The organism is Cellulomonas sp. KH9 (assembly GCF_900114185.1).
GTDB lineage: Bacteria > Actinomycetota > Actinomycetes > Actinomycetales > Cellulomonadaceae > Cellulomonas.
Map to the genome: position 1 here is coordinate 265,519 of NZ_FOSE01000004.1, position 115,343 is coordinate 380,861.

96 protein-coding genes, 3 tRNA genes and 1 pseudogene (1 of these 100 running past the window's edge) are annotated in these 115,343 nt (G+C 74.8%); 43 read left to right on the forward strand and 57 right to left on the reverse strand.

Annotated features, from left to right (window positions below; genetic code table 11):
* Nucleotides 1-143 precede the first annotated feature (143 nt).
* Genes orn through BMZ16_RS14210 form a run of 3 tightly spaced genes read right to left on the reverse strand, consistent with a single transcriptional unit; the run spans nt 144 to nt 1,437 of the window.
* A complete protein-coding gene (gene orn, locus BMZ16_RS14200) occupies nt 144-833 on the reverse strand; it encodes an oligoribonuclease (RefSeq protein WP_089801600.1) in 690 nt (229 codons plus the stop codon).
* A 25-nt stretch (nt 834-858) separates the two neighbouring features.
* On the reverse strand, nt 859-1,173 hold the full coding sequence (locus tag BMZ16_RS14205) for a hypothetical protein (protein ID WP_089801603.1): 315 nt from the start codon (nt 1,171-1,173) through the stop codon (nt 859-861).
* A gap of 54 nt (nt 1,174-1,227) precedes the next feature.
* Nucleotides 1,228-1,437: a hypothetical protein gene (locus BMZ16_RS14210; protein WP_089801605.1), complete on the reverse strand. Its 210-nt coding sequence runs from the start codon at nt 1,435-1,437 to the stop codon at nt 1,228-1,230.
* Nucleotides 1,438-1,618: 181 nt separating this feature from the next.
* Here BMZ16_RS14210 and BMZ16_RS14215 point away from each other — a divergent pair, with 181 nt between their 5' ends.
* Complete coding sequence (locus BMZ16_RS14215) at nt 1,619-3,142, forward strand: DUF2079 domain-containing protein (RefSeq protein ID WP_177199721.1); 1,524 nt, start codon at nt 1,619-1,621, stop codon at nt 3,140-3,142.
* A gap of 9 nt (nt 3,143-3,151) precedes the next feature.
* On the opposite strand, the gene BMZ16_RS14220 is transcribed toward BMZ16_RS14215, so the two are convergent.
* Nucleotides 3,152-3,224: transfer RNA gene (locus tag BMZ16_RS14220), tRNA-Arg, on the reverse strand.
* A gap of 219 nt (nt 3,225-3,443) precedes the next feature.
* On the opposite strand from BMZ16_RS14220, the gene BMZ16_RS14225 reads away from it, so the two are divergent.
* From BMZ16_RS14225 to BMZ16_RS14255, 7 genes are all read left to right on the forward strand, one after another.
* Complete coding sequence (locus BMZ16_RS14225) at nt 3,444-5,060, forward strand: dynamin family protein (protein WP_255366677.1); 1,617 nt, start codon at nt 3,444-3,446, stop codon at nt 5,058-5,060.
* The gene (locus BMZ16_RS14230) at nt 5,057-6,619 is read left to right on the forward strand and encodes a GTPase (protein WP_089801610.1); all 1,563 of its coding nucleotides are present in this window, start codon (nt 5,057-5,059) and stop codon (nt 6,617-6,619) included. Before BMZ16_RS14225 ends, BMZ16_RS14230 begins: the two co-directional genes overlap by 4 nt.
* Nucleotides 6,620-6,783: 164 nt before the next feature.
* Nucleotides 6,784-7,407, forward strand: a complete 624-nt coding sequence (locus BMZ16_RS14235; protein ID WP_089801612.1) for a single-stranded DNA-binding protein — start codon at nt 6,784-6,786, stop codon at nt 7,405-7,407.
* Nucleotides 7,408-7,549: 142 nt separating this feature from the next.
* A complete protein-coding gene (ettA, locus tag BMZ16_RS14240; RefSeq protein ID WP_089801614.1) occupies nt 7,550-9,232 on the forward strand; it encodes an energy-dependent translational throttle protein EttA in 1,683 nt (560 codons plus the stop codon).
* Nucleotides 9,233-9,360: 128 nt separating this feature from the next.
* Nucleotides 9,361-11,331, forward strand: a complete 1,971-nt coding sequence (locus tag BMZ16_RS14245) for a dynamin family protein (RefSeq protein ID WP_089801616.1) — start codon at nt 9,361-9,363, stop codon at nt 11,329-11,331.
* Nucleotides 11,328-12,926 carry a dynamin family protein gene (locus BMZ16_RS14250; protein ID WP_089801618.1) on the forward strand — a complete coding sequence of 533 codons (1,599 nt, stop codon included), beginning with the start codon at nt 11,328-11,330 and terminating at the stop codon, nt 12,924-12,926. Before BMZ16_RS14245 ends, BMZ16_RS14250 begins: the two co-directional genes overlap by 4 nt.
* Nucleotides 12,927-13,091: 165 nt before the next feature.
* On the forward strand, nt 13,092-13,586 hold the full coding sequence (locus BMZ16_RS14255; RefSeq protein WP_089801620.1) for an acyl-CoA thioesterase: 495 nt from the start codon (nt 13,092-13,094) through the stop codon (nt 13,584-13,586).
* Here the strand turns inward: BMZ16_RS14255 and BMZ16_RS14260 are convergent.
* From BMZ16_RS14260 to ptsP, 5 genes are all read right to left on the reverse strand, one after another.
* On the reverse strand, nt 13,567-15,357 hold the full coding sequence (locus BMZ16_RS14260; protein ID WP_255366679.1) for an SDR family oxidoreductase: 1,791 nt from the start codon (nt 15,355-15,357) through the stop codon (nt 13,567-13,569). The genes BMZ16_RS14255 and BMZ16_RS14260 overlap by 20 nt on opposite strands.
* Nucleotides 15,358-15,402: 45 nt before the next feature.
* Nucleotides 15,403-16,395, reverse strand: coding sequence for a DNA topoisomerase IB (locus BMZ16_RS14265; protein WP_089801622.1), 993 nt, complete (start codon nt 16,393-16,395; stop codon nt 15,403-15,405).
* A gap of 57 nt (nt 16,396-16,452) precedes the next feature.
* Nucleotides 16,453-17,331, reverse strand: coding sequence for an acyl-CoA thioesterase (locus tag BMZ16_RS14270; RefSeq protein WP_089801624.1), 879 nt, complete (start codon nt 17,329-17,331; stop codon nt 16,453-16,455).
* 2 nt (nt 17,332-17,333) lie between these two features.
* Nucleotides 17,334-17,717: a globin gene (locus BMZ16_RS14275; RefSeq protein ID WP_089802120.1), complete on the reverse strand. Its 384-nt coding sequence runs from the start codon at nt 17,715-17,717 to the stop codon at nt 17,334-17,336.
* Nucleotides 17,718-17,790: 73 nt separating this feature from the next.
* Nucleotides 17,791-19,476 (reverse strand): phosphoenolpyruvate--protein phosphotransferase, encoded by a 1,686-nt coding sequence (gene ptsP, locus BMZ16_RS14280; protein WP_089801626.1) that lies wholly within the window; start codon nt 19,474-19,476, stop codon nt 17,791-17,793.
* On the opposite strand from ptsP, the gene BMZ16_RS19830 reads away from it, so the two are divergent.
* A complete protein-coding gene (locus BMZ16_RS19830; RefSeq protein WP_255366681.1) occupies nt 19,448-19,981 on the forward strand; it encodes a PTS sugar transporter subunit IIB in 534 nt (177 codons plus the stop codon). The genes ptsP and BMZ16_RS19830 overlap by 29 nt on opposite strands.
* A gap of 13 nt (nt 19,982-19,994) precedes the next feature.
* Entirely contained in the window at nt 19,995-20,462 is a 468-nt protein-coding gene (locus tag BMZ16_RS14290; protein ID WP_089801630.1) for a PTS sugar transporter subunit IIA, read from the forward strand.
* A gap of 3 nt (nt 20,463-20,465) precedes the next feature.
* Here BMZ16_RS14290 and BMZ16_RS14295 read toward each other — a convergent pair whose 3' ends face one another.
* A complete protein-coding gene (locus BMZ16_RS14295) occupies nt 20,466-21,713 on the reverse strand; it encodes a mechanosensitive ion channel family protein (RefSeq protein ID WP_255366682.1) in 1,248 nt (415 codons plus the stop codon).
* Complete coding sequence (locus BMZ16_RS14300; RefSeq protein ID WP_255366684.1) at nt 21,710-23,911, reverse strand: prolyl oligopeptidase family serine peptidase; 2,202 nt, start codon at nt 23,909-23,911, stop codon at nt 21,710-21,712. The genes BMZ16_RS14295 and BMZ16_RS14300 overlap by 4 nt, the downstream gene beginning before the upstream one ends.
* A 105-nt stretch (nt 23,912-24,016) precedes the next feature.
* Between BMZ16_RS14300 and malQ the strand changes: the two genes are divergently transcribed.
* Together malQ and BMZ16_RS14310 are read left to right on the forward strand one after the other, a co-directional pair.
* On the forward strand, nt 24,017-26,143 hold the full coding sequence (gene malQ, locus BMZ16_RS14305; protein ID WP_089801632.1) for a 4-alpha-glucanotransferase: 2,127 nt from the start codon (nt 24,017-24,019) through the stop codon (nt 26,141-26,143).
* The gene (locus tag BMZ16_RS14310; RefSeq protein WP_218143368.1) at nt 26,140-26,682 is read left to right on the forward strand and encodes a P-loop NTPase family protein; all 543 of its coding nucleotides are present in this window, start codon (nt 26,140-26,142) and stop codon (nt 26,680-26,682) included. The genes malQ and BMZ16_RS14310 overlap by 4 nt, the downstream gene beginning before the upstream one ends.
* Before the next feature lie 90 nt (nt 26,683-26,772).
* On the opposite strand, the gene pepN is transcribed toward BMZ16_RS14310, so the two are convergent.
* Nucleotides 26,773-29,379, reverse strand: a complete 2,607-nt coding sequence (gene pepN / locus BMZ16_RS14315; RefSeq protein ID WP_089801634.1) for an aminopeptidase N — start codon at nt 29,377-29,379, stop codon at nt 26,773-26,775.
* 227 nt (nt 29,380-29,606) lie between these two features.
* On the opposite strand from pepN, the gene BMZ16_RS14320 reads away from it, so the two are divergent.
* Both BMZ16_RS14320 and BMZ16_RS14325 read left to right on the forward strand, forming a co-directional pair.
* Nucleotides 29,607-30,227 carry a mycothiol-dependent nitroreductase Rv2466c family protein gene (locus BMZ16_RS14320; RefSeq protein WP_255366685.1) on the forward strand — a complete coding sequence of 207 codons (621 nt, stop codon included), beginning with the start codon at nt 29,607-29,609 and terminating at the stop codon, nt 30,225-30,227.
* Complete coding sequence (locus tag BMZ16_RS14325; RefSeq protein ID WP_255366690.1) at nt 30,224-30,763, forward strand: hypothetical protein; 540 nt, start codon at nt 30,224-30,226, stop codon at nt 30,761-30,763. Before BMZ16_RS14320 ends, BMZ16_RS14325 begins: the two co-directional genes overlap by 4 nt.
* Nucleotides 30,764-30,846: 83 nt before the next feature.
* Here the strand turns inward: BMZ16_RS14325 and BMZ16_RS14330 are convergent, their stop codons facing one another.
* On the reverse strand, nt 30,847-32,835 hold the full coding sequence (locus BMZ16_RS14330; RefSeq protein WP_089801636.1) for a M13 family metallopeptidase: 1,989 nt from the start codon (nt 32,833-32,835) through the stop codon (nt 30,847-30,849).
* Between the two features lie 62 nt (nt 32,836-32,897).
* Between BMZ16_RS14330 and BMZ16_RS14335 the strand changes: the two genes are divergently transcribed.
* On the forward strand, nt 32,898-33,350 hold the full coding sequence (locus tag BMZ16_RS14335) for a ribose-5-phosphate isomerase (protein ID WP_089801638.1): 453 nt from the start codon (nt 32,898-32,900) through the stop codon (nt 33,348-33,350).
* A 76-nt stretch (nt 33,351-33,426) separates the two neighbouring features.
* On the opposite strand, the gene BMZ16_RS14340 is transcribed toward BMZ16_RS14335, so the two are convergent.
* From BMZ16_RS14340 to BMZ16_RS14365, 6 genes are all read right to left on the reverse strand, one after another.
* Entirely contained in the window at nt 33,427-34,395 is a 969-nt protein-coding gene (locus tag BMZ16_RS14340; RefSeq protein WP_089802132.1) for an oligopeptide/dipeptide ABC transporter ATP-binding protein, read from the reverse strand.
* Entirely contained in the window at nt 34,395-35,345 is a 951-nt protein-coding gene (locus tag BMZ16_RS14345) for an ABC transporter ATP-binding protein (protein ID WP_089801640.1), read from the reverse strand. Before BMZ16_RS14345 ends, BMZ16_RS14340 begins: the two co-directional genes overlap by 1 nt.
* A 1-nt stretch (nt 35,346) precedes the next feature.
* Nucleotides 35,347-36,294 (reverse strand): ABC transporter permease, encoded by a 948-nt coding sequence (locus tag BMZ16_RS14350; protein ID WP_089801642.1) that lies wholly within the window; start codon nt 36,292-36,294, stop codon nt 35,347-35,349.
* A complete protein-coding gene (locus tag BMZ16_RS14355; RefSeq protein ID WP_089801644.1) occupies nt 36,291-37,286 on the reverse strand; it encodes an ABC transporter permease in 996 nt (331 codons plus the stop codon). The genes BMZ16_RS14350 and BMZ16_RS14355 overlap by 4 nt, the downstream gene beginning before the upstream one ends.
* A gap of 86 nt (nt 37,287-37,372) precedes the next feature.
* Complete coding sequence (locus BMZ16_RS14360; protein WP_089801646.1) at nt 37,373-39,124, reverse strand: ABC transporter substrate-binding protein; 1,752 nt, start codon at nt 39,122-39,124, stop codon at nt 37,373-37,375.
* A gap of 162 nt (nt 39,125-39,286) precedes the next feature.
* Nucleotides 39,287-40,537 (reverse strand): GNAT family N-acetyltransferase, encoded by a 1,251-nt coding sequence (locus BMZ16_RS14365; protein ID WP_089802134.1) that lies wholly within the window; start codon nt 40,535-40,537, stop codon nt 39,287-39,289.
* A 110-nt stretch (nt 40,538-40,647) separates the two neighbouring features.
* On the opposite strand from BMZ16_RS14365, the gene BMZ16_RS14370 reads away from it, so the two are divergent.
* Both BMZ16_RS14370 and BMZ16_RS14375 read left to right on the forward strand, forming a co-directional pair.
* Nucleotides 40,648-41,715, forward strand: coding sequence for a PP2C family protein-serine/threonine phosphatase (locus tag BMZ16_RS14370; protein WP_089801648.1), 1,068 nt, complete (start codon nt 40,648-40,650; stop codon nt 41,713-41,715).
* Between the two features lies 1 nt (nt 41,716).
* Entirely contained in the window at nt 41,717-42,043 is a 327-nt protein-coding gene (locus BMZ16_RS14375; protein WP_089801650.1) for an MGMT family protein, read from the forward strand.
* A gap of 61 nt (nt 42,044-42,104) precedes the next feature.
* Here BMZ16_RS14375 and BMZ16_RS14380 read toward each other — a convergent pair.
* From BMZ16_RS14380 to BMZ16_RS14445, 14 genes and pseudogenes are all read right to left on the reverse strand, one after another.
* Nucleotides 42,105-43,156, reverse strand: a pseudogene (locus BMZ16_RS14380) (IS110 family transposase).
* 253 nt (nt 43,157-43,409) lie between these two features.
* Nucleotides 43,410-43,895, reverse strand: coding sequence for a CoA-binding protein (locus BMZ16_RS14385; RefSeq protein WP_089801652.1), 486 nt, complete (start codon nt 43,893-43,895; stop codon nt 43,410-43,412).
* The gene (locus BMZ16_RS14390; protein ID WP_177199723.1) at nt 43,892-45,214 is read right to left on the reverse strand and encodes an O-acetylhomoserine aminocarboxypropyltransferase/cysteine synthase family protein; all 1,323 of its coding nucleotides are present in this window, start codon (nt 45,212-45,214) and stop codon (nt 43,892-43,894) included. The genes BMZ16_RS14385 and BMZ16_RS14390 overlap by 4 nt, the downstream gene beginning before the upstream one ends.
* Before the next feature lie 43 nt (nt 45,215-45,257).
* Nucleotides 45,258-47,291 carry an acetate--CoA ligase gene (gene acs, locus BMZ16_RS14395; RefSeq protein WP_089801656.1) on the reverse strand — a complete coding sequence of 678 codons (2,034 nt, stop codon included), beginning with the start codon at nt 47,289-47,291 and terminating at the stop codon, nt 45,258-45,260.
* The gene (locus tag BMZ16_RS14400; protein WP_255366739.1) at nt 47,288-48,052 is read right to left on the reverse strand and encodes an ABC transporter permease; all 765 of its coding nucleotides are present in this window, start codon (nt 48,050-48,052) and stop codon (nt 47,288-47,290) included. Before BMZ16_RS14400 ends, acs begins: the two co-directional genes overlap by 4 nt.
* A 350-nt stretch (nt 48,053-48,402) precedes the next feature.
* Nucleotides 48,403-49,449, reverse strand: a complete 1,047-nt coding sequence (locus BMZ16_RS14405; protein ID WP_089801658.1) for an aliphatic sulfonate ABC transporter substrate-binding protein — start codon at nt 49,447-49,449, stop codon at nt 48,403-48,405.
* Between the two features lie 69 nt (nt 49,450-49,518).
* Nucleotides 49,519-50,352 carry an ABC transporter ATP-binding protein gene (locus tag BMZ16_RS14410; RefSeq protein WP_089801660.1) on the reverse strand — a complete coding sequence of 278 codons (834 nt, stop codon included), beginning with the start codon at nt 50,350-50,352 and terminating at the stop codon, nt 49,519-49,521.
* Between the two features lie 347 nt (nt 50,353-50,699).
* The gene (locus BMZ16_RS14415; RefSeq protein WP_089801662.1) at nt 50,700-52,589 is read right to left on the reverse strand and encodes an acyltransferase family protein; all 1,890 of its coding nucleotides are present in this window, start codon (nt 52,587-52,589) and stop codon (nt 50,700-50,702) included.
* 68 nt (nt 52,590-52,657) lie between these two features.
* Nucleotides 52,658-53,743: an LLM class F420-dependent oxidoreductase gene (locus tag BMZ16_RS14420; protein WP_089801664.1), complete on the reverse strand. Its 1,086-nt coding sequence runs from the start codon at nt 53,741-53,743 to the stop codon at nt 52,658-52,660.
* Nucleotides 53,744-53,797: 54 nt separating this feature from the next.
* The gene (locus BMZ16_RS14425; RefSeq protein WP_089801665.1) at nt 53,798-54,793 is read right to left on the reverse strand and encodes an SdpI family protein; all 996 of its coding nucleotides are present in this window, start codon (nt 54,791-54,793) and stop codon (nt 53,798-53,800) included.
* On the reverse strand, nt 54,790-55,143 hold the full coding sequence (locus BMZ16_RS14430) for a GntR family transcriptional regulator (RefSeq protein WP_089801667.1): 354 nt from the start codon (nt 55,141-55,143) through the stop codon (nt 54,790-54,792). The genes BMZ16_RS14425 and BMZ16_RS14430 overlap by 4 nt, the downstream gene beginning before the upstream one ends.
* 90 nt (nt 55,144-55,233) lie before the next feature.
* On the reverse strand, nt 55,234-55,818 hold the full coding sequence (gene epsC, locus BMZ16_RS14435) for a serine O-acetyltransferase EpsC (RefSeq protein ID WP_089801669.1): 585 nt from the start codon (nt 55,816-55,818) through the stop codon (nt 55,234-55,236).
* Between the two features lie 92 nt (nt 55,819-55,910).
* The gene (gene cysK, locus BMZ16_RS14440; RefSeq protein ID WP_089801671.1) at nt 55,911-56,846 is read right to left on the reverse strand and encodes a cysteine synthase A; all 936 of its coding nucleotides are present in this window, start codon (nt 56,844-56,846) and stop codon (nt 55,911-55,913) included.
* Between the two features lie 413 nt (nt 56,847-57,259).
* Complete coding sequence (locus BMZ16_RS14445; protein ID WP_089801672.1) at nt 57,260-57,910, reverse strand: SGNH/GDSL hydrolase family protein; 651 nt, start codon at nt 57,908-57,910, stop codon at nt 57,260-57,262.
* 144 nt (nt 57,911-58,054) lie between these two features.
* Between BMZ16_RS14445 and BMZ16_RS14450 the strand changes: the two genes are divergently transcribed.
* Nucleotides 58,055-58,129 (forward strand) — tRNA-Pro (locus BMZ16_RS14450).
* Nucleotides 58,130-58,150: 21 nt separating this feature from the next.
* Here BMZ16_RS14450 and BMZ16_RS14455 read toward each other — a convergent pair.
* The 3 genes from BMZ16_RS14455 to BMZ16_RS14465 all read right to left on the reverse strand — a co-directional run bounded on the left by BMZ16_RS14455 (nt 58,151) and on the right by BMZ16_RS14465 (nt 63,402).
* Nucleotides 58,151-60,502, reverse strand: coding sequence for a RyR domain-containing protein (locus BMZ16_RS14455; RefSeq protein WP_143082851.1), 2,352 nt, complete (start codon nt 60,500-60,502; stop codon nt 58,151-58,153).
* Nucleotides 60,499-63,015 (reverse strand): DUF4062 domain-containing protein, encoded by a 2,517-nt coding sequence (locus tag BMZ16_RS14460; RefSeq protein ID WP_177199724.1) that lies wholly within the window; start codon nt 63,013-63,015, stop codon nt 60,499-60,501. Before BMZ16_RS14460 ends, BMZ16_RS14455 begins: the two co-directional genes overlap by 4 nt.
* 316 nt (nt 63,016-63,331) lie before the next feature.
* Nucleotides 63,332-63,402: transfer RNA gene (locus BMZ16_RS14465), tRNA-Gly, on the reverse strand.
* A 349-nt stretch (nt 63,403-63,751) separates the two neighbouring features.
* On the opposite strand from BMZ16_RS14465, the gene tig reads away from it, so the two are divergent.
* The 6 genes from tig to BMZ16_RS14495 all read left to right on the forward strand — a co-directional run bounded on the left by tig (nt 63,752) and on the right by BMZ16_RS14495 (nt 69,963).
* Complete coding sequence (gene tig / locus BMZ16_RS14470; protein ID WP_089801677.1) at nt 63,752-65,158, forward strand: trigger factor; 1,407 nt, start codon at nt 63,752-63,754, stop codon at nt 65,156-65,158.
* Between the two features lie 248 nt (nt 65,159-65,406).
* On the forward strand, nt 65,407-66,039 hold the full coding sequence (locus tag BMZ16_RS14475) for an ATP-dependent Clp protease proteolytic subunit (RefSeq protein WP_089801679.1): 633 nt from the start codon (nt 65,407-65,409) through the stop codon (nt 66,037-66,039).
* Between the two features lie 40 nt (nt 66,040-66,079).
* The gene (locus BMZ16_RS14480; RefSeq protein ID WP_089801681.1) at nt 66,080-66,775 is read left to right on the forward strand and encodes an ATP-dependent Clp protease proteolytic subunit; all 696 of its coding nucleotides are present in this window, start codon (nt 66,080-66,082) and stop codon (nt 66,773-66,775) included.
* A gap of 251 nt (nt 66,776-67,026) precedes the next feature.
* Nucleotides 67,027-68,304 carry an ATP-dependent Clp protease ATP-binding subunit ClpX gene (clpX, locus tag BMZ16_RS14485; protein ID WP_089801683.1) on the forward strand — a complete coding sequence of 426 codons (1,278 nt, stop codon included), beginning with the start codon at nt 67,027-67,029 and terminating at the stop codon, nt 68,302-68,304.
* The gene (locus tag BMZ16_RS14490) at nt 68,301-68,618 is read left to right on the forward strand and encodes a chorismate mutase (RefSeq protein WP_089801686.1); all 318 of its coding nucleotides are present in this window, start codon (nt 68,301-68,303) and stop codon (nt 68,616-68,618) included. The genes clpX and BMZ16_RS14490 overlap by 4 nt, the downstream gene beginning before the upstream one ends.
* Nucleotides 68,619-68,766: 148 nt before the next feature.
* On the forward strand, nt 68,767-69,963 hold the full coding sequence (locus BMZ16_RS14495; RefSeq protein WP_089801688.1) for a baeRF2 domain-containing protein: 1,197 nt from the start codon (nt 68,767-68,769) through the stop codon (nt 69,961-69,963).
* Between the two features lie 13 nt (nt 69,964-69,976).
* Here the strand turns inward: BMZ16_RS14495 and BMZ16_RS14500 are convergent, their stop codons facing one another.
* From BMZ16_RS14500 to BMZ16_RS14530, 7 genes are all read right to left on the reverse strand, one after another.
* Nucleotides 69,977-71,791 carry an AMP-dependent synthetase/ligase gene (locus BMZ16_RS14500; RefSeq protein WP_089801690.1) on the reverse strand — a complete coding sequence of 605 codons (1,815 nt, stop codon included), beginning with the start codon at nt 71,789-71,791 and terminating at the stop codon, nt 69,977-69,979.
* A 56-nt stretch (nt 71,792-71,847) separates the two neighbouring features.
* A complete protein-coding gene (locus tag BMZ16_RS14505) occupies nt 71,848-72,624 on the reverse strand; it encodes an amino acid ABC transporter ATP-binding protein (protein WP_089801692.1) in 777 nt (258 codons plus the stop codon).
* A complete protein-coding gene (locus tag BMZ16_RS14510; protein ID WP_255366695.1) occupies nt 72,621-73,460 on the reverse strand; it encodes an amino acid ABC transporter permease in 840 nt (279 codons plus the stop codon). The genes BMZ16_RS14505 and BMZ16_RS14510 overlap by 4 nt, the downstream gene beginning before the upstream one ends.
* Before the next feature lie 62 nt (nt 73,461-73,522).
* Nucleotides 73,523-74,308 (reverse strand): ABC transporter substrate-binding protein, encoded by a 786-nt coding sequence (locus BMZ16_RS14515; protein ID WP_089801694.1) that lies wholly within the window; start codon nt 74,306-74,308, stop codon nt 73,523-73,525.
* Between the two features lie 160 nt (nt 74,309-74,468).
* Complete coding sequence (valS, locus tag BMZ16_RS14520; RefSeq protein ID WP_089801696.1) at nt 74,469-77,129, reverse strand: valine--tRNA ligase; 2,661 nt, start codon at nt 77,127-77,129, stop codon at nt 74,469-74,471.
* A gap of 78 nt (nt 77,130-77,207) precedes the next feature.
* Nucleotides 77,208-77,927 carry a DUF305 domain-containing protein gene (locus BMZ16_RS14525; protein ID WP_089801698.1) on the reverse strand — a complete coding sequence of 240 codons (720 nt, stop codon included), beginning with the start codon at nt 77,925-77,927 and terminating at the stop codon, nt 77,208-77,210.
* Nucleotides 77,924-78,562, reverse strand: a complete 639-nt coding sequence (locus BMZ16_RS14530) for a DUF3105 domain-containing protein (RefSeq protein ID WP_089801700.1) — start codon at nt 78,560-78,562, stop codon at nt 77,924-77,926. The genes BMZ16_RS14525 and BMZ16_RS14530 overlap by 4 nt, the downstream gene beginning before the upstream one ends.
* 329 nt (nt 78,563-78,891) lie before the next feature.
* On the opposite strand from BMZ16_RS14530, the gene BMZ16_RS14535 reads away from it, so the two are divergent.
* Nucleotides 78,892-79,830, forward strand: coding sequence for an EamA family transporter (locus BMZ16_RS14535; protein WP_255366696.1), 939 nt, complete (start codon nt 78,892-78,894; stop codon nt 79,828-79,830).
* Nucleotides 79,831-79,857: 27 nt separating this feature from the next.
* Here BMZ16_RS14535 and BMZ16_RS14540 read toward each other — a convergent pair whose 3' ends face one another.
* A complete protein-coding gene (locus BMZ16_RS14540) occupies nt 79,858-81,528 on the reverse strand; it encodes a PQQ-dependent sugar dehydrogenase (RefSeq protein ID WP_089801704.1) in 1,671 nt (556 codons plus the stop codon).
* 87 nt (nt 81,529-81,615) lie between these two features.
* On the opposite strand from BMZ16_RS14540, the gene BMZ16_RS14545 reads away from it, so the two are divergent.
* The 5 genes from BMZ16_RS14545 to BMZ16_RS14565 all read left to right on the forward strand — a co-directional run bounded on the left by BMZ16_RS14545 (nt 81,616) and on the right by BMZ16_RS14565 (nt 86,008).
* The gene (locus BMZ16_RS14545) at nt 81,616-82,245 is read left to right on the forward strand and encodes a nucleoside/nucleotide kinase family protein (RefSeq protein WP_255366697.1); all 630 of its coding nucleotides are present in this window, start codon (nt 81,616-81,618) and stop codon (nt 82,243-82,245) included.
* Between the two features lie 130 nt (nt 82,246-82,375).
* Nucleotides 82,376-83,347 carry a TIGR03557 family F420-dependent LLM class oxidoreductase gene (locus BMZ16_RS14550; RefSeq protein WP_089802142.1) on the forward strand — a complete coding sequence of 324 codons (972 nt, stop codon included), beginning with the start codon at nt 82,376-82,378 and terminating at the stop codon, nt 83,345-83,347.
* The gene (locus BMZ16_RS14555) at nt 83,344-84,138 is read left to right on the forward strand and encodes a coenzyme F420-0:L-glutamate ligase (protein WP_089801706.1); all 795 of its coding nucleotides are present in this window, start codon (nt 83,344-83,346) and stop codon (nt 84,136-84,138) included. Before BMZ16_RS14550 ends, BMZ16_RS14555 begins: the two co-directional genes overlap by 4 nt.
* Nucleotides 84,135-85,562 (forward strand): MFS transporter, encoded by a 1,428-nt coding sequence (locus BMZ16_RS14560; protein WP_255366698.1) that lies wholly within the window; start codon nt 84,135-84,137, stop codon nt 85,560-85,562. Before BMZ16_RS14555 ends, BMZ16_RS14560 begins: the two co-directional genes overlap by 4 nt.
* Nucleotides 85,559-86,008: a hypothetical protein gene (locus BMZ16_RS14565; RefSeq protein WP_255366699.1), complete on the forward strand. Its 450-nt coding sequence runs from the start codon at nt 85,559-85,561 to the stop codon at nt 86,006-86,008. Before BMZ16_RS14560 ends, BMZ16_RS14565 begins: the two co-directional genes overlap by 4 nt.
* A 43-nt stretch (nt 86,009-86,051) precedes the next feature.
* On the opposite strand, the gene BMZ16_RS14570 is transcribed toward BMZ16_RS14565, so the two are convergent.
* From BMZ16_RS14570 to BMZ16_RS14605, 8 genes are all read right to left on the reverse strand, one after another.
* Nucleotides 86,052-87,353: a DUF418 domain-containing protein gene (locus BMZ16_RS14570; RefSeq protein WP_089801708.1), complete on the reverse strand. Its 1,302-nt coding sequence runs from the start codon at nt 87,351-87,353 to the stop codon at nt 86,052-86,054.
* Nucleotides 87,354-87,461: 108 nt separating this feature from the next.
* Nucleotides 87,462-88,034 carry an HhH-GPD-type base excision DNA repair protein gene (locus BMZ16_RS14575; protein WP_089802146.1) on the reverse strand — a complete coding sequence of 191 codons (573 nt, stop codon included), beginning with the start codon at nt 88,032-88,034 and terminating at the stop codon, nt 87,462-87,464.
* Nucleotides 88,035-88,045: 11 nt separating this feature from the next.
* Nucleotides 88,046-88,603: a class I SAM-dependent methyltransferase gene (locus BMZ16_RS14580; RefSeq protein WP_143082852.1), complete on the reverse strand. Its 558-nt coding sequence runs from the start codon at nt 88,601-88,603 to the stop codon at nt 88,046-88,048.
* A 241-nt stretch (nt 88,604-88,844) separates the two neighbouring features.
* Nucleotides 88,845-89,642: a putative F420-0 ABC transporter ATP-binding protein gene (locus BMZ16_RS14585; protein WP_089801713.1), complete on the reverse strand. Its 798-nt coding sequence runs from the start codon at nt 89,640-89,642 to the stop codon at nt 88,845-88,847.
* On the reverse strand, nt 89,633-90,724 hold the full coding sequence (locus BMZ16_RS14590) for a putative F420-0 ABC transporter permease subunit (protein WP_089801715.1): 1,092 nt from the start codon (nt 90,722-90,724) through the stop codon (nt 89,633-89,635). The genes BMZ16_RS14585 and BMZ16_RS14590 overlap by 10 nt, the downstream gene beginning before the upstream one ends.
* 9 nt (nt 90,725-90,733) lie before the next feature.
* On the reverse strand, nt 90,734-91,834 hold the full coding sequence (locus BMZ16_RS14595) for a putative F420-0 ABC transporter substrate-binding protein (protein ID WP_089801717.1): 1,101 nt from the start codon (nt 91,832-91,834) through the stop codon (nt 90,734-90,736).
* 251 nt (nt 91,835-92,085) lie between these two features.
* Nucleotides 92,086-93,486 carry a cellulose binding domain-containing protein gene (locus BMZ16_RS19380; RefSeq protein WP_177199725.1) on the reverse strand — a complete coding sequence of 467 codons (1,401 nt, stop codon included), beginning with the start codon at nt 93,484-93,486 and terminating at the stop codon, nt 92,086-92,088.
* Nucleotides 93,487-93,594: 108 nt separating this feature from the next.
* Nucleotides 93,595-94,935, reverse strand: coding sequence for an aminotransferase class I/II-fold pyridoxal phosphate-dependent enzyme (locus BMZ16_RS14605; RefSeq protein ID WP_089801719.1), 1,341 nt, complete (start codon nt 94,933-94,935; stop codon nt 93,595-93,597).
* Between the two features lie 134 nt (nt 94,936-95,069).
* Between BMZ16_RS14605 and BMZ16_RS14610 the strand changes: the two genes are divergently transcribed.
* The 3 genes from BMZ16_RS14610 to BMZ16_RS14620 are packed head-to-tail and all read left to right on the forward strand — an operon-like array spanning nt 95,070 to nt 99,533.
* Nucleotides 95,070-95,834, forward strand: a complete 765-nt coding sequence (locus BMZ16_RS14610) for an SDR family oxidoreductase (RefSeq protein WP_089801721.1) — start codon at nt 95,070-95,072, stop codon at nt 95,832-95,834.
* Nucleotides 95,835-95,880: 46 nt separating this feature from the next.
* Nucleotides 95,881-97,725, forward strand: coding sequence for an ABC transporter ATP-binding protein (locus BMZ16_RS14615; RefSeq protein WP_255366701.1), 1,845 nt, complete (start codon nt 95,881-95,883; stop codon nt 97,723-97,725).
* Nucleotides 97,722-99,533 (forward strand): ABC transporter ATP-binding protein, encoded by a 1,812-nt coding sequence (locus BMZ16_RS14620; protein ID WP_089801723.1) that lies wholly within the window; start codon nt 97,722-97,724, stop codon nt 99,531-99,533. Before BMZ16_RS14615 ends, BMZ16_RS14620 begins: the two co-directional genes overlap by 4 nt.
* A 22-nt stretch (nt 99,534-99,555) precedes the next feature.
* Here BMZ16_RS14620 and BMZ16_RS14625 read toward each other — a convergent pair whose 3' ends face one another.
* The 3 genes from BMZ16_RS14625 to BMZ16_RS14635 form a co-directional block, all read right to left on the reverse strand.
* A complete protein-coding gene (locus tag BMZ16_RS14625; protein ID WP_089801725.1) occupies nt 99,556-99,687 on the reverse strand; it encodes a helix-turn-helix domain-containing protein in 132 nt (43 codons plus the stop codon).
* Between the two features lie 47 nt (nt 99,688-99,734).
* Nucleotides 99,735-100,493 (reverse strand): MerR family transcriptional regulator, encoded by a 759-nt coding sequence (locus BMZ16_RS14630; RefSeq protein WP_089801727.1) that lies wholly within the window; start codon nt 100,491-100,493, stop codon nt 99,735-99,737.
* 89 nt (nt 100,494-100,582) lie between these two features.
* Nucleotides 100,583-101,443, reverse strand: coding sequence for a formate/nitrite transporter family protein (locus BMZ16_RS14635; protein ID WP_089801729.1), 861 nt, complete (start codon nt 101,441-101,443; stop codon nt 100,583-100,585).
* An 89-nt stretch (nt 101,444-101,532) separates the two neighbouring features.
* On the opposite strand from BMZ16_RS14635, the gene BMZ16_RS14640 reads away from it, so the two are divergent.
* Nucleotides 101,533-102,045, forward strand: a complete 513-nt coding sequence (locus tag BMZ16_RS14640) for a phosphoribosyltransferase (protein WP_089801731.1) — start codon at nt 101,533-101,535, stop codon at nt 102,043-102,045.
* Here the strand turns inward: BMZ16_RS14640 and BMZ16_RS14645 are convergent.
* Together BMZ16_RS14645 and BMZ16_RS14650 are read right to left on the reverse strand one after the other, a co-directional pair.
* On the reverse strand, nt 101,999-102,715 hold the full coding sequence (locus tag BMZ16_RS14645) for an HAD hydrolase-like protein (protein ID WP_089801732.1): 717 nt from the start codon (nt 102,713-102,715) through the stop codon (nt 101,999-102,001). The two genes, BMZ16_RS14640 and BMZ16_RS14645, sit on opposite strands and share 47 nt — an antisense overlap.
* Nucleotides 102,716-102,741: 26 nt before the next feature.
* Nucleotides 102,742-103,416 (reverse strand): HAD hydrolase-like protein, encoded by a 675-nt coding sequence (locus BMZ16_RS14650; protein WP_089801734.1) that lies wholly within the window; start codon nt 103,414-103,416, stop codon nt 102,742-102,744.
* 87 nt (nt 103,417-103,503) lie between these two features.
* Between BMZ16_RS14650 and BMZ16_RS14655 the strand changes: the two genes are divergently transcribed.
* The 9 genes from BMZ16_RS14655 to smc all read left to right on the forward strand — a co-directional run.
* Nucleotides 103,504-104,022: a DUF2975 domain-containing protein gene (locus BMZ16_RS14655; protein WP_143082854.1), complete on the forward strand. Its 519-nt coding sequence runs from the start codon at nt 103,504-103,506 to the stop codon at nt 104,020-104,022.
* Between the two features lie 242 nt (nt 104,023-104,264).
* The gene (gene ileS / locus BMZ16_RS14660) at nt 104,265-107,609 is read left to right on the forward strand and encodes an isoleucine--tRNA ligase (protein ID WP_089801738.1); all 3,345 of its coding nucleotides are present in this window, start codon (nt 104,265-104,267) and stop codon (nt 107,607-107,609) included.
* Nucleotides 107,606-108,991, forward strand: coding sequence for a bifunctional folylpolyglutamate synthase/dihydrofolate synthase (locus BMZ16_RS14665; protein WP_089801740.1), 1,386 nt, complete (start codon nt 107,606-107,608; stop codon nt 108,989-108,991). Before ileS ends, BMZ16_RS14665 begins: the two co-directional genes overlap by 4 nt.
* A 136-nt stretch (nt 108,992-109,127) precedes the next feature.
* Nucleotides 109,128-110,123 (forward strand): dihydroxyacetone kinase subunit DhaK, encoded by a 996-nt coding sequence (dhaK, locus tag BMZ16_RS14670; RefSeq protein WP_089802149.1) that lies wholly within the window; start codon nt 109,128-109,130, stop codon nt 110,121-110,123.
* A 34-nt stretch (nt 110,124-110,157) separates the two neighbouring features.
* The gene (dhaL, locus tag BMZ16_RS14675; protein ID WP_089801743.1) at nt 110,158-110,799 is read left to right on the forward strand and encodes a dihydroxyacetone kinase subunit DhaL; all 642 of its coding nucleotides are present in this window, start codon (nt 110,158-110,160) and stop codon (nt 110,797-110,799) included.
* A 76-nt stretch (nt 110,800-110,875) separates the two neighbouring features.
* A complete protein-coding gene (gene dhaM / locus BMZ16_RS14680; RefSeq protein WP_089801745.1) occupies nt 110,876-111,616 on the forward strand; it encodes a dihydroxyacetone kinase phosphoryl donor subunit DhaM in 741 nt (246 codons plus the stop codon).
* A 31-nt stretch (nt 111,617-111,647) separates the two neighbouring features.
* The gene (locus tag BMZ16_RS14685) at nt 111,648-112,034 is read left to right on the forward strand and encodes a DUF4233 domain-containing protein (RefSeq protein WP_089801747.1); all 387 of its coding nucleotides are present in this window, start codon (nt 111,648-111,650) and stop codon (nt 112,032-112,034) included.
* 80 nt (nt 112,035-112,114) lie between these two features.
* Complete coding sequence (gene ndk, locus BMZ16_RS14690; RefSeq protein ID WP_089801748.1) at nt 112,115-112,549, forward strand: nucleoside-diphosphate kinase; 435 nt, start codon at nt 112,115-112,117, stop codon at nt 112,547-112,549.
* Between the two features lie 90 nt (nt 112,550-112,639).
* On the forward strand, nt 112,640-115,343 hold the 5' portion of the coding sequence (smc, locus tag BMZ16_RS14695; protein ID WP_177199726.1) for a chromosome segregation protein SMC. 857 nt of this gene lie beyond the right edge of the window; the window shows 2,704 of its 3,561 coding nt (coding positions 1-2,704); the start codon lies at nt 112,640-112,642; the stop codon falls past the right edge of the window.

Sequence of the window (115,343 nt, forward strand, 5' to 3'; positions counted from 1 at the left end):
GGGACCAGAAAGTGCCTCTGACCAGGTATCTACGCTGGTAGCGTGTGTCCTGTATCCACAGCGGGTCTCTCTTTCAAGTCCCGTTAGCCACCCCACGTGCGCAGGGCGCCGACTCCGGTCGGCGCCCTGCGGCGTTCCCGGGGTCACGCGTCGGGCAGCACCCCGCGCTTGACGCTCGTGGCGACGACCTCCGCGGCGATGCGGCGGGCCTGGGCCGAGTCCGGGCCCGGTGCGGCGGGCAGCAGCGCGGCCCGGTAGTAGCGCAGCTCGTCGATGCTCTCGAGGATGTCGGCCAGCGCCCGGTGCCCGCCCTTCTTCTCCGGTGCGGCGAAGTAGACGCGGGGGTACCAGCGACGCGCCAGCTCCTTGATCGAGGACACGTCGATGATCCGGTAGTGCAGGTGCGCGACCAGCTCGGGCATGTCGCGGTCGAGGAACGCCTTGTCCGTGCCCACCGAGTTGCCGGCGAGCGGCGCCCTGCCCGGCTCGGGCACCCACGTGCGCACGTACTCGAGCACCTGCGCCTGGGCGTCCGCCAGGGTCGTGCCGTGCTCCAGCTCGGGGAGCAGCCCGGACGTGGTGTGCATCGTCCGGACGAAGTCGCCCATCTGCGCCAGGGCGTCCGGCGGCGGCGCGACGACGACGTCGACGCCCTCCCCCAGGACGTTGAGCTCGGAGTCCGTGACCACCGCGGCGATCTCGACGAGGGCGTCGCGGCCCAGGTCGAGCCCCGTCATCTCGCAGTCCACCCACACGATGCGGTCGGCACTGGTGTGGGCGCCCGTCGCGGGGGCGGTGGTCGTGGTCGGTGCGTCGTCGGCGGTGCTGGTCACGTCGACAGACTAGGACGCCCGTGCCTCACGGGCCGCCGCGCGTCGCGTCACGAGGGGGCGACGGGTCGCCCGGCCGGGTGGGTGACGGCGGTGCCGCAGGGACCACGGGGCCCGGCAGGGTCGCTGCCGCGGCGGCCGCCGCCACGACGAGGACGCCGGCGGCGGCGCCCAGCAGCTGCGCCGACTGCCAGGACGTGCCCGCCCACAGCGTCGCCCCGAGCACGACCCCGCCGGCCAGGGCGCCGAGGGCGAGCCGGCCGAGCCACCGCAGGGCGATCAGCCCCGCACGGCGGTACCAGGGCGTGGGGGGTGCCGACCGGCGGCCGTCGTGCCGCCCCATCACGCGCGACGCCCGCCGGCGGCGGGGTGGCTGCGGGCGGGCGTGAGCACGGGGTCATGGTGCCACGTGCGAGGTGCGCGAGGTGGACCGCCGAGCAGGCGCCGGACGGCGGGTCGCGGCGGGGGAGCGGGCCGGGTCCGGTGGGCGACCGCGGGCGTCCGCCCGGGTGGACAGCGCCTCGTCGTTCGCGCGTGCCAGCGCCCGGCGGCGCAGGCGCTCGAGGTGCTCCTGGCGGTGGACGTCGTAGGTGGTGAAGGGATGCATGACGGCTCCTGAGGGCGTGCGGTGGCGCACCCCGGCGGGGTGTGCCTCGTGGTGGACGGGATGCTCCACTGGACCAGAGCGCGCTCGTCGGCGTCACGACATTTCCGGCGCCGGGTGGCCCGTGGGAGGATCTGCGAGGTCCACCGGCGGGTCGGCGCCGGTGCGGGGAGCGGGAGGTGTCGTGTCGTCCCGACACCCTGCCGCCGCGACCGGCCGCGCCGTCGGGCCGTCGACCGGGCCGGACGGCCCCGCGCCCGTGGACGAGCGCCGGCACGACCCGGCACCCGCACCGGCCACCGACGCCGCTGAGGCTCCGGCCACCGGCACCGCCCGCGCGCGAGCCTCGGCGACCGCCCGCGGCTGGGTGCTGCCCGCCGGCGCGGGGCTCGCCGTCGCGCTGGTGTTCACGGCGTACTCCGTCGCGCAGTGGCAGGCGTTCGTCGTGCGCTCGTGGGACCTGGGGATCTTCACGCAGCTGGCGGCGCGGTACGCGGCCCTCGACGCGCCGGTCGTCCACATCAAGGGGCCGGAGTACAACCTGCTGGGCGACCACTTCCACCCGCTGCTGGTGCTGCTGGGGCCGGTGTACGCCGCGTTCCCGCACGCGTTCACGCTGCTCGTGGTGCAGAACGTGCTCTTCGGTGTGACCGCCGCCGTGATCGCGTGGGCGGCCGTGCCGATCCTGGGCCGTGTCACCGGCAGCCTCGTCGGCGTGGCCGCGGGCCTGAGCTGGGGTCTGCAGAGCGCGGTGGAGGCGCAGTTCCACGAGATCGCGTTCGCCGTCCCGCTGCTCGCGGTGTCGCTGGCCGCGGCGCTGCGCGAGCGGTGGCGCACCGCGGCCGTCGCCGGGGCGCTGCTCGTGCTCGTCAAGGAGGACCTCGGTCTGACGACCGCCGTCCTGGGGGTCGTGCTGGCGTGGCGCGCACGACGTCCCGCGCTGCTGCTGCTCACCGCGTGGGGCGTCGGCGGCTTCCTGCTGGCCACGCGTGTGGTGCTGCCGCTGCTGAACCCCGACGGGGAGTGGGCCTACGGGTCGCGCCTCGACCTGGCCGCCGCGCTCGCGGATCCCCTCGCCCTCTACGACCCCGCCAAGGGCCACACGCTGTGGCTGCTGGTGGTCGTCACGGGCGGCATCGCGCTGCGCTCGCCGTTCGTGCTCGTCGCCGGTCCCACGCTGGCGTGGCGGTTCCTGTCGCCGGAGCCGGGGTACTGGGGCCCCACGTGGCACTACAGCGCCGTGCTCATGCCGATCGCCTTCATGGCGATGCTGGACGGCGTCGACCGTGCCCGGCGCGGCCGCGTGCGGTGGCTGCGGCACTACAGCCGGTACGCGCCGGTCGTGGGACTGACGGCGTGCCTCATGCTGCTGCCCCAGCTGCCCCTGTGGCAGCTGACGAACCCCGGCCTGCACTTCGGTGCGCCCCGCGCCCAGGCTGCGCGGGACACGCTGGCCACGATCCCGGACGGCGCGGTCGTCGAGACGGACGTCGGCCTCATGTCGTACCTCGTCGACCGCACCGACGTGTACTACCTCGGCAACCGCAACCCCGTGCCGGAGTACCTGCTGGTCGACCGGCAGTCGGGCGGCGTCCCGCAGGAGTGGGGGGACGTCCTGCAGGTGGCCGAGCTGCTGCACCCGGGCGTCCCGTTCGAGGTCGTGCACGTGCAGGACGGGTACGAGGTGGCGCGCGCCGTCGTGGGCTGAGTCGCCCGGCGCCCCCGGCAGGACTCGAACCTGCAACCGACGGATTAGAAGGCCGTTGCTCTATCCATTGAGCTACGGGGGCCAGTGCGGACCAGCGTAGTGGCGTGCGCGCGACGGCCCCGCGTGGACGTGCGACGTGACGCCGACGCGCAGACCTGTGACCTGTCACCCGCGCGCCGCGTTTGGCCTGGTCAGGTGTGGCACCGACAATGGTCCCGTGAGCGCGCAGCCCGGAACCGTGCCTGCGCAGCCGTCCACGTCTGCGCCGGGTCGCTCGGTGGTGCCCACGGATACCGCGGAGATGCTGGCCAGGCCGCTGGCCCAGACGTCCCTGCTGGACGCGGTACGGGACCTGCGACGTGACGTGGGGGCCACCAGCTTCCCGCTGGAGATCCCCGGCGTCGCGACCGCGCGGGCGTCCCGGGCGCGCCTGGTGGACCAGCTCGACGAGCACCTGGTGCCGCGTCTGACCGAGCTGTCGGCGCCGGCGGTCGTGGTCGTGGCCGGCTCGACGGGCGCGGGCAAGTCCACCCTCGTCAACTCGCTCGTGGGGCGGGAGGTCACCGCCGCCGGCGTGCTGCGCCCGACCACGCGCGAGCCCGTGCTGGTGCACCACCCGCTCGACACCGACCTGCTGTCGCACCACCCGGTGCTCGACGAGGTGCGGGCCGTGGCGGCGGACACGGTGCCCCGCGGCATCGCGATCCTCGACGCCCCCGACCTCGACTCGGTCCTCGACTCCAACCGTGACACCGCGCACCGGCTCCTCGAGGCGGCGGACCTGTGGCTCTTCGTCACCACCGCGGCCCGTTACGGCGACGCGCTGCCGTGGCGGGTGCTGGAGGCGGCCGTCGAGCGCAGCACGTCGGTGGCGATGGTCCTCAACCGGGTGCCGGCGGCGTCGCTCCCGACGGTCCGGGGTGACCTGCTCGACCGGCTGCGCACCCACGGGCTGGCCGGCTCCCCGCTGTTCGTCATCCCCGACGTCGGGCCCCACTCCGGTCCGCTGTCGGGCGCCGTGGTGGCACCCGTCCTGCGGTGGCTGACGATGCTCGCGGGACCCGACCGGGCGCGCACCGTGGTCGCACGCACGCTGCGGGGTGCGCTCGGCGCGCTGCGGCCCTGGGTCGACGAGCTGGCCGAGGCCGTGCAGGACCAGGCCGATGCCGCGCAGCACGTGGCGCAGGTGCTCGACGAGGCCACGGCGGCGCCCCGCGACGCGGCGGTGGAGACGATCCGTGCCGGGGCCGTCGCGGACGGCGCGGTGCGGGCCCGCTGGGCCGAGCTCGCCGCGCAGCGCGCGCCGTTCGCCCGGCTCGTCGGCCGGTCCGGCCGCGTGCGCGGCACCGCCCGCACCGGCCGCGGCCGGGCGGCGGCCGTCGCGCCGCTGCTCACCGACCTGACGACGTCCACGACCGCGGTCCTCACGGCGGTCGGTCAGCGTGGCGACGCGGCGCTGCGGGCCGCGCTCACGGGGCCGGGTGCGCCCGCCGGCGCGACGTCGGTCCTCGAGCGCTGGCCGGACGGTGAGGCCTCCCGCGTGTCCGCCGCCGAGCGTGCCGCGCGGGCCTGGGTCGGTGAGGGCTCGCGTGCCGCGCGCGCGACCCTGGCGGGCAGCGGCGCGGACGCCCGGCGTCGCGCGCAGGTCGCCAAGGCCGTCGGGGAGGACGCGCTGGCCGCCCTCGCGCTGGCTGCCGCGAGCGGTGTGGACGAGGCCGCCGAGGCGACCCGCACGCTGCTCGGGCCCGCAGGCGACGACCTCGTCGCGACGCTGCGCGACGACCTGGAGCGGCGGGCCCGTGCGCAGGTCGACCTCGAGCGCACCATCGCCGGCCGCGCGCTCGACGACCCCGACCTCGCGGCCGACGCGTCGTCGCGGCTGCGGCTCCGCCTCGCCGTCCTGAAGGGCCTGACGTGAGCGACGACCCCACCAGCACGTCGACGGTGCCTCTCGTCCCGGACGGTGACGCACACCGGATCGTGGTGCCGACGCCGCCCGGCGGGGCCGTCCGCGGGGCGACGACCGCCGCGCTGGAGGATCGCGTCGACGCTCTCGACGGCGCGCTGGCCGTCGGTGGCACCCGCTTCGACCCCGAGGTCGTGGCGAAGGTCGGCGACACCATCGACCGGGTGAGCGAGCGGCTGGCGCTCGGGGTCGACCACACGGTCGTCGCCCTGGCGGGTGGCACCGGGTCCGGCAAGTCCAGCCTGTTCAACGCCGTCAGCGGCCTGCAGTTCGCGGACGTCGGGGTGCGGCGGCCCACGACCTCACGCGTCACGGCGTGCGTCTGGGGCGGCGACGGCGACCCGCTGCTCGACTGGATCGGCGTGGAGCCCGAGCACCGCATCGAGCGCGAGAGCCTGCTGGACGGGGACCGGGAGGCGTCGCTGCGCGGGCTGGTGCTGCTCGACCTGCCCGACCACGACTCCGTCGCGCCGGAGCACCGCGACGTCGTCGACCGCGTGCTGCCCCAGGTCGACCTGCTCGTGTGGGTGGTCGACCCGCAGAAGTACGCCGACGACGCGTTGCACTCCGGCTACCTGCGGCGCATGACGGGCCGCGACGCCTCGATGCTCCTGGTGCTGAACCAGGTGGACACCGTGCCGGCCGACGTGCGTGCCGACCTCGCGGCGGACGTGCGGAGGCTGCTCGTCGAGGACGGCCTGCCCGACGTCGCCGTGCACGCCGTGTCGGCCGTCACCGGTGACGGGGTCCGCGAGCTGCGCGACGTGCTCGCCGCGGCGGTGGCACGCCGGTCCGTGGCGGCCGCGCACGCCGACGCCGAGCTCGCCGACGCCGCGCGCGCGGTGCTGACGCAGGTCGCGCCGCGCGAGCCCGCGCCGAACGCGCTGGCGCTCGGGGTCGTCGTCGACCGGCTGGCCGCGGCCGCCGGGCTGACGGCCGTCGGCGCGGCCGTCGCGGCGGCCGTGCGCGGCGGGTCGGGCCGTGCGCCCCGCCTGGGCGACGTGCACGCCGACGGCGTGGGGCTGGCCCGTGCGTCCTGGCTCTCCGGCGCGACGCAGGGGCTGCCGCAGCGCTGGGCGGCGGACCTGCGCGACCGGGTCGCCACCACCGTCGAGCTGCGGCTGGCCGTGACGGACGCGCTCGCGCACGTGCCGGTGGCGGCGCGCCGGTCCCGCGGCGCCGCCGTGCTGCTCGTGCTGGCCGCGCTGGCGGGGCTGGCCGGCCTCGTCGGGGCCGGGCTGCTCGTCGCCGACGCGCAGGGCGCGGCGCTGCCCTGGGCGCCGCCGGGTGCGGTGGTGGCCGGCGTGCTCGCGCTGGCGCTCGTGCTCCTGGTGGCGTCGCTGCTCGTGCGGGGGCGTGCCGCCCGCACGCGGGGTGAACGTGTCGTCGCGGACGGTCGTGCCGCGATCGAGGCGGCCGCCCGGGGGCGGCTGCTGACCCCCACGCAGGACGTGCTCGCAGAGCACCGGCACGCGCGGGAGCTGGCCACGCGGGCCCTCGCGACGGACTGACGCCCTGTTCGACGGGCCCCGGCCGGCCCGAGCCGTCCACAGCCCCGTCCGCGTCGTGACGGTCCACCGGTGGCGGAGGCCCGGTGCCGCGCCGTTCGCGCGCGCCGCACGATGGCTGCTCGACGCCCCGCGCTCCGCGGGGCCACGGCAGACAGGGGACCGCGATGGGAACGCACACGCAGGACGTGACGGTCGTCGGCTGGGTCGGATCCGACCTGCGCAGCTACCACCTCGACGGGGTCGGTGGCGTCCCGTACGCGCAGTTCCGGCTGGCCTCGACCCGGCGGGTGCTCGATCGGGAGACCGGCGCCTTCCGTGACGGCCCGACGCTGTGGTTCACGGTGAAGGCCTGGCGCACCGTCGCCGTCAACCTCGCGGCGTCGCTGCGCAAGAGCGACCCGGTCCTGGTGGTGGGGCGGCTCGGGCAGTCGGAGTGGGTCGCGCAGGACGGCGCGGGGCGCACGGAGCTGGTGCTGGAGGCGCTGGCGGTCGGCCACGACCTGGCGTACGGCACGGCGCAGTTCCGCCGCACCATGGCGGGCGGGCGCCGCGGCCGGGACGACCTGCCGGGTGACGGCACCGAGCCGGACCCGACCGGTCTGCCCGAGGTCACGGGGTCGGAGGGTGTGTTCCCGGACGACCCGTGGGCGTCCGCCGCGGACGGGACGCAGCCGGCGGACGCGCCCGACGGGGACGAGTCCGGACCGGGCGAGCACGACGGGTCCGGCGCGGGCGGCGGGAGCGCCCGGGCCGGGGTGGACGCTCCGGCGCTCGCCGCACGCGGGTGATCGCCTAGGCTGGTGGATCGGCATCCGGCGCCGGCGGCCGGGCGGTGACAGCGCGACCCCTTGTCCGCACCTCGGTGCGGCAGGGGAGCGCGCGCCCCGGCCCGCGGCACCACCAGACCTACGAGGAGCGGACGAGCACTCAGTGGCTGAGTTCATCTACACCATGTACAAGGCGCGCAAGGCGCACGGCGACAAGGTCATCCTCGACGACGTCTCCCTCAACTTCCTGCCCGGCGCGAAGATCGGCGTCGTCGGACCCAACGGGGCGGGTAAGTCGACGATCCTCAAGATCATGGCGGGCCTCGACCAGCCGTCGAACGGTGAGGCGCGGCTCTCCCCGGGCTACACGGTCGGCATCCTGCAGCAGGAGCCCCCGCTGAACGAGGAGAAGACGGTCCTCGGCAACGTCGAGGAGGGCGTCGCCGAGATCAAGGGCAAGCTCGACCGCTACAACGAGATCTCGGCCCTCATGGCGGACCCTGACGCGGACTTCGACGCGCTTCTGGCGGAGATGGGTCAGCTGCAGGAGGCCATCGACGCGGCCGACGCCTGGGACCTGGACGCCCAGCTCGAGCAGGCGATGGACGCGCTGCGCTGCCCGCCGCCGGACGCCGACGTGTCGGTGCTGTCCGGTGGTGAGCGTCGTCGGGTGGCGCTGTGCAAGCTGCTCCTGGAGAAGCCCGACCTGCTGCTGCTCGACGAGCCCACCAACCACCTGGACGCCGAGTCCGTGCTGTGGCTCGAGCAGCACCTGCAGCAGTACCCCGGCGCGATCCTGGCCGTCACCCACGACCGGTACTTCCTCGACCACGTCGCGGAGTGGATCTGCGAGGTCGACCGCGGTCGGCTGTACCCCTACGAGGGCAACTACTCCACGTACCTGGAGAAGAAGCAGGAGCGCCTGCAGGTCCAGGGCAAGAAGGACGCGAAGCTCGCCAAGCGTCTGAAGGACGAGCTGGAGTGGGTCCGGTCCAACGCGAAGGGCCGGCAGACCAAGTCGAAGTCCCGCCTCGCGCGGTACGAGGAGATGGCCGCGGAGGCGGACCGCACGCGCAAGCTCGACTTCGAGGAGATCCAGATCCCGCCGGGCCCGCGCCTGGGCTCGGTCGTGCTCGAGGCCACGAACCTGGAGAAGGGCTTCGACGGCCGCAAGCTCATCGACGGGCTGAGCTTCACGCTGCCGCGCAACGGCATCGTCGGCGTGATCGGTCCCAACGGTGTCGGCAAGACGACGCTGTTCAAGACCATCGTCGGGCTCGAGCCCCTGGACGGGGGCGACCTCAAGGTCGGTGAGACCGTCTCGATCTCCTACGTCGACCAGTCGCGCGGCGGCATCGACCCGAAGAAGACGCTCTGGGAGGTCGTGTCCGACGGACTCGACTACCTCAAGGTCGGCAACGTCGAGATGCCGTCGCGGGCGTACGTCGCCGCGTTCGGCTTCAAGGGCCCGGACCAGCAGAAGCCGGCGGGCGTGCTGTCGGGTGGTGAGCGCAACCGCCTCAACCTCGCGCTCACGCTCAAGCAGGGCGGCAACCTGCTGCTGCTCGACGAGCCGACCAACGACCTCGACGTCGAGACGCTCGGCTCGCTCGAGAACGCCCTGCTCGAGTTCCCCGGCTGCGCCGTCGTGGTCTCCCACGACCGGTGGTTCCTCGACCGCGTGGCGACGCACATCCTCGCGTATGAGGGCACCGAGGAGAACCCCGCGAACTGGTACTGGTTCGAGGGGAACTTCGCCTCGTACGAGGAGAACAAGGTCCAGCGCCTCGGCGCCGACGCTGCCCGCCCGCACCGCGTCACGTACCGCAAGCTGCGTCGCGACTGACGCAGCCCGCACCCCCGACGGCCCGGGCGAGCACCGCTCGTCCGGGCCGTCGCGCGTCCGGCGGGTCACCCGTCGGCGGGTCACCCGTCGGCGGGCTGCCGCGGGGGTGGTCGGGCAGACTGTGCGGCATGACGGAGCCCGAGGTCAGCGACGCGCACGCGGCCCCGGTCGGCGCGGGAGGCGGGCTCCTCGGCACGCTCGAACGGCTCCGGGCGCGCCTGGGTGCGCTCACCCTGCCGCTCGAGGGCCCCGGGGTCGACGGGGCGCGCGCCGACCGGGCCGCCGCGGCCGCCCAGCTCGACGACTACCTGCTGCCGCGGCTGCGGGCACGGTCCGCCCCGCTCCTGGTCGTCGTCGGGGGATCGACCGGCGCGGGCAAGTCCACCCTCGTCAACTCCCTGCTGGGTTCGGAGGTGACGGCGCCGGGCGTGCTGCGCCCCACCACGCGGGCGCCGGTCCTCGTGCACCACCCGCTCGACGAGCGCTGGTACTCCACCGAGCGCGTGCTGCCCGGCCTCGCCCGGCTCACCGGCCACCCCGGCGCGGGCGCCCGGGGGGACGACGCGTCGATCGACGCGGCGCGCGCGCTGCGCCTCGTCGCCTCCGACGCGCTGCCGCGCGGCCTCGCGCTGCTCGACGCACCCGACGTGGACTCCGTGGACGTCGGCAACCGGCGCCTGGCCGCCCAGCTCCTGGACGCCGCCGACCTGTGGCTGTTCGTCACCACGGCGGCCCGCTACGCCGACGCCGTCCCGTGGGACGTGCTGCACCGGGCCGCCGCACGGCACGCGCAGGTCGCGCTCGTCGTCGACCGGGTCGACCCCGGCACGGAGGAGGTCGTGCAGGACCTGCGCCGCATGATGGACGAGAACGGCCTGCCCGACGCCCCGCTGTTCCTGGTACCCGAGGCGCCGCTCACGGACGGGCTGCTGCCGGAGCAGGCGGTCGCTGACGTGGCCACGTGGCTGACCGCGCTGGGCGCCGACGCGCCCGCCCGCGAGGCCGTGGCGACGGCGACACGCGACGGCGTGGTCGACGACCTGGTGCGGCGGACCCGCGTGCTCGCGGACGCCGCCGACGTCCAGGTCGCGACCGACTCACGACTGCGCCGGACCGTGGCAGCCGCCTACGACGACGCCGCCGCGCACGTGCGCGCCGCGACCTCCGACGGGGCGATGCTGCGCGGCGAGGTCCTGGCCCGCTGGCAGGAGCTCGTCGGCACGGGTGACCTGCTGCGGTCGGTCGAGCAGGGCGTCGGGCGGGTGCGCGACGCCCTCACCGGGTTCTTCCGCGGCACGCCCGCGCCGGCGCCGCGCGTCGAGCAGGCCATCGCGCACGGGCTCGCGGCGGTCGTCCTCGACGCCGCGGACGAGGCCGCGGAGCGCACCCACGCCGCGTGGCGTGGCGACCCCGCAGGGGCCGCGCTGCTCCAGGGCCTCGACCTGGCCCGTGCGTCCACCACGCTGCGGGCCGAGGTGGACGCGCAGGTCCGCGGCTGGCAGTCCGACGTGCTCGCGCTCGTGCGGGAGCAGGGGCAGTCCCGCCGCGGCACCGCCCGCTACCTCTCGTTCGGCGTCAACGTCGCCGGCGTCAGCCTGATGGTCCTCGCGTTCGCGTCCACCGGCGGGCTGACCGGCATCGAGGTCGGGATCGCCGGCGGCACGGCCGTCGTCGCCCAGAAGCTCCTCGAGGCGGTCTTCGGTGACGACGCCGTGCGGCGCCTCACCGTCGAGGCCCGCGAGCGGCTCGACGCGCGTGTGACGGACCTGCTCGCCCGCGAGGCCGAGCGGTACACGGCCCAGCTCGACGCGCTGGGCGCCGCCCAGGCGGACGGTGCAGAGCTGCGGGCCGTGGCCGAGGACGTCGAGCGGGCCGCGCGCGCCGACCGTGCCGCACGCCCGGCCGCGGCGTCGAGCGGCCCGTCGCCCGCCGTCGGCCCCGCCCTGCGTGGCGCCGGTGCGACGCGTCGCGGCGGGACCCCCGGCGGCACCGTGAGCGGCACCGCGTCCGGGGAGCAGACGCCCCCGGCGGACGGGGCGACCGCGCGCCGGGGCTGGTGGCGGCGGCTGCTCGGCGGCCACCGGCGGGACGGCGCATGAGCCCGACCCTGGACGAGCGTCTCGACGCGCTGTCCGCGGCCCTGGACGCGGGCGGTGAGCGGCTGCCCGCGCCGCTGGTCGCACGGACCCGGGACCTGCTGGAACGGGTGCGGGAGCGTGCGGGCCTGTCCGCCGAGCACACCGTCGTCGCGCTCGCGGGTGCCACCGGGTCGGGCAAGTCCTCGCTGTTCAACGCGCTCGTGGGGGACGAGCTCGCGGCCACGGGAGTGCAGCGACCCACGACGTCGCACCCGCTGGCGGTCGTCGTCGGCGAGGACCCGGACGGCAGCGGCCCGGGACAGCTGCTGGACTGGCTCGAGGTGCGTCGACGGCACGCCGTGCCGCCGGCGGTGGCAGCAGGGCTCACCGGCGGGCTCGTGCTGCTGGACCTGCCGGACCACGACTCCGTGGTGGTGGAGCACCGGCTGCGCGCCGAGCGGCTGGTCGCCCGCGCTGATCTGCTCGTGTGGGTCGTCGACCCGCAGAAGTACGCCGACGGGGCCCTGCACGAGCGGTACCTGCGACCGCTGGCAGGCCGCGACGACGTCGTGGTGCTCGTGCTGAACCAGGCGGACCGCCTCCCGGCCGCGGACGTGGCCGCCGTCGTGGCGGACCTGCGCCGGCTGGCCGCGGACGACGGGCTCCCGCGCGCCCGCGTCGTGGCGGCCTCGGCCCGCAGCGGTGACGGTGTGGCGGACCTGCGCGCGCTCGTCACGCGGGCGGTCGAGCGTCGTGAGGCCGGCAACCGGCGGTGGGTGGCGGACGTGCGCGCGGCGGCGCTCGAGGTGGCCGACGCGTGCCGCGACGTGCCGGGGGAGCGGCGGCGGTCCGCGGCGACGGACGACCTCGTCGCAGCGCTGGAGGACGCCGCAGGCGTGCCGACCGTCGTCGCCGCCGTGCGTCGCTCCGCGGTGCGCCGCGCCGCGGCGCACACCGGCTGGCCGCCCGTGCGGTGGCTCGCCCGGCTGCGTCCGGACCCGTTGCGCCGGCTGCACCTGGCGCCGCGCGCAGCGGGTGCGGACGTGTCGCCCACGTCGCTGCCGCCCGCCGGCGCGGCGCAGCGGGCGCGTGCCGCGACGGCGGTGCGGGACCACGCCGACGCGGTCCTCGCGGGTGCACCGGACGCGTGGGTCCTGGCCGCGCGGGCGCGCGTCACGGCGGCGGACCTGCCCGAGGCCCTGGACCTGGCGGTCGCCCGCACCCGCCTGCTCCCGGAGCGCCCCGTCTGGTGGTGGCGCGCCGCCGGTGCCGTGCAGTGGCTGCTGCTCGCGGCCGCCGTCGCGGGGGCCCTCTGGCTGGCCGGCCTGGCGGTTCTGGCGTACCTGCAGCTGCCCGACCCGGTCACACCGGTCTGGGGGCCGGCCCCCGCCCCCACCGTGCTGCTGGTGGGCGGCGTGCTCGCCGGGCTGCTGGTGGCGCTGCTCGGTGCGGTGGCGGCCCGGCTCGGCGCGCGGGCACGCGCCCGCTCCGCCCGGCGACGGCTGCGTGCCGCCGTCCAGGACGTGGCGCGCCGGCTCGTGGTGGACCCGGTCGCCCAGGAGGTCGCCTCGCTGCGCAGCTGCCGGGACCTGGCCACCCGCGCCGCGGCCCGCTGATCCCGGCGGACCGCGTGCCCGTGCGGGACGTGGGCGCTGCGCGTCCCGATCCGCCCGTGCGGCAGGATCGACGTCGGCCGTCGCACCCGCCGCCGCTCCGGGCGGCGCGGTGCGGCGCCACCCGAGGCCCGGCGGACCGTCGCGGCCGGCACAGGAGGGAAGTCGATGGCGAGGATCGAGGTCCCGGTCCAGCTGCGCTGGTCCGACATGGACGCGTACGCCCACGTGAACAACGTCGAGATGCTCCGCCTCCTGGAGGAGGCGCGCATCGAGGTGTTCTGGCGTCACCCCGAGGGACCGGACGGCGTCGTCCCCGACGGGGCACGGCCGACGGCGGTGCTCGACGCCGGGCCGGGGGCGCTGACCTCGACGCTGGTCGCGCGGCAGGAGATCCAGTACGTCCGGCCGCTGCCGTACCGGCGCGCACCGGTCGTCATCGAGCTGTGGATCGGGCACCTGGGCGGCGCGAGCCTCGACGTCTGCTACGAGGTCCGGGACGCGCCGACCGCGGTCGCGGGCTCGGAGGTCTACGCCCGGGCGACGACGACGATCGTGCTGGTCGACTCCGCGACGGGTGCACCGCGCCGCCTGACGGCGCAGGAGCGCGCGGTCTGGGAGCCGTACGTCGAGGACCCGGTGGTCATCCGCCGCCGGGCGTGACCGGGGCCACGTCCCGGTCGGCGGTCGTCCCGCTCGCCGTCGGGCCGCCGCCGTCCGACGCACCCCGGTCGCGTCGGGCCCGCTCGGCCGACCGGGCCGCGCGGGCGACGTTGCGCTGCATGCCACCGAACACCACGCCGTGGAAGGGGTAGACCGCCCACCAGTACAGCTGCCCGGCCAGGCCGTGCGGGTGGAACAGGGCGCGCTGCGCGAACACCACGGGCGGGCGACGCCACTCGGCCGGCTCCCACGGGGTGTCGTCGGGCACGGCGGGCGTCGCGTCGTCGTCCAGGGAGGTGTCGGCGGGCTCCACGCGTAGCTCGAGCCACGCCAGCCCGGGCAGCCGCATCTCGGCCCGCAGCCGCAGCAGCCGGCCGGGGACGATCTGCTCCACGCGCCAGAAGTCGACGGCGTCGTCGAGCAGCAGCCGTGCCGGGTCGCGGCGACCGCGGCGCAGCCCCGGACCGCCCACGACCCGGTCGAGCAGCCCGCGCACCCGCCAGGCGAGCGCCCACGAGTACCAGCCGCGGTCGCCGCCCACCGCCTCCACCACGCGCCACAGCGCGGCGGGGGAGGCGTCGACGCGCACCCGGCGCTCGTCGACGTACAGGGTCCCGCCCGCCCAGTCGGGGTCGGAGGGCAGCGGGTCGCTGGGCGCCCCGGGCGGCGTCGCGGACGACCACCGCGTGGTGACGCCGGCGCCCTGGACCCGGGCCAGGGCGAGGCGCACGGCTCGGTCGAAGCCGATGAGCCCGCCCGGGGGGTCGGGCACGTACCGCGCGACGTCGTGCTCGTCGCACACCACCTCGTGCACCAGGGACTCCACCAGCGGGCGTGCCAGCCCGCCGGGCACGGGCGTGACCAGCGAGACCCACAGGCTCGACAGCCGCGGGCTCAGCACGGGGACCGCGACGATGGCGCGCCGCGGCAGGCCCGCGATCCGTGCGTACCGCTGCATCATGTCGCGGTAGGTCAGGACGTCGGGCCCGCCGATGTCGAACGCCCGCGACACGTCCGGCGGCATCGCGGCCGACCCGACGAGGTACCGCAGCACGTCGCGGATCGCGATGGGCTGGATCCGGTTCTGCACCCAGCGCGGCACGGTCATCGCCGGCAGCCGCTCCGTGAGGTACCGCATCATCTCGAACGACGCCGAGCCGGAGCCGAGGATCACCGCGGCCCGGAGCACCGTGGTCGGCACGCCGGACGCCAGCAGGATCTCCCCGACCTCCGTGCGGGAGGCCAGGTGGGGCGAGAGCTCCTCGCCCTCGGGGTACAGGCCGCCCAGGTAGACGATCCGGCCCACGCCCGCCTCGCGTGCCGCCTGCGCGAAGACCAGCGCGGTGTGGCGGTCGCGCTGCTCGAACGTGCGGCCCGTGCCCAGCGAGTGGATCAGGTAGTACGCGACGTCGGCACCCTCCAGGCCCGCACGGATCTGGTCGGGCTCGGCCGCGTCGGCCGCCACGACCTCCACGTCGTCGTACCACGGGCGTCCGCGCAGGCGCTCGGGGTGCCGCGCCAGCGCCCGCACCCGGTAGCCGGCGGCGAGCAGCTCGGGCACGAGCCGGCCGCCGACGTACCCCGTCACCCCGGTGACCGCCACGAGCGGGGCGTCGGGGCGGGGCCGACCGTCCGGTCCGGTGCCCGGGACGAGTCCGTCCAGCGTGCGCACGACCGGCTCGGGGGCGAGGTCGGCCCGGAGGCCGGCCCCGTGCTCGGGGTCGTCGCCGTGCCCGGGGGCCGGCGGGACGTCGGTGCGCGCGTCGCTCATCCGGGCAGTGTGCGGCCGGGGGCGCGGGGCCGCACCCGGGGGCGTTCAGTCCGTCAGCAGGGCGAGGGTGCGTCGCTCCGCCACCTGCTGCGACCGTGTCGGCGCGATGGTCTCGCCGCGTTCCCACAGCTCGATCACCCGCGGGTCGACGTACGACGAGCGGGCGACGGTCGGGGTGTTGCCGAGCTCCTCGGCGACGTCCTTGACCACCGACGCGACGACGCGGCGCCGCCCGCGGTCGCTGTGCGGCGCCGGACCGGCCTCCGCCAGCCCGCGGGCCGCCAGCACGGTGGCGTGCCAGGTGCGGAAGTCCTTGGGCGTCGCCTCGCCCAGCCGGTCGCGCACGTACGCCCCGACGTCGCTGCTCGTCACGTCGTGCCAGCCCGCGTCGTCGCGCCACGCCAGCAGCTCCGGGCTGTCGTCGCGGCGCCGCAGCAGCGTGCGGACCAGCGCGGCGACCGTCTCGTCGTCGACGACCGTGTCGCGGATCTGACCCGACTTGGCGGGGAACCGCAGGTGCACGGCGCCGGGGCGGCCGTCCTCGTCAGGCAGGACGTGCACGTGCTCCCGACGCAGCGTCGCGAGCCCGAAGGACCCGTGCCGACGGGTGTACCCCTCGGTGCCGACCCGCAGGTAGGCGCGGTCCAGCAGGCGGAACGCGAGGGCCAGCGCCTTGTCCCGCGGCATGCCCTCGAGCGCCAGGTCGGCGCGCACCCGCCGGCGCGCGGCCGGCAGCCGACGGGCCACCTGCAGCACGTGCTCGTGCTTGAGCCGTGCCCGCCGGGCCTGCCACTGCAGGTGGTACAGGTACTGGCGGCGCCGCGCCTCGTCCAGCCCCGCGGCCTGGATGTGGCCGTTGTGCCAGGGGCTGACCCAGACCTCGCGCCAGGCCGGCGGGATCGCGAGCGTCGTGAGGCGCTCGAGGTGCTCCGGGTCCTCGATGCGGCGCCGCTCGTGGTCGAGGTACACGAAGCCGCGCCCGGCCCGGCGGCGCGTCCAACCGGGCTGGTCGAGACGCACACGTCGGAGCCGGACCATGCCGCAGAGTCTCGCCCGCCGGCGCGCGTCACGCTCGTCGAGCGCGAGTCGCCGGGGTCAGTCCGGGACCCGGACCATGCCCTCCTGCGCGATGGAGGCGACGAGCGTGCCCTCCCGGTCGAACACCCGCGCCGCGCCCAGGCCACGCCCGCCCTGGGCGCTCGGGGACGTCTGGACGAACAGCAGCCAGTCGTCGACCCGGACGTCGCGGTGCCACCACATGGCGTGGTCGAGGCTCGCCATCGACAGCCCCGGCGTCGCCCACGGCCGACCGGCGCGGCGCAGCACCGGCTCGAGCATGATCTGGTCGCAGCCGTAGGCGAGCAGCGCACGGTGCAGCAGCTGGTCGTCGGGGACGGGCCCGCGGGCCCGCGCCCAGACGCACTGGTCGCCCTGGCTGCCCTGCGCGCCGGCGCGCAGGTAGATCGACCCGTCGACGTGGCGCAGGTCGAACGCGGACTCCTGCGCCCAGAACCGGGCCATCGGGTGGTCGACGTCACCGAGCGCGTCGAGGGCCGAGCCGACCTCCTCCGGGTCCGGGACGTCGGGGGGCGTCTGCGCGTACTCGATGCCGGGCTGCCGCTCCTGGAAGGAGGAGATCATCGACAGGATCGGCGCGCCGCCCTGCAGCGCGTGCGTGCGCCGGGCGGAGAACGAGCGGCCGTCGCGCAGCCGCTCCACCGCGAAGCCGATGGGTGCGGAGTCGTCCCCGGGCCGCAGGAAGTAGCCGTGCAGCGAGTGCGGCAGTCGGCCGTCCGGGACGGTGCGGCCTGCCGCGAGCAGCGCCTGCGCCAGGACCTGCCCGCCGAACACGCGGCCCTGCGGCTGCGGGAGGCTGAGCCCCTCGAAGGTGTCCGGCTCGCTCGGGTCGGCCGTCAGGTCCAGGGCACGCAGCACCGCCCCGACGGGGTCGTGGCTCGCATCGGGCAGGGTCATGGTCAGTCCTCGAAGGTGTTGAGCATGGAGTGGGCCGCGCGCTCCAGGTAGTCCCACAGCTGCCCGCGGTGCAGGGGTGCGAGGTCGAGCGAGTCGACGGCGGTCCGCATGTGCCGCAGCCAGCGGTCGCGGGCGTCGGGGTTGACCTTGTACGGCGCGTGCCGCATCCGCAGCCGGGGGTGGCCGCGCTGCTCGGAGTAGGTCGTCGGTCCGCCCCAGTACTGCTCGAGGAAGAGGGTGAGGCGCTCGGCCGCGGGCCCGAGGTCCTCCTCGGGGTACATCGGCTGCAGCACCGGGTCCGCCGCGACGCCGCGGTAGAACTCGTCGACGAGCCGGACGAACGTCTCGTGCCCGCCGACGGCCGCGTAGAACGAGTCGTCTCTCACGCCGCCCATCCTCACACGCGGCCCCACCTGGACGGACGTGCCCGGGGTGTGCGTCGCGCCACCCCGGTGACGGTCACAGCCCCAGCTCGTCCAGCACGGGCAGGCCCGCGCGCACCGCGGCCCGGGCGTCGGCGGCGCTCGCCGCGTCGGCGGCACGGCGCGCCAGCACCCGGCACGTCGCGAGGTCGGTGGCGGCCAGCACGGCCGCGACGTCGGGCAGCGCCCGGGGCGTCATCGACAGCGACGTGACGCCGAGCCCGACCAGCACCACCGCCAGCGCCGGGTCCGCAGCGGCCTCGCCGCAGACGCCGACGGGCCGCGCCTGGGCGGCGCCTCCCAGCGCGGTGGCCTCCACGAGCCGCAGCACGGCCGGCTGCCAGGCGTCGGACAGGCCCGCGACCGCGCCGAGCAGCCGGTCCGCGGCCATCGTGTACTGCGTGAGGTCGTTGGTGCCGACGCTCGCGAAGTGCGCGTGGGCGAGCAGGGGGCCGGCCAGCAGCGCCGCGCTCGGGATCTCGACCATGATCCCGGCGGTGCGCAGACCGTGCCGGGCGCACGCGGCGACGAACGACTCGGTCTCGTCGACCGTGGCCACCATCGGCGCCATGACCCAGGTCGTGGTGCCCGGGTGCTCGGCGGCCGCACGCGCGATCGCCGTGAGCTGGTCCTCGAGGACGTCGGGGCGTTCCTGGGCCACGCGCAGGCCGCGCACCCCCAGCGCGGGGTTCGCCTCGGGCGCCGCGTGCAGGAAGGGCAGGGGCTTGTCCGCCCCCGCGTCGAGGGTCCGCACGACGACCTTGCGGCCCGTGAACGCGGCCAGCACGCGGCCGTACGCCGCGGTCTGCTCGTCGACGTCCGGCGCCTGCGTGCGGTCGAGGAACGCGAACTCCGTGCGGAACAGCCCGACACCCTGGGCGCCCGCGGCGGCGGCCGCCTGCGCGTCGGCGGGGTCGCCCACGTTGGCGAGCAGCTCGACCCGGTGGCCGTCCGCGGTGCGTCCGTCGCCGTCGAACGTGCGCACCGCCGCACCCCGGGCACGGACGCGCTGCACGGCGTCGTCCGTCGGGTCCGCGACCACGGTGCCGGCGGCGCCGTCCACGAGCAGCTGCGTGTGCTCGGCGAGGTCCAGCACCTCGGTCGCGGCGACGACCGCCGGGATGCCCCGCGACCGCGCCAGGATCGCGGTGTGCGACGTCGGCCCGCCGGCGGCCGTGACCACCGCGAGCACGCGCTGCGGGTCGAGCGTCGCGGCGAGCACCGGTGCGAGGTCCTGCGCGACCAGCACGTACGGGTACGGGCGCACGGGTACGCCGGGGGCCTGCAGACCCGTCAGGTGGGCGACCAGCCGGTCCCGCACGTCGACCACGTCGCGCACGCGCTCGGCCATGTACCCGCCCAGCAGCTCGAGCTCGGCGGCGACCGCGTCCGCGGCCTCCCACACCGCCCGCTCCGGCACCAGGTGCTCGTCGCGCACCCGCTGCTGGGCGTCGGCGACCAGGGAGGGGTCGGCCGCCATCGCGGCCGTCGCGTGCAGCAGCGCGGCGCTGTCGCCCTCGGCGGCCTGCGCCGCGGCGTCGAGCTCGTCGCGCACGGCCGCCGCGGACGCGGCGACCCGCTCGGCTGCCGCGTCGGTGTCGGAGCCCGGCGGCAGGCGCCGGCCGGCGGGGGGCTCGGCGACGGCGTCGGGCAGGCGCACCGCAGGCCCCACCACGCGTCCCGGGCTCACGCCGATGCCCCTGACGACGTACGTGCTGCCCACCCCGGACCTCCTCGGTACCGCCGGGACGAGGGGACGGTCGTGCGGCCGCCGTCGTCGCCGTGCCCCCGCAGTCTGGCCCGGGCCCACCCGAAGGTCCAACGCGGTCGCGCGCCCGGCACACCCCGCCCCGCACGCCGCGGGCGGCGGCAGGGGCGCCGCGCGGTGGCGCGGCGGTAGCCTGGGGTCCGACCGTGCACGCCCGGTCGATGCCGTCGGCGGGGTACCCCGCCGACGCCGCACCCGGGCGCCGGCGACGACGAACCAGGGAGACCCATTGAGCAAGGCAGAGCAGATCCTGGCCGCACTGGGCGGCGAGGCCAACGTCGTGGACCTCGAGCCCTGCATCACGCGGCTGCGGGTCGAGGTCGGTGACGCGCAGCTGGTGGACGAGGCCGCGCTCAAGGCGAGCGGTGCGTTCGGCGTCGTGCGCTCGGGCCGCATCGTGCAGGTGATCGTGGGACCCGAGGCGGACAACCTCGCCGCCGAGCTCGACACGCTGCGCTGAGACCGGCCGCCGCGTGGCGCAGCTGCGGCTGACCAGCCCCGTACCGGGCGTGGTGCGGGCGTTGACGGCCGTCCCCGACCCGGTGTTCGCGGAGCAGATGGTGGGGCCCGGGCTCGCGGTCGAGCCCGACCGCACGGGCCGGCAGGACGTGCTCGCGCCGTGCGACGGCGTCGTCGGCGCGCTGCACCCGCACGCCTTCGCGCTGGAGATCGAGGACGGTCGGGCGGTGCTGGTCCACGTCGGCATCGACACCGTCACCCTGGCGGGGCAGGGGTTCGAGCTGCACGTCGAGCGCGGCCGTCACGTGCGGGCGGGCGAGCGCGTGCTCACCTGGTCGCCCGTGGACGTGGCCGCGGCGGGCCTGTCGACGATGTGCCCCGTCGTGGCCCTGCAGGCGGACGCCGCCGACGTCACGCTCCTCGTCGCCGAGGGTGAGCGGGTCGAGGCCGGCCGCCCGGTGCTGGGGTGGACGGCCGGCTGACCGTCAGCCCGCCGGCGCCGGCGGGGGATCGCGGCGCTCGACCGCGTCGTGCACCGGGGTGTCGTGCGGATCCCGCGGCGGGGCGTCGGCCTGCTGTGCGTCGCCCTGCGGTGCGTCGCCCTGCGGCGTGCCGTCGGCCCGGTCCGCTGCCGGCCCCGGACCGTCGCTGCCGGCGGCCCCGCCGTCCGCGGTGTCGGCGCTGCTCGCCGCGCCGTCCTCCGCCGCCGCCGGGACCAGCCCGAGGCGCTCCTGGTGCGCCACCAGGGCGTCCCGCTGCCCGGCCAGCGGCATGCCCGCCGCCTCGAGCGCCTGCCGCACCGCGACGCGCAGGTGCCGGGCCACCTCCCACTGCATGGCCGGGGCGGTCCGGACGGACAGGCGCAGCCCGACGGCGTCGGCCGCGAGCTTCTCGGCGCCCGTGACCGTCGGCTCACCCTGGAGGTAGGCGCCGACCACGGGGTCCGCGGCGACGGTGCGCGCCGCCTGCGTGAGCAGCTGACGGGCCTCGTCGAGGTCGACGAAGTAGTCGACGTCGACCTCGACGACGGCCGTGCTGTAGCCCTGCGTCTTGTTGCCGACGCGCACCATCGAGCCGTTCGGGACGTACCAGAGCGTGCCGTCGTCGTCGCGGACCTTCGTGACCCGCAGCCCGACGGCCTCGACCGTGCCCGTCGCGGGGCCGACGTCCACGACGTCACCCACGCCGTACTGGTCCTCCAGCAGCATGAACAGGCCGGAGAAGAAGTCCTTGACCAGGCTCTGCGCACCGAAGCCGACCGCGACGCCCACGATCCCGGCCGACGCGATGAACGGGGCGAGGTTGACGCCGAGGTTGTCGAGCACGAGGAACACGGCGATCGACCACACGACGATCGACGCGGTCGAGCGCAGCACCGAGCCGACGGTCTGCGCGCGCTGGGCGCGCCGCGCGGTCGCCAGCGGGTTCGCCTTGAGCAGCACGGACCCGACCTCGGACCGGCCGAGCGGCCGCAGGACGCCGCGCTCGATGGCCGGCTCGCCCTCGGCCACGTGCCGCGCGATGCGGGAGATCCCGTGGCGCAGCACGAGCAGGACGATCGAGCTGATGACGACGATGAGCACGATGCGCAGCGGGACACCGATGAACCACTCGCCCCACTCCTTGGCCCAGGCGTCCCAGTCGATGCCGTCCGGCTTCAGGACGGGCGGGGGTGTCACGTCGTCGGTCGCGGCCGGTGGCGCGGTCAGCCGCGCGATCGTCAGCGCGCTCACCGAGCGGCCCCCAGCAGACCGGTGCGGTCGGCGACGAACTGCAGCTGCTCGGCCGACAGGCCGATGGTCCGGGACAGCGCGCGGGCGCCGTGGCCCACGCCGATCTCGCGGCGCACCAGGACGGGCCGGTCCGTCGGGTCGGACGTGGTGGCCGCCTGCAGCGCGGCGGCGAGCTTGCGGGCGTGCAGCGGGTCGACCCGGGAGTCGCCCTCGAAGACGGTGAACAGCACCGCGGGGTACGCGGTCCCGGCGACCACGCGGTGGTAGGGCGAGTACCCGAGCAGCCAGTCCAGCTCCTCGGGGACGTCGGCGTCGCCGTACTCCTCGGTCCAGGTCACGCCCAGGCCGAACCGCTGGTAGCGGACCATGTCGAGCAGGGGTGCCGAGCAGACGGCCGCCGCCCACAGGTCGGGGCGCTGCGTCACGGCCGCACCGACGAGCAGGCCGCCGTTCGAGCCGCCCCAGCAGGCCAGCGTTCCCGTGGTCGTCCACCCCTCGGCCACCAGGTGCTCGGCCACCGCGTGGAAGTCGTCGAAGACGTTCTGCTTGTTCCCGCGCATGCCCGCGCGGTGCCACTCCTCGCCCTCCTCGCCGCCGCCGCGCAGGTTCGCCACGACGTACACGCCGCCGGCCTCGACCCACGCGAGGGTCGTCGCGGAGTACGCCGGGTCCAGGCTGATCTGGAAGCCGCCGTACCCGTACAGGACGGTGGGCGCCGGGGCGAGCGGGCGCCCGTCGGCGTCCACGCGGTCCGCGCGCGCCAGCACGAACGCGCGCACGACGGTGCCGTCCGCCCGCGCGACCTCGATCTGCCGGCTGTGGACCGCCGGCACGTCGGGCAGGGCGCCCGGCGGGGCCGCCCACACGGCGACGTCACCGGTGCGCGCGTCGTACCGGTGCACGTGGGGCACGGTCACGTGGTCCGTGTACGCGAACCAGACCTCGGGACCCCCCTCGGGGCGGGTCACCAGGCCCGAGACCGAGCCGAGCCCGGGCAGCGGCACGTGCCCCGTGCGCCTACCCGTGCGGGGGTCGTGCCGCGTCACCTCGCTGACGGCGTGGCGCCGCCACGACGCGAGCAGGGCCGTCGGCTGCGCCGGGTCGCCGTCGTCGACGAACGCGACGTCCTCCAGGACCGCTACGTCGTCCTGCGGCAGGAGCGTCGTCCAGTGCTCCACCCCCGGGGTCGTCGGGTCCGTGACCGCGAGCCGGCCGCGCGGCGCGTCGAGGTCGGTGTGGACGTACAGCCGGCCGTCCCGGCCCACCCACGCGCCGACCTCGGCGTCGAGCCCGACAGCGACCTCGACGAAGATCGGGGCCTCGTGCGCGCCGGGCGCCGTGAGGTCCGCGATCCACACGTCCGTCCGCGGTGCCGTGCCCGCGGACGCCGACACGATCAGCCAGCGGCCGTCGCGGCTGACCTGCACGCCGTAGTAGCTGGTCAGGTCCAGGCCCGCACCGAAGACCTCGACGTCGAGGTCGGGGGAGGTCCCGACGCGGTGCAGCCAGACCCGGCGGTGGTACTGCTGCTCGTCGGCCGGGACCAGGTCCGGGGCGAGACGGCGCACGTAGTAGAACGCCTCGCCGCCGGGCAGCCAGGCGACGGGGGAGTAGCGGGCGCGCTCGATCGGACCGTCGACCGGCGCACCGGTCGCCACGTCGAGGACGTGCAGCACGCTCTCCTCGGTCCCGCCGTGGGAGACCTGGTACGCGAGCAGGTCGCCCTCCTTCGACGGCTGCCACGCGTCCAGGGTGGTGGTCCCGGCGGCGTCGAGCGCGAGCGGGTCGACGAGCACCCGCTCGGTCGGGGTGCCGTCGGCGCCCGGCTCGGCGACGACCACGACCGCGTGCTCCTGGTCGCCGGCGCGGCGCGTGGAGAACCGGCGCGCACCGCGCCACGCGGGCGCACCGACGGACCCCGCACCCAGCAGGGCGGCCAGCCGGTCGCGCAGCGTGGCGTCGGCGAACGGGGTGCCGGTCGCGGCGGCGGACACGCGCGTGCGGTACGCGGCGTACAGGTCGTCCTGCGCACGCGACCAGCGCGCGGTGCGCTCGTCGTCCGGGTCCTCCAGGACGCGGTACGGGTCGGCGACGCGGCGCCCGTGCAGGTCCTCGACGAGGTCCGTGCGCGGGGCGTCGGGGTAGGGGGCTGCGGGCGGGACGGGGCGCGCGGTGGCGCGCAGCGGCTCGGTCGTCACGGTGCCCCAGGCTACGTCGCGCCCGGCGGTCCTGCGGTGGGTCACTCGTCCGGCCGCGCGGCCCCCCGGGGCGCTGCACCGGGCGTGCTCTGGCAGGATCGAGGGGTGCCACACACCACCTTGCACGAGGACCTGTGGCGGCTCGCCGCCGCCTACGACGTCGTGCCGGCCTACCGCGGCCACGACGGGCACGACCACGAGGCGAGCGACGAGACCGTGATCCGCGTGCTCGCCGCCCTCGGGGTCGACGCGTCGACGCCCGAGCGGGTCGCGCTGGCGCTGGACCACGTCGAGAACATGCCGTGGCGGCGGGTGCTGCCGCCCGTGGTCGTGCTGCGGCAGGGCAGCTCCGTGAACGTCCCGGTGCACGTCACGCACGGCGACCCCGTCGAGGTGTGGCTGGAGCTCGACCCGGAGGTCGGCGGCGGCCGGCGCGAGGTCGTCCAGGTCGACGTGGTCGTCGAGCCGCGGCAGGTCGACGGGCGGCTCGTGGGCCGCGCGACGTTCGCCCTGCCCGACGACCTGCCGCTGGGCTGGCACGAGATCCGCGCGGAGGGCCCGTCCGCGCACGCGCACAGCCCCGTCGTCGTCACCCCGGAGCGCCTCGAGCTGCCCGAGCGGCTGCAGGACCGTGCCGTGTGGGGCGTCATGGCCCAGCTGTACTCGGTGCGCTCCCGGACGTCGTGGGGCGTGGGCGACCTCGCCGACCTCGCCGAGCTCGGCTGGCTGGCCGCGCACCGCTGGCACGCCGACTTCCTTCTGGTCAACCCGCTGCACGCCGCGGAGCCGGTCGAGCCGCTGACGCCCAGCCCGTACCTGCCGACGACCCGCCGGTTCGTCAACCCGCTGTACATCCGCGTGGAGGACGTCCGGGAGACGGCCTACCTGTCCGCGGCGGACCGCGCGCTCGTCGAGTGGGCCGCCGAGCCCGTGCTCGCGCTCGACGCCGACCCCGGCCCGATCGACCGTGACGCGGCCTGGGCGGCCAAGCGGGCCGCGCTCGAGGTCGTGTTCGCCCACCCGCGCTCGGCCGCCCGCCAGGCCGAGTTCGACGCGTTCGTCGAGGAGGAGGGCGAGGGGCTGCGCGAGTTCGCGCTGTGGTGCGCGCTCGTGGAGCGGTACGGCCCCGTGGCCGGCTGGTCGGACGACCTGCGCGACCCGCTGTCCGACGCCGTCGCGGCTGCCGCCGTCGAGCTGGCCGACCGTGTCGTGTTCTGGTCCTGGCTGCAGTGGGTGGCCGACGAGCAGCTCCAGCGGGCGCAGCGCGTCGTGCGCGAGGGCGGCATGGCGCTGGGGATCATGCACGACCTGGCCGTCGGGGTGCACCCCGAGGGCGCCGACGCGTGGGCGCTGCGCGACGTCCTGGCGACCGGGGCCTCGGTGGGCGCACCGCCGGACATGTACAACCAGCAGGGCCAGGACTGGTCGCAGCCGCCGTGGCACCCCGACGCCCTGGCCCGCGCCGCCTACCGGCCGTACCGGGACATGCTGCGCACGGTGCTGCGGCACGCCGGTGCCATCCGCATCGACCACGTGCTCGGGCTGTTCCGCCTGTGGTGGGTGCCCGTCGGCAACTCGCCGCGCGACGGTGCCTACGTGCGGTACGACCACGACGCGCTGGTCGGCATCCTGGCGCTCGAGGCGCACCGCGCCGGGGCCGTGGTGATCGGTGAGGACCTGGGCACCGTCGAGCCGTGGGTGAGCGACTACCTCTCGGAGCGCGGGATCCTCGGGACCTCGGTGCTGTGGTTCGAGCAGCAGCACGACGGCCGCCCGCGGCCGCCGGAGTCGTACCGCCGGCTCGCGCTGGCGACGGTCACGACGCACGACCTGCCGCCGACCGCCGGGTACCTCGCGGAGGAGCACGTGACCCTGCGCGACCGGCTGGGGCTGCTGTCGACCCCGGTCGAGCAGGTGCGGGCCGAGGCGGCTGCGGAGCGCGAGCGCATGATGAGCGCCTTGCGGGAGCGCGGGCTGCTGGGGCACGACCCGAGCGAGCGCGAGATCGTCGAGGCGCTGCACCGCTGGGTCGCCGCGACGCCCGCGGTGCTGCTGGGGGTGTCCCTGGCCGACGCGGTGGGCGAGCGGCGGGCGCAGAACCAGCCCGGCACGGACCGTGAGTACCCGAACTGGAAGGTGCCGCTGGCCGACGGGACGGGGCAGCTGGTGATGCTCGAGGACCTGTTCACCAACGCCCGCGCCCAGTCGCTGGCCGACGCGATGGGCGAGTGACGACGGACCTGCGCCGCGTGCGGGTGGTGGGGACCTCCGGGTCGGGCAAGACCACGTTCGCGCGGCGCCTCGCCCGGGCGCTCGGGGCACCGCACGTCGAGCTGGACGAGGTCTTCTGGGGGCCGGGCTGGGTCAAGCGTGACGTCGCGGAGGCGGTCGCGGACCTGCGCTCACGGACGGCGGGCCACGCCTGGGTGGTCGACGGCAACTGGGAGTCGCGGCTCGGTGACCTGCTCGACGGCGTGGACGCCGTGGTGTGGCTCGACCACCCGCGCCGCATCGTGATGTCGCGGGTGGTGCGGCGCACGCTGTGGCGGGGGCTCACCCGCCAGGAGCTGTGGCACGGCAACCGCGAGAGCCTGGCGAGCCTGCGGCACCGCGACCCGGACCAGAACATCGTGCTGTGGTCCTGGACGTCGTACCGGCGCGTCGCCGCGCGCTACGCCGCGCGCGCGGGGGACCCGCGGATGGTGCGCCTGCGAGGCCCGCGGCAGGCCGAGGCGTGGCTCCGGGCCGTGGAGCGCGGCGCAGGCCGCTGACCCGTCGGGTCCGCCCACCTCGCGTCCCGCCCCCCGCCCCCCGGACACGCCGACGGCCGGGCACCTGCGTGCCCGGCCGTCGGCGTCACGTCAGTCGCGTGCGCGGTCCGCCTGCTGCGCGGCGAGCGCACGACGCACGCCGTCGCGGGACTCGACCACGAGCCGCCGCAGCGCGGCGGGGGCGTCCGGGTGCCCGGCGAGCCACGCGTCGGTGGCGCCCAGCACGTCGACCCGCGGGTCGTCGGCGAGCGTCGTCGGGTACAGGCCGACGACGACGTTCTGGGCCATCTCGTTGGTCTTGTCCGCCCAGACCCGCTCGAGCTCGGCGAAGTACGGCTCGACCCACGGGACGAGCAGCGCCGTGTCGTGCACGCGCCCGAACCCGCTGATCGTCGCGGCCTGGAGGGCGTTCGGCAGGTCGTCGCCCGTCACGACCGCGGCCCACGCGTGCTCCTTGGCCTCGGCGGTCGGGACGGCGGCCCGTGCGGCCGCGGCGGCACGCTGCCCGGTGGCCGTGGCGTCGGCGGCCTGCTGCGCCGCGATGTCGGCGTCGCCCGCGCGGCCGCCGGCGACCAGGGCGGTGAGGAGCTCCCACCGCAGGTCGGTGTCGACCGACAGGCCGTCGAGCGTGCGCCGGCCGTCGAGCACCTCGGTGACGACGTCGAGCTGGGCGTCGGTGCGCGCCCGGGCGGCGAACGCCTTGAGGAGCTGCAGCTGCTGGTCCGAGCCGGCGGGTGCCGCCTCGGCGAGCGCGAGGAGCCGGTCGGCCGCCGCCGTGGCGGTGGCCTCGCGGTGCTCGGGCGCCACGTACAGGTCGAGCGCGGTCGTCAGCTGGCGCAGCAGCACGAGGATGACGGACGAGTCGGTCTCGTGCGCGATGTTGCCGAGGACGAGCTCGACGAAGTCGCGCGCCGAGGTCTCGCCGTCCCGGGTCGCGTCCCACGCCGCGCCCCACACCAGGGTCCGGGGCAGCGAGTCGGTGAACTTGTCCAGGTGCGCGACCGACGTCGCGAGCGACTGCGGGTCGAGGCGGACCTTGGCGTACGCGAGGTCGTCGTCGTTGACCAGCAGCAGCGCGGGCCGCCGGACCCCGACGAGCGCGGGCACCTCGGTGCGCGGTCCGTCGATGTCGAGCTCGACGTGCACGGTGCGCACCAGGCGCGCGTCGTCACCCTCGCCCTGCAGGTCGTACCCGCCGACCGCGAGGCGGTGCGGCCGCTGCACCGGGTGCTCCGCAGGGACCTCCTGCAGCACGGCGAACGACGTGATGACGCCGTCGGCGTCGACCTCGATCTCGGGGCGCAGCAGCGTGACGCCGGCCTGCTCCAGCCACAGCGCGGACCACGCCGACAGGTCGCGCCCGCTGGTGGCCTCGAGCTCGGTCAGCAGGTCACGCAGCTGGGTGTTGCCCCACGCGTGCTTGGCGAAGTAGGAGCGCACCCCCGCGAGGAACTCGTCCTGGCCGACCCACGCGACGAGCTGCTTGAGGACCGAGGCGCCCTTGGCGTACGTGATGCCGTCGAAGTTGACCTCGACGTCCTCCAGGTCGCGCATGTCCGCGACGATCGGGTGCGTCGAGGGCAGCTGGTCCTGCCGGTAGGCCCAGGACTTCTCGAGCGAGGAGAACGTCGTCCAGGCGCTCGTCCAGCGCGTCGCCTCCGCGGTCGCGAGCGTCGACGCGTACTCCGCGAACGACTCGTTCAGCCACAGGTCGTCCCACCAGCGCATGGTCACCAGGTCGCCGAACCACATGTGCGCGAGCTCGTGCAGGATCGTCACGGCGCGGCGCTCGACGGTCGCGTCGGGCACCTTCGACCGGAACACGTACGACTCGAGGAACGTGACGGCGCCCGCGTTCTCCATCGCCCCGGCGTTGAACTCGGGGACGAACAGCTGGTCGTACTTCGCGAACGGGTACGGGTGGCCGAACCGCTCCTCGTAGAACGCGAACCCGGCGCGCGTGATGTCGAGGATGTTGTCGGTGTCGAGGTGCTCGGCCAGCGAGGACCGGCAGTACACACCCAGCGGGATCGTGCGGCCGTCGCTGCTCGTCAGCTCGCCGTGCTCGCCGTGGTACGGGCCGGCGACGACCGCCGTGATGTACGACGAGATGGGCGGGGTCGTGTCGAACCGCCACGTGGCCGTGCCCTGGTCGCGCCCGCCGTTGAGGTTGCGGCCCCCCTCGACGCGCTGCGGCTCGCCCAGCTGCGGGTAGTTCGACACCACGGTCCAGTGCGCGGGCGCGGTCACGGTGAACGTGAACGTCGCCTTGAGGTCGGGCTGCTCGAAGACCGCGAACACGCGGCGCGAGTCGGCCACCTCGAACTGGCTGTACAGGTAGACCTCGTCGTCCACCGGGTCGACGAAGCGGTGCAGGCCCTCGCCGGTGTTCATGTACGCGCAGTCGGCGACGACGGTGAGCTCGTTCTCCTCCGCGAGGTCGTCGAGCGCGATCCGGGAGTCGGCCACGACGGCCGCGGGGTCCAGGCGGCGCCCGTTGAGCACGACCTCGTGCACCGTCGGCGCGATGAGGTCGATGAACGTGCTCGCTCCCGGCGTGGCGGAGAACCGGACCGTCGACCGTGACGCGAACGTCGTGGGGCTCGTCGTCAGGTCGAGCTCGACGTCGTACGCGTGGGTGCGGACGAGCGCGGCGCGCTCGGCCGCCTCGGCACGGGTGAGGTTCTCTCCGGGCACGGGTTCTCCGATCGTCCAGCGGCGGTGGCCACGGTGGGTGAGCGGCGGCCTTGCCGGTCGGCGGCGACGAGGTCGTGGTCGGCCGGGGCGCAGGCCCGCCGGTGTCGCACGTGCGCGACCCGACGATCATGCCACGCTGGCCAGGGGCGACGGTGGAGCCCCGGGATGTGCGTCGGCACCCCGGAACGTGCACACTCGGGCACGACCGTCAGCGAGAGGAGCTCGGTGTGCCCGTCGTGGACTTCTGGTTCGACCCCGCCTGCCCGTGGGCGTGGATGACCTCACGCTGGATGGACGAGGCCGCGCGCGTGCGCGACGTGGACGTGCGGTGGCACGTGATGAGCCTGTCGGTGCTCAACGAGGGCCGTGACCTGCCCGAGCGCTACCTCGAGCTCATGGCGGACTCGTGGGGGCCCGTGCGGGTGCTCGTCGCCGCGGCGCGGGACCACGGCGACGAGGTCCTCAAGCCGCTGTACGACGCCATGGGCAGCCGCCGCCACCCGGGCGGGCGCACGGACACCGCAGCGATCGTCGCGGAGTCGCTCGCCGAGGTCGGCCTGCCGGCGGCGCTGGCGGACGTGGCCGCCACCGACGAGGTCGACGACCTGCTGCGGGCGTCCCACCAGCGCGCCATGGACCTGGTCGGCGACGAGGTCGGCACCCCGGTCGTCGCCATCGACGGGGTCGGCTTCTTCGGTCCCGTCATCACCCCTGCGCCCCGGGGCGAGGCCGCGGGGCGGCTGCTCGACGGTCTCGCGCTCATGACCTCGGTGCCGGGCTTCTACGAGCTCAAGCGCACGCGCACCCAGGGCCCGGTCTTCGACGACCCGGCGCCCGCGCAGGCGTGAGCGGCGCCGGGCCGCTGCGGGGCCTGAGCCGCGGCGTGCAGGTGTTCCTGCTGGTCGACGTCCTGCTGGTGGTCCTGCTCGTGGTGCTCCTGGTCGCGCTGCCCCGGGGTGGCGCGGCGCGGCAGCCCGCGGCCGCGACGCCGACCCCCACCGCGACGGCGGACGCCGGGGACGACGACGGGGTGGGGTCCGCCGAGTCGGTCACCTTCGACCTGCCCAGCGGCAACATCGCCTGCGAGATGAGCCCCGAGGGCGTCGTGTGCACGATCGGCAGCTTCACGTACGCCGCGCCGCGGGTCACGGGGTGCGACGCGCCGACCGGTCACGTCGTGCGCCTCGACGCCGAGGGCTTCCGGTTCGTGTGCGAGGACGACGGCGTGCCGGAGCTGCCGCGGGACCGTGCGGAGCTCGCGTACGGCGCGCAGCAGACCCAGGGCGGGTACACGTGCGCCTCGGGTACGGACGGGGTGACCTGCACCGACGCGGCGGGCATCGGGTTCCGGCTGGCACGGGCGCAGTGGACCGCGCTGCCCTGAGCCGCCCCTGAGACACCCGCGGGGGCGGCGGTGCGGTGCCGGGGCACGTGCGGCCCGGGTCGACCGGGCCGCACGTCCCTGCGTCACCAGATCCGGACGCGGTCCGCGGGGTCCAGCCACAGCGCGTCGGACGGCTGCACGTCGAACGCCGTGTAGAACTCGTCGATGTTGCGGACGACGCCGTTGCAGCGGAACTCGTCCGGTGCGTGCGGGTCCACCGCGAGCCGGCGGATGACCTCCTCGTCGCGGCCCTTGGTCCGCCACGAGTGGGCCCACCCGATGAACAGGCGCTGCAGGCCCGTGAACCCGTCGATCACGGGTGCCTCCGACACCGGCCGGCCGAGCGCGATGCCGTAGGCGCGGACCGCGATCGCCAGGCCCCCGAGGTCGCCGATGTTCTCGCCGATCGTCAGCTCGCCGTTGACGTGGTGGCTGCCGTGGAGCTGGCGCGGGGAGTACTGCGCGTACTGGTCGACCAGGGACTTGGTGCGGCGCTCGAACTCCGCGCGGTCGTCGGCGGTCCACCAGTCCAGCAACCGCCCGTCGCCGTCGTACTTCGAGCCCTGGTCGTCGAACCCGTGACCGATCTCGTGGCCGATGATCGCGCCGATGCCGCCGTAGTTGACGGCGTCGTCCGCGTCGGCGTCGAAGAACGGGGGCTGCAGGATCGCCGCCGGGAAGACGATCTCGTTCATGCCCGGGTTGTAGTACGCGTTCACCGTCTGCGGCGTCATGAACCACTCGTCGCGGTCGATGGGCCGGCCGATCTTGTGCAGCTCGCGGTCCAGCTCGAACGCGTGCGAGCGGCGCACGTTGCCCACCAGGTCGTCCGCGCGCACGACGAGCGCCGAGTAGTCCCGCCACCGTGCGGGGTAGCCGATCTTCGGCGTGAACCGGTCGAGCTTGTCGAGGGCCCGCTGCCGGGTCTCCTCACCCATCCACTCCAGCGACGTGATCGACTCGCGGTACGCCTCGACCAGGTGGGCGACCAGCGTGTCCATGCGGTCCTTGTGCGACGGCGGGAAGTGCCGCTCGACGTACACCTTGCCGACCGCCTCGCCCAGCGCGCCCTGCACCAGGGAGACGCCGCGCTTCCAGCGCTCGCGCACCTCCGGCGCACCCGAGAGCGTGCGGCCGTAGAAGTCGAAGTTCGCCTCGACGGCCTCCTCGGTGAGGTAGGGCGCACGGGACGAGACGACGTGGTACGTCGCCCACGCCTGCCAGTCCGCGAGGGGGACCTCGGCCCACAGCGCGGCCAGGCCCTCGGCGAACGACGGCTCGCGGACGACGAGCCGGTCCAGCGCGCCGGCGGGCGCGCCCAGCGCCTCGGCCCACGCGCGCCAGTCGAAGCCGGGTGCACGCTGCGCCAGCTCCTCCAGCGTCAGGGCGTTGTAGGTGAGCTCGGCGTCACGGTCCTGCACCACGTCCCAGTGGTGCGCCGCGATCCGGGTCTCGAGGGCCACGACGCGTGCCGCCAGGTCGTCCGGGTCGCCCGCGGCGACCACGGCGGAGACGGGTGCCGCCAGCCGCAGCATGCGCGCGACGTGCGGCAGGTACTTCTCGCGCACGGCCGCGTGCTGCTCCTCGCGGTAGTACGCCTCGTCGGGGAGCCCCAGGCCGCCCTGCACCAGGTGCACGACGTACGTGTCGGGGTCCTTCGCGTCGTTGTCGACGTACAGGTCGACCAGCGAGGCGCCGCCGGTGCGCTGCAGCGTGCCCAGCGCGACGGTGAGCTCGGCGGTCCCGGTCGCACCGTCGACGAGGGCGAGGTCCTCCCGCAGCGGCTCGACGCCCGCGGCCTCCACGGCGTCCGCGTCCATGAAGCTCGAGTACAGGGCGCCGATCTTCGCCTCGACGCCGCCCGTGTCGCCCGCACCGTCCGCCGCGTCGGTGATGATGTCGAGCACCTGCCGCTCGGCCTCGTCGTACAGGGCCCGGAAGGGGCCGTCCATCGCGCGGTCGGGCGGGATCACGTGGGCCGCGGCCCACCGGCCGTTCACGTACTCGTCGAGGTCGTCCTGGGGTCGGACGGCCGGGTCGAGGTCGTCCAGGGGGAGTCCGCTGCGCGTCATGCGGGACAGCCTACGAACTCCCGGTGACGTCAGCGGGTGCCACGCTGCGGCAGGATGAGCACATGCGCATCCACGTCGCCGCCGACCATGCCGGGTACGAGCTGAAGGTCGCGCTCGTCGAGCACCTGCGGGCCGCCGACCACGAGGTCGTCGACCACGGGGCCTTCGAGTACGACGCCCTGGACGACTACCCGTCGTTCTGCTTCGCCGCGGGGGAGGCCGTCGTGGCCGACCCGGGCTCCCTGGGCGTCGTCATCGGGGGCTCGGGCAACGGCGAGCAGATCGCCGCCAACAAGGTGACCGGTGTGCGGGCCGCGCTCGCGTGGAACGCGGACACCGCGCGCCTGGGCCGCCAGCACAACGACGCCAACGTCGTGGCGATCGGCGCCCGGCAGCACTCCGTCGACGAGGCGATCGAGCTCGTCGACCTGTTCGTCGCCGAGCCGTTCAGCGGCGACCCGCGTCACCAGCGCCGGATCGACCAGCTCGCGGCCTACGAGGCGTCGCGCGCCTGACCCCGCGCGGTACCGCGCACGTCCCGGAGCCCCGGGCCGGCGGCGGGGCAGGACGTGACGTCCTGCCCCGCCCCGCTCACCCGGCGACCGGTGCCCGGACGCCCGGGCAGGCGTCGTCGGCGCCGTCGCGGAAGCACCCGACGAGGTGGCCCGGTGCCACCTCGACGAGCCCGAGGTCGTGGGCGTCGGCACCGTCGACCCGTGCGTGGTACAGGCACTCGTCGCCGAGCGCGGCGGACCGCCTCTCCTCCTCGGCTTCGACGTCCTCCCAGCGGCGGTCGAGCTGCGGCACCGACGCGAGCAGCGTGCGCGTGTACGGGTGCCGGGGGTCCGCGAACACGGCCGCCGTCGGGCCCCGCTCGACGACCCGGCCCTGGTGCAGGATCACCACCTTGTCGCTCACGTAGTTGCCGAGCGAGAGGTCGTGCGTGACGAACAGGATGCCCAGGCCGCGGGCCTTGAGGTCCCCGAGCAGGTTGAGCACGTCGATGCGGGTCGACGCGTCGAGCATCGAGATGATCTCGTCGGCGACCAGCAGCCGCAGGTCGAGCAGCAGCGCGCGGGCCACCAGCAGGCGCTGGAGCTGGCCGCCCGAGAGCTGGTGCGGGAACTTGCCCAGCACCTCGCCCGGCACCAGGCCCACGGAGTGCACCGCATCGGCCACGCGCTCGTCCCACGCCGCCCCGGTGTCCTGGGGGAAGTACGAGCGGCGGAGCGTCTCGAACGTGCGGTCGACCTTGAAGATCGGGTTGTACGACGAGAACGGGTCCTGGAAGACGCCCTGCGCGTGGCGGTAGTAGTCCCGCAGACCCCGGTGGCGCAGCGACACGACGTCCGTGCCGTCGAACCTGATGGATCCCGACGTGGCGTTCGCCAGCCGCAGCACCATCCGGCCGATCGTGGACTTGCCGGACCCGGACTCGCCGATGAGGGAGACGACCTCGCCCGGCTGGACGTCGAACGAGACGCCGCGCACGGCGTGCACCGTGCCGGTGCCGAACGTGCCGACCCGGTAGACCTTGTGGACGTCGACGAGCTCGAGCATCACGCCACCGCCCAGCACGCGACCTGGTGACCGGGCGCCACCTCGAGGAACGGGGGCTGCTCCTCGCACCTCGGCATCGCCAGCGGGCAGCGGTCACGGAACCGGCAGCCGCCCGGCGGGTCCAGCAGCGAGGGTGGGCGCCCGACGATCCCGGTCAGGCGCCGGTCGTCGTACCGTTCGCCGACCTTCGGCAGCGCCCCGACCAGCATCTTCGTGTACGGGTGCAGGGGCTGGTCGATCACGGTGGTCGCCGACGCCTTCTCCGCCAGGCGGCCCGCGTACATCACGAGGATGGTGTCGGCCATCTGGTAGAGCACCGAGATGTCGTGCGTCACCACGACGACCGACCGCACGAACTCCCGGTCCCGGAACTCCACGAGCGCGCGGGCCACCGCCTTCTGGCTGGTCACGTCAAGCGCGGAGGTGACCTCGTCGCCGATGAGCAGCGACGGGTCGAGCAGCGTCGCCAGCACCAGCACGACCCGCTGCTTCATGCCGCCGGACAGCTCGATGGGGTACCGGCCGAGGACCTCCTCGTCCAGCCCGACGAGCCGCAGGCGACGCTCCAGCTCGGGCCGCACGTCCTCGTACGCCACCCCCTTGGCGGTGACGAGCTCGCGGATCATCCGCCCGATCTTGCGCGTCGGGTTCATCGCCGACATCGCGTACTGGGGGATCAGCGAGATCCTCCGGTACCGGTAGGGGTCCATCGCGCGGTCGTCGGCGATCGGCAGCTTCTCGCCGTCGAGCGTCACCGTGCCACGCACGTGCTTCATCCGGTTCTCGAGCCGGATCAGCGCCTTGCCGAGCGTCGTCTTGCCGCAGCCCGACTCGCCGGCCACGCCCATGATCTCGCCGTCGGCGATCTCGAACGTCACGCCGTCGAGGGCCTGCACGTCGCCGCGCGTCGTGCGGTAGTGCACCGCCAGGTCGTCCACCCGCAGGCTCATGTCACATCTCCCTCAGCTTGGGGTTGAACACCTCGTCGAGCCCGACGTTCATCACGTACAGCGCGCCGACCAGCAGGGTGATCCCCAGGCCGGGCGGGACGAACCACCACCACATGCCCAGGTGCAGGGCGCTCCACTGGACGGCCTGGTTCATCATCAGACCCAGCGACACGGCGTTCGTGGGGCCCAGGCCGATGAAGTCCAGGGACGCGGCGGTGAGGATGGCGCCGCCGAAGAGCAGCACGAACGTCATGAAGAGGTAGGAGTACATGTTGGGCGCGACCTCGCGGACGATGATCGTGCGCGTGGGGACGCCGGACAGCCGCGCGAGGTCGACGAACTCCCGGGCCCGCAGCGAGAACGTCTGCGCGCGCACGGCGCGGGCCACCCACGGCCAGCTGAACAGGCCGATGTAGAGGGCCTGCATGGGCACGCTGCGCACCCCGAGGTACGTGTTGATGACGATGAGGACGACGAACCCGGGGATGACGAGCACGACGTTCGTCAGCATGGTGAGCAGCTCGTCGACCCAGCCGCCGCGGAAGCCCGCGACGAACCCGATCGTCATGCCGATGACCCCGGCCACCACGCTGCCGAGGACCCCGACGAGGAACGTGCTGCGCAGCCCGGCGACGAACTGCACCCACACGTCCTGGCCGAACATCGTGGTGCCGAACCAGAACTCCCCGGAGGGCGGCTGCATGGTCGGGCCGGCGTAGTCGTTGGGCCCGTGGTCGGCGAACAGCGGTCCCACGAGGCCGAGCAGGGCCAGGCCGAGGATCACCACGGCGGCCCCGACGACCTTGGGGTTCCGCAGCGCGAAGTACAGGGCCTCGTGCCGGCGTCCGGGCAGCCGGCCCGGGCGGGCGTCGGGCACGTCGAGGGCGGCGCCCGCGTCGGGTGCGTCGTCCGCCACGGTGGTGGCGGGTCCGGGGCTGGGCACGGTCATGCGTTGGCTCCCTGCAGTCCGGTCCGCGTGCGCGGGTCGACGACGACGTACACGAGGTCGATGACGAAGTTGGCCACGAGCACGCCGACGACCACGAACAGCAGGGCGCCCTGCAGCAGGAAGTAGTCGGCGTTCTGGACGGCCTGCAGGATGAGGTACCCCAGGCCCGGGTAGGCGAAGACGACCTCGGTGACCAGCGCCCCGCCGATGACGGTGCCGAGCTGCAGGGCGAGGCCGGTGATCTGCGGCAGGAGCCCGTTGCGGAAGGCGTACCGCCGGATCAGGCGCTGCGGCGCGCCGAGCGCCGCGAGGTAGTTCGCGTAGTCCGACTCCAGCTCGTAGATGATGAGGTTGCGCATGCCGATGGCCCACCCGCCCAGCGAGACGAGGAACAGGGACAGGAACGGCAGGAACCAGTGGTGCAGGACGTCGAGCACGAACGCCACCGACATCGTCGGGCGTCTGCCGAAGTCGTAGCCGCCCGCGACGGGGAACCACCCGGCGACGACGCCGAGGCCCCACACGAGGAGGATCGCGAGCCACATGTACGGCGTCGCGGTCAGCAGGTAGGACGCGGGCAGCACGGTGTTGTCGAGCGCCTTGCGGCGGGCGGCGGCCGCGCCCATCCAGTTGCCGACGACCCAGCTGAGCAGGATCGCGGGGAGCATGAGCCCGAGCGTGTAGGGCACCGCCCGGAGGATGACGTCCTCGACGGGGGACGGGAAGAGCCAGATGCTCACGCCCAGGTCGCCCCGCAGCAGCGAGCCCCAGTAGTTGAGGTACTGCTGCCACACCGGCAGGTCGAGGCCGAACAGCTGCTCGTAGTACTCGACCATCGGGCCGATCGACTCGGGGTGCTGCACGCCCGCGCGGGAGATCATGCGCTGCACCGGGTCGCCGGGCATGAGGCGCGGGATCAGCCAGTTGAGCGTGACCGCGACGAGGAACGTCAGGACGTAGAGGGTGGCCTTGCGGGCGAGGTAGGTGCGCACGGCGGTCCAGGGTGCTCGGAGCGGGCGGGGACGGCGGCCCTGCCCCCGGGCGCGACGACGCGCGCCCGGGGGCAGGGCCGTGCGTGTCAGCCGGCCGGCTGCAGCGCCGCCAGGGTGCGCAGGCCACCCATCTGCCAGAAGCCGCCCCACGTGCTGGGGTAGGCGGTGGAGTCGCCGCCGTCGGTGGGCCAGTTCTCCCACGTCGACGTGTTGTACTGCGCCCACAGGCCGTTGTACCAGAGCGGGATCATCGGCATCTGCGTGAGCGAGATCTCCTGCAGCTCACCCATGATCTGCGCGTACTCCGGGCTGTCGCTCGCGGTGCGCGAGAGCTGCTCGACGAGCGCCCACGCGCCCGCGTCGGGCGCGCGGCCGAAGTTGCCGACCAGCTGCAGGTCACGCACGGGCTGGTGGAACAGGTAGTTGTAGTACGTCCACGGCGTGTTGCTCAGGCCGGCCCAGTTGTTGATGAGCAGGTCGAAGTCGCCGCTGGAGCGCGCGTCGTCCACGGCGCCGGAGTCGGGGAAGTCGGCCGTGACGTCGATGCCGGCGGCCTGCAGGTCCTCGGCGATGACGCGCGCCGACTCCATCCAGTCCGTCCAGCCGGCGGGGACGATGAGGTCGAGCTCGATCTTCTCGCCCGCGGGCGTCTCGACGAACCCGTCGCCGTCCGTGTCCTCGTACCCGGCGGCGGCGAGGATCGAGGCGGCCTCGTCCGTGTCGTACTCGAAGCCGTGCTCGTCGACGACGTCCTCGTCGTACAGCGAGGAGTACGCGGGCAGCAGGCCCGTGGGGTGGGCCTTCTGGACGATGCCGCCGTAGGCGTTGGCGACGATCTTGTCGACGTCGATCGCGAACGCCATGGCGCGCCGGAACTCGGCGTCGTCCATGGGTGCGCGCGTGGCGTTGGGCACGAGCACGGCCGTGTTGGCCGAGAGCATGTACGGCGCCTCGTCGAAGTACGTGCCGAGCTTGTCGCTGTCCGCGAGCGTCTGCACACCGGGCAGGAAGTTGTTGCTGAGGTCCAGCCCGCCCTGCAGGAGCAGTCCGAGGGCCACCTCGTTGGACGGGTTGACGATGTCCACGACGTACTTCATCGGGAACTCCAGGCCGAGCGCCTCGGTGCCCCACCAGTCGTCGTTGCGCTCCCACACCATGCGGTCCTGGCCGTGGGTCGAGTACCGGAACGCCCCCGAGCCGATCGGGTCCTCGTTGGCGTTGGAGTTGTAGTCGGTCTCGGCCCACGTCGACACGATGTGCTGGGGCAGCACCGAGCTCGTGTACAGGAAGTTGTCCCACTCCTGGTAGCGCGGGTCGGAGAACTCGAAGGTCACCGTCGTGGCGTCGGTCGCCGTGGCGCTCGACAACCACGTCCACAGGTTGCTCCAGCGCACGTCCGGGACCTTGCCGAGCTCGACCGTGAACACGACGTCCTCGGCGTCGAGCACCTCGCCGTCCTGCCACGTCAGGCCGTCGCGCAGCGTGAGGACGTACGTGTCGGCGTCGGTCCACTCGCCGCCCTCGGCGAGCCAGGGCTCGAGCTCGAGGGTCGCGGGGTCGAACGAGAACAGCGGCTCGTAGAGCAGGCCGCGCACGCCCGTGGCCTCGCCCGACTGGGGGATGGGGTTCCAGCTCGACGGCGGCCCCCACTGTGCACCGCTGGTGAAGACGGTCTCCTCGCGCGGGTACTCCGACACCAGGGACCGGGCCTCGGCGAGGCCCTCGACGTCGGGGGACTCCTCGGGGGCGTCGATCGGGTCGCCCGAGCACGCGGCGAGGGTCAGGGCGGCGGCGGCGGTGGCCGCGACCAGCGGCCACCGCCTGCGGGGAAGGTTCATCGTCGATCCCTTCGTGGTGTGTGGACGTCGTCGTGCACACGGCGACCACCTCCGCGGAGGGATGCAGGCCGACCAGCCGTAACTTTAGTTGGTGAACTAAGTACGACAAGGGCCCGATGTCGGTTGTGACCGATCCGTGACCGGCTGCCCGTCCCGCCCGGGTCAGAAGATCCAGGGGCACACCGGCGCGCGGGAGGAGGCGAAGGCCGCGGTCACCCGGTCCAGGGCGGGCACCTCGCCGGCGAGGAGCCCGGCGGACGCCAGCGCCGTGGCCGACCGTCCCCCGAGGTACAGGGCGCCGAGCTCCCGGACGTCGAGCCGCACGTCGGCCTCGGCCGTGGTGCGCGCGACGTCCGCGGCGCCCGTCCCGTCCACGGCGACGCGCCAGCGCCCGGCGTTCTGCGGGAGCAGCTCGTCCGTCACGTCCAGCACGACGTCCAGCGGTGCCGCGTACCGCCGGGCGGTCAGGGCCGCCGGCAGGTCCAGCAGCCGCACCCACAGGTTGTCGGACGTGCGCCGCTGCACCGGGCGCGGGTTCACGAGGAGGTGGAGCAGCGGGTCGTCGACCGGGAGCATCGGCGTCTCGACCCGGGTGGTCAGGTCGAGGTCGAGCAGGAACGTCCACAGGCGGTGGGTCGCTGCGGCGTCGAGCGCGGCGGCCAGCCGGACCCTCACGGTGTAGTCCGGCCCGGCCTCGCCCCAGGCCTCCTTGCGGGCGAGGAGCGCCAGGCCGCGCACCTCCTGGCCCTCACGGACCGTCGCGAGCAGCAGGGGCTCGAAGCCCTGGCGCCAGGCCGACGGGTCGGCCACGGCTCGCACGCGCAACGGCGCCGCACCGCGCGGCATCCAGCCGGGCCGCCCGGCGCCGGCCCGCCGTCCCAGGTCCTCCACGAGGTCCGCGTGGCGGTCCGGGTCGACGCGCTCCAGGTGGACGGTCAGCGCGTCGCTGCCGGGTACCGGACGCAGGGCGGCCCCGCGGGGCAGCGTCAGCCGGACGTCGTCGGCGGCGCTGCCGTAGCCGAACCGGCCGTAGATGGCGGCCTCCGCCGCGAAGAGCGCCGACACGGGCTCCCCGCGCTCCAGCGACCGCTCGAGGTGCGTCGCGATCATCGCGCGCAGCAGCCCGCGACGACGCTGGTCGGGCCGCACCGCGACCCACGTCAGGCCGGCACAGGGCACGGTGCCGCCCCCGGGCACGGGCATCGCGAACTCGTAGGACCCGTGCACCGCGGCGAACGTGCCGTCCGGCGCCTCGACCGCCATCGTCCGGTCCGGCGGGATCGGGAACGGCAGCGACTCCTCGACCTCCGGGTCGGGGACCACGGCGAACGCGAGCTGGTCGGTGGTGCGGAACTCGGCGAGCCGGTCGGCCGGCACGGCCACGGTGCGGTATCCGGGGGGCAGGGCGCTCATGCGGGTCATCCTGGGCGGTCGGCACGTGCGGGTGCACCTGTTTTCGCCTCCGGTGCGACGCACGGTCGCACGTGCTCGGTGCCGCCCGGGCGCCCGCCTAGGCTCGTCCCGTGACCCCGCCGCGCCCAGCCCCGACCGGCTGGCTGTGGCGTGTGCTGGCCGGGTGGGCCCGGGGCCCGCAGACGGTCGTCGGCGCGGTCCTCTGCCTCGCCGCGGTGCTGTACACCGCGGCCGTCCTGTGGCGGCCGGCGTGGTTCGCCCCCTCGGGGCTGCTCCTGCTGCTGCTCGTCGGCGCGTACGTGCTGCGGTGGCGCGCGCTGCTCGTCCTGGTCGCCTCCGTGGTCCTGCTCACCGCGGGCCTGACCGCGGCGGACGCGGTCGACCTGGGGCAGGTCGTGGTGGTGGTGCTCGGGTGCGGTGCGGTCGTGACCTTCGGGGTCGAACGCGAGCGGCTCGGTCTGCAGGGTGCCCCCGGTGCGCTCATGCTCGTCGACCTGCGCGACCGGCTGAGCGCCGGCGGACGGCTGCCGGCACTGCCCGGACGCTGGCAGGCGGACGCCGAGGTGCGCTCCGCCCACGGCGCCGCGTTCTCCGGGGACTTCGTCGTCGGGCACCGCAGCGGCGGCTCCTTCGAGGTGGTGCTCGTCGACGTCTCGGGCAAGGGCCAGGCCGCGGGTGTCCGCGCGCTGCAGCTGCAGGGTGCGCTGGGCGGGCTGCTCGGTGCGCTGCCGGCCGACGAGTTCCTGCCGGCGGCGAACCGGTACCTGCTCGAGCAGGGCTGGGACGAGGGGTTCGCCACGGCCGTCCACCTGGCGATCGACCTGGGCACGGGCCGGTACCGCGTCGCGAGCGCGGGCCACCCCCCGCCCGCGGTGCTGCACGCGGGCTCCGGTCGCATCGACGTGCTCGACACCGCGGGCGGTGTCGCGCTCGGCATCCTGGAGGACATGCGACCGGGGACGGTGACGGGCTCGCTCGCGCACGGTGACGTCGTCGTGCTCTACACCGACGGGCTCGTCGAGGCACCGGGGCGCGACGTCGACCAGGGGATCGACCGGCTGCTCGGCGTGGTCGAGGCGGTCGTCGCGGCCAGGCCGGGCAGCGCGCACGAGGTCCTGGCGGGCGTGCGCGCCGCCGAGGACGACGACCGCGCGGTCGTGGTCGTGCGGCGGAGCTGACGTGGCGGACGACTACGTCGAGGAGGTCCACGCGCTGGTCGCGGTGATCCCCCCGGGGCGGGTCATGACGTACGGGCTGGTCGCCGAGGTCCTCGCGGACCGCGGGACGGCGGTGGGACGGCCGCCGCGCGGCGGACCGCGGCAGGTCGGGCGCGCGATGGCGACGGGTGGCGACGTCCCGTGGTGGCGCGTCGTGACGGCGGCCGGCGACCCGCCCGCGCACCACCGCGACCGTGCGCTGAAGCACCTGCGCGCCGAGGGCACGCCGCTGACGGCCGACGGACGCCGCGTGCGCGTCCGTCAGGCCGTGTGGTTCCCCGACGACTGACGCCGACCGCCGACCCGCACGGCTGCGGGTGCGGGTGCGGGCGCGACGCTCCTATGGTTCGTCAAGCCGGGGTTGTGCCCTGTTCGAGCTGGCGGAACAGGTCGCGGGCGATGTAGCGCTTGAGGCAGCGGCGGATCTCGCGGTCGGTCTTGCCCTGGGCGCGGCGGCGGTCGATGTAGTCGCGGGTGCGCTGGTCGTAGCGGGTGCGCGAGAGCGCGATGACGTGCAGCGCTCGGTTGAGCTGGCGGTCCCCGGACCGGTTCAGCCGGTGCCGGGTGGTCATCCCCGAGGACGCCGGATCGGTGCGGTCCCGGCGAGCATCGCGAACGCCGCCTCAGAGCGGATCCGTCCGGGGTGGGACCAGGCGATCAACACCTGCGCGGCGACGATCACGCCGATGCCGGGCTGGGTCAGCAGGTCGGGCCGCCAGGCCCGCACGATCTCGCTGATCGCGGTCTCGTGGTCGCGGGCCTCGCCCTGCAGTGCCAGGACCCGGCGCGCCAGGGTCCGCAGGACGGTCGCGGTGGTCACCGTCTGACGGGTCCACGACGATCGGGTCCGCAACCGTGCCGCGGTCTGGACCATCACGGCCGTCGTGGCTCCCCGCACCGGGGCGCGCAGCTCCTCGGGAGCGGTGATGACCAGGGCGTGCAGCTGCCGCTGAGCCATGGTCGCGGCCTCGACCGCCGAGCGGCGGGCGGTCATCAACGCGGCCAGCTCGGCGCGGGGCCCGTCGCCCTTGATGCCGGCGAGGTGCTCGCGGCCCAGCGCCTCGCGCGCGGCGCGGACTGCGTCCAGGGAGTCGGACTTCGCGCCATGACGGCGCGCGGCCCGCTTCGGACGGTCCAGCTCGACGACCTGCTCGTGGGCGGCGCTCAAGAGCCGGGCCAGGCCGGCGCCGTAACCCCCGCCGCCTTCCAGCGCCCAGGTCCGCCGACCGCTGCCCGTGGCATCGGCCCAGGCCACGAGCTCGGCGTAGCCGCCCGGATCGGTGGGCACCGTCAGCTCGGCGAGCTTGCCACCGGTGGTTGCGTCCACGATCGCCGCGGTGTGGGTGTGCTTGTGGGTATCGACCCCGATGACGAGATCGACCTGCTGCGCCAGACTGGTCACTGCGTACTCCTTTGCCGGGGGAACGTGAGGTTCCGGTCCGGCTGGAGCCCGGCAGGACTGTGACGGGACACGCCCCGGCGGCAACCGCGGCGGTCAAGCTCCTGATCAGGCCAGCAACTCTGGTCGGGCCGGGGCCGGCAGGCACGCGCGGACAAGTCGCCGCCAAGGCACGAGACCAGTCAGACCACGAGTCACGCGCGCGCCCACCGACCACAGCCCACCGCTCAGCGAGCCGCGGGCACAACCCTCACAGTCAGCCCAGCGCGCGCCGTGAGGAGATCACGCCCGTGTCGAACCCGGCCAGGTGCAGGCCGCCGTGGAACCGCGCGTGCTCGATCTTCACGCAGCGGTCCATGACGACGTCGAGCCCGGCCTCCTCGCCGCGGCGCGCGACGTCCTCGTGCCACGACCCCAGCTGCAGCCACAGCGTCCTCGCGCCCACCGCGAGGGTCTCGTCGAGGACCGTCGGCAGGTCGTCGTGGCGGCGGAACACGTCGACCAGGTCGGGCACGACCGGCAGGGCCTCGAGCGACGGGTAGACGGGCCGGCCGAGGATCTCGTCGGCGCGCGGGTTGACGAAGTACACGTCGTACGGCGAGCTGGACAGCAGGTACGTCGCGACGAAGTACGACGCGCGCGCGGGGTTGCTCGACGCGCCGACGATCGCGATCGAGCGGGTGGCCCGCAGGATCGACAGCCGCTCGGGGGCGCTGGGCCCCTGCCAGGTGCGCGCGCTCATCGGGCGTCCTCCCGTGTCGTGCCGGTGGCGGCGGTCAGGGCCTGGTCGAGGTCCCACAGGATGTCCTCGGCGTCCTCGATGCCGACGCTGATGCGCACGAGGTCCTCGGGCACACCGGCGGCCTCGAGCTGCTCGGCGGACAGCTGCTGGTGCGTCGTCGATCCGGGGTGGATCACCAGGGTGCGGGCGTCGCCCACGTTCGCCAGGTGGCTGGCGAGCTGCAGCGACTCGATGAACCGGCGCCCCACCTCGCGGCCCGTGACGTCGCCCGCGGGGGCGAGGCGGAACGCGAAGACCGAGCCGGGGCCCAGCGGCAGGTACCGCTGCGCCCGCTCGTGGTGCGGGTGCGACTCCAGCCCCGCCCACAGCACCGAGGCGATGCGCGGGTCGGACTCGAGCCACGTCGCGACCTCGCGGGCGTTGGCCAGGTGCGCGTCGATGCGCTGCGGCAGCGTCTCGACGCCCTGCAGCAGGTTGAACGCCGACTGCGGCGACAGGGCCGGGCCGATGTCCCGCAGCTGCTCGGAGCGCAGCTTGGTGAGGAACCCGTACTCGCCGAAGTTCTCCCACCACCGCACGCCGCCGTAGGACGCGACGGGCTCGGTCATCGTGGGGAACCGGCCGTTGCCCCAGTCGAAGCGCCCGGACTCCACGATCACGCCGCCGAGGGTCGTGCCGTGCCCGCCGAGGAACTTGGTGGCCGAGTGGATGACGATGTCCGCACCGTGCTCGAGGGGGCGCACGAGGTACGGCGTCGACAGCGTGGAGTCCACCACGAGCGGCACGCCCGCGGCGTGCGCGACCTCGGCCAGGCCTGCCAGGTCCGCGATCTCGCCCGACGGGTTCGCGATGACCTCCGTGTAGACGGCCTTCGTCTCCGGGCGGATCGCCGCGGCGTAGTCGGCCGGGTCCGTGCCGGGCACGAACGTCGTCTCGACGCCGAAGCGCCGCAGCGTCACGTCGAGCTGCGTCACCGTGCCGCCGTAGAGCTGGGCCGAGGCGACGATGTGGTCACCGGCTCCGGCCAGGGCGGCGAAGACGAGGAACTCCGCGGCCATGCCGGACGCCGTGGCGACCGCCCCGATACCGCCCTCGAGCGAGGCGATGCGCTCCTCGAACGCGGCGACCGTGGGGTTGCCGATGCGGGAGTAGATGTTCCCGTACTTCTGCAGCGCGAAGAGGTTCGCGGCGTCCGTGGTGTCGTCGAAGACGAACGACGTCGTCTGGTAGATCGGCACCGCGCGCGCGCCGGTGGTGGCGTCGGGGATGCCGCCGGCGTGCAGGGCGCGGGTGCGGAAGCCGAAGCGGTGCTCGCTCACGGTGCTCCTGTTCTGGGGGTGGGTCATCAGGTCGGCCGGTCGGTCAGCGGGGCAGGCCGGCGGTGACGAGCGTGCCGACCTGGTCGACCGCCCACGGGTTCTGCAGGGACGTCGTGTCGCCGAGGGCGGTCCCCTCGACGAGCTGGGTGAGCAGCCTGCGCATGATCTTGCCCGAGCGGGTCTTCGGGACCTCGGGGACGACCAGCACGTGGCGCGGCTTGGCCACCGGGCCGATCTCACGGGCGACGTGCGCGCGCAGCTCCTCGCGCAGCGCGGCGGTCGCGGCGAGCCACGCAGCGACGTCCTCGACGGGGCCCGGGGGTGTGCTCGGGACGACGAACGCGGCGATGGCCTGGCCCGTCACCGGGTCGGCGACCCCGGCGACCCCGGCCTCGCCCACCGCCGGGTGCGCGACCAGCGCGGACTCGACCTCGATCGTCGACAGCCGGTGCCCGGAGACGTTGATGACGTCGTCGATCCGCCCGAGCAGCCACACGAACCGGTCCTCGTCGTACGACGCGCCGTCCCCGGCGAGGAAGTACCCGCCGTGCGGCCCGTGCCCCGCGAACCGCCGCCAGTACGCCTCGAGGTACCGCTGCGGGTCGCGCCACACCGTGCGCGCCATCCCGGGCCACGGCCGCTCCACGACGAGGAAGCCGCCCTGCCCCGGCTGCACCTCGACCCCGTCCTCGCCGACGACCTTCGCGGCGATCCCCGGCAGCGGCCGCGTGGCGGAGCCGGGCTTGAGCGTCGTGACGCCGGGGACGGGCGCGATCATCGCGGCGCCCGTCTCGGACTGCCACCACGTGTCGACGACCGGCGCCTCGTCGCGGCCGAACGTGCGGCGGAACCACACCCACGCCTCGGGGTTGATCGCCTCGCCGACCGTGCCGAGCAGCCGGATGCTCGACAGGTCGTGCCCGCCGGGCAGCTCGTCGCCGAACCACGTCATGAACGTGCGGATGAGCGTCGGGGCGGTGTAGTAGGTCGTCACGCCGTACCGCTCGATGACCTCGAGGTGGCGCTCGCGGTGCGGGGCGTCCGGGGTGCCCTCGTAGATCACCTGCGTGAGCCCGTTCGCCAGCGGCCCGTAGATCTCGTACGTGTGCGCGGTGACCCACGCGAGGTCGGCGGTGCACCAGTGCACGTCGTCGTCCTGGGCGTCGAACACCGCCCAGTGCGACCACGCGGCGTGCGTGAGGTACCCGCCGGAGGTGTGCACCAGGCCCTTGGGCTTGCCGGTGGTGCCCGAGGTGTAGATGACGAACAGCGGGTGCTCGGCGTCGAACGCCTGCGGCTCGTGGACGTCGGGCTGGCGGTCGACGACGTCGTGCCACCAGACGTCGCGCCCCTCGGTCCACGCCACGTCCTGACCCGTGCGGCGCACGACGAGCACGTGCTCGACGTGGTCGAGCCCGGCGACGGCCTCGTCGGCCGCGGACTTCACCTCGACGGCGGACCCGCGGCGGAACTGCCCGTCGCTGGTGACCAGCACCTTCGCCTCGGTGTCCTGCACGCGGAACCGCACGGCCTCGGCGGAGAACCCGCCGAACACGAGGGAGTGCACCGCGCCGATGCGCGCGATCGCGAGCGTCACCACGACCGTCTCGGCGATCACGGGCAGGTAGACCACGACACGGTCGCCGGGGCCGACACCCAGCTCCGTGAGCGCGTGGGCGGCCTGGGCGACCTCGCGCTGCAGCTGTGCGTAGGTGATCGACCGGCGGTCGCCGCGCTCGCCCTCGACGTGCAGCGCGACCCTGTCGCCGCGGCCGGCCGCGACGTGCCGGTCGACGCAGTTGACCGCGACGTTGAGGCGGCCGCCGACGAACCACTGCGCCTGCGGCACCGTGAGCTCGTCGGGCCCGCCGCCGGGCACCGGGACCGGCGGCGACCACGTGTGCGCGGTGTGCCACGGCGTGTCCCACTCGAGGCGGCGCGCGGCCTCCTCCCAGAACGCGACCGGGTCGGCCTCGGCGCGTGCCCAGTCCTCGGGGCGGACGTTCGACGTCGCAGCGAGGTGCGCGGGCGCGGGGTACGTGCGCGTCTCGGTCTGCAGCGCGGTCAGGGCGGTCATGCGAACCTCCGCAGCAGCTGCTTCTCGGCCAGGGCGACGATCGAGTCGGTCAGCTTCCCCATGAGCGCCAGCAGGACGATCGCGAGCAGGATCCGGTCGACCCGCCCGTTGTTCTGCGAGTCCGTGAGCAGGAAGCCCAGGCCCATCGACGACGCGATGAGCTCGGCGGCGACGAGGAACAGCCACGCCTGGGCCAGGGCCAGGCGCAGCCCGGACATGACCGAGGGCAGGACCGCCGGCAGCTGGACCGAGCGGAAGAGGGTCGCGCCGCGCAGCCCGAACGCGCGCCCGGCCTCGACCAGCTGCGGGTCGACGTGCCGCAGGGCGGCGGCCACGGTCGTGTAGACGGGGAAGAAGGCACCGATCGCGATGAGCGTGACCTTGGAGTCCTCGCCGATCTTCATCCACAGGATGAGCAGCGGGACCCACGCCAGCGAGGGGACCGCGCGGATCGCCGCGAGCGTCGGGGCGAGCAGCACGTCGCCCACCCGGGACAGGCCGACGACGGCGGCCACGACGAGTGCGACGCCCCCGCCGAGCGCGAAGCCGAGCAGCACGCGCTGCACGGAGATGGCGACGTGCGTCGCCAGGTCGCCGCGCCCCGCGAGGTCCACGGCGGCACCCCACACGGACGCGGGGCTGGGCAGCTGGTACGGGGCGACGAGCCCTGCCGTCGTGACGTACTGCCACGCGGCGAGCAGGAGCAGCGGCAGGACGGCACCGCCGACGACCCGCGTCGCGCGACGTGACCAGAACGGCACGGGCGCGCGGCGGGCGGGAGGGCCGGGGACGGCGGTCCCGCGCTCGGCGTCGTCGGGCCCGGGGTCGGCGTGCGTGCCGACGGGGTCCCGGGGCCCCGCGTCCACCGGTGCGACGAGCACGGGGACGTCGGTGGGCGGCTCGTCCGCGGGGCGAGCGTGGGGGTCGCGTGCCGGGTCGCTGCCGTCGTCGAACGGGTTGAGCGCACGGTGCGGCCGGCCCTCGCGGTCGGTCACGGGGCCCGTGCCGGCGCCGCCGATCCATCCGTCGGTCATGAGGTGGCTCCTGGGGGAGGAGGGGTGGTGCGGGGGTGCGGCGCCCGCCCGGGGGGCCGGGCGGGCGCCGCGTGCGGTCAGCCTGCGACGTTGGCGGCGTCGGCCTTCTCGGCGAACGTCGGCTCGAACAGCTCCTCCAGCGCGGTGTCGATCGTGGCCTGGTCGGCCACGTCACCGGACTCGACGAAGATCGGTCCGACGACCTCGAGGACCTCGCGCTGCGCGTCGCCCGGCACCGGGTCGACGCCGAGGTTGGTGCGCTCGACGATGACCTTCTCCGCGACCGCCGGGTCGATGCCCGCGACCTCGGCGAGGATCGCCACGACCTCGTCGGGGTTCTCCTGCGCCCAGGCCCGCGCCTTCTCGTACGCGTCGACGACGACCTGCGCGAGGTCGGGGCTGGCGTCGAGGAAGTCCTGCGTGGCGTTGAGGAACCCGTAGGTGTTGAAGTCGATGTTGCGGTAGATCAGCGTCGTGCCGGACTCCGCCTCGCTCGCGGCCATGATCGGGTCGAGCCCGGACCACGCGGCCACGGAGCCCTGCTCGAGGGCCGTGCGCCCGTCGGCGTGCTGGAGGTTCTGCACCTCGACCTCGTCGAGGGGCACGCCCGCCTCCTCCAGCGACTGCAGCAGGAAGAAGTACGGGTCGGTGCCCTTCGTCGCGGCCACGGACTTCCCGGCGAGGTCGGCCACGGACGTGACGTCCGAGCCCTCGGGCACGACGATCGCGGCCCACTCGGGCTGGGAGTAGATGCCGATCGTGCGGATCGGCGAGCCGTTGGAGCGCGCCAGCAGGGCGGCGGACCCGGCGGTGGAGCCCACGTCGACGGCACCGGCGCGCAGCGCCTCGTTGGCCTTGTTCGACCCGGCCGACTGGACCCAGTTCACGGTGACGTCGTCACCGAGGGTCTCCTCGAGCCAGCCCTGGTCCTTGATGACCAGGCTCAGCGGGTTGTACGTGGCGAAGTCGATGTCGAGGGTGTCGGCGCTCCAGGCGGCCTCGTCGCCGGCGGCGGACGGGGCGGCGGCCTCGGGCTCGGCGTCCTCACCGGCGGCGCAGCCGGTCATCGCCAGGGCGGTCACGAGGGCCAGCGCGGTGGCGGAGACGGCGGTGCGGATGCTCATCGTCGGTTCTCTCATCTCGGTGGGTGGGCCGTGGCCCGGGGGCCGGCGCCGGTCGGCGCCGGGGGACGGTCAGATCGAGTGGTGCAGGTCCGGGTCGGGCGGCGGGGCGTGGTGGGTCGCGACCCCCAGCCCTTCGAGGAGCTCGGCCCGCAGCTCGGCGAGCTGGTGGTCGGCGCGGTCGCGCGGTCGCCGCCCGGGGACGTCGATCACCCGGGCCACCGACGCGGTGCCCTCCGGGCAGCGGGCGAGGTTGCGCATCAGCAGGACGCGGTCGGCGAGGTACAGCGCCTCCTCGACGTCGTGCGTGACGAGCAGCACGGTCGTCGGCTCGGCGGCGTGCACGTCGAGCAGCAGGTCCTGCATGCGCAGCCGGGTGAGGGCGTCGAGCGCGCCGAACGGCTCGTCGAGCAGCAGGACGCCGGGGTTGCGGGCCAGCGCCCGCGCCAGCGACGTGCGCTGCGCCATGCCGCCCGAGACCTGCCGGGGCCGCAGGTCGGCGGACTCCTCGAGCCCGACCAGGCGCAGCAGCTCCGCCACGCGCTCGCGGCCGGCGGCCTTCGGCGTGCCGCGGGGCAGGCCGAGCGCCACGTTGGCGGTCAGGCTGCGCCACGGCAGCAGGCGCGGCTCCTGGAAGGCGACGGCCGTGCGGCGGTCGACGCCGCTGACGGGTGTGCCGTCCAGCAGGAGGCGCCCCGAGTCGGGCGTGTCGAGGCCGCTGACCTGGCGCAGCAGGGTCGACTTGCCGCAGCCGGACGGGCCGACCAGGGCGACGATCTCACCGGCGCGCAGCTCGAGGTCGACCGCGTGCAGCACGGTGCGGGTGCCGGTGGGCGTCGCGAAGGTGCGGCGCACGGCGTCGAGCGTGACCGTGTGGGCACGGCGCTCGGTGGTGGTCTGGCTCATGGGGGACGTCCGTGAGGTCGGGCGTGGGCGTCCGGCGGGGGCCGGCGGCCACGAGGGGGCGGGCACCGGCGGGTGACCCGGAGGCGGGTCGGTGTGCTGGGGTCAGCGGGGGCCGGTGCAGGGCTGCATGAGGCAGCACGAGCAACAGCGGCAGCACACGGCGAGGAGGGGGCGGGCGATGGTCATCGCGTCCTCCTGCGCTGTCGGGTGGTCGGGACGATCTCCGGCGATCTCATTATCCGAGACCGGGTGACCACGTTTCGAGCAGACTGTAACCGCACCGCGGCCGTGCGGGCAACGACCGACCACGGCACGGGCGGTCGTGCGGGGTGCCGGACGGCGTCACGTCACGGACGCGGCTGGATCTCCCGGACCACCCAGTCCGCGTACCCGGTGCGGCCGTCGCCCTCGCGCAGGTGGATCCCGTCGTCGTAGAACCAGCCGGGGTTGGCGTCGCCGCCGGACTTCCAGTCCAGGACGCGGGCGTGCGGGTACTCCGGCACCACCCGACCGAACAGCTCGTTGTCGTACTGCTCCCAGGCGCGTGGGACGCGCACGTTGACGACGAAGACCCGGCGGTCCCGCGTCCCCTCCAGCAGGCGGCGCAGATCGTCCTCGGCGACCGGCCCGTTCGTGCCCCCGTGCACCACGACGGTGTCGCCGAGGGTCCCGGCGGCCTGCGCAGCGAGCACCAGGTCGACCATCTCCCCGAACTGCCGGGACACCACGGCGTCCACCGCCACGCCGCGGGCGCCCAGCTCCGCGGCCGCGCCCAGCATCACCGAGTCGCCGAACGCGGTGACCGTCCCCACCTGCTCCGTCGGCGTCGCGGCGGGGGTCGGCACGGGTGCGCGGTCCTGCTCCGGCGCGACGCCCGGCATCGCGCCGGGGTCCGGTGCCGGGGCGGTGGCGGCCGGCGTCCCCGGGACCCCGTCGCCCGCGGCCGCGGGCGTCCGCACCACGCCCAGCACGAGGGCCGTGAGCGCCACGGTCGCAACCACCGCCACGGCACCGGTGCGCACCGCCAGCGACCGTCGCCCGGGGCCGGGGGTCCGCAGCGCCGCCACGAGACGCCGCAGGGCGCCGCGCCGCACCGGCGTCTCGACCCAGCGGTACGACGCCTCGGCCAGCAGGAGCGTCACCCCGACGCGGACGACCGGCGACGCCCAGCCGGGCAGCGTGAGGTCCTGGTCGGGCCTCGTCAGCATGAGGACGGGCCAGTGCCACAGGTAGATCCCGTAGGACCGTTCGCCCAGCCAGCGCAGGGGCTGGCGGGACAGCGCCCGCCCGAGCAGCCCCGCCGGGTCGGCGGCGGCGCCCACGAGCACGACGGCCAGGGCGGAGAACGCGAGGAACCCACCCCGGTACAGCCCCGCGGAGAACTCGTCCACCAGCACGACGCACGCGACGACGCCCACGAGGGCGGCGGCGCCCACCGCGTCGGCGATCCCGGCCTCGAACCGCCGGACCGGGTCGCCGCGCTCGGTGAGCCAGGACCCCGCCCGGCGCCACGTGTGCCAGGGCCGCCACACGGTGGCCGCGGCGACGCCCAGCAGCAGGCCCATGGCGTGCGTGTCGGTGCCGACGTACGCGCGCGTGGCGTCGTGGGGGACCGGCATGCCCTGCCGGGCGGCCATCACCCCCATCGCGACGGTCGACGCCACCGCCAGGCCGGCCGCGACCTGGCCCACCCGGGCCCGCCCCGCCCGGAGCGCCAGCACCGCCGCCAGGGGCACCACGAGGTAGAACTGCGCCTCCACCGCGAGGGTCCACAGGTGCTGCAGCAGCGGGGGACGTCCCGTGAGCTCGAAGTACGAGCGGTCGGCGACGACCTGCCACCAGTTGGACGTGTAGGTCGCGGCGGCCAGCAGGTCGCCGCGCAGCGTCGTCAGGGTGTCCCGCGCGACGAGGCCTGCACCGGCGACGGCCACCAGCACGACCGCCAGCGCCGGGACGAGCCGGCGCACGCGCCGTGCGAGGAACCGCCGGGTGCGGAACGCGCCGGTCGCCGCGACCTCGTCGAGGACGAGCGTCGTCATGAGGTAGCCGGACAGGACGAAGAAGACGTCGACCCCGAGGAACCCGCCCGAGGCCCACGGCACCCGCAGGTGGTAGAGCAGCACCGCGACGACGGCCAGGGCGCGCACGCCGTCCAGGCCGCGCAGGTGGGGCAGGCGCGGGGTGTGGCCGGTCCCGGCGGTCGCCGGGCGCGCCGCGACCTGCTCGACGACTGCCATGCGACCCCTTGCGGACGTTCTCCGTGCGGTGCGGTGCACGCTCCCGCCGGTGCACCGTCGAACCCAGGCTAGGCGGGGCCGGGCGCCGTCCCCGCACCCGGGGCGCCGTCGTGACCAGACTCACGCCACAGCGTCGCGAGCCGGGGCAGCGTGCGGGGGTCCGCCTGGGCCAGCACGGTCGTGACGGCCGTGGTGCGCCAGGCGGGCAGCTGCGCCCGGATGTCGTCCTGCGTGCCGACCAGCGCGATGTCGCGCACCAGCTCGGTGGGGACCGCGGCCGTCGCGCGGGCCCGGTCGCCCGCCAGGTAGTGCGCCTGGATCTCGTCGCACGCCTCGGTGTACCCCAGGCGGTCGAGCACGTCCCGGTGGAAGTTCGCGCCCTTGGCGCCCATGCCGCCGGCGTACAGCGCGATGAAGGGACGCACCGCGTCGGCCGCCGACTCGACGTCGTCTGCCAGCACGACCGGGACCGTCGCGACGACCTCGAACTCCTCCGCGGGGCGACGGGCCGCGGCGCGGCGCGCGAAGCCGTCCGCGAGCAGCTCGCGGTACGTCGCGTCCATGCGCGGGGAGTAGAACAGGGGCAGCCAGCCGTCGGCGATCTCCGCCGCCATCGCGATGTTGCGCGGGCCCTCGGCGGCGAGGTGGATCGGCAGGTCCGCGCGCAGCGGGTGGACGGTCGAGCGCAGCGGCTTGCCGAGCCCGGAGCCCTGGTCCGCCGGCAGCGGCAGGCGGTAGAAGTCGCCGTCGTACGTCACGGGTGCCTCGCGGGCGAGCACCTGCCGGACGACGTCCACGTACTCGCGCGTGCGTGCCAGCGGCCGCGGGTACGGCTGGCCGTACCAGCCCTCGACCACCTGCGGGCCGGAGGCCCCGAGCCCGAGGACGAACCGCCCGCCGCTGAGGTGGTCGAGCGTGAGCGCCGCCATCGCCGCGGCCGTCGGGGTGCGCGCGGAGATCTGCGCGATCGCGGTGCCCAGGCGCACGTGGCGGGTGCCGGCGCCCCACCACGCGAGCGGGGTCAGCGCGTCCGACCCGTAGGCCTCCGCGGTCCACACCGAGTCCAGGCCGAGCGCGTCGGCCGCGGCGACGGCCTGCGCGGCGCCCGGCGGGGGACCCGCCGACCAGTAGCCCGTGTGGTACCCGAGGCGCATGCGCTGCTCCCTGTCGTCGCCGTCGACGTCGCGCCGGTCGGCGCCCGGCCGAGGCTACCCGGTGGTACGGGGGGACCGGGTGCGCTCCGCGAGGGTGTTGAGCAGCGCCGCCGCCGTCGCGGCGTCGTCCACCGTGACGACGTTGACGCGGCCGCCCGTGCGCTCGACCTCGACGGCCTCGCCTCGGCGCAGCACGAACCCGACGCGCCCGCCCGCCCCGACGCGGTAGCCCCAGCCGCCGAACTCGCGCAGCGGATCGACGGTCGCGACGCGCGCGGCCACCACCTCGTCCAGCGGCACGCGCATCGACGGCCAGCCGAACGGCGAGCGGGCGACCAGGCCGCGCCCGTCGACGCTCACGCGCAGCACGAGCGTGGCGGCGAGCAGCGCACCGAGCAGCACGGGGACGACGAGCATGCCCGGGGTGCGCAGCACGATCGCGAGGACCGCGGTGGTGAGCGTGGCGGCCGCGCCGACCGCGGTGCCGACCGGGCTGGTGACGGTCCGGGTCCAGGCCGCGCGCTCGGTGGGCGCGAGGTCCGTGCGCGGGGCGCCGGCGTCCGGTGGGGTGGTGGTCGGCTGGGGCGCCGTCCGGGGCACGAGCAGGGTGACCACGGCGGCCGCGACGACGCCGGCGGCGACGGAGGCGCCGAGGGCCGGGCCGACGCCCGGGCCGGCCGCCGCGTCCGGCAGGTCGAGCTGCGCGGCCAGGGACCCGATCGTGAGCCCGGACATCATCACGGCCAGGAACGTCGACGACGCGGCCGCGAGTCGCCGGGTCGAGGTGTCCCGGCCGGCGAAGAAGGCGAGCGCCCACATGCCGAGCACGAACAGCGGGACCACCACGGCGGGCAGCATCAGCATCTCGGTGAGCGTGCCGAACCCGTCGGGGGCACCGGACGGACCCCAGTGCGTCGCGACGGGGTCGGGCAGGCGCGGCGCCCACGACGCACCGACGGCGACGGCCGCGCCGGTCGTGGCCAGCGGCAGCACGAGGGTCGTCAGCGTCGTGGCGAGCCGGTGCGGCGGGGTCGGGCGGGGGGCGGTCATCGCAGCGCCTCCTTGACGAGGGTGGTGACGGTCTCGGGGGCGACCCGCAGGCGGCGCGCGGTCGCGGCGAGCGCGGCGACGGCGGCGTGCAGGTCGGACAGGTCGGGGTCGCTGCTGCCGGTGACGACGGCGCCCCGGCCGCGGCGCAGCTCGACGACGCCCTCGTCGCGCAGCAGCTGGTAGGCGTGCAGCACGGTGTGGAGGTTGACCTCCAGGGAGGTCGCGAGCTCGCGCGCCGACGGCAGGCGCTCGCCGGAGCGCACCTCGCCGCGCGCGACGGCGGCGCGGACCTGGTCGGCGAGCTGGCCGTAGATCGGCTCGCCGGACGTGGGGTCGATCCGGAAGATCATGGCGCCAGTCTAGTAGTTAGCCAACAACTAGAACAAGTTCACCGGCGCCGGGTCTTGGCAGGCGGGGGCGTGGGCCGCCCGTCGGGGCGGTCAGATGTAGATCGCGGGGTCGTCGACCTCGACGTCGAGCGGAACCTGCGTGCCCCGGCCGCGGATCTTGGCGGGGACGCCCACGGCGATCGCGCCCGCGGGCACGTCCGTGATGACGACCGCGTTGGCCCCCACCTGGGCGTCGTGGCCGACCCACACGGGCCCGAGGATCTTGGCCCCGGCGCCGACCACCACACGGTCGCCGAGCGTGGGGTGCCGCTTGCCGTGCTTCATCGAGCGGCCGCCGAGCGTGGCGCCGTGGAACAGCACGACGTCGTCGCCGACCTCGGCGGTCTCGCCGATCACCACGCCCATGCCGTGGTCGATGAACAGGCGCTCCCCGAGCCGGGCCCCCGGGTGGATCTCCACGCCCGTGGCGGCGCGCGCCATCTGCGACACCACCCGTGCGGGCAGGCGCAGCAGCGGGACGGCCCACATGTGGTGCGCGAGGCGGTAGACCCAGATCGCGTGCACCCCCGGGTACGCGAGCGCGACCTCGAGCCGGGTGCGGGCGGCAGGGTCGTGCCGGTGCGCCGCGTCGAGGTCGTCGCGCAGGGTGCGCAGGAACTGGTGCAGGGGACGCATGGCGTGGACTCCGGTCACGGGTGGGGCGTCCGCCGGGAGGGCGGACGGCTGCGGGCCCGGTCGCCGCGGGGCGACGACCGGGCCCCGCGGCGTCAGTCGAGCAGGTCGGCGTAGAGCACCGAGGTGAGGTACCGCTCGCCGAACGACGGGATGATCGCGACGATCAGCTTGCCCGCGTTCTCCGGCCGCTGCGCCAGCAGCGTCGCGGCGTGCAGTGCGGCGCCGGACGAGATGCCGACCAGCAGGCCCTCCTCGCGCGCGGCGCGCCGGGCGACCGCGACGGCGGTCTCGGCGTCGACGTCGATGATCTCGTCGTAGACGGTGGTGTCGAGGATCTCGGGGACGAAGTTGGCGCCGATGCCCTGGATCTTGTGCGGGCCGGGGGCGCCGCCGTTGAGGATGGGCGACTCGGCCGGCTCGACGCCGACGATCTGCACGCCCGGCTTGCGCTCCTTGAGCACCTGGCCGACGCCCGTGATCGTCCCGCCGGTCCCGATGCCCGCGACGAGGATGTCGATCTCGCCGTCGGTGTCGTTCCAGATCTCCTCGGCCGTGGTGCGGCGGTGGATCTCCGGGTTGGCCTCGTTGGCGAACTGGCGGGCCAGGATCGCGCCGGGACGCTCGGCGACGATCTCGGTGGCGCGGTTGACCGCACCCTTCATGCCCTCGGAGCCCGGCGTGAGGATGAGCTCGGCACCGAACGCCCGCAGCAGCGCGCGCCGCTCCTTCGACATCGTCTCCGGCATGGTCAGCACGACCTTGTAGCCGCGCGCCGCGCCGACGAAGGCCAGGGCGATGCCGGTGTTGCCGCTCGTGGCCTCGACGATCGTGCCACCGGCCTGCAGCTCGCCGGACTTCTCGGCCGCGTCGATGATCGCGACGCCGATGCGGTCCTTCACGGAGTTGGCCGGGTTGTAGAACTCGAGCTTGCCGACCACGCGGGCCGGTGCGCCGTCCGTGATCTTGTTGATGCGGACGAGCGGGGTGTTGCCGATGAGCGCGGTGGCGTCCTCGTAGATGCGTGCCATGGTTCCTCTTCGGTCGGCGCCGCGCCCCGAGGGGGCGGCGGGTGCGGGGGATCTGCGGTGCCAGGGGGCGCCGGCGGTGCGGCGCGGCGGTGACGGTGCCCCGTCGTGACGGGGCGACGGGGCGAGCGCTGGCCGGGGTGCACCGGGATGGTGCGGTGCACGACGGGTGCGTGCGGGCGCGGCAGCGCTCTACCGACACCGACAACAGGTGGGCGCCACGCAGGCGCGCAGGACGGGGGCTACGGCGGCGGGGTGCACGCGCATCGCTCTCCTCGTCCGGGGGCCCGCGTCGCGGGCCGGGCACGGGTGACGACCCGTGGTCGAGCCGACGGTAGCCCCAACACCGCAGCCCGCGCAAAGGTTCCCCGCGAGACGCCCGTCCCGCGATGCGGACACAAGGGTGGTGCCGACCCTCAGCGGGCCGCCAGCCCGACCGCCGCGAGCCACGCCTCGGCGAGCAGGCCGTGGCCGGCCGGGGTGGGGTGCACCCCGTCGAACGCCCACCGCTCGGGCGCGGTGCGCGACGCGGCGGCCGCGAACAGGCCGTCGGCGGGCACCAGCACCGCGCCGTACTCGGCCGCGAGCCGGCGCACGACGTGGATCCGGGGGTCGAGGTCCTCGCGCCACGCGGGGCTCACGGGCGGGACGGGCAGCACGAACGGCTCGACGAGCACGAACCGCGGGTCGAGCCGCTCGCGCGCAGCGTCGAGGACCGCCCGGTAGTGCTCCTCGTACTCGGCCGTCGTCGTGACGTCCCCGGAGCCGAAGCGTCGCCACGTGTCGTTGACGCCGACCAGGACGGACACGACCGTCGGCTCGAGAGCCAGCGCGTCCGGCTCCCAGCGGTCACGGAGCATGCGCGTGGTGTCGCCGCCGACGCCGCGGTTGTGGAACGTCAGCCGCAGGTCCGGCCGCCGCGCCCCCGCGAGCGCCGCCACGATGCCGGCGTACCCGTGCCCCAGCCCCCACGGCGAGTCCGGCTGGTCGTGGTCGCGACCCCACTCGGTGATGGAGTCGCCGGTCAGGAGCACACGGTCGCCGGGCTGCAGGTACGTCGTCGTCACAGCGACACCCCATCACGAGCGGGACTGCCGACGGAAGGCGCGCCAGGACGGGCTCGTGGTGCCGGGACCGGCCGCACACGCGTCCGGGGTCGCGGGTCCGCCGGTAGGGTGAGCGCGTGCCGCCCGCCCGTACCCGGCGGTGCACGGGCTGTAGCGCAGTTTGGTCAGCGCACCGCGTTTGGGACGCGGGGGTCGCGGGTTCGAATCCCGCCAGCCCGACGACGGGGGACCGGCGATCGGTCAGGATCCGCCTCGAAGAGGTCGCCCCGGGCGGGCTACGCCGGGGTCGGGCATGGGGCGGTACCCGAGTCGGAACGCCTCGTCGGTGACAGGCCACTGCTCCCCGCGCTGCCCCAGGACCACCCAGTCGCCGGGGCGAGCCGTCGCCGGTCCCTCGAGCGTGAGGAGCCGCTGCGGACGAGCCACTCGTCGGGCGCGGACAATCCCGAGCCGGTCCCAGGTGCCGTCCGGGCGCGCGCGGTGACCCGCCTCGAACACCCCGGAGGCGACCGACCGACGTGTCCCCGCGGCATCGGTCACCATCCAGTCACCGGGCGCCCCCTGCATATGGTCACCGCCGGACGTGGTCCAGGCGGCCGGCTCCTCGAGGCGCTCCGCCTGCACCGCGCCATGACGCTCGAACGTCCGCCAGGGGCCGAGATCGGGCTCCGGCGCTGCGCCTGGGCGCGCCACCCGGTAGCCCAGCCGGCCCAGGAGCCGGAGCGTGCCGCACACACCCTCCCTCGCCCGTGAACGGTCCCCCTCGTCGAGCTCCTCCCAGGGGCGCAGCGACGGGTGGCGTCGCCGTTCGCGGTCCTTGACAGCACCGGGACGCCAACCGTGCTCCCGGTGGTGCTCGCACCACGAGCGGTGCTCCGCAGCGGCGAGCCCTTCGACCTGGTCCGGTGAGAGCACGTCCGCGGGCAGCGCCGGCTCCTGACCCGCCGAGGTCGCCGTCCACGTCCAACCCAGCCCCGACACCTGGGACAGGGCGCAGGCGACCTGCCGGATGTTCGACTCCTGGGTGAACGGGCTCAGGTCCGCCCACTCCTGCAGACCGGCGTCCCCAGGGCCGGCGAGCCGCTGGTCGAGGTAGGACCGGTGGACCTGACGTCCGAACCACTCCCAGGAGTCGAGGGGCCGGTCCGGCCCGGCTTCCATAGTCGGGCCGGCCAGGTGGAGGCCCCCCATCACCGGCAGGTCGCTCACGCCGCGCGCCTGGGAGTCCCAGGCGATGATCGTCCACTCCGGGTGCGTCGCGGCGAGCAGGGCGGCGCCCGCCAGGCCGGTCGGGCCGGACTCGCCCCCGAGGACGAGCGCGGTGCCGCTCCCGTCGCCCATGAGCTCGCGGCGACGTCCCGCCGAGTCGGGCCGCTCGTCGAGGAAGACCTCCGATCCCGGTTCGGGGGGCCCGTACCGGGCGAGGTGGGCCGTGAGGTGGTCACGCAGCGCCCGTGCCCCCGAGCCCACGAGGTAGACCGCCGGCGTCGCCCGGCGCCCACCGTCGCCGCGCAGGGCCAGCTCCCGGCCCCGCTGGGTGACGGCGGCCAGCAGCGCGACCGAGAAGGGTGAGCAGCCGGACACGACGACCGTGTGGGCCTGCGTGGTCTCGACCAGTCGCAGCGTCGCGTGCGCCGAGAGCTCGACGGCGCTCACGGCGTCGGTCAGCCACCCCTGCTCGTCGATCGCCAGGTGACGACGGCGCCAGTCCTCGGCCTGCCACGGGTCGTCGAACCGGACGACGAGTCGGCCCGGGGTCTGTGTCGTCAGGCGCGGGGCGCCGGTCAGCGCCGCGCGGACGTCGTGGACGATGCGGGTGTTGCGCGAGGGGTCGGCGCCCAGCACGTGCACGCCCACGGCGGCCACCGAGCCGCGTCGGAGCACCAGCGCCCGGATCGCGGCCGGGTCGTCGACGTCCAGCGCCACCGATCGCGCCCCGATCGACGCGGCGAGGGCCCGGGTGTCGAAGTCCGCGACACCCACGAGGACGAGGGTCCGTCCCGTCCCGGATGCGCGGGCGACTGTCCGTACGTAGGGGGCGGTGAGCTCGTCGGCGCCGATCACGACGACGCGCCGCGTCGACAGCGCGACGCGCAGCCGGTCGAACGCGTCCGCGAACAGCACCAGTACCGCGCGCTGGCCGAGCACGGTGACCGCGGCGAGCGCGGCGATGCGCGCCGCCTGGAGCGACATCGGCATGTGGTCGGTGCACCGCACCCCGTCGAAGGGGTTCTCGACACTGCCGAGGAAGAGCCCGGTCGTCCAGGCCAACGGCGTCCAGAACGGGCTCTGCGTCCCGATGCAGGTCCCGTACGCGACGACCCCGAGGATGACGACCGTCCCGACGAGCGTGGGAAGGACGATCGCCCCGGCGGGGACGGTGGACCCCGACGCGCGGTACACCGCGACGGCACCGACGAGCACCGTCGCCTGCCAGGCGATCGGCCACCACGCGCCGGGGTCGGTGAACGCCTGTACCAAGAGAGGAGCGCCCGCGGGGTCGGGATGGAGCCAGGCGAGCAGGCCGAGTGCGTAGACGATGCCGAGGCCGACCGCCGCTCGTCGCAGGGACCGGCCCGGTGGCGGCCTCACCCGCGCGGGGCCGGCAGCGCCGGATCCCGCAGCTCGCGGGCCAGGAGGGTCTCGAACGCGTCGACGTCCGCCGGGTCGAGGGCGGGCAGGACGAGGCCGGCGTCGGTGACGTGGCGATGGGCGGCCGTGACCGGCCGGCGGCCGGCCGTGCCCTGCCGAGGCGCGAGCGTGAACCCCGAGACCAGCCGCACGAGACGTTTGGGGAGATCCGCCGCTTCGGCGAGGAAGCCGCCGACGACGGAGTCCTCCACCTTGACGCTGACGACGTCGCCGGACCGGGCCCTTCTCATTGGGACGTAGTCGTCCGTCACCACATTCGGGTAGCGGGCGTAGGCGTGGTCGTACCGGACGAAGCGGGCAGCCAGGTCGGAGGCGATCTCCCGGAAGGGCACCGTGGTGTCCCAGCCGAGCTCCCGGCACGTCGAGGCGCGTTGTGCCTGCGCCCGCGTGAGCGCCTCGGTCGCGTCGGCGACCTGGAGGGTCAGCTTCTCGTGTCGCTCCCGGAGTTCCTGCCAGAGCTGGTAGAGCTCACTGTGCAACCGGTTCCGCATTGACGGCAGGCGGGTGCGCGCCGAGTCGCGCCGGTACCGCGCGCGGCGCTCCACACCGAGCAGGTGGTGCAGCTGTGCCAGCGCGTCGCACCGCACGGCGACCCTGGCCGCGGCCGCCTCACGCCGGCGGGTGCGTGGTGGCGGCGCGGGAAGCCTCGGGTTGACGACGAGGAGGACGAGGGCGAGGGACGCGCCGGCCGCCGCTACGGCCCTGACCGGTTCGGGATCGGCCGCGAGGAGCGCGTACCCCAGCACGACGAGCGCGACGACCCACCACGAACGGCGTCGCCGGCGCTCGGCAGATCGGTCCGCCCGTGCCCGGCGCATCGCCAGGTGCGCACGCTCGGCGGGCATCTGCGCCTCGACCCACTCGACGGCGCGCTCAGGGCGCGACCTGCCCAGCTGGGTGAACAGGTGGGCCACGTCGTGCTCGATCTGCTCCACCAGGGCCGTCTGGGTCGCCAGCTCCGCCAGCTCCGCGACCGCCCACGCTGGCTCGGTGACCGTCACGTCCTTCCAGTCGTCGAGCTCGTCGGCCGCGGCGATCACCCGGATGGCGGCGTCGGCCGAGGCCATCTCGGCAGCGGTCAGGCGCAGCAGTCGCTCGGTCTCGTGCAGCACCACCGTGCGGTGCTCCAGGGCGACGAGAGGCAGGCCCTTCTCGGTGAGCCCCCATACCGCCCCGGTGACGTGACCGAGCTCCGCGCGTGCCTGGGCATGCTCGCCACGGACCAGCTCGAGGGCGTCGCGGAGGCGACGTGGTGTGGTGCCGGCCGTCGCGCGCGGCAGACCGAGCGCGGCCCGAGCGTCGGCGCGCAGGTCCATGACGAAGCCGATGAGGGCCGTCTCGACCGCCGGCTGCACCAGAGCCAGGTCCTCCGACCGCATGAGACGCGCAGCGCGGTCCGGGTAGATGCTCAGGAGCGTGGTCGCCGCCCGGGTGGTGGCCTCCACGTCACCCTGGAGGCCGAGCGCGCGGACGAGCTCCACCAGGGCCTCCCTGCTCGTGCGGTCGAGCTCGATCGCCGTCCGCGCGACGCGGGCGGCGGTGTCGACGTCGCCCGATCGCCGCTCGAGCCGTGCGCGCAGCGTGAGGGTCGCCACCTTCCGACGGCTCACGACGTCCTCGCCGCCCCTGCGGCGGTAGACGGGCGCGTGCACGAGGTCCTCGACGGTCCCCAGCGCGTCCTTCGCGATCGCTCGAGCAACCGCGAGCTCGGTGCGCAGGTTCTTCACCTCGAGGAGACGGGCCGCCACGTAGTTGGTGGACCAGTCGTGGGCGTGGATGGCGCGCGCGCGCATGAGGTGCTCGCGCGCCGACCCGACATCCCCCGAGGTCAGGGAGGCCAGGGCGAACCGTCGTTGCTCGATGAGGCGCACGTAGTCCGGCTCGTTGACGGACAGCTCCGCGGGCAGGGCCCACTGGTCGAGGCCCGGCGCTCCCAGGTAGTCGAGCTCCTGCATGAGCTGTCCGGTCATCGACGCCCCGTCGGCGTCACCGTCGCTCTCCGTCATCGTCGTCACCCAGTCGTCCAGGGTGTCCCGGATCCGGTCCAGGTTGTCGAACGGGTCGCTGACCAGCGTGCCCGTCACCACGTGCTCCTGCACCTCTTGCGCGAAGGCAGCGGCGCGGGGCTCCATGGTGGTGACGTCCCGGGAGAACGCCAGCACGGGGATCCCGCTGTCGCGCGCTGCCCGGAACTCGGCATGGGTCGTGCTGGTCTCGTGCCCGGGGGCGCGGGAGGCGCTGTCGACGTCCGTGTACGTGCGCCCCAGGAGCAGCACCATGACGTCGCAGTCGGTGAGGCTGGTGACCGAGCGGGCGTGCGGCCCGACGGTGGCGGCGCGCCCGTCGTCGAGCGCCACGACGTCCAGCCCGGGCGCGTCGGCGAGCGCGCGGCTCACGACCGACCGCAGCTCGCGGAACTCCTCGAACCGGGACGAGATGAACACGCGTGCCACGCAGAGCCTCCAGAGCGCCGGGAAGGGCTCACGCAGCCCCCACCCACCTATCGGACCGAGCGGTGGTCGAGTGAAGGACGTGCCCGGAAGTCGCCCGAGCGTGCGCTTCTGCGACGTTCCCTCCGCCCGCAGGGGCGGGGGTGCACGGTGACGGGCACGACCGCGGCGCTCCTCGCACCGCCGGCCGCTGGCGGTGGCGCGCACCGCGGCGCCGACGACCGCTCCGGGACCGCGCGGGTGGCTCCCCGCCTCGGCCCGGTCGCGACGACGCACGGGTCAGGAGGGCGGGGTGCTGCGGGGGAACCACGGGGGAGGGAGCGGACGACGGGAATCGAACCCGCGTAGCCAGTTTGGAAGACTGGGGCTCTACCATTGAGCTACGTCCGCACGCGCCCGGCGCGGGTGCCCGAGAGGGCCTGCGACCGTGGCGGCGCAGCAAGGTTACCGGTTCCGCCGCGGTCGTCGCCCCACGCCAGCGCTCCTGTCCGTCGTCGCGCGGTGCAGCCCGCCCCGTGAGGCGCGCGCTTTGGCGGGCGGTCCCTGCCGTGGCGTAGCATCGAGGGTCGCGCGTACGCGCCGTCGGGTGCTCGCACGTCGCCACCCCGGGGCTGGTCCTCGGGGCGGTCACGACGTCGCCCGGGCCGCAGCGTGCAGCGCCTCCCAGAGCGTGAGATCGAAGCGTGCCACCACGTCGGACCCGCCGGCGCCCGGCCATGACCAGTTGGAGATCATCGAAGTGAAGAGCGCCGTCGAGACCCTGGACCCGACGAAGGTCAAGCTGACCGTCGAGGTGACGTACGACGAGCTCAAGCCGAGCATCGACCACGCGTACCAGCACATCGCCGAGCAGGTGACCGTGCCGGGCTTCCGCAAGGGCAAGGTGCCGCCGCGCATCATCGACCAGCGGGTGGGTCGTCCTGCCGTCATCGAGCACGCCGTCAACGAGGGCCTGTCCGGCTTCTACGCCGAGGCCGTCCGTGAGAACAAGCTGCGCCCCATGGGTCAGCCCGCCGTCGAGGTCACGCAGGTCCCCGGCCTCGTCCCCGCCGCCGCCGGTGAGGAGGGCGAGCTGCACTTCACCGCCGAGGTCGAGGTGCGCCCCGAGATCACGCTGCCCGAGCTCGACGGCCTGAGCGTCACGGTCGACGACGTCGAGGTCTCGGACGAGGACGTCGCCGCGCGTCTCGACGCGCTGCGCGAGCGGTTCGGCTCGCTCGTCGGTGTCGACCGTCCGGCGGAGTCGGGCGACTTCGTCGTCATCGACCTCACGGCGACGATCGACGGCGAGCAGATCGACCAGGTCTCCGGCACGAGCTACCAGATCGGCTCGGGCAACATGCTCGAGGGCCTGGACGAGGCGCTCGTCGGGCTGTCGTCCGGCGAGACCACGACGTTCGAGACCGAGCTCGCCGGTGGTGACCGCAAGGGTGAGAAGGCCCTGGTCAGCGTCACGGCGACCGGTGTCAAGGAGCGCCAGCTGCCCGAGGTCGACGACGAGTTCGCCCAGCTCGCCAGCGAGTTCGACACGATCGACGAGCTCAAGGCCGACCTGCGCGAGCAGGCCGCGCGCATCAAGGCGTCGAACCAGGCGGTGCAGGCACGCGACCTGCTGGTGGAGAAGCTGACGGCCGAGGTCGAGATCCCCGTCCCGGCCGGCGTCGTCGAGGCCGAGGTGCACCGCCACCTCGAGTCCGAGGGCCGCCTGGAGGACGACGAGCACCGCACCGAGGTCACCGAGCAGGCCCAGACCGCGCTGCGCAACCAGATCCTGCTCGACACGCTGGCCGAGCAGCTCGACATCAAGGTGAGCCAGAGCGAGCTGCTCGACTACCTGGTCAGCGCGTCGCGCCAGTACGGCATGGACCCCAACACCTTCATCACGACGCTGGACCAGCAGGGCCAGATCCCCGCGATGGTGGCCGAGGTCGCACGCTCCAAGGCGCTGGCCGTGGCGCTGCGCCGCGTCGCCGTCGTCGACGGCTCCGGTGCGGCCGTCGACCTGTCCGAGTTCATCGGCACGGACGAGGAGGACGCGGCGGCCGACCAGGCCGACGCCGCCGCCGAGGCCGCCGTCGCCGCCGACCCCGCGACCGACGTGTCGTCGGTCGCGTTCGGCGAGGACAGCGCCGACGAGAAGGCCTGACCCACCGGGCAGGTCCCCGCACGTCACGACGGCCCCGCCGCGCCCCTCACGGGGGCGGCGGGGCCGTCGTCGTCCTGCCGTGGGCCGGGCGCGCGCCGCGGCTGCGCCGTCAGCGAAACGGTGCGGGGGCGGGACGTGGGCGGGCGCACCCGGGCGTTAGGGTCGCTGCAACGCGTGGCCGACCGTCGCCCCCGGCGGGGGAGCGGACCGGCGCGCAGGGTAGGACGCAGCCAGACGAGGGAGCCTTCGTGAACGAGCAGGTGCCGGCCGTGGCCCGGGCAGATTCTCCGGGTCTCGGTCTCAACGACCACATCTACAACCGACTGCTCCGCGAGCGCATCATCTGGCTCGGCTCGGAGGTCCGGGACGAGAACGCCAACGCCATCTGCGCGCAGATGATGCTGCTGGCGGCCGAGGACCCGGACAAGGACATCTGGCTCTACATCAACTCGCCGGGCGGGTCGATCACGGCCGGCATGGCGATCTACGACACCATGCAGTACATCAAGCCCGACGTCGCCACGATCGCGATGGGCATGGCGGCGTCGATGGGGCAGTTCCTGCTGTCGTCCGGTGCCAAGGGCAAGCGGTACGCGACGCCCCACGCCCGCGTGATGATGCACCAGCCGTCCGGCGGCATCGGTGGCACCGCCACCGACGTGCGCATCAACGCCCAGCTCATCCTGCACATGAAGAAGGTGCTGGCCGAGCTGATCGCCGAGCAGACGGGCAAGAGCGTCGAGCAGATCAACGCCGACTCGGACCGTGACCGCTGGTTCACCGCCCCCGAGGCGCTCGAGTACGGCTTCATCGACCACGTGGTGACGCAGAGCCACTCCGTGACCGGCGGCGGGGGCACCGACCCCGGCACCCCGGCCTGACGGCCCGGCGACGCGCAGAGAACCAGCGAGGAGAACCTTCGTGAGCATGGAGTCCCAGTTCATCGCCCGTGCCGGCCGGTTGGCCGGCGGCGTGGCGCCCGCGTCCCCGACGGGCCGGTACGTGCTGCCGCAGTTCGAGGAGCGCACCGCCTACGGCTTCAAGCGTCAGGACCCGTACACCAAGCTGTTCGAGGACCGCATCATCTTCCTCGGCGTGCAGGTGGACGACGCGTCTGCGGACGACGTGATGGCGCAGCTGCTCGTGCTGGAGTCCACGGACCCCGACCGCGACATCACGCTGTACATCAACTCGCCCGGCGGCTCGTTCACGGCGCTGACGGCGATCTACGACACGATGCAGTACATCAAGCCGCACATCCAGACGGTCTGCCTCGGTCAGGCGGCCTCCGCCGCGGCCGTGCTGCTGGCCGCCGGGTCGCCCGGCAAGCGCCTGGCGCTGCCCAACGCCCGCGTGCTGATCCACCAGCCCGCGATGGAGGGCGGCGGCTACGCGCAGGCGTCCGACATCGAGATCCAGGCCAACGAGCTCATCCGCATCCGCGAGTGGCTCGAGGCGGCGATCGCCCAGCACACGGGCCGGTCGATCGAGCAGGTGCGCGTCGACATCGAGCGCGACAAGATCCTCACTGCGGCGCAGGCCAAGGAGTACGGGATCGTCGACCAGGTGCTCGAGAGCCGCAAGGGTGTGCACCCCACGGTGGTGCAGCCCAGCTGACGTCCGGGTGCCGCGGTCCCGCCCGCCGGGCGGGACCGCGGCAAACGATGGGCCATCGTTGGGCCATCTGCGCGAATCGGGACGCATCGGACGGCGTGTCGTCTCCGACACGCCGCGACGCACCCGTCGGGTTCGGCTGACACGGGGCCGTCGGTGGTGTGCAATGGGGGAACGTGACTCGCGGACCGCGAGGTCACGACGACGGCGCACCGCCGGCACGGCGGAGGGCGACACGAGGGAAGGGGACGCACATGGCGCGTATCGGGGACGGTGCGGACCTTCTCAAGTGCTCGTTCTGCGGCAAGTCCCAGAAGCAGGTGAAGAAGCTCATCGCGGGGCCGGGTGTCTACATCTGCGACGAGTGCATCGACCTGTGCAACGAGATCATCGAGGAGGAGCTCGCCGAGGCCACCGAGGTCGGCATGGTCGAGCTGCCCAAGCCGAAGGAGATCTTCGACTTCCTCGAGCAGTACATCGTCGGTCAGGAGCCCGCGAAGCGGTCGCTCGCGGTCGCGGTGTACAACCACTACAAGCGCATCCAGGCCGGTGAGGGCGCCCGCACCGCCGGCGAGGAGCAGGTCGAGATCTCCAAGTCGAACATCCTGCTGATCGGCCCCACCGGCTGCGGCAAGACGTACCTCGCGCAGACGCTCGCCAAGATGCTCAACGTCCCGTTCGCGATCGCGGACGCCACGGCCCTCACCGAGGCGGGCTACGTGGGCGAGGACGTCGAGAACATCCTGCTCAAGCTCATCCAGGCCGCCGACTACGACGTCAAGAAGGCCGAGACGGGCATCATCTACATCGACGAGATCGACAAGATCGCGCGCAAGAGCGAGAACCCGTCGATCACGCGCGACGTCTCGGGCGAGGGTGTGCAGCAGGCGCTCCTGAAGATCCTCGAGGGCACCACCGCGTCGGTGCCGCCGCAGGGCGGGCGCAAGCACCCGCACCAGGAGTTCATCCAGATCGACACCACCAACGTGCTGTTCATCGTCGCCGGCGCCTTCGCCGGGCTCGACGAGATCATCACCTCGCGCGCAGGGCGACGCGGCATCGGTTTCGGGTCACCCATCCACTCGGCCGACGACCTCGACGTCTACGGCGAGGTCATGCCGGAGGACCTGCTGAAGTTCGGGCTCATCCCCGAGTTCATCGGCCGTGTCCCGATCATCACCACCGTCTCCCCGCTCGACCGGGTCGCGCTCGTGCGCATCCTCACCGAGCCGCGCAACGCGCTCGTCAAGCAGTACCAGCGCATGTTCCAGATCGACGGCGTCGAGCTGGAGTTCGACACGGCGGCGGTCGAGGCGATCGCCGAGCAGGCGCTGCTGCGGGGGACGGGTGCGCGCGGGCTGCGCGCCATCCTCGAGGAGGTCCTGCAGCAGGTGATGTTCGAGGTCCCGTCCCGTGACGACGTGGCCCGCGTGGTCATCACGCGCGACGTCGTCCTGGACAACGTCAACCCCACGCTGGTCCCGCGCGAGGCGTCGCGGGACAAGCGCGCACCGCGTGAGAAGAGCGCGTGAGCACACCCGGAGCACCCGCGGTCCCGTCGGAGCTGGCGCGGCTGCGCGGCAGCATCGACAACATCGACGCCGCGCTCGTGCACATCCTGGCGGAGCGCTTCAAGGCGACGCAGCGCGTGGGGGTCCTCAAGGCCGAGCTGGGGCTCCCGGCGTCGGACCCGGCCCGTGAGGCCCAGCAGGTGGGCCGGCTGCGCCGGCTCGCCCAGGAGGCGGAGCTGGACCCCGTGTTCGCGGAGAAGTTCCTCGCGTTCATCGTGGCCGAGGTGATCCACCACCACGAGGCCATCGCGCAGGGGCACGCGCAGCGCCCCTGACGGACGTCCGTCCGGCTCCTGTCGCCACCCGGTGACCGTTGGCGTGCGCCGGGAGCGTGACCGATGGTAGAGGGGTCAGCCCCGGTGGTCCCACCGGTCGTGCGGTGACGTCGCCGGGGACGTGCCCACGCAGGAGGAGTCCGAATCCATGCACCTGCACTGGCTCAAGCCGCTGCTCGGCCGTCCGGGCCCGTTCGTCACCGTGCACCTCGACGCGTCGCCCGCCGAGGTGGCGGGGGAGTCCGGTCCGATGGACCGGTGGCGCTCGGTGCGTCGGGACCTCGAGCGGGACGGCGCCCCGGCGCCGCTCCTCGACGCCATCGGCGCGCGTGTCGCGCAGCCCGACGGCAGGCGGCACGCCCACGGGCGGGTCCTGGTGGCGGACGCCGAGGAGGTCGTGGTCGACCGGGTGCTGCGGACCGCCCCGACGGCGTCCCGCGGTGTCTACGGCCCGGTGCCCGCCCTCGCGCCGGCGGTCCGTGCGACCGAGGAGGCGGTGGTGCTGCTGCTGGTCGCGGTCGACAGGACCGGGGCCGACCTGCGGTGGGTCGACGCGGACGAGCCGACGGCGCGCGGGCAGGAGGCCGAGACCGTCGACGGGGGGCACGACGAGGTCCACAAGGTGCGCGAGAGCGGCATCGAGCGACGGGGGCAGACGCGCGCCGAGGACTCGTGGCACCGCAACGCCGAGACGGTCGCCACGGCGGTGAACCGCCGGGTGGCGGAGCGGGAGCCCGGGCTGGTGGTCCTCACGGGGGACGTCCGGACGGTGCCGCTCGTGCGCGACTCCCTCGACCAGCACGCCCGCCGCCTGGCCGTCGAGGTCCCGGGTGGGGGCCGTGGCGACGGCATCCACCAGGAGGCGTTCGCGGCGCGCGTCGCGCAGGCCGTCGACGGGCTGCGGGCACGACGCCGCGCGGAGCAGGTCGACCGGTACCGCGAGGCACGTGGCCGGGGCGGTGGTGCCGTGACGGGGCTGGACGACGTCGTCGAGGTGCTGCGCCGCGGCCAGGTCGACGAGCTGGTGGTCGAGCTCGACGTCCTCGACGGCGCGCTCGCCGAGCGTCAGGTGTGGATCGGCCCGGACCCTCTGCAGGTGGCCGTGACCCGGGCAGACCTCACGGACATCGGAGTCGTCGACGGGGAGTGCCGCGAGCTGCCCGCCCAGGTCGCGCTGGTGCGCGCCGTGGTCGGGCAGGACGCCGGCATCACGCTGGTCGAGGACGGTGACGTCGAGCTCGTCGACGGCGTCGGCGCGGTGCTGCGCTGGGCCGACGGCTCGACGCCCAGCGAGTCGGTGCCGACGCAGTCGGCGGACACCCGCCGGCTGCGCTCGGGGGCGTGACCCCTCCCGCTGGTCAGTGCCCGGCGCGCGTGTCCACGTAGAGCCGCTCGATCTGCGGGGCGAAGCTCTGCAGCACGGCCGCCCGCTTCACCTTGAGCGACGGCGTCAGGAAGCCGTTCGCCTCGGTGAAGTCGGTCGTGAGCACCGAGATCTTGCGGATCGACTCGGCCCGGGAGACCGCCTCGTTGGCGCGGGCGACGGCGCGGTCGAGCGCCTCCAGCACCTTCGGGTTCGTCGCGGCCGTCGGGACGTCCATCGGGGGCAGGTCGTGCATCGCCAGCCACCCCGGCAGCATCTCCGCGTCCAGGGTCACCAGCGCGCCGATGAACGGACGCTTGTCGCCCACCACGACGACCTGGCTCACCAGCGGGTGGCCGCGCAGCCGGTCCTCGAGGAGCGCCGGCGCGACGTTCTTGCCGCCCGCGGTGACGATGATCTCCTTGCTGCGCCCGGTGATGCGCAGGTACCCGTCCTCGTCGAGGGTGCCGATGTCGCCGGTCTTGAACCACCCGTCGACCAGGGCCTCGGCGGTCTCCTCGGGCATGTGCCGGTAGCCGCGGAAGATGTGCGGCCCGGAGATCCAGATCTGGCCGTCGTCGTCGACCTTGAGGGACGTGGCGGGCATCGGTGGGCCGACGGTGCCGATCTTCGTCAGCCCGGGCCGGTTCACCGTGGCCGGGGCGGTGGTCTCGGTCAGCCCGTAGCCCTCGAGCACGTGCACGCCGATGCCGCGGTAGAAGTGCCCGAGCCGCTCGCCGAGCGGAGCACCGCCGGACACGGCGTACTCGACGTTGCCGCCGAGCGCGGCCCGCAGCTTGCGGTGCACGAGCGCGTCGGCCGCGCGGTGCTGGGCGCGCAGGGCCGCGCTCGGCCCGGACGGGGTGTCCAGCGCGCGGGAGTAGGCGATGGCGACCTTGGCGGCCCAGCGGAAGATGCGCAGCGAGGCGCCGTGGCCGGCCTTCTGCTCCGAGGAGTTGTAGACCTTCTCGAACACGCGCGGCACCGCGAGCAGGTAGCTGGGCTTGAAGGAGGCCAGGTCGGGCAGCAGGTTGCGGGTGTCCGGGGTGTGGCCCATGACCGCGCCCGACTCGACGCACAGCACCTCGATGAACCGCGCGAAGACGTGCGCGAGCGGCATGAACAGCAGCGTGCGCGACGTGGGCTTGGACACGACCTCGCCCAGGCCGACTGCGCCGTTGCGGGCCAGCTCGACGAAGTTGCCGTGCGTCAGCTCGACGCCCTTGGGCCTGCCCGTGGTGCCGGAGGTGTAGATGATCGTCGCCAGGTCGGACCCCCGGGCGAGCACGCTGCGGCGGTCGATCTCGTTGTCGGACACGTCCATGCCCCGCGTGACGAGCGTGTCGATCGCGCCCTCGTCGATGACGAGCACCTCGCTCAGCCCCGGCAGGTCGTCACGGACCTGCGCGACGGCGGCCGCGTGCGCGGGGGTCTCGACGACCGCGAGGCGCACCCCGGAGTCCGAGGCGATCCACCGCACCTGCTCGGCCGACGACGTCTCGTAGATCGGGACCCCGACCGCACCCGCCGTCCAGATCGCGAAGTCGAGCTGCGTCCACTCGTAGCGCGTGCGGCACATGATCGCGACGCGGTCACCGGGCTGCACGCCGACGGCGACCAGGCCCTTCGCGATCGCGCGGACCTCGGCGACGAACGCCGCCACCGTCACGGGCTGCCACGTCCCCCCGAGGCCGGTCTGCCGCTCCGCGAGCACCCCCTGCGGGTCGCGCTCCAGCCGGCCGGCGAGCAGCGTGCAGAGGGAGGCGCTCGGGTCGGGCTCGACGAGAGTGGGGGAGGTGTACTCGGGCATGGGGGAAGGCTCCTGGAGGCGGACGGACGTCATCACGACACTAGTGCGCGTGCGCGTCAGCCCTGGGGGTGCTGGTGCGTGGGATCGAGCACACGCTGGAGGAAGGCCTGGGTGCGCTCCTCGCGGGGCGCGCCGATGACCTGGTCGGCCGGGCCGGACTCGACGACGAGGCCGTCGTCCATGAACACGACGCGGTCGCCGACCTCGCGGGCGAAGGCCATCTCGTGCGTGACGACGATCATGGTCATGCCGGCGTCGGCGAGGTCGCGCATGACGCCGAGGACGTCGCCGACGAGCTCGGGGTCGAGCGCGGACGTGGGCTCGTCGAACAGCATGAGCTGGGGGTCCATCGACAGCGCCCTCGCGATCGCCACGCGCTGCTGCTGGCCGCCGGACAGCTGCCCGGGCACGGCGTGGGCGCGGTCGGCCAGACCGACGCGCTCGAGGTTCGCCAGGGCGACGCGCTCGGCCTCGCCCTTGGACCGGCGCAGCACGCCGCGCTGGGCCATGGTGCAGTTCTCGAGCACCGACTTGTGCCCGAACAGGTTGAACTGCTGGAAGACCATGCCGACGTGGGTGCGGACGCGGTCGATGTCGACGTCGGGGTCGGTGACCTCGACGCCGAGCACGTCGATCCGCCCGGAGCTCGGCTGCTCGAGCAGGTTCACGCAGCGCAGGAGCGTGGACTTGCCGGAACCGGACGGGCCGATGACGCAGACCACCTCGCCCGCGGCGACCTCGAGGTCGATGCCGCGCAGGACCTCGCGCTCGCCGAACGACTTGTGCAGGTCCTTGACGGAGACGACCGTGCCGTCGCTGGGGCTGTCGCTCACTTGCCGCGTCCCTTCGCTGCCGTGCGCCGCTCCAGCCAGCGTGTCAGCTGGCCCAGCGGCAGGGTGATGATGAGGTAGCAGGCGCCGGCGACGAACAGCGCGGTCAGGCCGCCCTGCGCGGTGCTCAGCGCGTCGCGGCCGATCTTGGTGAGCTCGTACTCCGCGACCTGCATGCCGAGCAGGAACACCAGCGAGGTGTCCTTGGTCAGCAGGATGATCTCGTTGGTCAGCGGCGGCAGCACGATGCGGAACGCCTGCGGCATCACGACCTGGACGAGGGTGCGCCCGTGGGACATGCCCAACGACCGCGCCGCCTCGATCTGGCCCCGGGGGACCGCCTGGATGCCTGCACGCAGCGTCTCGGCGATGTACGCGGACGACACGACGCCGAGCGCGATGGACGCCTTGGCGAGCATCGAGGGGATGTTGACGCCGAACGCGATCGGCACGGCGAAGCCGACCGACAGCACGACGAGCAGCGCGGGGATGCCGCGGAAGAACTCGATGTAGGCGGTCGCGATCCACCGGTACGCGGGGACGGACGACAGCTTCATGAACGCGAGCAGGGCACCGAGCGGCAGGCCCACGGCGAACGCGCCGAGGGTGTACTTCACGGTGTTCCACAGGCCCATCGGCATGCGGCTCGCGAGCTCGGCCGCGACGGCGGGGTCGAACAGCTGGGTGGTGACGTTCGACCAGTCCGTCAGCGTGACGACGGCGAGGACCGCGGCGGCGAGCACCACGTACTGGACGACCCGGGTGATCCGGGCGCGGGTGCGCGGGCTCGTCCGGCGGCGGCCGGGTGGCATCTGCAGGGTCTGCGGGGCGGTGGTCATGCGCACTCCCGGGTCGTGGCGGTGCGGGGCCGGCGTGGGCCGGCCCCGCACCACGTGGGGCGTCAGTCGGCGAGGGGCGCGGTGCCGATGCGCTCGGTGTAGATGGCGTCGTAGGTGCCGTCCTCGTGGATCCGCTCGAGCGTCGCGTCGACGGCCTCGAGGAGGGCGGTGTTCCCCTTCTTCACGCCGAGCCCGTACTGCTCGCCGGTCGGGAAGGTGCTGGTGACCTCGAGGCCGTCGGAGACGAACGCCCCGAGCACGGCGATGTCGTTGACGACGGCGTCGACCTGACCGGTCTTCAGCGCCTGGATCTGCAGCCCGAGGTCCTCGAACTGCACCGGGGTCAGGCCCTGCTCCTCGACCCAGGTCTCGCCCGTGGTCGCCATCTGCACGGCGATCTTCTTGCCGGCGAGGGACTCGACGTCCTCGATGCCCGAGCCCTCGGTCACGAGCAGGCCCTGGTCGGCGTCGAAGTACGGCTGCGAGAAGTCGAACTTCGCGGCGCGCTCGTCGGTGATCGTCAGGCCGGACGCGCTGATGTCGCAGGCGCCGGTGTTGAGCGAGGCCCCGGACTCCAGGGTGTCGAACGGCGTGACGAGGACCTCGAGGTCCAGACCGAGGTCCTCGGCCACCTCGCGCGTGATGTCGATGTCGAGGCCGACGATCTCACCGTTCTCGTCCTCGAACTCGAAGGGCTCGAAGGGCGGGTTGGTGCACACGGTGAGCGTGCCCGGCGTGACGAGTGCGAGCTCGCCGTCGGCCGGTGCGGCGTCGTCGGAGCCCGAGCAGGCGCTCAGGACGAGCAGGGCCGCGGTCGCGAGCGCAGCGGCGGGCAGGTGGTGGCGCATGGGGGGTCCTTCCGAACGGATCAGTGCGCGCATAACTATACGCCTCACATCATTCCTATCCGGCACGGCGACGCCAGGGACCTCCGTCCCCGGGCCGGGTGCCGGCACGGCAGCGCCCGCCGCCGCCCCGAGGGCGTCGGCGGGCGCACGAGCAGGTGCCTCAGCGGGCGACCGCCTCGCCGAGCAGCGCGTCACGCGCCACCACGGTCTCGCCGGTGCCGGTGACGAGCTCCAGCGTGCCGGTCGCCCGGCCCGCGTTGCGCACGTCCTCGAGGGCGGCCTCGACACCGGCGCGCAGGGCGTCCGGCACCTCGAGGACCGCGTGCTCGACGGGGGTGCGCATGGAGACCTTCGCCTCGGACTTCACCTTGCGCAGCGCGGCGAGCGCGGCGCCCGCACCGGCCACGAGGCCGGGCGCGGCGTCAGCGGCGGCGGCGCGCAGCGCATCGCTGGTCGGCCACGGCGCGCGGTGCACCGTGCCCTCGCGCCACCACGACCAGACCTCCTCGGTCGCGTAGGGGAGCACCGGGGCGAACAGGCGCAGCAGCGTGTCGAGCGCGAGGCCCAGGGCGGCACGCGCGGACGCCGTGCCGGGCGTCACCTCGGCCGCCGACGCGCCCGCACCGTACGCGCGGTCCTTCACCAGCTCGAGGTAGTCGTCGCAGAACGTCCAGAAGAACGTCTCCGTGAGCTCCAGGGCGCGCGTGTGGTCGTACGCCTCCAGGGCGGCGGTCGCCTGGTCGACGACCTCGGCCAGCCCGGCGAGCATCGCCCGGTCGAGCGGCTGCGTGACCAGCGCGGGGTCAAGCGACACGGGCTCGTCGGCCGGCCCGAAGGACAGCACGAACTTGCTCGCGTTGAGGACCTTGATGGCCAGGCGGCGGCCGATCTTCATCTGGCCGACCTCGAAGGCCGCGTCGGTGCCCAGACGGGCGCTGGCCGCCCAGTACCGCACCGCGTCGGAGCCGTGCTCCTCGAGCAGGCCCATCGGCGTGACGACGTTGCCCTTGGACTTGCTCATCTTCTTGCGGTCCGGGTCGAGGATCCAGCCGCTGATCGCCGCGTGCTTCCACGGCAGCGAACCGGACTCCAGGTGCGCCCGCACGACCGTGGAGAACAGCCAGGTGCGGATGATGTCCTGCCCCTGCGGGCGCAGGTCCATGGGGAACGTGCGCGCGAACAGGTCGGGGTCGTCGAGCCACCCGCACGCGATCTGCGGGGTGAGCGAGCTCGTCGCCCAGGTGTCCATGATGTCGGGGTCCCCGACGAAGCCGCCGGGCACGCCGCGCTGGTCGGCGGTGTAGCCGGGCGGGACGTCGCTCGACGGGTCGACGGGCAGCGACGCCTCGTCGGGCACGATCGGCGAGTCGTACCGCGGCTCGCCCTGCTCGTCGAGCGGGAACCACACGGGGATCGGGACGCCGAAGAACCGCTGGCGCGACACGAGCCAGTCGCCGTTGAGGCCACCCACCCAGTTCTCGTAGCGCACGCGCATGAAGTCCGGGTGGAACTCGAGCTCGCGGCCGCGCGCGAGCAGCTGCTCGCGCAGGTCCTCGTCCCGCCCGCCGTTGCGGATGTACCACTGACGGCTCGTGACGATCTCGAGGGGCTTGTCGCCCTTCTCGTAGAAGTTCGCCTTGCGCTGCGTCGCCACGGGCTCGCCGAGCAGGTCGCCGGACTCCCGCAGGCCCGCCACGACGGCCTCCCGCGCGCTGAACGTCGTCTTGCCGGCCAGCTCGCCGTAGAGCGTGCGGCCCGTGTCGGACGTCAGCCACTCCGGGGTGTCGCGCAGGATGCGGCCGTCGCGGCCCACGACCGAGCGCGTCGGCAGCCGCAGCTCGCGCCACCACTGCACGTCGGTGAGGTCACCGAAGGTGCAGCACATGGCGATGCCTGCGCCCTTGTCCGGCTCGGCCGCCGGGTGCGCCAGCACGGGCACCTCGACGCCGAACAGCGGGCTGGTCACCGTGGTGCCGAACAGGTGCTGGTACCGCTCGTCGTCGGGGTGCGCGATGAGGGCGACGCAGGCCGGCAGCAGCTCGGGACGCGTGGTCTCGATGACGACCGGCTCACCGTCGGGGCGGTGGAACGCGACCTTGTGGAACGCACCGGGGTAGTCGCGCGCCTCGAGCTCGGCCTGGGCGACGGCCGTCTGGAACGTCACGTCCCACAGGCCCGGGGCCTCGGCCTGGTACGCCTCGCCGCGCTGCAGGTTGCGCAGGAACGCGCGCTGGGACACGGCACGGGCCGTCGCACCGATGGTCTGGTAGGTCATCGACCAGTCGACCGACAGGCCCAGCCGGCGCCACAGCGCCTCGAACTGCAGCTCGTCCTCGGCCGACAGCCGCTCGCACAGCTCGATGAAGTTGCGGCGCGAGACCGGCACCTGGTCGGCCGGCTTCACGGCCTTGCCGTCCGTGCCCTCGTGCGGCGGGACGAAGCCCTCGACGTAGGGCAGCGACGGGTCGCAGCGCACGCCGTAGTAGTTCTGCACGCGACGCTCGGTGGGCAGGCCGTTGTCGTCCCAGCCCATGGGGTACATGACCGCGCGGCCGCGCATGCGCTGGAACCGCGCCACCACGTCGGTGTGCGTGTACGAGAAGACGTGGCCGACGTGCAACGACCCCGACACGGTCGGCGGCGGGGTGTCGATCGAGTACACCTGCTCGCGCTCGGCGGTCCGGTCGAACGTGTACGTGCCGTCGTCCGCCCACGTGCGCGCCCAGCGCTCCTCGAGGCCGTCCACCGTGACCTTGTCCGGTACCTGGCGGGCGGCGCGTGCGCTCGTCGGGGTCTCGGGGCTGGGGGTCAGGTCGCTCATGCCACCCATCCTCCCAGATCGAGGCACCCGGCCGTGCACGCCGCCGACGCCGCGTGGGGCCCGCGTCGGCGCGGTGCGTCAGCCGGTGAGGGGCCCGCCGCGGGCGTCCAGGAGGTCCTGCAGCACGACCTGCTCACGGCTCTGGGAGTCGACGATGCCCTGTGCGAGGCGCGTCACCTCGGGGTGCCGGGCGTGCTCGGCGGCGTACCGGGCCATCTCCACGCCGCCGACGTGGTGGTCGATCATCAGCGACAGGAACAGGCGCTCGGCGGCGGTGCCGTCGGCGTCGCGCAGCGCCGCCATGTCGGCCGCCTGCACCCACCCCGGCATCGTGGACAGCCCGCCCGCACCGTCGGCGTCGGCCGCGTGCGCGTGCCCCGTCTCCCCGCCCATCCAGGCCATCGGCCCGTCGGGGGACGCGGCCGGCAGGCCCCACAACCGCAGCCAGGCCGCCATCTGCCCGATCTGCTGCTGCTGGATGGTGAGGATGTCGAGCGCGATCGCGCGCAGCGTCTCGTCGTCCGACCGGTCCCTGACCAGGACCGCCAGCTCGACGGCCTGCGCGTGGTGCGCCTGCATGTCGCGGGCGAACCCCGCCTCGACCGAGCCGTCGGACGGGGTCGCGGCGTCGGGGCGCGCGACGAGCGTCGCCCCGACGGCCGTGCCGACCACCAGCGCCAGCAGGACGAGCAGCGCCACGACGGCGCGGCCGGTCCCCGACAGCCCGACGAACGCCTGCCCCAGCGCGGACCGGGTGCGGTCCGCCGGCGCAGGTGTCGGCGAGGAGGCGTCCGTCACGCGGGCGACCCCACACCGTTGCTGCAGAGCGCACCGGCCTCGGGCAGCTCGGGGTTCAGCAGGTACTTGCGGACGAAGACGGGCAGCCGCTCGTCCTCGGCGTCGTCGAGCTGGAGCTGCACGCCCCACGCGGTCGCGACCACGGGCGACGGCAGGCCGTCGTACGGCGAGACCAGCACGTAGGGGCGGCCGTCGGCGAGCGCGTGCAGCGCCGCGACCTGGTCGGCCGGCAGGTCGGGGGAGTGCGTGATCCAGACGGCGCCGTGCTCGAGGGAGTGCACCGCGTGCTCGTCGACCACGGGGGCGTCGTACACGCCGCAGTTCTGCCACACGGCGTTGTGCTCACCGCCCACCGGCGGTGTCTGCGGGTAGTCGACCTCGGTCGTCACGTGGTCGAACGACAGGCCCTCGAAGGTCTCGACGCCCTCGATCTCCTGCCCGGCCTGGGCCTCGAGCTGCGAGGTCCGGCGGGACTCGCCCACCAGCACGACCGCGGTGGCGGCGATCAGCCCGGTGACGAGCGTGCCGATGACGCCGAGGACGATCGCGGTCTGCCGACGGGACGAGCGGCGCTGCGCCGCCTGGATCTGCGCGAGCCGTGCGGCCCGCTCCTCGCGCTGGGAGGACGTGCTCATGCGGGGTTCTCCGTCTCGGTGGGCCGCTCGGGGCTGTGGCCGGTGGATGGTCGGGTGGTCGGTCAGGCTACGCGAAGTTGAACCGTCAACCAAGGTGGTGGGGGGATGTGCGGCGCGCCTGCCGCACCCCCGCTCTCGCCACGCTCTCGACCGGGTCGGCGGCCGGGGCTAGCGTGACCTCCCGAGGAGCCGACGTCCCTGGGGGCCGAGCCTCCGGCGGTGCCGGGACGCCGACGCCGTCCCTCGTCCCGTCACGGCCGCGCTGCGCGCCGGCGGGCCGACCACCGGGAGACAGGGTGCAGGGCTCCGGCGCGCGCAGCATCGGGATCGTGGCGGGGCTCGTCGCCGCACTCGCGTTCGCGACGAGCGGGCCCGTGGTCAAGCCGCTGCTGGCGGCGGGCTGGAGCCCTGGAGCCGCCATCGTGGTCCGGCTCACGGTGGGCGCGCTGCTGCTGGCCGGCCCGGCGCTGTGGACGCTGCGCGGTCGCTGGGACGCGCTGCGCACCGACTGGGCCACCGTCGTCGGCCTCGGCCTGCTGGGCGTCGCCGGGGCGTCGACGCTGTACTTCCTCGCGGTCGACCGGCTGCCCGTCGCGGTCGCGCTGCTGGTCGAGTACACCGGCCCGCTGCTCCTGCTGCTGTGGTCGTGGGTGCGCACGCGGCGCGCGCCGGCCCCGGCGACCCTCGCGGGTGCCGGGCTCGCCATGGGTGGCCTCGTCCTCGTGCTCGACCTCACCGGGACCCTGCGGCTCGACCCGCTCGGGCTGCTGTTCGCCGCGGGGGCCGCGGTCGGCAACGCCGCGTACTTCGCCCTCACCGCGCGGCCCGTCACGCTGCCGCCGGTGAGCCTGGCGGGCGCGGCGATGGCCGTCGGCGCGACCGTCGTGGGGCTGCTGGCGGCCGTCGGGGTGCTCCCGGTCGAGGCGCCCGACGTCCGCGTCGAGGTGCTCGGGACGCAGGTGCACTGGGCGGTCCCGCTGCTCGTGGTGGCCGCGGTGCCCACGGCGTTCGCGTACGGCGTGTCGGCCGTGTCGGTGCGGCTGCTGGGGGAGCGGCTCGCCTCGTTCCTCGCGTTGTCGGAGGTGCTGCTCGCCGTCCTGCTGGCCTGGCTGCTGCTGGGCGAGCAGCCGCTGGTCGTGCAAGGGGTCGGTGCGGGGCTGGTGGTCGCGGGTGTCGCGCTGGTGCGCACCGGCGCCGACCGCGACGTGCGGCGGGGCGCGGCCCCGCCGCCGGCCGTCGACGTCCAGGCGGCGTCCGGGGCCGGCTGAGCCGGGGGTCCGGCCGCCCGGCGGGCGTCATCCGCCGGGCCGGACCCGCAGGATCCGCTCGTTGCTGTTGTTCGCGACGGAGTCCTTGTCACCGCGCGTGCTCGTCGTCAGCCACAGCGAGCCGTCGGCGGACGGCTCGACCGTGCGCAGCCGGCCGTAGGTGCCCGACAGCAGGGTCCGCACGTCGGTGAGCTGCCCGTCCGCCGTGATCGTCGCGCGGTACAGGCGGGTGCCGCGCAGGCACGCGATCCACAACGAGTTCCCCGTCACCGCCAGACCGCTGCACGACGCGGAGGCCACGGGCAGCGTCAGGCGCGGCGCGACGAGCCCGGGCCCGGAGCAGTCGCCGCTGGTGCCCTCGCACTGCGGCCACCCGTAGTTGCCGCCACGGACCACCACGTTGGTCTCGTCCATCAGGGAGTTGCCGAACTCCTGCTGCCACAGGCGTCCCTGGGCGTCGAACGCCAGGCCCTGCGGGTTGCGGTGACCGTAGCTCCACACCGCGTTGCCGAAGGGGTTGTCGGCGGGGACCGATCCGTCGGGAGCGATCCGCAGGACCTTGCCCGCGAGGTTCGACGTGTCCTGCGCCCACTGCGGGTTCTGGCCGTCGCCCGTCGCGACGTACAGCATGCCGTCGGGCCCGAACCGCAGCCGCCCGCCGTTGTGGTACTTGTTGCGCGGGATCCCGCTGACCAGCACCTGCGGGGTGCCGCTCAGGGCGCCGCCGGAGTAGCGGATGCGCACGACGCGGTTGTCGGTGGTCGTGGTGTGCATGACGTACAGCCAGGGCGACGTCGCGAAGTCGTCGGCGACCTCCAGGCCCAGCAGCCCGCCCTCACCGTCCGTGCCCGCGACCCCGGGCACGGTGCCGACCACGCGGGTCGCACCCGTCGCGGGGTCCAGCCGCACCACCTGGAACGTGTCGCGCCGCCCGTAGAGCACCGAGCCGTCCGGCAGCTCGACGAGGCCCCACGGCAGGTCCCGCTCGGTGGTCGCCTGCGTGACGGAGCAGATCGCCTCCGTGCAGGTGCCGCCCGTGGTGACGCGCACGGCGTCGGAGTTGGGCGAGCGGTTGCCCGCCTGGTCGCGCGCCCGGACCCGGTACGCGTAGGTGTAGCGCTCGCGCAGGCCGGAGTCGACGAACGTGAGCACCGAGCCGGAGGTGCTGCCGACCACCGAGCCGTTGCGCAGGATGTCGTACGCCGTGACGCCGACGGCGTCCGTCGCGGCCTGCCAGGTGACCGTCACCGTGGTGCCCGTGGCCCGCACGGCGACGCCCGACGGGGCGGTCGGTGCCGTGGTGTCCACCTGGCAGGCCGGCACGCGCAGCTCGAGGGTCGTGCTCGCCTGCGACACGTTGCCCGCGGCGTCGCGGGCGTTGACGTACAGGCCCCAGGTGACGCCGGGCACGAGGGTGAGGAGCGCCTGCGTGGCGGTGCCTGCGACGGTCGTCATGTGCTGCCCGTCGTGGTAGACGTCGTACGCCACGACGCCCACGTCGTCGCTCGATGCGGTCCACGTCAGCCGCACGGCGGTGCAGCTCAGCTCGCTGGTCCGCAGGCCGGACGGCGGTGTGGGCGCGGTGGTGTCGGCGGCCACCGCGGACGGGGCCACCGGGGCCGCCGTCGCGGCGGGCGCGAGGGTCACGGCCAGCGCCGCCACCAGGACCAGGACGAGGGCAGGACGGGTGCGAGTCATGGGGATCCAATCGCCGACGCTGGGACGAATGTGCCCGATCCGGACGGGTCCCGCCAGGCCGGCGCGCGCGACCGAAACGGTTCGGACGTGAACGCCGTGCCCTCGCAGGTGCGCCCGACGACGCCCGACGCGCTGGTCAGGCACGTGGCGGACCTCGTGACCGCGGTCCCCGGCCGGTGCCGCGTGCTGGTCGACGGTGCCGCGCCGGTGCGTCCGCAGGAGCCGGCCGACGCGCTCGTCGACGCGCTGCGGAGCGCGGGCCGCCCGGTCGTGCGCGTGCACGCCGACGACTTCCTGCGGCCGGCGTCCCTGCGGTACGAGCACGGCCGGCAGGACCCGGACGCGTACCTCGAGGACCGGCTGGACGCCGGTGCGCTCGCGCGCGAGGTGCTCGACCCGTTCGCCGTCGACGGCACCTACCTGCCCACGCTGTGGGACGCGGTGCGGGACCGCGCCACGCGCGCGGCGCGCCGGCAGGCGCCGCCGGACGCCGTGCTCGTGGTGGACGGTGAGCTGCTGCTGGGCAGGTGGTTCGACGTCGAGCTCACCGTGCACCTCACGGTGCGCCCGGCGACGCTGGCACGACGGCTGGGCCCGCACGACGCCTGGATGCTGCCCGCGTTCGCGCGGTACGAGCAGGAGGTCGCCCCGCAGGACGTCGCGGACGTGGTCGTGCGGGTGGACGACCCGCGGCACCCGGCGCTCGTCGTCCGCTGACCCCGCCGGAGCCGCGGGCCTCGTCCCGCACCCCGCGGCGGACCGCCGGGTGCGGGCTAGGCTCGACGGCACAGGGGACGAGCACCAGGAGGCGCACCACGTGGCAGGGCTGACGATCGGGTACGCGGCGATGCTGGAGCAGTTCCACCCGCGGGAGGCGGTGGAGCTGTCCGCGTACGCCGAGCAGCACGGGTTCTCCGGCGTGATGGCCGCCGACCACTTCCAGCCGTGGGTGCCCGCGCAGGGGCAGTCGTCGTTCGTCTGGAACGTGCTCACCGCCGTCGGCGAGCGCACGACCGGCGACATGGGCCCCGGCGTGACGGCGCCGACGTTCCGCTGGCACCCCGCGATGGTCGCGCAGGCCTCGGCGACGCTCGCCGCGATGTACCCGGGCCGGCACTGGCTGGGCCTGGGCTCCGGCGAGGCGCTGAACGAGCACGTCGTGGCCGGCTACTGGCCCGAGGCGCCCGAGCGCATCAACCGGATGTTCGAGGCGATCGACATCATCAAGAAGCTGTTCGCGGCCTCGCTCGCCGGCAAGGACGTCAAGCACGCCGGGCCGTTCTACAAGCTCGAGTCGACGCGGCTGTGGACGATGCCCGAGGAGGCGCCCGAGATCCTCGTCGCCACCGCCGGCCCGGTCACCGCCAAGCGCACCGGCAAGCACGCGGACGGGATCATCACGGTCGGGGCGCCGCTGGAGAAGATCAGCGGCCTGTTCGGCAAGTTCGCCGAGGGTGCGCGCGAGTCCGGCAAGGACCCGGACACGATGCCGAAGGTGCTGCAGCTGCACCTGTCGTGGGCGCCGACCGACGAGGAGGCGCTCGCCAACGCGATGCACGAGTGGCCCAACGGCGGCATGAAGTTCCCCAAGGCCGACATCCGCTCCCCGTTCGACTTCGAGCAGATGGCCAAGCTGGTGCGCCCCGAGGACTTCACCGGCCGCATGGTGATCTCCGCCGACCCCGACGTGCACCGCGCCGAGATCCAGAAGTACGTGGACCTCGGGTTCGACCGCATCTACCTGCACAACGTCGGCCGCAACCAGCGCGAGTGGATCGAGGTCTTCGCCTCCGACGTGCTGCCGAAGCTGTCGCGGTGAGCGCGGGCGAGCTGCGCGTCTGGGCGCCCGACGGCGTCCCCGAGGTCGTCCCGGGCGACGACCTGGTCGCGCTGCTCGTGGCGGCGCTGCGCGCCGACGCCCTCGACGAGCCCGGGCACGCGCTCGCCGACGGTGACGTCGTGGTCGTCACCAGCAAGGTCGTGTCCAAGGCCGAGGGGCGCGTGGTCGCCGCCGACGACCGCGAGCAGGCCATCACGGACGAGACCGTGCGGGTCGTGGCGACCCGCGAGCACGCCGGGGGCGTCACCCGGATCGTCGAGAACCGGCTCGGCCTGGTGATGGCCGCGGCGGGCGTCGACGCCTCGAACACACCCGAGGGCACGGTGCTGCTGCTGCCCGTCGACCCCGACGCGTCGGCCCGGGCGCTGCGCGCGGGGCTGGTCGCCGCGTTCGGCGTGCGCCTCGGGGTGCTCGTCACCGACACGGCGGGACGGCCCTGGCGGCAGGGCGTCACCGACCTCGCCATCGGTGCGGCCGGCGTCGACGTGCTGGACGACCTGCGCGGGCAGCTCGACACGTTCGGACGACCGCTGACCATGACGGTCGCGGCGGTCGCGGACGAGATCGCGAGCGCCGCCGAGCTCGTCAAGGGCAAGGCGTCGGGCCGGCCGGTCGCGGTGGTGCGCGGCGTGGGGCAGGTCGTCACCGCCGACGACGGTCCGGGTGCGCGCGTGCTGGTGCGCACGGGGCCGGACGACATGTTCCACCAGGGCTCCGCGGAGGCGTACGCGCAGGGGTGGAAGGACGCGCTCGAGCGGCCGGAGCGGTGACGGACGACACGTACCGGCCGGACCCCCGGCGCTGGAAGGCCCTGACGGTCTGCCTCGCCGCGGGCTTCATGACGCTCCTCGACGTGAGCATCGTCAACGTCGCCCTGCCGTCGGTGAAGGAGGCGCTGGACGCGTCCGACGCCGTGCTGCAGTGGGTCGTGTCCGGGTACGCGCTGACGATCGGGCTGGTGCTGGTCGCCGCGGGCCGGGTCGGTGACGCGCTGGGACGACGCACCGTGTTCATCGCGGGCGTGGTCGTGTTCGCGGTCGGGAGCCTGCTGGCGGGCACCGCCCAGGACGGCACCTGGCTGGTGGTCGCGCGGCTCGTGCAGGGCGTCGGCAGCGGCATCGTGGGTCCGCAGGTCTCGGGGCTCATCCAGCAGCTCTTCCGGGGACCGGAGCGCGGCATCGCGTTCGGGCGGTTCGGCACGACCGTCGGCATCTCGACGGCCGTCGGGCCGCTGCTCGGCGGCCTGATCCTCGCGGTCGCGGGCCCCGAGCACGGCTGGCGGTGGGTCTTCCTCGTCAACCTGCCCGTCGCGGTGCTGGCCGTGGTGCTGGCGCTGCGCTACCTCGACCCGCCCGCGCGGCGCGAGCGGGTCGCCGACCTCGACCTGGTCGGTGCGCTGCTCCTGGGTCTGGGTGTCGTGGGCGTCCTGTGGCCCACGGTGTCGCGCTCGTGGGGCGCGCTGAGCCTGGTGGTCGCCGGTGCGGGTGTCGTCGCGCTCGCGGGGTTCGTCGGGTGGGAGCAGCGGGTGACGGCCCGCGGCGACGTGCCGATGGTGCAGCCGTCCCTGTTCCGCAGGCCCGGGTTCAGCGCCGGTGCGCTGCTCGGGCTGCTCTACTTCTCCGGCTTCACCGCGATCTTCTTCGTCCTCGCGCTGTTCTTCCAGGACGGCGCCGGGTACACGCCCCTGCAGGCGGGCGTCGCGATCACGCCCTTCGCGCTCGGCTCGGCCGTCAGCTCGGTGGCCGGCGGGCGGTGGGTCGGTCGCGGTGGGCGACGCGTGGTCGTCGCCGGCCTGGTGGTCGTGCTGGTCGGTGTCGCCGCCACCGACGTGGTCGTCGGGCTGCGCTCCGCCGGTGCGGACGTCGGCCTGTGGACCGCGCTGCCGCTGCTGGTCGCCGGGGTCGGCTCGGGGCTCGTCATCGCCCCCAACCAGACGGTCACGCTCTCGCGCGTGCCCGTGCCGCAGGCCGGTGCCGCCGGGGGCGTGCTGCAGACGGGGCAGCGCCTCGGCGCGGCGACGGGCATCGCGGTGGTCGGCAGCCTGTACTTCGCGGGCGTCGCGGACGGTGACGGCGCGGCGGGGGTCGCGCACGGGCTGCGCGCCACGCTCGCGCTGCTCGGCCTCTCGCTGGCCGTGGGTGTCCTGGACCTGGTGCGGACGTCGCGGAGCACGCCCGCGGGGGAGCCGGTGTGAGCGGGCCGGGGGACGTCCCGGACGTCGTGCTCGTGGTCGACGCCGCCAACGTCGTGGGCTCGCGTCCCGACGGCTGGTGGCGCGATCGCGCCGGCGCGGCCACGCGTCTGCTGGACCGGCTGGCGCGTGCGGTCGGGGCCACGGTCACCGACCCCACCGGTGCGCCCGTGCGTCTCGCCCGGGTCGACGTCGTGCTCGAGGGGCAGGCGCGCGCCGCCGTCGACCCCGGGGTCCCGGGCCTCGTGGTGCACCACGCCCCGCACGACGGCGACACCGAGGTCGTCGCCCGCGCGCGGGCCGCGGGACCCCACGTGCTCGTGGTGACCGCCGACCGCGGACTGCGGGCGCGCCTCGACGACGTGCCCGTGACGGGACCGGGGTGGTGGCACCGGCTGGACGCCACGCTCGCGGGGTCGTCCGACGACGGGCCGGGCGACGGAGGCTGAGGACGAGGGCTGCGGACCGGTGCCGGGACCGCCCGGGAGCGGCTCAGGCCGCGGGCGCGGGCGCCGAGCCGACCGTCGGGCGCCCGTAGACCAGGCGTCGGTACAGGGACTCGGCAGGTCCGCGGCGCCCCGCCGCCTCGAGCCGCACGGCGACGACGACCGTCACCAGCCACACGCCGACGGCCCACGCCACCACCTGCGAGGTCCCGAGGCCCGCACCCAGACCGCCGGCCCACGGCGCCAGCGGCAGCACGAACAGCACCGACTGCAGCAGGTAGCACGTCAACGAGCGCGCGCCCACGGCACGCAGCGCGCGGCCGACGGGCCCGAGCGTGGCGGGCGTGGTGCCCCGGGCGACGACGACCCAGCCCACGAGCGCCGCGAACGCGACACCACCCGCGGCGCCCGTCACGAGGTGCAGGGTGCCGGACCCGAAGGCGTCGAGCACCGACGGTTCCCGCAGGCGCGCGACCGCGGTCGCGAACGGCGCGCCGCCGAGCACGCTCACGGTCAGGCCGACGACCGCGGTGCGGCGCAGCAGGCGGACGTGGTCCGCGGGACGTTCCAGCAGCTCGCGTCGCGCCGCCCACAGGCCGGCCAGGACGAGGGGCAGCGCCATGAACGCCCCGACCGGGGCGGCGGCGAGGCCACCGAGGAGCCGCATCCCGAGCGCGACCAGCGGGCTGCCGGTGCTGGTCGACGCGAGCGCGTCCGCCGACCCGAGCGACGGGTCGAGCACCAGGACGCTCCCCAGCAGGCCGTTGAGCAGGCCGGTGAGGGGCAGGACGAGCGCCGCGGTGACCAGGAGCGCACGGTCCGGCACGCGCACGAGCGCGACCGCGAGCAGCCCTGCCAGGCCGTACGCGCCGAGGATGTCGCCCTCGAACAGCAGCACCACGTGCGCGGCCCCGACGGCGAGCAGGACGGTGGCGCGGCGCAGCAGGTCGGTGCGGCAGGCCGCCCACGGGACCCCGGCGGCCGCGCGTCGTCGGACGACGACCCCGATGCCGTACCCGTACAGCAGCGCGAACATCGGCATCGTCCGGTGGTCGACGAGCAGCGACACGACGCCGTCGACCGCCCGGTCGAGCGCCGAACCGTCGACGGGCCGGAAGCCCAGACCGATGGCACCGGTCGACAGGTGCACCACCGAGTTCGCGATCGCGATGCCCAGCAGGGCCAGCCCGCGTGCGAGGTCGGGCGCGACGGCCCGCTGCGCCGTCGGCACCGGCCCCACGCGCGGCGGTGCGACCCGGTGCGCGTCGACCGGGGGCGCGTGCGGGACGGGTGACGTCGGCGCCGGTGGTGCGGTCGGGAGCAGCGGCGGCGGGGGCGGCGTCGTCATGGCGACATCGTCGCGGGTGCGGGCCGGCGTCCGCGTCGGCCGTGCGGCCGGTCCTGTGTCGGTCCCGGGGTGGATGCGGCGGGTGGCCGCCGGCTCACCGCGTCCGCGTCAGCGGGCGGCCTTCGCGGCGGCCTTGGCCGCGCGCTTGGTCTCGCGGACCTTGCCGAGCGACGCGGCGTCGCGCACGTCCGCGATCGACCGGAACTCGTCGTCGCCGTACGCGCCGGCGGCCTCGCGCCAGCCCGCGGGCTGCACGCCGCGCTGCTTGCCGAGCAGGGCGAGGAAGATCCGCGCCTTCTGGTCCCCGAACCCCGGCAGCGCCTTGAGCCGGCGCAGCACGGTCCTCCCGTCGGGGTCGCCCTGCGTCCACAGGCGCGTGACGTCACCGTCGTACTCGTCGACGACCGCGCGCGCGACGGCCTGGATGCGGCCCGCCATGGACCCGGGGTACCGGTGCACCGCGGGTGGGGTCGAGCACAGCGCGACGAACGCGTCGGGGTCCGCGTCGGCGATGCGGTGCACGTCCCACCCGCCCATGCGGTCCGCGATCTTCGCGGGCCCGGCGAAAGCGGTCTCCATCGCCACCTGCTGGTCCAGGAGCATCCCCACCAGCAGGGCGAACGGGTCGGAGTCGAGCAGGCGGTCGGCCTCGGCGTCGCCCGTCATCCACAGGTCGGTCATGGGCACCATTGTCACCCGGCCCGCACGCGCAGGGCCGCGAACGACAGCATCGTCGGGATCGAGGCGAACCAGCGCTCGTGCTCCGTCCAGGCGCTCTCCGGCACGTCCCGGGCCGGCAGGGACGGCGGCTCGTCGAGGTCGACCACCGCGAGCCCGGCGTCACGCAGCCGCCCGACGTACCAGGACAGCGGGCGGTGGTAGTGGCGGTGCCCGCCGAAGGTCTCGACCCACCGCTCCTCGTGCCCCAGGTACCCCGTGACGCGGCGGTGCCGCTCGTGGTCCTGCGCGGGCTGCTGCCCGAAGAAGGCAGGGTGCAGGATGCTCGCGACGAGCACGCCCTCCTCGGACAGCCGCACCGCGACGTCGGCCAGCAGCCGGTCGAGGGTCGGCACGTCCATGAGGACCATGTGGCACAGGACGACGTCGAACGGGCCGGGCAGCCAGCGGTCCAGGAACGGTGCGAACCGTCGCCGGAAGGAGTCGTCGGCACCGCCCACCGTCGCCGCGTACACCGGCGCCGAGCGGTCCCACGCGACGAGGTCGGCCGTCGACCCGTCGTCACCGGTCACCGTCGCCCCCGTCCCGTGCGCCCGCGTGCGGCCTGCGGCGTCATCGTGGCGCACACGGGCCGGGCGCGCCAGGTCGGGGTCACCCGCCCGGACCGCCCCTGCGGACCGTCCGTCCGGACCACCCGCCCGGGCCGCCCCTGCCGGCACGACGGCCCCGGCCGGATGCGCGCACGTCGACGGCCCAGGTCCTGCTGCTGTGCGCGGGGGTCGCGGCCGCCCCGAGCCGTCGGCCGACGCCGGCTCAGCGGACCGCGGGCGCCCCGCCGTACGCGATGACCGGACGGCCCGTCGTCGGGTGCGCCAGCACGTGGGCGTCGACGCCGTACACGTCCCGGACCAGCGCGGACGTCAGCACCTCGGCCGGCGGCCCGGCCGCCGCGAGGCGGCCCGCGGACAGCACGACGACGTGCTCGCAGAACGCCGCCGCGAGGTTGAGGTCGTGCAGCGCGGCCACGCTCGTCACGCCGAGGTCCCGTACGAACGCCAGCATCGAGAGCTGCGCGGCGACGTCGAGGTGGTTGGTCGGCTCGTCGAGCAGCAGGAGACGCGGCTCCTGGGCGAGCGCCCGGGCGATGTGCACGCGCTGACGCTCACCGCCCGAGAGCGTCGACCACGCGCGGTCGGCCAGGTGGGCCGCCGACGCGGCGTCCAGCGCCCGGTCCACCGCACCGGCGTCGTCGTCCGTGCCCCACAGCGTGCGGTACGGGATGCGGCCCAGCGCCACCACCTCGCGCACGCTCAGCGGCACCGTCGCGCCGGAGTCCTGCTCCAGCAGGGCGACGTGACGGGCGCGCACACGCCGCTCCATCCGGTGGACCGGCACCGCGGGGGTCGGGTCCGCGGCACCCGGGTCGGTCACCAGGACGGCCCCGGCGTCCGGTGCCAGCAGACCGGCCACCAGGCGCAGCAGCGTCGTCTTGCCCGCACCGTTGGGGCCGAGCAGCCCGGTGAGCGCACCGGGGGGCGGGGTCGCGTCGACCCCGTCGAGGACCCAGCGGCCCCCCAGACGCGTCCCGACGCCGGCGATCGTCAGCTCCACGTGCCGCCCCGTCCTCGCCGCAGCAGCACCGCGAACACGGGCACACCGATCAGGGCGGTCACGATCCCCACGGGCAGCTCGCGCGGGTCGAACACCGTGCGTGCCAGGGTGTCCGCCCAGACCAGCAGGACCGCACCGGCGAGTCCTGCGACGGGCAGCAGGCGGCGGTGCGCCGGGCCCGTCACCACCGACACCGCGTGCGGCAGCACCAGGCCGACGAACCCGATGGCGCCCGACACCGCGACCATCGCCCCCGTGAGGACGGCGACGAGCGTCATCATCGCCCACCGGGTGCGGTCCACGTCGACGCCCAGCGCCGCGGCCGCGGTGTCGCCGAACGTGAACGCGTCGAGGCGGCCCGCCGTGACGAGCACGACCGTGCCGACCACGACCAGCGCACCGCCCGCGATCGCCACCGACGACCACGTGGCCCCGGCCAGCGACCCCATGAGCCACGACAGGATCTCGCGGTACGAGTCGCCCGTCGCCGTCCAGAAGATGACGAACGACGTCGCCGCGGCGGCCAGCTGGGAGATCGCCAGCCCCGCGAGGACGGCGCGCGTCGGGGTGAGCGTGCCTCCCGTACGGGCCAGCGTGAGCGTCGCGACCAGCGCCGCCAGCGCCCCGACGAACGCCGCGACCGGCAGCAGCAGACCGACGCCCAGCACCAGGACCGCCACGGCGCCCAGCGACGCCCCCGACGAGAGCCCCAGCAGGTACGGGTCCGCCAGCGGGTTGCGCGTCATCGACTGCATCACCGCCCCGGCCACCGCCAGGCCCGCACCGACGGCGGCCGCCGTGAGGACCCGCGGCAGGCGCAGGTCCCAGACGATCGCGTCGTGCAGGCGCGGCACGTCCGGCGCGCGCAGGCCCAGGTGCGCGAGCACCGAGCGGACCACCTCGCCCACGGCGACGTCCGCGGGGCCGATGGTCACGGCGACCAGCAGCGTCACGACGAGCGCCGCCGACCCCACCGCGACGAGCAGCGCCAGGGGTGGGCGCAGCGGGGCCCGGGCGTCACCCACCAGCAGCGGGCCGGCGGGCGGCCCGCTGCGCGGGGGGCGGAGGCGGCGGTGCAGCATCGGTGCCGGTCAGCCCTCGGTGGGGGCGGGCGTGCCGGTGTCCAGCGCACGCACCGCGTCCGCGATGTCGGACGCGGCCTGAGCGTTGCGCACACCGGCCTCCGACGCGGCGAACGGGACCACGACGTACCGCTGCTCGCGCACCGCGGTGAGCTGGGAGGCGGCCGGGTGCGCCGCGAGGAAGTCCATCTTCTTCTGCGCGGAGTTCCACGCGGAGTCCACGAGCACCAGCACGTCCGGGTCCGCCGCGACGACCTGCTCCCAGCCGACCGACGTCCAGGTGTCGTCGACGTCCGCGAACACGTTGGTCAGCCCGGCGGTCTCCATGAGCATCTGCGGTGCACCGATCCCGGCGCCCACGTAGGGCGTGTCCGTGCCGGACGACCACCACGCCGCCGTCGCGCCGTCCACCGGCTCGATCGCGTCGAGCGTCGCCTGCTGCTCGGCGACGACGTCCGCGGCGGCCGCGGGGACCCCGAAGACGTCACCGACCTCCCGGATCTCGCCCAGGACGTCGTCGAACGTCAGCGGGTCCGGCTGGTACGCCGGGTCCTTGCACGCGCTGGGCGACACGTAGGTCGCGATGCCCAGGGCGTCGAGCGTCGAGCGCTCGCCCGCGCCGTCGGCGCTGAGGTTGGACTCCCAGCCCGCGTACACGAGGTCGGGCTCCGCCTCGAGGAGGGCCTCCTGGCCCGGCACCTTGTCCGAGAGGACCGGGACGTCGGCGACGTCCGCGGCCCACCGGTCCGGGACGGGTCCGTCGGCGAACGCGGTGCCGACCAGCGCGTCGGCCAGGCCGAGGGCGAGCAGCATCTCCGTCGTGGACGACTTGATCGTCACGACCCGCTGCGGCGGGCTGTCGAAGGTGATCTCCGTCCCGCAGTTGTCGAGGGTCACGGGGGCGTACGTCGCGGGCGCGTCCGACGGCGTGGCCGACGGGGCCGCGGCCGGGGCGCCTGCCGAGCACGCGGCGAGGGCGAGCAGGCCGGCGACGGCGGAGGCGCCGAGGGCCGCGCGGTGCGCGTGCCGCGGGGGCGCGGTGCGGCTGCGGGTGGGGGTGCGGGGGGCGCTGGGCGGGGCGGGCGACGGGTGACGACGGGCGCGGGGCATGGTCTCTCCGGGAGGTCGCTGCCGCGCACGCCGTCGGGCGCGGGAGGGATGGGGGCGGACGCACGTCGCGTCGCGGAGGACCGACCCAGCACGGGGCGGTACGACCCGACCAGAGCGAGGTCGGGTTCCGACGTGCAAGCCTAGGCGCTCCGCCCACCGGCCGTGCAAACCGTGGGCGCACGACGGAGCGGTGTGCGTGACGTGTCACGCACACCGCTCGGGGTCGGCCCGTGCCGGTCGAGGCCGGCTGGTCAGGAGGCGGAACAGGTCACCCGCGCGCCCTCACCGTTCCCGGTGCCCTGGAAGCCGAACGTCGTGCTGCCGCCGGCGGCGACCTGCCCGTTCCAGGACGCGTTGGTCACGGTGAACGCCGACCCGCCGGTCGACTGCCCGTTCCACACCTGCGTCGCGCTCGCCCCGGTGGCGAGCGTCACCGTGACGCGCCACCCGGTGACCGGTGCGCTGCCGGCCGTCACCGTGACGTCGGCGACGAACCCGCCCGGCCAGCTGTTGGCCAGCCGGTACGTCGCGGTGCAGCCGGTGCCGGTGCCCGGCGTGGGGGTCACCGACGGCGTCGGGGTCACCGAGGGGGTGATCGACGGGGTGGGCGTCACCGACGGGGTGACCGAGGGCGTGGGGGTCACCGAGGGCGTCGGCCCCGGTCCGGCGTCGCCCCACGCGTCCTGCAGGAAGGCGGCGATGGTGTCCCAGCTCGGGTTCGGGGTGCCCCGCGTGACGGTCTCCCGGCAGCCCTCGACGGTGCGGACGGTCTGCTGCCCGTAGCGCGAGGCGCTCGTGACGTCGGTGTGGCTGTGCCCGGCGCCCGGCACGGAGAAGAACCGGGTGTCGACGCACGCGGCCTTGAGCGCGTCGTAGAGGATCTGGGTCTGCGCGTGGGGCACCACGTTGTCGCTGAGCCCGTGCAGCAGCATCATCGGGGGGTCCTGGGCGTCGACGTACGCCAGGGGGTTGGCCTGCTGCGCCTTGTCGCGGCAGGTGGGGATCGCGCAGCCCAGGAGCTGGGCCTCCGGAGCGCTCGGGCTGTCGTGGTCGATGAAGCCGCCGGGGTCCTGCTCCTTGAGCCGCTGGAAGTCGGTGGGCCCGAAGAAGTCGACGCCCGCCTGCACGTCGCTCGAGACCCCGTAGACGCCGACCTGCCCCTCGAGGGACTCGACGCCGCCGGTCAGGGCAGCCATCGCGGCCACCCAGCCGCCCGAGGAGTCGCCCATGGAGGCGAAGCGGTCCGGGTCCAGGCGGTACCGGTCGGCGTAGGCGCGCAGGTACCGGATCGCGGCCTTGACGTCGTGGACCTGGGCCGGGAACTTCGCCTGCGAGCTGGACCGCACGCTGACCCCGGCCACGGCGATGCCGCGGGGGTTGAGCTGCTGCGCGATCGCGGCCGCACCGGACTTGCCGTCGTCGGACGTCCATGCCGAGCCGGTGGACCACACGACGAGCGGCCAGGGCCCGGGACCGTCCGGCACGTACAGGTCGAGCAGGTGGCCGCGGCTGCCGGCCGGATCGGCCTGGGCGTAGGCGATGTTCGTGATCGTCTCGGCCTGGGCGGCGGTGCCGAGCGAGGCGACCGCACCTCCCGCGACCAGCGCCACCACCCCCAGCCATGCGGCGGTCCTGCTGCGCGTCCTGGTCATGACGTGGCTCCCCTCGCGCGGTTGTGACGTTCCACCATGGCGGCACCGCGTCGGACCGGACCAGGGCCGAAACCATTCGGGCACGGGGCCCGGGTCGATCCCGCCCGGTCAGGGTGCCGCCGCGGCGGCCAGGGCGGCGGCGACCACCTCGACGTCCTGGCTGCGCAGCGCGCCGACCGTCACCCGCACGAACCCGTGCGGCCCGGGCGGGACGGAGAAGAAGGGGCGCCCGCGCGCGACCCGCACGCCCGCGGCCTCCAGCCGCACCAGCGCGGTCCGCTCGTCGTGCACCGGGACCCACACGTTGATGCCGTCACCGGGGGGCACGTGCACGCCGTGGCGTGCCAGGGCGGCGCTCAGCGCACGTCGACGCCCGTGGTAGACCCGGCGCGCGTGGGCCACCGCCTCCACGGCCTGGGCGTCGGTCAGCAGGTCCGCCAGCACGTGCTGCAGCAGCCGGCTCGTCCAGCCCGGGCCGAGCATGCGCCGGGCCACCAGCCCGTCGAGCACGAGGGCCGGGCCCCCGACGGCGGCGATGCGCAGGTCGGGCCCGTGCGACGTGGAGTACGAGCGCACGTGCACCACGCGGTCGGCCAGCAGAGGCCCCAGGCTCACGTCGCGGGACGACGCGATCTCCCCGGAGTGGTCGTCCTCGACCACCCACAGCCGGGCCGCCGCCGGACGCAGGACCGCGGCCAGCTCCCGCACGCGCGTGGGGGAGGTGGACACGCCGGTGGGGTTCTGCGCGCGCGGCTGCAGCAGCACCACCCGCACCCCGGCGCGCACGGCCTCGGCCAGGGCGTCGGGGCGCGGTCCGTGGGCGTCGAGCGGGACCGCGACCCGCTCCAGCCCCAGGTGGTCGAGCAGGTCGAGCACCGGCGGGAACCCGGGGTCCTCGACCGCCACCCGGTCGCCGAACCGCACGACCTGCTCGAGCACCCGGCTGATCGCGTCCACCGCGCCGTCGACGACCGTGAGCCGCTGGGCGAGGAACGGCCACGACGCGCGCAGCAGCCGCTCGAGCTCCGGCACCACCGGGTCATCGAGGTAGCCGGCCGTCGCCAGGGCGGGCGCGCGCCGGGCGACGCGGGCGAGGGCGGGGGCGAGGTCCGGCAGCAGGGCGGGGTCGGGTGCGCCCGCGGCGAGGTGCAGGCGTGCCGCGGGGCCGTCGGCCAGGTCCCGGTACCGCGGGGGCAGCCGGGCGGCCGGCTCCGGCAGCACGGAGGTGCCGGCGCGGCCGCGCGAGACCACCAGCCCGGCCGACGCGAGCGACTGCCACGCCGACCCGACCGTGGCGGGGCTGACGCCCAGCGCCCGGGCCAGCTCGCGCACCGTGGGCAGCCGGTGCCCCGGCAGCAGGTCGCCGCTGTGGACCAGGCGGGCGATCGTCGCGGCGATCCCGCGCGGGGTGCGGTCGGTGACGAGGTCCGCCAGCTCCTGCGGTGACATGGGCGCATCGTCGCGCGCGGGTGTTGCCGCCGCGTGTCCGGCGGATGAGCGGACGCTCACCACGCCGGGCGAGCGGGCCCGACCCGTCAGCACCGGCGTGCCATGCTCGTCCCCACCGACCTCCGGGAGCCCGCATGACCACGTCCGCCGACCGTCCCCGCCGCGCCCTCGTCACCGGCGCCTCGTCCGGCATCGGAGCCGCGACGGTGCGCCGCCTGCGCGCCGACGGCTGGGACGTCGTCGCCACGGCCCGCCGCGCCGACCGCCTCGCCGCGCTGGCCGACCAGACCGGCGCCGACGTCGTCGTCGCGGACGTGACGCGCGACGAGGACGTCGACGCGCTCGTCGCGCACGTGCGCGGCACCGGCGGGCTGGACGCGGTGGTCAACAACGCCGGCGGCGCCCTGGGCCAGGACACGGTCGAGGACGCGGACCTCGACGGCTGGCGCACGATGTACGAGCTCAACGTGCTGGGCACCCTGCGGGTGACCAAGGGTGTGCTGCCGCTGCTGCGCGAGCGCGGGCAGGGCGACGTGCTCGTCGTCACGTCGACCGCGGCGCACGGTGCGTACCCCGGCGGCGCCGGGTACACGGGCGCCAAGCACGCCGAGCGGATGCTCGCGACGACGCTGCGCTGGGAGCTGGTGGGCGAGCCGATCCGCGTCATCGAGATCGCGCCCGGTGCCGTCGCCACCGAGGAGTTCTCGCTCGTGCGGTTCGCAGGGGACGCGGAGCGGGCCGCGCAGGTCTACGAGGGCTACCAGCCGCTCCTCGCGCAGGACGTCGCCGACACCATCGCCTGGTCGCTGTCGCGCCCGTCGCACGTCAACGTCGACCTGCTCGTCGTGCGTCCGCGGGCCCAGGCCAACAACACCACGATCGCCCGGACGGGGGTCTGAGCGCCGGTCCGGGTGCGGTGCCGGCGGTGCGTCCTAGGCTGGACGGATGCCGCCCCCCGACGCGTCGACGACGCGTGCCCTGCTGCGTCTGGTCCGGTGGGCGCGTCCCGCCCTGCCGCGTGTCGTCGCCGGTGGCAGCGCCACGCTCGTGGCCAGCCTCATCGCGCTCGCGGTGCCGCAGGTGCTGCGCGGGGTGGTCAACGGTCCGCTGCTGACCGACGGCTCCCGGGCGGCGGTCGTCCAGGCCGCGCTCCTGGTGCTGCTGCTGGGCGTCCTCGAGGCCGTGCTCGTGTGGTGCCGCCGCGCGCTCATCGCCACCCCGGGCACGGGCGTCGAGCGGACCATGCGCACCGACCTCTTCCGCCACCTGCTGGACCTGCCGGTGGCCGTGCACGACCGGTGGTCCGGCGGTCAGCTGCTGCAGCGGTCGATGGGCGACCTGCACACCGTGCGCCGGTGGATGGTGTTCGGGTTGGTGCAGCTCGTCGTGTCGGCCACGACCGTGCTGGTCGGGGCGGTCCTGCTGCTGGTGACGAGCCCGCTGCTCGGTGCCGTCTACCTGTGCGGGGCGGTGCCGGTGGTCTGGCTCGGGTTCCGGTTCCGGCAGGACTACAAGGTCGTCGCGCGGCGTGCCCGCGACCAGGCGGGCGACCTGGCGACGAGCGTCGAGGAGTCCGTGCACGGCATCCGCGTGCTCAAGGCCTTCGGCCGCGGCGACGACGCGCTCGAGGACTTCGTGCGGCAGGCCGACGAGCTGCGCGGCACCGAGCTGGACAAGGCGCGCGCGCAGTCGCGCATGTCGTTCGCGCTGGCGTGGATCCCGGAGACGACGCTCGCCGTCGCGCTGGGGCTCGGCGTGTGGCTGGCGGCGACGGACCGGGTGAGCGTCGGCGCGCTCGTCGCGTTCTTCGCCACCGCCGCCGTCATGACCCGGCCCGTCGAGAGCCTGGGGCAGCTGCTCGGCATGACGCTCGACGCACGCGCCGGCACCGACCGGTTCCTCGAGGTGATGGACACCGCCCCGGCGCTCAGCGACCCGGCCGTGCCCGCCGCGCTCCCGCCGGTGCCCGCCGAGGGGACGCGCGTCGAGCTGCGCGACGTGCGGTTCGCGCACGGCGCCGGCACCCGCGAGGTGCTGCGGGGCGTCGACCTGGTCCTCGAGCCGGGTCTGACGACGGCGCTCGTCGGCCTGACCGGCAGCGGCAAGACGACCTTGCTGCAGCTCGTGCCCCGGCTGTACGACGTGACCGGCGGTGCCGTGCTCCTCGACGGGGTCGACGTGCGCGACCTGACCCGCCATGACGTGCGCGGCGCCGTGGCCGTCGCGTTCGAGGACCCGATCCTGTTCTCCGCCTCCGTGCGGGACAACGTGCTCATGGGGGTCCCGGTGGAGCGGCTGGCGGCGATGAGCCCGCAGGAGGCGGACGAGGCCGTGCGCGTCGCGCTCGACGTCGCCCGCGCCGGGTTCGTGCACCGCCTGCCGCAGGGGCTCGACACCGTCGTCGGCGAGGAGGGCATGAGCCTGTCCGGCGGGCAGCGCCAGCGCGTCGCGCTGGCCCGCGCGATCGCCGGGCGACCCCGCGTCCTCGTGCTCGACGACCCCCTGTCGGCGCTCGACGTCGCCACCGAGGCGGAGGTCACCGCGGGGCTGCGGCGCGTGCTGACCGGCACGACCACGCTCGTGGTCGCCCACCGCACGTCCACCGTGGCGCTGGCGGACCGGGTCGCGGTGCTGGAGGACGGTCGTGTCACCGGGGTGGGCCGGCACGCCGACCTGCTGGCGACGCACCCGCACTACCGGTACGTCCTGACGGCCGAGGCCGGTCCCGGGTCCGGTGCGCCCCCGAGGGTGCCGGACCTGCGCGGTCTGGCCGAGGAGGTGCGCCGATGACCGCGGCGACGGCCAGCACGGTCGCGCCGGCACCCGGCGCGGACGGCGACGCGGAGGAGGTCCGCGGACGCTCGCTCGCCCTGCTCCGCTCGCTGCTGCGGCCGGTGACGCGCCGCGCCGCCCTGACCGCCGTCGTCGTCGTGGTGGCCCAGCTCGCGCTCGTCGCCGGGCCGGCGCTCGTGGCGGTCGGCATCGACCGCGGCATCCCGGCCCTGCGGGCCGGTGACGCCGGACCGGCGCTGCTGGTGGCCGGCGGGTACGCCCTGACGGCCCTGGTCGCCGGGCTGTTCACCGCCGCGACGGTACGCCTGGCCGCGACGGTCAGCCAGGCCGTCCTGCTCGACCTGCGGCGCCGGGTGTTCCGGCACACGCAGCGCCTCAGCCTGGAGTTCCACGAGCGGTACACGTCGGGGCGGATCATCTCGCGCCAGACGTCCGACCTCGAGGCCCTGCGCGAGCTCCTCGACGGCGGTGTCACCACGCTCGCCGCCAGCGGGCTGGCCATGGTCTTCACCGCCGCCGGGCTGGCGCTGCTGGACTGGCGCAGCGGGCTGGTGCTGCTCGTCGCGGTCGTGCCGGGCGTGGTCCTCACCCGCTGGTTCCAGCGTCGCTCGCAGGCCCAGTACCGGCGGTCGCGGACGGCCGCGGCCCGGGTCATCGTCCGGTTCGTCGAGACCATGACGGGCATCCGCGCGGTGCAGGCGTTCCGTCGCGAGGCGCAGGTCGCGGGGGTCTACGAGGCCGAGGCGGAGGAGTACCGGGCGGCCAACGCCGAGGCGATCCGCGTCAACGGCGTCTTCGACACCGGCCTGGTGCTCATCGGCAACGTCACCGTCGCCGCGGTCCTGCTGGTCGGTGGCCTGCGGGTGCTGGACGGCGGGCTCGACGTGGGCGTGCTGGTCGCCGCGGTGCTCTACGCACGGCGGTTCTTCTCCCCGCTCGCGCAGATCGGGATGTTCTACAACTCGTTCCAGTCCGCCACTGCCGCCCTCGAGAAGCTGTCCGGGCTGCTCGCCCAGGAGCCCACCGTCCCCGACCCGGTGCGGCCGGTGCGCCTCGAGCAGCCCCGTGGCGACGTGCGCTTCGAGGGCGTCGAGTTCGGCTACGGCGACGGACCGTCGGTCCTGCCGCGCCTTGACCTGCACGTCCCGGCCGGGCAGACCGTCGCCCTGGTGGGCGAGACGGGCGCCGGCAAGTCCACCGTGGCCAAGCTCCTCGCCCGGTTCTACGACCCGCGGACCGGGTCCGTGCGCGTGGACGGCGTCGACCTGCGCGACGCGGACCCGACGGACCTGCGCGCCGCCATGGTCATGGTGACCCAGGAGGCGTACCTGTTCTCCGGCTCGGTGGCCGCGAACATCGCCCTGGGCCGGCCGGGTGCGAGCCCCGCGCAGATCGAGCAGGCGGCGCGGGCCGTCGGCGTGCACGACCTCATCGCGGCGCTGCCGGACGGGTACGACACGGACGTCGACACCCGCGGCGTGCGGCTGTCCGCCGGGCAGCGCCAGCTCGTGTCGTTCGCGCGGGCCTTCCTCGCCGATCCCGCCGTCCTCGTGCTCGACGAGGCGACCAGCTCGCTGGACATCCCCGGGGAGCAGCTCGTGCAGGAGGGGCTGCGCACCCTGCTGACCGGCCGCACCGCGGTGGTGATCGCCCACCGGCTGTCGACCGTCATGCACGCGGACCGCGTGCTGGTCGTCGACGCCGGTCGTGTCGTCGAGGACGGCAGCCCCGACGAGCTGGTCGCGGCAGGCGGTCGGTTCGCGGCGCTGCACGCCGAGTGGCAGCGATCGTTGCGCGGCGACTGAGGCTCGGCGACCGGCGCCGGGGTCAGGGTGGTCCGAGCAGCCGGTGCGCCTCCAGGGCCAGTGCGAGGGCGGTGCGCGTCCGCGGGTCGTGGAGGTCCGCGTCGAGCAGGTCACCGATGCGCTGGAGGCGGTGCTTCATCGTGGTGTAGTGCACGAACAGCCGCCGGCGCGGCTCCTCGCGGGGCCGCGCCCGTCACATCGTCACAGGTGACGCGCGGCGTACTCGTGCAGGGCGTCACGCACGAACGCCGCGCCCCGCTCGTCGTCGCCGTAGTGGCGGGTGAACCGCGGGTCGGCGACGTACATGTCGGCCAGCCCGAGCACGTACCCCCGGGCCGGTGCGTCGCCGTCGCGCGGCGTCCCGGGCACGTCGCCCAGCCACTGCACGTGCCGGCGGGCGATCTCCTGCGCCTCGTCCGACGCGGGGTCGGTGCCCGCCGCCGCCGCGGCCGCCCAGTCCCGGGCGAGCGCCGCCGAGCGCTCCTGCCACGTGGCGCGCTCGTCGGCGCTCCGGCTGCGCCACCAGGCGTCGCCGGCGGCGTAGGCGTCGGCGCCCCAGCGCTCCTCGACCTCCTGCCGGTGCTGCGTGTGGTCGAACCCGTCGAACATCTCCTCGACCATCAGGTCGCCTCCCTCGTCGCGTGCGGTGAGCGTCCGGCGCACCGAGGCCGCCTGCCGGGCGAGGCGGTCCTGCTCGGCCGTGAGCCAGGCGAGGTGCCGGCGCAGTGCCGTCGCCTCGTCCGTCTCGCGGTCCAGCACCCGGCGGATCTCGGCCAGCCCGAGCCCCAGGTCGCGCAGCAGCAGGATGCGCTGCAGCCGCACGAGGGCGGCGTCGTCGTACCAGCGGTACCCGGTGTCGGCGACGCGGCTGGGAGTGAGCAGCCCGATCGCGTCGTAGTGACGCAGCGTGCGGCTCGTCGTGCCGGTCAGTCGGGCGACCTCCTGGATCGACGCCTCCACGGCTCCTCCTCGGCCTCGGTGTGCGGACCCGGTCGACCGTAGGAGCTGACGCGACGTCAAGGTCAAGCGGGTCGGCGGCCGCCCGCTCGTCAGGAGGTCGGGCGACCCTCGCGCAGCCAGCGCGAGTCGTCGTTGACGTACGCGTAGTACAGCCCGATCAGGAGCCCGCCGCCGACGAAGTTCCCGAGCAGCGCCAGGCCGACGTTGCCGGCGGCGAGCCCGACGTCGATCCCCTCCTGCAGCCCGACGATGGTGAACAGGACCGTGTTGGCGACCGAGTGCTCCAGCCCGAGGAAGGCGAAGATGAACACGGCCACGATCATGACGAGCGACTTGGTGACGTCGTCCCGGATCAGGCCGTTGTAGACCAGCAGCATCGCGAGGTTGATGCAGAAGTTGCAGAGCACCGCGCGCACCAGCAGGTCGCCCCACCCCGTCGGCCCGTCGGCGACGAACGCGAGCTTGTGGTCGACCGCGGTCACCATCTGGTCGAGCGTCGCGCCCTCCGCGAGCGTGGAGAACCGCACCAGCACCGCGACCAGCAGGCCGCCCACGAAGTTCCCGGCGAAGCACAGGCCCAGCAGCCGCAGCGCGCGGCCCCACGTGGTGCGGCGGTGGTAGGCCCCGATCGAGACGATCATCATGTTCGACGTCAGCAGCTCGGACCGCGAGTAGTAGATGAACACCAGCGCCCAGCCGAACAGGACGGCGCCCGCCATGCGGCCGATCAGGTAGAGCGAGGTGCCGCCGACCGTGATCTGCGCGAACGCGGACACGACGGCGTAGTGCGCCCCGTACAGCAGGCCGATGATGATCCCCGCCATCGCGGCGCGCATGACGTAGCGGCGGCCCAGCGCGCCCGCCATGGTGGTCTTGGTCTCCAGCGCCTCGAGCACGGTGCTGATGAACTGCTTGCCCGGGAACAGGGGGGACTCGGTACCGGCGCTCACGGCACCACGGTGGCACACATCCGCCGAGGCCGGTGCGTGGGACGCGCGGCCGGTCCCGCACGCCCGGGTGCGTGCGGGACCATGGGGGCATGACGACGACGGAGGCCGCGCCCGGGCAGGACATGCCGACCGAGCGCGAGGTGCTGGACTGGGAGACGTTCGGCGCAGCGACGCGCGAGGTGGCGCAGACGGTCGTGGACTCCGGGTTCGTGCCCGACGTCGTCGTGTCGGTCGCGCGCGGCGGCCTGCCGCCCGGCGGGGCGATCGCGTACGCGCTGGGCACCAAGGCCGTCGGCACCATGAACGTCGAGTTCTACACCGGCATCGACAGCACGCTGCCGGAGCCGCAGCTGCTGCCGCCGCTGCTGGACACCGACGCGCTGCACGGGTTGCGCGCGCTCGTGGTGGACGACGTCGCCGACTCCGGTGAGACGCTCGCCCTGGTCAAGAGGCTGCTGTCCGCGCACTGCGCCGAGGTGCGCACCGCCGTGCTGTACGCCAAGCCGCGCTCGGTGATCGACCCGGACTACGTGTGGCGCCGCACCGACCTGTGGATCACGTTCCCGTGGTCGGCGCTGCCGCCGGTGCGACCGACGCGCTGAGCTCGGCCCGCCCGGGCGTGCGGAGCGTCTCCAGCACCGTCTCGGCCAGGCGGTCGACCGTCGGCACGACCTCGAGCGCACCGGCGCGCGCGAGCTCGCCCGGCTGCGCGTAGCCCCACGCGACCCCGACGCAGTCGACGCCGTGGGCGCGCGCGCCGTGCACGTCGTGCTCGCGGTCACCCACCATGAGCACGGGCCCGGCGGGGCGCAGCGCGGCGAGCGCCGCCGCGACGACCGTCGCCTTGGACGACGGCACGTGGTCCAGCGGGGCGCCGAAGACGCCCTCCAGGAAGGGCGCCAGGCCGAAGCGCTCGCAGATGGGGCCGGCGAACACCTCGGGCTTGCTGGTCGCCACGGCCAGCCGCACGCCGGCGTCCCGCAGCGCGGCGAGCTGCTCCGGGACCCCGGGGTAGACGCTGTTCTGCCACATGCCCGTCTCACGGAAGTACGCGCGGTACGCGGCGATCGCCTCCGGCACGCGGTCGGCAGGGACGTCGAACAGGGCGAACGACTCGGCGAGCGGCGGGCCGACGAACCGCCGCAGCGCGGTCGCGTCCGGCACCGGCAGCCCCAGCGCGGTGAACGCGACGCGGGCGCTGGCCGCGATGCCGGGGTAGGAGTCGGTCAGGGTGCCGTCGAGGTCCAGCAGGACCAGGGGTGCGTGGGTCATCCCGGCCATCATCCCAGGGGGCGCGCTCAGCCCGTCACGCGGGCCAGCACGGCGGCCGGCACCTCGGCGGGCGACGCGAGCACCTCGACCGCGCCGGCTGCGAGCAGCTCCTCGGCGCCCCCGTAGCCCCACAGCGCACCGAGGCAGGGCAGGTCGTGCTCGGCGGCGCCGTGCACGTCGTGCTCGCGGTCACCGAGCATCACGGCCCGCACCGGGGCGTCGTCGCCGACCGTCTCCCGGACCCACGCCAGGGCGCGGCCGATGATCTGGCCCTTCGACTCCGACTCGTCGTCCGGGGCGCCGACGACGTGGTCGAGCAGCGGCGTCAGCCCGACCTCGTCGCAGATCGGTGCGGCCCACCGCAGCGGCTTGGCCGTCGCGACGACCAGGAGCACGCCGGCCTCGCGCAGCGTCACCAGCGCCTCGGGGACGCCGTCGAACACCCGGGTGTCCCACACCCCGACGTCGGAGAAGTGCGTGCCGTAGGCGGCGACGGCCGCGTCGAGCTGCTCGGCGCCGACGCCGTGGGTCGTGAAGGACCACGTGATCGGGGGGCCGGCGAAGGAGCGCATCACGGCCTCGGTGGGGGTGGGCAGCCCGACGTGGGCGTAGGCGTGGCGCACGGACGCGACGATGCCGGGGGCGGAGTCCATGAGCGTGCCGTCGAGGTCGAGCAGGGCAACGGGTCGTGCGGAGGTCATGGGCTGATCGTGCCTGGTCGCCCTCGCGTCCGGCCATTCACCCGACTGCCTCTTGACAGTCGACAGATGTCTATCGAAGATCGATAGATGACGTCCTCACGCAGGCTCGCGCTCCGCATCGCTCTGGTGTGCCTGCTGGCCGGGTCGCTGCTGCTGCAGGGGCTCCTGCCGGCGCTGGCGGAGGTGGTCGGCGGCGGGTACGCCGAGACCGAGCGGCTGGTCGTGCCCTACGCCCTCACCGCGATCGCCGCCGTCGCGGGCCTCCAGGTCTGCCTCGTCGCCGGGTGGTGGCTGCTGGGGCGCGAGCGCCGGGGGGAGCTCGTCGCGCCACGCTCCCTGCGGGGTGTCGACGCCGCCACGGCGGGGCTCGTCGCGGCGACCCTGCTCGCGGCGGCGCCCCCGGCCCACCTGCTCGTCGTCGTCGGCGTGGGAGGGCCCGGCGTCGTCCTCGCGCTGGTCGCGTGCGTCGCCGGCGGGGCCGGCCTCGTGCGGGTGCTCCGCTCGCTGCGGGCGGACCTGCGTGCGGCGGTCGACCGGGCGGTCGTCGACGACCCGGCCCGCACCGACGTGCCGCGTGCGATGCGCTCACGCCACGGACGCCGATAGACTCCCCCCACAGGCATCGACCCGGCCATCACCGGTGAGCCTCCGGAAGAACGGGATCCGCGCCACGGTGCGGCGTCCTCAGTAGAACCGGACGGGGCAGGCCCGTCACAGCCGCAGGTGAGAGGCCGGGGACCCGTCCCCGGCAAGCGAGGTGGTACCGCGGTGGTGCCCGGGTGGTCCGGGTGTCGTCGTCCTCGTGGCCGTACCGCACCCCCGGGTGCGCGAGACCAGGAGCCCCGACCGTGGCGTACCCGCTGCACCGCACCTCCGACGGCACGTCCGCCGGCACTCCCGCGACCGTCCCGCCGAGCCCCGACCTGCCCGCCCTCGAGCAGGACGTGCTGCGGTACTGGGAGGCGGACGACACGTTCCGCGCCTCGGTGGCGCTGCGGCCCACGGGCGAGAACGGCGACAACGAGTACGTCTTCTACGACGGCCCGCCGTTCGCCAACGGCCTGCCGCACTACGGGCACCTGCTGACCGGCTACGCCAAGGACGTCGTGCCGCGCTACCAGACGATGCGCGGCAAGCACGTCGAGCGGCGCTTCGGGTGGGACACCCACGGCCTGCCGGCCGAGCTCGAGGCCGAGCGCAAGCTCGGCATCACCGACAAGTCGCAGATCGACGAGATGGGCATCGCCGCGTTCAACGAGGCGTGCCGCGAGTCGGTCCTCACGTACACCCAGGAGTGGCAGGAGTACGTCACCCGGCAGGCGCGCTGGGTCGACTTCGAGAACGACTACAAGACGCTCGACCCGTCGTTCATGGAGTCGGTGATCTGGGCGTTCAAGCAGCTGTACGACAAGGGCCTGGCGTACGAGGGCTACCGCGTCCTGCCGTACTGCTGGCGTGACGAGACGCCGCTGAGCAACCACGAGCTGCGGATGGACGAGGACGTGTACGCCTCGCGCCAGGACCCGGCCATCACCGTCGGGTTCCGCCTGGACTCCGGTGAGCTGCTGCTGATCTGGACCACGACCCCCTGGACGCTGCCGTCCAACCTGGCCGTGGCGGTCGGGCCCGACGTCGAGTACGTCGTCGTCGAGCCGACCGCCGGGTCGCCGTTCGGCGAGGCGCACCCGGGGGAGCGCGTGGTGCTCGCCGCCGCGCGCCTGGGTGCGTACGCCCGGGAGCTCGGCGACGAGCCCACGGTCGTCGCGCGACTGACGGGCGCCGACCTCGTCGGCCGGCGCTACACCCCGCCGTTCGACTACTTCGCGGGCCACGAGCACGCGCACCAGGTGCTCGCCGCGGACTTCGTCACCACCGAGGACGGCACCGGCGTGGTGCACCTGGCCCCGGCGTTCGGCGAGGACGACATGGTGGCGTGCGACGCCGCCGGCATCGTGCCGGTCGTGCCCGTCGACTCCAAGGGCCGGTTCACCGCGCAGGTCACCGACTACGCGGGCACCCAGGTCTTCGAGGCGAACAAGCAGGTCATCGCCGACCTGAGGAACGGCACGGGCCCGCTCGCGCGCGTCGACGCGGCCCACCGCGCGGCCCTCGTCCGGCACGAGACGTACGAGCACTCCTACCCGCACTGCTGGCGCTGCCGGAACCCGCTGATCTACAAGGCCGTGTCCTCGTGGTTCGTGCGCGTGACCGAGTTCAAGGACCGCATGGTCGAGCTCAACCAGGGCATCGAGTGGATCCCGGGCCACATCAAGGACGGCCAGTTCGGCAAGTGGCTCGAGAACGCGCGCGACTGGTCGATCAGCCGCAACCGGTACTGGGGCACGCCGATCCCGGTGTGGGTGAGCGACGACCCGGCGTACCCGCGGGTGGACGTCTACGGCTCGTTCGCCGAGCTCGAGGCGGACTTCGGCCGCCTGCCGCTCAACGACCAGGGCGAGCCGGACCTGCACCGGCCGTTCGTCGACGACCTCACGCGCCCCAACCCGGACGACCCCACGGGCCGGGCGACGATGCGCCGCATCCCCGACGTGCTCGACGTGTGGTTCGACTCCGGGTCGATGCCGTTCGCGCAGGTGCACTACCCGTTCGAGAACCGTGAGTGGTTCGAGCACCACTACCCGGGCGACTTCATCGTCGAGTACATCGGCCAGACCCGCGGGTGGTTCTACACGCTGCACGTGCTGGCCACGGCGATCTTCGACCGTGCGGCCTTCCGCAACGTCATGTGCCACGGCATCGTGCTGGGCGACGACGGCCGCAAGGCCAGCAAGTCGCTGCGCAACTTCCCTGACCCGGTCCTCATGTGGGACAAGTACGGCTCGGACGCCGTGCGCTGGTCGCTCATGTCCTCGACGATCCTGCGGGGCGGCAACCTCGTGGTCACCGAGGAGGGCATCCGCGACGGCGTGCGCCAGGTGCTGCTGCCGCTGTGGAGCACGTACTACTTCTTCACGCTCTACGCCGGGACGGCCGACGACGGGCGCGGGTACACCGCGCAGCGCGTCACGGCCGAGCGCGCCGCGGGCCTCGCACCCATGGACCGCTACCTGCTGGCCCGTACCGGTGACCTCGCGACCCGGATGACCGCGCTGCTCGACGAGTACGACATCCCCGCCGCGTGCGAGGCCGTGCGCGAGCACCTCGACCTGCTGACGAACTGGTACGTGCGCACCCAGCGCGACCGGTTCTGGTCGGAGGACCACGACGCGTTCGACACGCTGTGGACCGCGCTGGAGACGCTCACGCGCGTCATGGCGCCGCTCGCCCCGCTGGTCACCGAGGAGGTGTGGCGCGGGCTCACCGGCGGGCGTTCCGTGCACCTCACCGACTGGCCGGTGAGCGTGCAGGCGCCGGGCGAGGACGCCCCGGTCCTGCACGGGGAGGACGGGTGGTCCGCCGTGGCCGGCGGCGGGTACGTCGGCGAGGCGCTCCTCGTCGAGGACCCGGCGCTCGTCACCGCGATGGACGAGGTCCGCGCCGTGGTGTCCGCGGCGCTCGGCCTGCGCAAGGCGCACCAGGTGCGCGTGCGCCAGCCGCTGCGCCGGCTCACGGTCGCGGTGGCCGACCCGGCCGCGCTCGCGCCGTACACCGACCTGCTCGCCGCCGAGCTCAACGTCAAGCAGGTCGACGTGGTCGAGGCGGACGCGGCCACGACCGAGCGCTTCGGCATCACGCAGCGGCTCGCGGTCAACGCCCGCGCGGCGGGCCCGCGCCTCGGCCGGGCCGTGCAGCAGGTGATCAAGGGCGCCCGCTCCGGCGCGTGGCGGGTCGACGGGGGGACCGTCGTCGTCACCACCGACGCCGGTGACGTCGCGCTGCAGCCGGCGGAGTACGAGCTGACGACCGTGGTCGGCGAGGGTGCGGGGGCCGACGTGGCCGCCGCCGTCCTGGCCGGCGGCGTGGTCGTCGTCCTCGACCTCGCGCTCGACGACGCGCTGCGCGCCGAGGGGTACGCCCGCGACGTCGTGCGGGCCGTGCAGGACGCACGCAAGGCCGCGGGGCTGCACGTCGCGGACCGCGTGGACCTCACGCTCGTCGTCCCGACCGCGCACGTGGCGGACGTCGAGGCGCACCGCGACGTCGTCGCCGCCGAGACGCTCGCCACGTCCGTGACGATCGAGGCCGCCGACGTGGCCGAGGTCGCCGTGACCGTCGTGCGGGCCGACGCGTGAGCCGCGAGCGGGGTGGCGCGGACCACCTGCGGGACGAGGCGGCGCGGGCCGCCCGGCAGGCGGCCGACGAGGTCTACCGGGCGATCCTGGGACGCGCGCCGGAGCAGGACATCGACCCCACGCTCGACCGCGTCCGCGACGTGCTGGAGCTGCTGGGCGACCCGCAGCGGGCGTTCCGCGCGATCCACGTCACGGGGACCAACGGCAAGACGTCGACCGCCCGCATGATCGAGCGGCTGCTGCGCGAGCACGGCCTGCGCACGGGCAGGTTCACCAGCCCGCACATGACCCGGGTCACCGAGCGGATCAGCATCGACGGCGAGCCGATCAGCGACGAGCGCTTCGTCGAGGTGTGGCAGGACGTCGCGCCCTACATCGCGATGGTCGACGAACGTCACCTCGCGCAGGGTGGCCAGCGGCTGTCCTTCTTCGAGGTCTTCACCGTCATGGCGTACGCGGCGTTCGCCGACGCGCCCGTGGACGTCGCGGTGGTCGAGGTCGGCATGGGCGGGCGCTGGGACGCGACCAACCTGGTCGACGCCGAGGTCGCCGTCATCACGCCGATCGCGATGGACCACGAGCGCTACCTCGGCCACACCCTCGTCGAGATCGCGTCGGAGAAGTCCGGCATCGTGAAGGACGGCGCGACCCTGGTGCTCGCGCACCAGACCGACGACGTCGAGGGCGTCGTGCTGGCGGCCGCCGCCGAGCGCGGGGCGCGCGTCGTGCGCGAGGACGTCGACATCGCGGTGGTCGAGCGGCAGGTGGCCGTCGGTGGTCAGCTGGTCGCGCTGCGCGGGCTCGGCGGCATCTACACCGACGTGTTCCTGCCGCTGTACGGCGAGCACCAGGCGCACAACGCGCTGCTGGCGCTCGCCGCCACCGAGGCGCTCCTGACCGGCGGCGCGGCGCTCGACGGTGCGGTCGTCGAGGTGGCGTTCGCCGACGTCACGTCCCCGGGCCGGCTGGAGGTCGTGCGGTCCAGCCCGACCGTGCTGGTCGACGGTGCGCACAACCCCGCCGGCGCCGAGGCGCTGGCGGACGCGGTCGAGGAGGCGTTCGACTTCACGCGTCTCGTGGGTGTCGTCGGCGTCATGGCGGACAAGGACCCCGAGGGCATCCTCGCGGCCCTCGAGCCGCTGCTGGCCGAGGTGGTCGTCACGCAGGCGTCGAACCCCCGCGCCATGGACGCGGACGACCTCGCGGAGGTCGCGATCGACGTGTTCGGGGAGGACCGCGTGCACGTCGCCGCGCGCCTGCCCGACGCGATCGACGTCGCGGTGCAGCGCGCCGAGGGCGAGGCCGAGCGCGGCGCCGGCGTCCTGGTCACCGGGTCGATCCTGCTCGTCGCCGAGGCGCGCATCCTGCTGGGCCGCCCCTGACCGTCCCCGTCCGTCCGTACGGTCCGCCCGCCACCTGCACGCATGTGCAGGTGGCGGGCGCGGTCCCGCCTTGACGACCGTCCGGGCCCGGGGTGAGGTGGACGAGCCACCGCCGCGCACGTCGAAGGAGCCGAGCATGAAGAAGCTCATCAACGACCCGCAGGACGTGGTCGCCGAGTCGGTCGAGGGGTTCGGTCTGGCCCACCCGGACGTCGTGCGGGTGCACACCGACCCGCTGTACGTCGCACGGGCGGGCGGCACCGTGCCCGGCAAGGTCGGGCTGGTCAGCGGCGGGGGCAGCGGCCACGAGCCGCTGCACGCGGGGTTCGTGGGCGTCGGCATGCTGGACGCCGCCGTGCCCGGGGCGGTCTTCACCTCCCCGACCCCCGACCAGGTCGCCCCGGCGATCGTGGCGGCCGACGCCGGGGCCGGGGTCCTGACGATCGTGAAGAACTACACGGGCGACGTCCTCAACTTCGAGACGGCCGCCGAGCTGGCCGAGGCGGACGGCACGACGGTGCGCCAGGTCCTGGTGGACGACGACGTCGCGGTCGAGGACTCGCTCTACACGGCGGGCCGGCGCGGCGTGGCGGGCACGGTCGCGGTCGAGAAGATCGCCGGTGCCGCCGCGGAGCGCGGTGACGACCTCGACGCGGTCGCCGCGGTCGCGCAACGGGTGGTCGACAACGTGCGCACGATGGGCCTGGCGTTGACGGCCTGCACCGTGCCGCACGTCGGACGGCCCAGCTTCGACCTGCCGGACGACGAGATCGAGATCGGTATCGGCATCCACGGTGAGCCCGGTCGCCACCGGGTCGGCCTGGAGAGCGCCGACGCGCTGACCGAGAAGCTGCTGACGCCGGTCGTCGACGACCTGGGGCTCACGGGCGGCGAGAAGGTGCTCCTGCTCGTCAACGGCATGGGTGGCACGCCCGCGTCCGAGCTGTACGTCGTCTATCGTCGAGCACGCGCGTTGCTCTCCGAGCGACGGGTCGAGGTGACCCGATCGCTCGTCGGCAACTATGTGACATCGCTGGAGATGCAGGGCGCGTCCGTCACCGTCCTCCGGCTGGACGACGAGCTGACCGCCCTGTGGGACGCCCCGGTGCACACCACCGCGCTGCGCTGGTGAGTGACATGGGTGGGGACTCGGGGAGGCGGGGCGGATGACGCTGGACGCGGCATGGGCGGTCGACTGGGTGCGCCGCAGCGCGGCGACGGTCGACGAGCACCGGGACGAGCTGGTCGAGCTCGACCGGCAGATCGGCGACGGCGACCACGGGGAGAACCTCGCGCGGGGCTTCCGTGCGGTCGTCGCCAAGCTGGACGGGCTGGACGCCCCGCCGACGACGATCGGCGACGTCCTGCGGCTCGTGGCGACCACGCTGATGTCGACCGTCGGCGGCGCCGCGGGCCCGCTGTACGGCACGGCGTTCCTGCGGGCGTCGAAGGCGGGCTCGGCCGCTGCGCTCGACCGGGACGGCGTCGTGGCCCTCCTGGAGGCCGCGCTCGACGGCATCGTCACGCGCGGGCGCGCCGGGGCGGGCGAGAAGACGATGGTCGACGCCTGGACGCCGGCGGTGGCCGCGGCGGTCGACGCCGCCGACCACGGTGCGCCGCCCTCGCAGGTGCTCGCCGCGGCGGCCCGTGGTGCGCAGGCCGGCGCCGAGGGGACGGTCCCGCTCGTCGCGACCAAGGGGCGCGCGAGCTACCTGGGGGAGCGTTCGGCGGGGCACCTCGACCCGGGGGCCCGCTCGAGCGCCCTCATCCTGGCAGCGGCCGCCCAGGCCGCCGCCGACGCGGACTGACGGACGACGACCCGCGCCGGTCCCGGCGCGGTGCAGGGCAGCGCGCGGCGGGGACGCCGCGAGGGAGGCAGGACCGGTGACGGACCAGTGGGCGCCCGTGGCGCTCGTGCTCGTGTCGCACTCGCGCACGCTCGCCGAGGGCGCGGCGCAGGTCGCCGCGCAGATGGCTCCGGGGGTGCGCATCCTGCCGGCGGGGGGCACCGCCGACGACGGCCTCGGCACCAGCTTCGACCGCGTGGACGCGGCCGTGCGCGAGGCGACCGCCGGCGGGGGCTCGGTCGTCGTGCTCACCGACCTCGGGTCGGCCGTGCTCACCGCGGAGTCCGTGCTGGAGGCGACGGACGGGGCGACCGCCGACCGCGTGCGGATCGCGGACGCGCCCTTCGTCGAGGGCGCCGTCGCCGCGGCCGTCACCGCGCACGGCGGCGCGGACGTCGACCAGGTGCTGGCGTCCGCGCAGGCCGCGGGGCGCACGTTCGGGCCGGCGGGCACGGTGGCGGCGGACACCACCGCGGGTGTCGTCCCCGAGGGGGCGACCGCGCCGGTGGTGGGCCCCGACGGATCCGTGCGCGCCACGACCGTCCTGCGCAACCCGTTGGGCCTGCACGCGCGGCCGGCGGCGCTCATGGTGCGGATGCTCGCGCCGTTCGACGCGAAGGTCCAGGTCAACGGCGTGAACGCCGCCAGCGTCCTCGAGCTCATGAAGCTCGGGGCGGTGAAGGACGACGTCCTGGTCGTCACGGCCCAGGGCCCGCAGGCGGCCGAGGCGGTGCAGCGGCTCGTCGCGGACGTGGAGGCGGGCTTCGGGGAGGTCTGAGCCGCCCGGCGGGCGCGGCTAGCCTTGACCGATGAGCACGCACCACCCGGCACCCTCGCGGCCGAAGCGTCCCGCCATGCCGCAGTTCACCCAGATGACGCTCGTCCTCGAGGCGCTGCTGGTGTTCTTCGCGACCCTCGTGGCCTTCGGGCTGAAGGTCGCACCCCCCGCCACCGTGTGGACGCTGGGCGGCGTCACGGCCCTGATCCTGCTGCTGCTCGCGGGGTACGTCGGGCGGCCGGGCGGCTACGTCGCCGGCACGGTCGCGCAGGTCGCCGTCCTCTCCTTCGGCGTGCTCGTGCCGATGATGTTCGTCATCGGCGGCGTCTTCGTCGTGCTCTGGGCGGTCTCGCTGTGGCTGGGCGCCAAGATCGACCGCGAGCGCGCGGAGTACGACGCGGCGCACCCGGAGGGCTGACGGGGTCCCGTCGACCGCCCCCGTCCGGACACCGGACGCGGCAGCCCGGTCGGCCGCGGGTCCCCGCTAGGGTTGCCGCCATGTCTGACGCACCCCACACGCAGCGCACGCTCGTCCTGGTCAAGCCCGACGGAGTCCGGCGCGGACATGTCGGCGAGGTCCTGCGCCGCATCGAGACGAAGGGCTACACGCTCGTCGCCGTCGAGCTCCGCCAGGCCGACGAGGCCCTCCTGGCCGAGCACTACGCCGAGCACGCGGGCAAGCCGTTCGTGGGTGCGCTCATCGACTTCATGCGGTCCGGGCCGGTGCTCGCCGCCGTCGTCGAGGGCCACCGGGTCATCGAGGGCTTCCGGTCCCTCGCCGGCGCCACCGACCCGACCGTCGCCGCACCGGGCACGATCCGTGGCGACCTGGCCCGCGACTGGGGCACCAGGCTCATCGAGAACATCGTCCACGGGTCGGACGGCGAGGAGTCGGCGGCTCGCGAGATCGGCCTGTGGTTCCCCGGCCTGTGACGCCCTGACGCCCTCGCGACGCGGGGCCGCACACGCCCGGGCACCCGGGCGTGCGCGGCCCCGCGTCGTGTGTTGCCTAGGCTGCCTCACGTGCACCTCAAGACCCTGACCCTGCGCGGGTTCAAGTCGTTCGCCTCGGCGACGACGCTGAGCTTCGAGCCGGGGATCACGTGCGTCGTCGGGCCCAACGGCTCCGGCAAGTCCAACGTCGTGGACGCGCTCGCCTGGGTCATGGGGGAGCAGGGTGCCAAGTCGCTGCGCGGCGGCAAGATGGAGGACGTCATCTTCGCCGGGACGTCCGGCCGCCCGCCGCTGGGGCGGGCCGAGGTCTCGCTGACGATCGACAACACCGACGGGGCGCTGCCGATCGAGTACTCCGAGGTCACGATCTCGCGGACGTTGTTCCGCAACGGCGGCTCCGAGTACGCGATCAACGGCCGCGGCTGCCGCCTGCTGGACATCCAGGACCTGCTGTCCGACTCCGGCCTGGGTCGGGAGATGCACGTCATCGTCGGGCAGGGCCAGCTCGACGCGGTGCTGCGCGCGACCCCCGAGGAGCGGCGCGGGTTCATCGAGGAGGCCGCGGGGGTCCTCAAGCACCGCAAGCGCAAGGAGAAGGCCCTGCGCAAGCTCGACGCGATGCAGGGCAACCTCACGCGCCTGGGCGACCTCACCACGGAGATCCGCCGCCAGCTCGGTCCGCTCGGCCGGCAGGCCGAGGTCGCCCGCAAGGCGGCCGTGGTCCAGTCGGACCTGCGCGACTCGCGGGCGCGGCTGCTCGCGGACGACCTGGCGCAGCTGCGCGCCCGTCTGGAGCAGGAGATCGCCGACGAGTCGGCCGTCCGGGAGCGTCGCGAGCAGGTCGAGACGGCTCTCGCCGAGGCCCGCGGCCGGCTGGCTGCGCTCGAACGGCAGGCCGCGGAGGCGGCGCCGGCCGTGAGCGAGGCCGGTGACGTCTGGTACCGGCTCTCGTCGCTGCGCGAGCGCGTGCGCGGCACCGCGTCGCTCGCGGCGGACCGCGCGCGGCTGCTGGGGACCGCCACGAGCGAGCGCAGCACCGGGCAGGACCCCGCGGACCTCGAGGCGCAGGCCGCGCGGGTGCGCACCGCGGAGGCCGAGCTCACGGCGGACGTCGAGCTCGCGCGGGCCGCCGTCGCGGACGCGGGGGCCGCGCGGCAGGAGGCGGAGGCCGCCGCCGGCGCGGCGGAGCGGGCGCTGGCCGACCTGCAGCGCAGCGCCGCCGACCGCCGCGAGGGTGTCGCCCGGCTCGCCGGGCAGGTCGCCGCCCGCCGCAGCCGGGTCGAGGCGACGGAGGCCGAGATCGGCCGGCTGCGCGCGTCGCTCGCTGCGGCCGAGGAGCGCGCCCGCGACGCGACGACGCAGTTCGCGGCGCTGGAGTCCCAGGTCGCCGGCGTCGAGCAGGGCGAGGAGGGTCTCGACGCCGAGCACGAGGCCGCCGCCGAGGCCCTGGACTCCGCGACCGCCCGGGTCGCGGAGCTCGAGGACGCGCTGCGCACCGCCGAGCGCGAGCGGGACCAGCAGACGTCCCGCGCCGAGACGCTCGAGATGTCCCTCAGCCGCAAGGACGGTGCCGGTGCGCTGCTGGCCGCCGACGCCCTGCCGGGTGTCGTGGGTTCGGTCGCAGCGCTGCTCAGCGTCGGCGAGCGCGACGAGGAGGCGATCGTCGCCGCGCTCGGGGCCGTGGCCGACGCCGTCGCCGTGGAGTCCGTCGACGCCGCCGTCGACGCGATCCGCCACCTGCGCGCGGAGGACGCGGGCCGCGCCACCCTGCTCGTCGCCGGCGCCGCGCCCGACGCCCACGTCGACCTGCCCGCGGGTGCCGACCGCGCCGTCGACCTCGTGCAGGCGCCCCCGACCGTGCGCGACGCCGTGCGTGCGCTGCTCGCGGACGTGGTCGTCGTGGACGACCTCGCGGCCGCGCGGCCCCTGGTCGCGGCGCACCCGCACCTCGTGGTGGCGACCCGCACCGGCGACGTGCTCTCGCGCCACCGCGCGTCCGGGGGGTCCGCGTCGGCACCCAGCGCGCTGCACCTGCAGGCCGCGCTCGACGCGGCCCGCTCGGCCGCTGCGGACGCCACCGCGAGCGCCGAGCGCCTCCGCTTCGAGCTCGCCGCGGCGCGGGAGGACCGTGCCGCGGCGCAGGAGCAGGTGGACGCGACCCTCGAGCGCCTCAACGAGTCCGACGCCGCCCTCGCGGCCGTGGCCGAGCAGCTCGGCCACCTGGGGTCCGCGGCCCGCGCCGCCCGCGCGGAGGCCGAGCGCGTCCAGCGGTCGCTGGAGGCGGCGGGCGCGACGCTCGAGGCCGACCACGCGACGCTCGTCGAGCTCACGGAACGGCTCGCCGCCGCGCAGGAGGCGCCGCAGGACACCGAGGCGGCCATCACGGAGGCGACCGCACGCCGGGACGCGACGGCGCAGGCCGCGACCGCCGCCCGCGGCCGTGAGACGGAGGCGCGCCTCACGCTGCGCACCGGTGAGGAGCGGGCCCGGGCGCTGGCGGGCCGTGCCGAGTCGCTGGAGCGCGCGGCGACGGCCGAGCGGGCCGCGCGGGAGAAGGCCGCCCGCCGCGAGCAGGAGCGGGCGCGGCAGGCCGCCGTGGCGCGCGCCGTGCAGACCGCCGCGGTCCGCACCGGCGAGCTGCTGGACCGGGCGCTGCGGCGCGCCGCGGACGAGCGTGACGCCGCCGAGGCCGCCCGCGCGGAGCGCGACGCCGCCCTGACGACCGTCCGGGCGCAGGTCGACGTGCTGGTGCGGGACCTGGCCGAGCTCACCG

Coding starts and splice junctions, on each gene's coding strand:
- BMZ16_RS14205 (WP_089801603.1), bottom strand. CDS start 1,173: ATGGGGCGGCACGACGGCCGCCGGTCGGCACCCCCCACGCCCTGGTAC.
- BMZ16_RS14210 (WP_089801605.1), bottom strand. CDS start 1,437: ATGCATCCCTTCACCACCTACGACGTCCACCGCCAGGAGCACCTCGAG.
- BMZ16_RS14225 (WP_255366677.1), top strand. CDS start 3,444: ATGCTGGCCAGGCCGCTGGCCCAGACGTCCCTGCTGGACGCGGTACGG.
- BMZ16_RS14235 (WP_089801612.1), top strand. CDS start 6,784: ATGGGAACGCACACGCAGGACGTGACGGTCGTCGGCTGGGTCGGATCC.
- BMZ16_RS14245 (WP_089801616.1), top strand. CDS start 9,361: ATGACGGAGCCCGAGGTCAGCGACGCGCACGCGGCCCCGGTCGGCGCG.
- BMZ16_RS14250 (WP_089801618.1), top strand. CDS start 11,328: ATGAGCCCGACCCTGGACGAGCGTCTCGACGCGCTGTCCGCGGCCCTG.
- BMZ16_RS14255 (WP_089801620.1), top strand. CDS start 13,092: ATGGCGAGGATCGAGGTCCCGGTCCAGCTGCGCTGGTCCGACATGGAC.
- BMZ16_RS14260 (WP_255366679.1), bottom strand. CDS start 15,357: ATGAGCGACGCGCGCACCGACGTCCCGCCGGCCCCCGGGCACGGCGAC.
- BMZ16_RS14265 (WP_089801622.1), bottom strand. CDS start 16,395: ATGGTCCGGCTCCGACGTGTGCGTCTCGACCAGCCCGGTTGGACGCGC.
- BMZ16_RS14270 (WP_089801624.1), bottom strand. CDS start 17,331: ATGACCCTGCCCGATGCGAGCCACGACCCCGTCGGGGCGGTGCTGCGT.
- BMZ16_RS19830 (WP_255366681.1), top strand. CDS start 19,448: ATGCCCCTGACGACGTACGTGCTGCCCACCCCGGACCTCCTCGGTACC.
- BMZ16_RS14330 (WP_089801636.1), bottom strand. CDS start 32,835: ATGACGCGCAGCGGACTCCCCCTGGACGACCTCGACCCGGCCGTCCGA.
- BMZ16_RS14335 (WP_089801638.1), top strand. CDS start 32,898: ATGCGCATCCACGTCGCCGCCGACCATGCCGGGTACGAGCTGAAGGTC.
- BMZ16_RS14340 (WP_089802132.1), bottom strand. CDS start 34,395: ATGCTCGAGCTCGTCGACGTCCACAAGGTCTACCGGGTCGGCACGTTC.
- BMZ16_RS14345 (WP_089801640.1), bottom strand. CDS start 35,345: ATGAGCCTGCGGGTGGACGACCTGGCGGTGCACTACCGCACGACGCGC.
- BMZ16_RS14350 (WP_089801642.1), bottom strand. CDS start 36,294: ATGACCGTGCCCAGCCCCGGACCCGCCACCACCGTGGCGGACGACGCA.
- BMZ16_RS14360 (WP_089801646.1), bottom strand. CDS start 39,124: ATGAACCTTCCCCGCAGGCGGTGGCCGCTGGTCGCGGCCACCGCCGCC.
- BMZ16_RS14365 (WP_089802134.1), bottom strand. CDS start 40,537: ATGAGCGCCCTGCCCCCCGGATACCGCACCGTGGCCGTGCCGGCCGAC.
- BMZ16_RS14385 (WP_089801652.1), bottom strand. CDS start 43,895: ATGAGCGCGCGCACCTGGCAGGGGCCCAGCGCCCCCGAGCGGCTGTCG.
- acs (WP_089801656.1), bottom strand. CDS start 47,291: ATGACCGCCCTGACCGCGCTGCAGACCGAGACGCGCACGTACCCCGCG.
- BMZ16_RS14405 (WP_089801658.1), bottom strand. CDS start 49,449: ATGAGCATCCGCACCGCCGTCTCCGCCACCGCGCTGGCCCTCGTGACC.
- BMZ16_RS14410 (WP_089801660.1), bottom strand. CDS start 50,352: ATGAGCCAGACCACCACCGAGCGCCGTGCCCACACGGTCACGCTCGAC.
- BMZ16_RS14415 (WP_089801662.1), bottom strand. CDS start 52,589: ATGGCAGTCGTCGAGCAGGTCGCGGCGCGCCCGGCGACCGCCGGGACC.
- BMZ16_RS14420 (WP_089801664.1), bottom strand. CDS start 53,743: ATGCGCCTCGGGTACCACACGGGCTACTGGTCGGCGGGTCCCCCGCCG.
- BMZ16_RS14425 (WP_089801665.1), bottom strand. CDS start 54,793: ATGACCGCCCCCCGCCCGACCCCGCCGCACCGGCTCGCCACGACGCTG.
- BMZ16_RS14430 (WP_089801667.1), bottom strand. CDS start 55,143: ATGATCTTCCGGATCGACCCCACGTCCGGCGAGCCGATCTACGGCCAG.
- epsC (WP_089801669.1), bottom strand. CDS start 55,818: ATGCGTCCCCTGCACCAGTTCCTGCGCACCCTGCGCGACGACCTCGAC.
- cysK (WP_089801671.1), bottom strand. CDS start 56,846: ATGGCACGCATCTACGAGGACGCCACCGCGCTCATCGGCAACACCCCG.
- clpX (WP_089801683.1), top strand. CDS start 67,027: ATGGCGCGTATCGGGGACGGTGCGGACCTTCTCAAGTGCTCGTTCTGC.
- BMZ16_RS14495 (WP_089801688.1), top strand. CDS start 68,767: ATGCACCTGCACTGGCTCAAGCCGCTGCTCGGCCGTCCGGGCCCGTTC.
- BMZ16_RS14500 (WP_089801690.1), bottom strand. CDS start 71,791: ATGCCCGAGTACACCTCCCCCACTCTCGTCGAGCCCGACCCGAGCGCC.
- BMZ16_RS14510 (WP_255366695.1), bottom strand. CDS start 73,460: ATGACCACCGCCCCGCAGACCCTGCAGATGCCACCCGGCCGCCGCCGG.
- BMZ16_RS14515 (WP_089801694.1), bottom strand. CDS start 74,308: ATGCGCCACCACCTGCCCGCCGCTGCGCTCGCGACCGCGGCCCTGCTC.
- valS (WP_089801696.1), bottom strand. CDS start 77,129: ATGAGCGACCTGACCCCCAGCCCCGAGACCCCGACGAGCGCACGCGCC.
- BMZ16_RS14530 (WP_089801700.1), bottom strand. CDS start 78,562: ATGAGCACGTCCTCCCAGCGCGAGGAGCGGGCCGCACGGCTCGCGCAG.
- BMZ16_RS14540 (WP_089801704.1), bottom strand. CDS start 81,528: ATGACTCGCACCCGTCCTGCCCTCGTCCTGGTCCTGGTGGCGGCGCTG.
- BMZ16_RS14550 (WP_089802142.1), top strand. CDS start 82,376: ATGCTGGAGCAGTTCCACCCGCGGGAGGCGGTGGAGCTGTCCGCGTAC.
- BMZ16_RS14570 (WP_089801708.1), bottom strand. CDS start 87,353: ATGACGACGCCGCCCCCGCCGCCGCTGCTCCCGACCGCACCACCGGCG.
- BMZ16_RS14575 (WP_089802146.1), bottom strand. CDS start 88,034: ATGACCGACCTGTGGATGACGGGCGACGCCGAGGCCGACCGCCTGCTC.
- BMZ16_RS14590 (WP_089801715.1), bottom strand. CDS start 90,724: ATGCTGCACCGCCGCCTCCGCCCCCCGCGCAGCGGGCCGCCCGCCGGC.
- BMZ16_RS14595 (WP_089801717.1), bottom strand. CDS start 91,834: ATGCCCCGCGCCCGTCGTCACCCGTCGCCCGCCCCGCCCAGCGCCCCC.
- BMZ16_RS19380 (WP_177199725.1), bottom strand. CDS start 93,486: ATGACCAGGACGCGCAGCAGGACCGCCGCATGGCTGGGGGTGGTGGCG.
- BMZ16_RS14605 (WP_089801719.1), bottom strand. CDS start 94,935: ATGTCACCGCAGGAGCTGGCGGACCTCGTCACCGACCGCACCCCGCGC.
- BMZ16_RS14610 (WP_089801721.1), top strand. CDS start 95,070: ATGACCACGTCCGCCGACCGTCCCCGCCGCGCCCTCGTCACCGGCGCC.
- BMZ16_RS14615 (WP_255366701.1), top strand. CDS start 95,881: ATGCCGCCCCCCGACGCGTCGACGACGCGTGCCCTGCTGCGTCTGGTC.
- BMZ16_RS14620 (WP_089801723.1), top strand. CDS start 97,722: ATGACCGCGGCGACGGCCAGCACGGTCGCGCCGGCACCCGGCGCGGAC.
- BMZ16_RS14640 (WP_089801731.1), top strand. CDS start 101,533: ATGACGACGACGGAGGCCGCGCCCGGGCAGGACATGCCGACCGAGCGC.
- BMZ16_RS14645 (WP_089801732.1), bottom strand. CDS start 102,715: ATGACCCACGCACCCCTGGTCCTGCTGGACCTCGACGGCACCCTGACC.
- BMZ16_RS14650 (WP_089801734.1), bottom strand. CDS start 103,416: ATGACCTCCGCACGACCCGTTGCCCTGCTCGACCTCGACGGCACGCTC.
- BMZ16_RS14655 (WP_143082854.1), top strand. CDS start 103,504: ATGACGTCCTCACGCAGGCTCGCGCTCCGCATCGCTCTGGTGTGCCTG.
- dhaK (WP_089802149.1), top strand. CDS start 109,128: ATGAAGAAGCTCATCAACGACCCGCAGGACGTGGTCGCCGAGTCGGTC.
- dhaL (WP_089801743.1), top strand. CDS start 110,158: ATGACGCTGGACGCGGCATGGGCGGTCGACTGGGTGCGCCGCAGCGCG.
- BMZ16_RS14685 (WP_089801747.1), top strand. CDS start 111,648: ATGAGCACGCACCACCCGGCACCCTCGCGGCCGAAGCGTCCCGCCATG.
- ndk (WP_089801748.1), top strand. CDS start 112,115: ATGTCTGACGCACCCCACACGCAGCGCACGCTCGTCCTGGTCAAGCCC.